The organism is Streptomyces sp. NPDC001108, from assembly GCF_053598535.1.
In genome coordinates, this window is the sequence record NZ_JBSFKL010000003.1 from 1 (window position 1) to 114542 (window position 114542).

93 protein-coding genes (1 of these 93 running past the window's edge) are annotated in these 114542 nt (G+C 73.0%); 35 read left to right on the forward strand and 58 right to left on the reverse strand.

What is annotated here, in order from left to right:
- Positions 1-320 precede the first annotated feature (320 nt).
- Positions 321-1307 (forward strand): sporulation protein, encoded by a 987-nt coding sequence (locus tag ACWC97_RS08555; protein WP_450648223.1) that lies wholly within the window; start codon positions 321-323, stop codon positions 1305-1307.
- Positions 1307-1552: a twin-arginine translocase TatA/TatE family subunit gene (gene tatA, locus ACWC97_RS08560; protein WP_352280504.1), complete on the forward strand. Its 246-nt coding sequence runs from the start codon at positions 1307-1309 to the stop codon at positions 1550-1552. Before ACWC97_RS08555 ends, tatA begins: the two co-directional genes overlap by 1 nt.
- 66 nt (positions 1553-1618) lie before the next feature.
- Here tatA and ACWC97_RS08565 read toward each other — a convergent pair whose 3' ends face one another.
- Entirely contained in the window at positions 1619-3850 is a 2232-nt protein-coding gene (locus tag ACWC97_RS08565; protein ID WP_450648225.1) for an NACHT domain-containing protein, read from the reverse strand.
- Positions 3851-3858: 8 nt separating this feature from the next.
- Positions 3859-4785 (reverse strand): DUF6801 domain-containing protein, encoded by a 927-nt coding sequence (locus ACWC97_RS08570; RefSeq protein ID WP_352280502.1) that lies wholly within the window; start codon positions 4783-4785, stop codon positions 3859-3861.
- Positions 4786-5259: 474 nt separating this feature from the next.
- On the opposite strand from ACWC97_RS08570, the gene ACWC97_RS08575 reads away from it, so the two are divergent.
- On the forward strand, positions 5260-6138 hold the full coding sequence (locus tag ACWC97_RS08575) for an AraC-like ligand-binding domain-containing protein (RefSeq protein WP_450648227.1): 879 nt from the start codon (positions 5260-5262) through the stop codon (positions 6136-6138).
- 173 nt (positions 6139-6311) lie between these two features.
- On the opposite strand, the gene ACWC97_RS08580 is transcribed toward ACWC97_RS08575, so the two are convergent.
- Positions 6312-6776: a peptidase inhibitor family I36 protein gene (locus tag ACWC97_RS08580; protein WP_450648229.1), complete on the reverse strand. Its 465-nt coding sequence runs from the start codon at positions 6774-6776 to the stop codon at positions 6312-6314.
- A 231-nt stretch (positions 6777-7007) separates the two neighbouring features.
- On the opposite strand from ACWC97_RS08580, the gene ACWC97_RS08585 reads away from it, so the two are divergent.
- The 3 genes from ACWC97_RS08585 to ACWC97_RS08595 all read left to right on the forward strand — a co-directional run bounded on the left by ACWC97_RS08585 (position 7008) and on the right by ACWC97_RS08595 (position 9451).
- Positions 7008-7217 carry a hypothetical protein gene (locus ACWC97_RS08585; RefSeq protein WP_352280499.1) on the forward strand — a complete coding sequence of 70 codons (210 nt, stop codon included), beginning with the start codon at positions 7008-7010 and terminating at the stop codon, positions 7215-7217.
- A gap of 27 nt (positions 7218-7244) precedes the next feature.
- Entirely contained in the window at positions 7245-8144 is a 900-nt protein-coding gene (locus ACWC97_RS08590; RefSeq protein WP_450648231.1) for an oxygenase MpaB family protein, read from the forward strand.
- A gap of 242 nt (positions 8145-8386) precedes the next feature.
- On the forward strand, positions 8387-9451 hold the full coding sequence (locus ACWC97_RS08595; RefSeq protein ID WP_352280497.1) for a lipoate--protein ligase family protein: 1065 nt from the start codon (positions 8387-8389) through the stop codon (positions 9449-9451).
- Between the two features lie 25 nt (positions 9452-9476).
- Here ACWC97_RS08595 and ACWC97_RS08600 read toward each other — a convergent pair whose 3' ends face one another.
- Complete coding sequence (locus tag ACWC97_RS08600) at positions 9477-11981, reverse strand: SpoIIE family protein phosphatase (protein WP_450648233.1); 2505 nt, start codon at positions 11979-11981, stop codon at positions 9477-9479.
- A gap of 92 nt (positions 11982-12073) precedes the next feature.
- A complete protein-coding gene (locus ACWC97_RS08605) occupies positions 12074-13522 on the reverse strand; it encodes an amidase (protein ID WP_450648235.1) in 1449 nt (482 codons plus the stop codon).
- 232 nt (positions 13523-13754) lie between these two features.
- Between ACWC97_RS08605 and ACWC97_RS08610 the strand changes: the two genes are divergently transcribed.
- Both ACWC97_RS08610 and ACWC97_RS08615 read left to right on the forward strand, forming a co-directional pair.
- Positions 13755-14423: a hypothetical protein gene (locus ACWC97_RS08610; RefSeq protein ID WP_450648237.1), complete on the forward strand. Its 669-nt coding sequence runs from the start codon at positions 13755-13757 to the stop codon at positions 14421-14423.
- Positions 14420-15448: a nucleotidyl transferase AbiEii/AbiGii toxin family protein gene (locus ACWC97_RS08615; protein WP_450648239.1), complete on the forward strand. Its 1029-nt coding sequence runs from the start codon at positions 14420-14422 to the stop codon at positions 15446-15448. Before ACWC97_RS08610 ends, ACWC97_RS08615 begins: the two co-directional genes overlap by 4 nt.
- Before the next feature lie 87 nt (positions 15449-15535).
- Here ACWC97_RS08615 and ACWC97_RS08620 read toward each other — a convergent pair whose 3' ends face one another.
- Positions 15536-15889 (reverse strand): hypothetical protein, encoded by a 354-nt coding sequence (locus ACWC97_RS08620; protein WP_352280492.1) that lies wholly within the window; start codon positions 15887-15889, stop codon positions 15536-15538.
- 213 nt (positions 15890-16102) lie between these two features.
- Between ACWC97_RS08620 and ACWC97_RS08625 the strand changes: the two genes are divergently transcribed.
- Complete coding sequence (locus ACWC97_RS08625; protein WP_450648240.1) at positions 16103-16894, forward strand: hypothetical protein; 792 nt, start codon at positions 16103-16105, stop codon at positions 16892-16894.
- On the opposite strand, the gene ACWC97_RS08630 is transcribed toward ACWC97_RS08625, so the two are convergent.
- From ACWC97_RS08630 to hydA, 3 genes are all read right to left on the reverse strand, one after another.
- A complete protein-coding gene (locus tag ACWC97_RS08630) occupies positions 16857-18416 on the reverse strand; it encodes an NCS1 family nucleobase:cation symporter-1 (protein WP_352280490.1) in 1560 nt (519 codons plus the stop codon). The two genes, ACWC97_RS08625 and ACWC97_RS08630, sit on opposite strands and share 38 nt — an antisense overlap.
- A gap of 91 nt (positions 18417-18507) precedes the next feature.
- A complete protein-coding gene (locus tag ACWC97_RS08635; protein WP_352280489.1) occupies positions 18508-19509 on the reverse strand; it encodes a TIGR03842 family LLM class F420-dependent oxidoreductase in 1002 nt (333 codons plus the stop codon).
- Positions 19510-19755: 246 nt separating this feature from the next.
- Positions 19756-21156, reverse strand: a complete 1401-nt coding sequence (gene hydA / locus ACWC97_RS08640; RefSeq protein ID WP_450648243.1) for a dihydropyrimidinase — start codon at positions 21154-21156, stop codon at positions 19756-19758.
- A gap of 338 nt (positions 21157-21494) precedes the next feature.
- Here hydA and ACWC97_RS08645 point away from each other — a divergent pair, with 338 nt between their 5' ends.
- Entirely contained in the window at positions 21495-23381 is a 1887-nt protein-coding gene (locus ACWC97_RS08645) for an alkaline phosphatase family protein (RefSeq protein WP_450648245.1), read from the forward strand.
- A gap of 48 nt (positions 23382-23429) precedes the next feature.
- Here ACWC97_RS08645 and ACWC97_RS08650 read toward each other — a convergent pair whose 3' ends face one another.
- Together ACWC97_RS08650 and ACWC97_RS08655 are read right to left on the reverse strand one after the other, a co-directional pair.
- The gene (locus ACWC97_RS08650) at positions 23430-24713 is read right to left on the reverse strand and encodes an aspartate aminotransferase family protein (protein ID WP_450648247.1); all 1284 of its coding nucleotides are present in this window, start codon (positions 24711-24713) and stop codon (positions 23430-23432) included.
- Complete coding sequence (locus tag ACWC97_RS08655) at positions 24710-25552, reverse strand: nitrilase-related carbon-nitrogen hydrolase (RefSeq protein ID WP_352280485.1); 843 nt, start codon at positions 25550-25552, stop codon at positions 24710-24712. The genes ACWC97_RS08650 and ACWC97_RS08655 overlap by 4 nt, the downstream gene beginning before the upstream one ends.
- A 254-nt stretch (positions 25553-25806) precedes the next feature.
- On the opposite strand from ACWC97_RS08655, the gene ACWC97_RS08660 reads away from it, so the two are divergent.
- Together ACWC97_RS08660 and ACWC97_RS08665 are read left to right on the forward strand one after the other, a co-directional pair.
- Complete coding sequence (locus ACWC97_RS08660; RefSeq protein ID WP_352280484.1) at positions 25807-27078, forward strand: aminotransferase class I/II-fold pyridoxal phosphate-dependent enzyme; 1272 nt, start codon at positions 25807-25809, stop codon at positions 27076-27078.
- 145 nt (positions 27079-27223) lie between these two features.
- The gene (locus ACWC97_RS08665) at positions 27224-28318 is read left to right on the forward strand and encodes a Rieske 2Fe-2S domain-containing protein (RefSeq protein ID WP_352280506.1); all 1095 of its coding nucleotides are present in this window, start codon (positions 27224-27226) and stop codon (positions 28316-28318) included.
- 67 nt (positions 28319-28385) lie between these two features.
- Here ACWC97_RS08665 and ACWC97_RS08670 read toward each other — a convergent pair whose 3' ends face one another.
- Positions 28386-28655 carry a helix-turn-helix domain-containing protein gene (locus tag ACWC97_RS08670; RefSeq protein WP_352280483.1) on the reverse strand — a complete coding sequence of 90 codons (270 nt, stop codon included), beginning with the start codon at positions 28653-28655 and terminating at the stop codon, positions 28386-28388.
- Between the two features lie 41 nt (positions 28656-28696).
- On the opposite strand from ACWC97_RS08670, the gene map reads away from it, so the two are divergent.
- Positions 28697-29464: a type I methionyl aminopeptidase gene (gene map, locus ACWC97_RS08675; RefSeq protein ID WP_450648249.1), complete on the forward strand. Its 768-nt coding sequence runs from the start codon at positions 28697-28699 to the stop codon at positions 29462-29464.
- 12 nt (positions 29465-29476) lie between these two features.
- On the opposite strand, the gene ACWC97_RS08680 is transcribed toward map, so the two are convergent.
- Both ACWC97_RS08680 and ggt read right to left on the reverse strand, forming a co-directional pair.
- On the reverse strand, positions 29477-30163 hold the full coding sequence (locus ACWC97_RS08680) for a glycoside hydrolase family 75 protein (protein WP_352280481.1): 687 nt from the start codon (positions 30161-30163) through the stop codon (positions 29477-29479).
- Between the two features lie 144 nt (positions 30164-30307).
- On the reverse strand, positions 30308-32116 hold the full coding sequence (gene ggt, locus ACWC97_RS08685; protein WP_450648251.1) for a gamma-glutamyltransferase: 1809 nt from the start codon (positions 32114-32116) through the stop codon (positions 30308-30310).
- A 104-nt stretch (positions 32117-32220) separates the two neighbouring features.
- On the opposite strand from ggt, the gene ACWC97_RS08690 reads away from it, so the two are divergent.
- Positions 32221-32961 carry a hypothetical protein gene (locus ACWC97_RS08690; RefSeq protein ID WP_450648253.1) on the forward strand — a complete coding sequence of 247 codons (741 nt, stop codon included), beginning with the start codon at positions 32221-32223 and terminating at the stop codon, positions 32959-32961.
- Positions 32962-33007: 46 nt separating this feature from the next.
- On the opposite strand, the gene murJ is transcribed toward ACWC97_RS08690, so the two are convergent.
- Complete coding sequence (gene murJ / locus ACWC97_RS08695; RefSeq protein ID WP_450648255.1) at positions 33008-34603, reverse strand: murein biosynthesis integral membrane protein MurJ; 1596 nt, start codon at positions 34601-34603, stop codon at positions 33008-33010.
- Between the two features lie 279 nt (positions 34604-34882).
- Here murJ and ACWC97_RS08700 point away from each other — a divergent pair, with 279 nt between their 5' ends.
- Entirely contained in the window at positions 34883-36076 is a 1194-nt protein-coding gene (locus ACWC97_RS08700; protein ID WP_450648257.1) for an Ig-like domain-containing protein, read from the forward strand.
- 239 nt (positions 36077-36315) lie between these two features.
- On the opposite strand, the gene ACWC97_RS08705 is transcribed toward ACWC97_RS08700, so the two are convergent.
- The 5 genes from ACWC97_RS08705 to ACWC97_RS08725 form a co-directional block, all read right to left on the reverse strand.
- The gene (locus ACWC97_RS08705; protein ID WP_352280476.1) at positions 36316-37188 is read right to left on the reverse strand and encodes an amino acid ABC transporter permease; all 873 of its coding nucleotides are present in this window, start codon (positions 37186-37188) and stop codon (positions 36316-36318) included.
- Positions 37185-37829, reverse strand: a complete 645-nt coding sequence (locus ACWC97_RS08710) for an amino acid ABC transporter permease (RefSeq protein WP_352280475.1) — start codon at positions 37827-37829, stop codon at positions 37185-37187. The genes ACWC97_RS08705 and ACWC97_RS08710 overlap by 4 nt, the downstream gene beginning before the upstream one ends.
- Positions 37830-37845: 16 nt before the next feature.
- Positions 37846-38757, reverse strand: a complete 912-nt coding sequence (locus ACWC97_RS08715; RefSeq protein WP_352280474.1) for a glutamate ABC transporter substrate-binding protein — start codon at positions 38755-38757, stop codon at positions 37846-37848.
- A gap of 19 nt (positions 38758-38776) precedes the next feature.
- Entirely contained in the window at positions 38777-39520 is a 744-nt protein-coding gene (locus tag ACWC97_RS08720) for an amino acid ABC transporter ATP-binding protein (protein ID WP_450648260.1), read from the reverse strand.
- Positions 39521-39667: 147 nt separating this feature from the next.
- Positions 39668-40108 carry a DUF6278 family protein gene (locus ACWC97_RS08725; RefSeq protein WP_352280472.1) on the reverse strand — a complete coding sequence of 147 codons (441 nt, stop codon included), beginning with the start codon at positions 40106-40108 and terminating at the stop codon, positions 39668-39670.
- Between the two features lie 534 nt (positions 40109-40642).
- On the opposite strand from ACWC97_RS08725, the gene ACWC97_RS08730 reads away from it, so the two are divergent.
- A complete protein-coding gene (locus ACWC97_RS08730) occupies positions 40643-41827 on the forward strand; it encodes a Cmx/CmrA family chloramphenicol efflux MFS transporter (RefSeq protein WP_352280222.1) in 1185 nt (394 codons plus the stop codon).
- A gap of 157 nt (positions 41828-41984) precedes the next feature.
- Here the strand turns inward: ACWC97_RS08730 and ACWC97_RS08735 are convergent, their stop codons facing one another.
- The 4 genes from ACWC97_RS08735 to ACWC97_RS08750 form a co-directional block, all read right to left on the reverse strand.
- Entirely contained in the window at positions 41985-42764 is a 780-nt protein-coding gene (locus ACWC97_RS08735) for an exodeoxyribonuclease III (RefSeq protein ID WP_352280221.1), read from the reverse strand.
- 48 nt (positions 42765-42812) lie between these two features.
- A complete protein-coding gene (locus tag ACWC97_RS08740) occupies positions 42813-43478 on the reverse strand; it encodes an MBL fold metallo-hydrolase (RefSeq protein WP_352280220.1) in 666 nt (221 codons plus the stop codon).
- Between the two features lie 12 nt (positions 43479-43490).
- Positions 43491-44765 (reverse strand): bifunctional 3-oxoadipate enol-lactonase/4-carboxymuconolactone decarboxylase PcaDC, encoded by a 1275-nt coding sequence (gene pcaDC / locus ACWC97_RS08745; RefSeq protein ID WP_352280219.1) that lies wholly within the window; start codon positions 44763-44765, stop codon positions 43491-43493.
- 96 nt (positions 44766-44861) lie between these two features.
- A complete protein-coding gene (locus tag ACWC97_RS08750) occupies positions 44862-46784 on the reverse strand; it encodes an FUSC family protein (protein ID WP_450648263.1) in 1923 nt (640 codons plus the stop codon).
- A 505-nt stretch (positions 46785-47289) separates the two neighbouring features.
- Here ACWC97_RS08750 and ACWC97_RS08755 point away from each other — a divergent pair.
- The gene (locus tag ACWC97_RS08755) at positions 47290-48411 is read left to right on the forward strand and encodes a hypothetical protein (RefSeq protein WP_450648265.1); all 1122 of its coding nucleotides are present in this window, start codon (positions 47290-47292) and stop codon (positions 48409-48411) included.
- 160 nt (positions 48412-48571) lie between these two features.
- A complete protein-coding gene (locus ACWC97_RS08760) occupies positions 48572-49030 on the forward strand; it encodes an SRPBCC family protein (protein WP_352280216.1) in 459 nt (152 codons plus the stop codon).
- A gap of 113 nt (positions 49031-49143) precedes the next feature.
- Here the strand turns inward: ACWC97_RS08760 and ACWC97_RS08765 are convergent, their stop codons facing one another.
- Complete coding sequence (locus ACWC97_RS08765; protein WP_352280215.1) at positions 49144-49494, reverse strand: hypothetical protein; 351 nt, start codon at positions 49492-49494, stop codon at positions 49144-49146.
- A 34-nt stretch (positions 49495-49528) separates the two neighbouring features.
- Positions 49529-51214 (reverse strand): aa3-type cytochrome oxidase subunit I, encoded by a 1686-nt coding sequence (gene ctaD / locus ACWC97_RS08770; RefSeq protein WP_392280238.1) that lies wholly within the window; start codon positions 51212-51214, stop codon positions 49529-49531.
- 518 nt (positions 51215-51732) lie between these two features.
- On the opposite strand from ctaD, the gene ACWC97_RS08775 reads away from it, so the two are divergent.
- Complete coding sequence (locus ACWC97_RS08775) at positions 51733-53403, forward strand: sensor histidine kinase (RefSeq protein WP_352280225.1); 1671 nt, start codon at positions 51733-51735, stop codon at positions 53401-53403.
- Positions 53404-53560: 157 nt separating this feature from the next.
- Here the strand turns inward: ACWC97_RS08775 and ACWC97_RS08780 are convergent, their stop codons facing one another.
- Positions 53561-54274, reverse strand: a complete 714-nt coding sequence (locus ACWC97_RS08780) for a response regulator transcription factor (RefSeq protein WP_352280213.1) — start codon at positions 54272-54274, stop codon at positions 53561-53563.
- A gap of 272 nt (positions 54275-54546) precedes the next feature.
- Between ACWC97_RS08780 and ACWC97_RS08785 the strand changes: the two genes are divergently transcribed.
- A complete protein-coding gene (locus ACWC97_RS08785) occupies positions 54547-55845 on the forward strand; it encodes a globin domain-containing protein (protein WP_450648268.1) in 1299 nt (432 codons plus the stop codon).
- On the opposite strand, the gene ACWC97_RS08790 is transcribed toward ACWC97_RS08785, so the two are convergent.
- The 3 genes from ACWC97_RS08790 to ACWC97_RS08800 all read right to left on the reverse strand — a co-directional run bounded on the left by ACWC97_RS08790 (position 55796) and on the right by ACWC97_RS08800 (position 58712).
- Positions 55796-56467 carry a vitamin K epoxide reductase family protein gene (locus ACWC97_RS08790; RefSeq protein WP_352280211.1) on the reverse strand — a complete coding sequence of 224 codons (672 nt, stop codon included), beginning with the start codon at positions 56465-56467 and terminating at the stop codon, positions 55796-55798. The genes ACWC97_RS08785 and ACWC97_RS08790 overlap by 50 nt on opposite strands.
- Positions 56464-56943, reverse strand: coding sequence for a hypothetical protein (locus ACWC97_RS08795; protein WP_352280210.1), 480 nt, complete (start codon positions 56941-56943; stop codon positions 56464-56466). Before ACWC97_RS08795 ends, ACWC97_RS08790 begins: the two co-directional genes overlap by 4 nt.
- A gap of 278 nt (positions 56944-57221) precedes the next feature.
- The gene (locus tag ACWC97_RS08800) at positions 57222-58712 is read right to left on the reverse strand and encodes a bifunctional phosphatase PAP2/diacylglycerol kinase family protein (RefSeq protein ID WP_352280209.1); all 1491 of its coding nucleotides are present in this window, start codon (positions 58710-58712) and stop codon (positions 57222-57224) included.
- Here ACWC97_RS08800 and ACWC97_RS08805 point away from each other — a divergent pair.
- Both ACWC97_RS08805 and argB read left to right on the forward strand, forming a co-directional pair.
- A complete protein-coding gene (locus ACWC97_RS08805; RefSeq protein WP_450648270.1) occupies positions 58711-59196 on the forward strand; it encodes an immunity 49 family protein in 486 nt (161 codons plus the stop codon). The genes ACWC97_RS08800 and ACWC97_RS08805 overlap by 2 nt on opposite strands.
- 76 nt (positions 59197-59272) lie before the next feature.
- On the forward strand, positions 59273-60094 hold the full coding sequence (gene argB / locus ACWC97_RS08810; protein WP_385216177.1) for an acetylglutamate kinase: 822 nt from the start codon (positions 59273-59275) through the stop codon (positions 60092-60094).
- A 40-nt stretch (positions 60095-60134) separates the two neighbouring features.
- Here argB and ACWC97_RS08815 read toward each other — a convergent pair whose 3' ends face one another.
- Both ACWC97_RS08815 and ACWC97_RS08820 read right to left on the reverse strand, forming a co-directional pair.
- The gene (locus ACWC97_RS08815; RefSeq protein WP_450648273.1) at positions 60135-60641 is read right to left on the reverse strand and encodes a GNAT family N-acetyltransferase; all 507 of its coding nucleotides are present in this window, start codon (positions 60639-60641) and stop codon (positions 60135-60137) included.
- Positions 60642-60646: 5 nt separating this feature from the next.
- Positions 60647-60856 carry an MbtH family protein gene (locus ACWC97_RS08820; RefSeq protein ID WP_352280206.1) on the reverse strand — a complete coding sequence of 70 codons (210 nt, stop codon included), beginning with the start codon at positions 60854-60856 and terminating at the stop codon, positions 60647-60649.
- A 111-nt stretch (positions 60857-60967) separates the two neighbouring features.
- Between ACWC97_RS08820 and ACWC97_RS08825 the strand changes: the two genes are divergently transcribed.
- Positions 60968-62107: an alpha/beta hydrolase-fold protein gene (locus ACWC97_RS08825; protein WP_450648275.1), complete on the forward strand. Its 1140-nt coding sequence runs from the start codon at positions 60968-60970 to the stop codon at positions 62105-62107.
- A gap of 42 nt (positions 62108-62149) precedes the next feature.
- On the opposite strand, the gene ACWC97_RS08830 is transcribed toward ACWC97_RS08825, so the two are convergent.
- The 8 genes from ACWC97_RS08830 to ACWC97_RS08865 form a co-directional block, all read right to left on the reverse strand.
- On the reverse strand, positions 62150-63865 hold the full coding sequence (locus ACWC97_RS08830; protein WP_352280204.1) for an ABC transporter ATP-binding protein: 1716 nt from the start codon (positions 63863-63865) through the stop codon (positions 62150-62152).
- Between the two features lies 1 nt (position 63866).
- On the reverse strand, positions 63867-74792 hold the full coding sequence (locus tag ACWC97_RS08835; protein WP_450648278.1) for an amino acid adenylation domain-containing protein: 10926 nt from the start codon (positions 74790-74792) through the stop codon (positions 63867-63869).
- A gap of 57 nt (positions 74793-74849) precedes the next feature.
- A complete protein-coding gene (locus ACWC97_RS08840) occupies positions 74850-76646 on the reverse strand; it encodes an ABC transporter ATP-binding protein (protein ID WP_352280202.1) in 1797 nt (598 codons plus the stop codon).
- 46 nt (positions 76647-76692) lie between these two features.
- Complete coding sequence (locus ACWC97_RS08845) at positions 76693-77742, reverse strand: iron-siderophore ABC transporter substrate-binding protein (protein ID WP_450648280.1); 1050 nt, start codon at positions 77740-77742, stop codon at positions 76693-76695.
- A 147-nt stretch (positions 77743-77889) separates the two neighbouring features.
- The gene (locus tag ACWC97_RS08850) at positions 77890-78729 is read right to left on the reverse strand and encodes an ABC transporter ATP-binding protein (RefSeq protein WP_352280200.1); all 840 of its coding nucleotides are present in this window, start codon (positions 78727-78729) and stop codon (positions 77890-77892) included.
- 26 nt (positions 78730-78755) lie between these two features.
- On the reverse strand, positions 78756-79805 hold the full coding sequence (locus ACWC97_RS08855) for a FecCD family ABC transporter permease (RefSeq protein WP_352280223.1): 1050 nt from the start codon (positions 79803-79805) through the stop codon (positions 78756-78758).
- Positions 79806-79900: 95 nt separating this feature from the next.
- Entirely contained in the window at positions 79901-80959 is a 1059-nt protein-coding gene (locus ACWC97_RS08860; RefSeq protein WP_352280199.1) for a FecCD family ABC transporter permease, read from the reverse strand.
- A gap of 11 nt (positions 80960-80970) precedes the next feature.
- On the reverse strand, positions 80971-82329 hold the full coding sequence (locus ACWC97_RS08865; RefSeq protein ID WP_450648283.1) for a lysine N(6)-hydroxylase/L-ornithine N(5)-oxygenase family protein: 1359 nt from the start codon (positions 82327-82329) through the stop codon (positions 80971-80973).
- A gap of 277 nt (positions 82330-82606) precedes the next feature.
- Between ACWC97_RS08865 and ACWC97_RS08870 the strand changes: the two genes are divergently transcribed.
- Complete coding sequence (locus tag ACWC97_RS08870; protein WP_450648285.1) at positions 82607-83554, forward strand: methionyl-tRNA formyltransferase; 948 nt, start codon at positions 82607-82609, stop codon at positions 83552-83554.
- A 39-nt stretch (positions 83555-83593) separates the two neighbouring features.
- Here the strand turns inward: ACWC97_RS08870 and ACWC97_RS08875 are convergent, their stop codons facing one another.
- From ACWC97_RS08875 to ACWC97_RS08900, 6 genes are all read right to left on the reverse strand, one after another.
- Complete coding sequence (locus ACWC97_RS08875; RefSeq protein ID WP_385216143.1) at positions 83594-84184, reverse strand: hypothetical protein; 591 nt, start codon at positions 84182-84184, stop codon at positions 83594-83596.
- Between the two features lie 14 nt (positions 84185-84198).
- Positions 84199-85362, reverse strand: coding sequence for an ROK family glucokinase (locus ACWC97_RS08880; RefSeq protein WP_352280195.1), 1164 nt, complete (start codon positions 85360-85362; stop codon positions 84199-84201).
- 133 nt (positions 85363-85495) lie between these two features.
- On the reverse strand, positions 85496-86338 hold the full coding sequence (locus ACWC97_RS08885) for an ATP-binding cassette domain-containing protein (RefSeq protein ID WP_450648287.1): 843 nt from the start codon (positions 86336-86338) through the stop codon (positions 85496-85498).
- A complete protein-coding gene (locus ACWC97_RS08890) occupies positions 86335-87387 on the reverse strand; it encodes an ABC transporter permease (RefSeq protein ID WP_352280193.1) in 1053 nt (350 codons plus the stop codon). The genes ACWC97_RS08885 and ACWC97_RS08890 overlap by 4 nt, the downstream gene beginning before the upstream one ends.
- Positions 87384-88394 carry a sugar ABC transporter substrate-binding protein gene (locus ACWC97_RS08895; protein ID WP_450648290.1) on the reverse strand — a complete coding sequence of 337 codons (1011 nt, stop codon included), beginning with the start codon at positions 88392-88394 and terminating at the stop codon, positions 87384-87386. Before ACWC97_RS08895 ends, ACWC97_RS08890 begins: the two co-directional genes overlap by 4 nt.
- A gap of 256 nt (positions 88395-88650) precedes the next feature.
- Complete coding sequence (locus ACWC97_RS08900) at positions 88651-89409, reverse strand: GntR family transcriptional regulator (protein ID WP_352280191.1); 759 nt, start codon at positions 89407-89409, stop codon at positions 88651-88653.
- 166 nt (positions 89410-89575) lie between these two features.
- On the opposite strand from ACWC97_RS08900, the gene ACWC97_RS08905 reads away from it, so the two are divergent.
- On the forward strand, positions 89576-90592 hold the full coding sequence (locus ACWC97_RS08905; RefSeq protein WP_352280190.1) for a Gfo/Idh/MocA family protein: 1017 nt from the start codon (positions 89576-89578) through the stop codon (positions 90590-90592).
- Between the two features lie 50 nt (positions 90593-90642).
- Here ACWC97_RS08905 and ACWC97_RS08910 read toward each other — a convergent pair whose 3' ends face one another.
- The 5 genes from ACWC97_RS08910 to allB form a co-directional block, all read right to left on the reverse strand.
- Complete coding sequence (locus ACWC97_RS08910; RefSeq protein WP_450648292.1) at positions 90643-91053, reverse strand: PaaI family thioesterase; 411 nt, start codon at positions 91051-91053, stop codon at positions 90643-90645.
- Positions 91054-91117: 64 nt separating this feature from the next.
- Positions 91118-92308 (reverse strand): cytochrome P450 family protein, encoded by a 1191-nt coding sequence (locus ACWC97_RS08915; protein ID WP_352280188.1) that lies wholly within the window; start codon positions 92306-92308, stop codon positions 91118-91120.
- A gap of 54 nt (positions 92309-92362) precedes the next feature.
- A complete protein-coding gene (locus tag ACWC97_RS08920; protein ID WP_352280187.1) occupies positions 92363-93085 on the reverse strand; it encodes a response regulator transcription factor in 723 nt (240 codons plus the stop codon).
- A gap of 58 nt (positions 93086-93143) precedes the next feature.
- Positions 93144-94361 carry a sensor histidine kinase gene (locus ACWC97_RS08925; RefSeq protein ID WP_450648295.1) on the reverse strand — a complete coding sequence of 406 codons (1218 nt, stop codon included), beginning with the start codon at positions 94359-94361 and terminating at the stop codon, positions 93144-93146.
- Positions 94362-94505: 144 nt separating this feature from the next.
- Entirely contained in the window at positions 94506-95849 is a 1344-nt protein-coding gene (allB, locus tag ACWC97_RS08930) for an allantoinase AllB (RefSeq protein WP_450648296.1), read from the reverse strand.
- A gap of 412 nt (positions 95850-96261) precedes the next feature.
- On the opposite strand from allB, the gene ACWC97_RS08935 reads away from it, so the two are divergent.
- Positions 96262-97062 carry an IclR family transcriptional regulator gene (locus tag ACWC97_RS08935; RefSeq protein WP_352280184.1) on the forward strand — a complete coding sequence of 267 codons (801 nt, stop codon included), beginning with the start codon at positions 96262-96264 and terminating at the stop codon, positions 97060-97062.
- A gap of 59 nt (positions 97063-97121) precedes the next feature.
- On the opposite strand, the gene ACWC97_RS08940 is transcribed toward ACWC97_RS08935, so the two are convergent.
- Entirely contained in the window at positions 97122-97802 is a 681-nt protein-coding gene (locus ACWC97_RS08940; RefSeq protein WP_450648299.1) for an ABC transporter ATP-binding protein, read from the reverse strand.
- Positions 97799-98881, reverse strand: coding sequence for an ABC transporter permease (locus ACWC97_RS08945; protein ID WP_450648301.1), 1083 nt, complete (start codon positions 98879-98881; stop codon positions 97799-97801). The genes ACWC97_RS08940 and ACWC97_RS08945 overlap by 4 nt, the downstream gene beginning before the upstream one ends.
- Positions 98882-98991: 110 nt before the next feature.
- Between ACWC97_RS08945 and ACWC97_RS08950 the strand changes: the two genes are divergently transcribed.
- The gene (locus tag ACWC97_RS08950) at positions 98992-100203 is read left to right on the forward strand and encodes a sensor histidine kinase (RefSeq protein WP_450648303.1); all 1212 of its coding nucleotides are present in this window, start codon (positions 98992-98994) and stop codon (positions 100201-100203) included.
- Positions 100200-100847, forward strand: a complete 648-nt coding sequence (locus ACWC97_RS08955) for a response regulator transcription factor (protein WP_352280180.1) — start codon at positions 100200-100202, stop codon at positions 100845-100847. Before ACWC97_RS08950 ends, ACWC97_RS08955 begins: the two co-directional genes overlap by 4 nt.
- 19 nt (positions 100848-100866) lie before the next feature.
- Here the strand turns inward: ACWC97_RS08955 and ACWC97_RS08960 are convergent, their stop codons facing one another.
- On the reverse strand, positions 100867-101181 hold the full coding sequence (locus tag ACWC97_RS08960; RefSeq protein ID WP_352280179.1) for a DUF5955 family protein: 315 nt from the start codon (positions 101179-101181) through the stop codon (positions 100867-100869).
- 278 nt (positions 101182-101459) lie between these two features.
- Between ACWC97_RS08960 and ACWC97_RS08965 the strand changes: the two genes are divergently transcribed.
- Together ACWC97_RS08965 and aceB are read left to right on the forward strand one after the other, a co-directional pair.
- Entirely contained in the window at positions 101460-102065 is a 606-nt protein-coding gene (locus ACWC97_RS08965) for a nucleotidyltransferase family protein (RefSeq protein ID WP_352280178.1), read from the forward strand.
- 251 nt (positions 102066-102316) lie between these two features.
- Positions 102317-103936 carry a malate synthase A gene (aceB, locus tag ACWC97_RS08970; protein ID WP_385216097.1) on the forward strand — a complete coding sequence of 540 codons (1620 nt, stop codon included), beginning with the start codon at positions 102317-102319 and terminating at the stop codon, positions 103934-103936.
- A 73-nt stretch (positions 103937-104009) separates the two neighbouring features.
- Here aceB and ACWC97_RS08975 read toward each other — a convergent pair whose 3' ends face one another.
- Positions 104010-105287: an ABC transporter substrate-binding protein gene (locus ACWC97_RS08975; RefSeq protein WP_352280176.1), complete on the reverse strand. Its 1278-nt coding sequence runs from the start codon at positions 105285-105287 to the stop codon at positions 104010-104012.
- 111 nt (positions 105288-105398) lie between these two features.
- On the opposite strand from ACWC97_RS08975, the gene ACWC97_RS08980 reads away from it, so the two are divergent.
- Positions 105399-106019: a TetR/AcrR family transcriptional regulator gene (locus tag ACWC97_RS08980; RefSeq protein WP_450648306.1), complete on the forward strand. Its 621-nt coding sequence runs from the start codon at positions 105399-105401 to the stop codon at positions 106017-106019.
- A gap of 274 nt (positions 106020-106293) precedes the next feature.
- On the opposite strand, the gene ACWC97_RS08985 is transcribed toward ACWC97_RS08980, so the two are convergent.
- Complete coding sequence (locus ACWC97_RS08985) at positions 106294-108582, reverse strand: glycosyl hydrolase family 18 protein (protein ID WP_450648308.1); 2289 nt, start codon at positions 108580-108582, stop codon at positions 106294-106296.
- A 140-nt stretch (positions 108583-108722) separates the two neighbouring features.
- Positions 108723-109703: a fibronectin type III domain-containing protein gene (locus ACWC97_RS08990; RefSeq protein ID WP_392280158.1), complete on the reverse strand. Its 981-nt coding sequence runs from the start codon at positions 109701-109703 to the stop codon at positions 108723-108725.
- 150 nt (positions 109704-109853) lie between these two features.
- On the opposite strand from ACWC97_RS08990, the gene ACWC97_RS08995 reads away from it, so the two are divergent.
- The 4 genes from ACWC97_RS08995 to ACWC97_RS09010 all read left to right on the forward strand — a co-directional run bounded on the left by ACWC97_RS08995 (position 109854) and on the right by ACWC97_RS09010 (position 113116).
- On the forward strand, positions 109854-110915 hold the full coding sequence (locus ACWC97_RS08995) for an amidohydrolase family protein (RefSeq protein WP_352272865.1): 1062 nt from the start codon (positions 109854-109856) through the stop codon (positions 110913-110915).
- Between the two features lie 64 nt (positions 110916-110979).
- On the forward strand, positions 110980-111585 hold the full coding sequence (locus ACWC97_RS09000; protein ID WP_352272866.1) for a TIGR03086 family metal-binding protein: 606 nt from the start codon (positions 110980-110982) through the stop codon (positions 111583-111585).
- 135 nt (positions 111586-111720) lie between these two features.
- Complete coding sequence (locus ACWC97_RS09005) at positions 111721-112029, forward strand: SH3 domain-containing protein (RefSeq protein ID WP_352272867.1); 309 nt, start codon at positions 111721-111723, stop codon at positions 112027-112029.
- Between the two features lie 208 nt (positions 112030-112237).
- Positions 112238-113116 carry a chitosanase gene (locus ACWC97_RS09010; protein ID WP_450648311.1) on the forward strand — a complete coding sequence of 293 codons (879 nt, stop codon included), beginning with the start codon at positions 112238-112240 and terminating at the stop codon, positions 113114-113116.
- Between the two features lie 117 nt (positions 113117-113233).
- Here ACWC97_RS09010 and ACWC97_RS09015 read toward each other — a convergent pair whose 3' ends face one another.
- Positions 113234-114542, reverse strand: partial view of a nucleobase:cation symporter-2 family protein gene (locus ACWC97_RS09015; protein WP_450648313.1) — the 3' portion only. The gene runs 188 nt beyond the window's last position; 1309 of the gene's 1497 nt are visible here — the last part of the coding sequence; its start codon lies off the right edge, out of view; it ends in the stop codon at positions 113234-113236.

Sequence of the window (114542 nt, forward strand, 5' to 3'; positions counted from 1 at the left end):
GAGATCAACGCCCGCAAGGGCTGACATCCCCCGGGACGGCGAACGGGTGCGGGGCCGCGCGGTACACACCGCACGGCCCCGCACCCGTTTCCCGTACCACTCCGTACAGCAAAAGCGCAGTAAAAGCACGGCAAAACGCGCACGTCAAGCGGTCCTTCGGACCACCTGAGCGATCCTTTTCGGACTTTCCCGCTCCCCGGGTACCCATGGACCGGAGAAGCCCCTTCGGCGGCCCTATGCTCTACACGTTTGTAGAGAACGGGAGCCGTCGTCGGCGTTCCCGGGCTCCCCCGTACGCACATAAGGGAGTGGACGCCTCCATGGTGTTCAAACGACTGCTCGGCTCGCTCGGCGTGGGCGGCCCCACCGTCGACACCGTCCTCGCCCCCGGGGCGACCGTCCCCGGCGGCCCGCTGTCCGGTGAGGTCCGCCTCGAGGGCGGCAACGCCGACTTCGACATCACGCACATCACGCTGGAACTCGTCGCCCGGGTGGAGGCCGAGCACGCGGAGGGCGAGGCCGAGCACGTCGTGGCCTTCGAGCGGTTCACCGTCGGCGGCGGCTTCCGGCTGGCCGGGGGCGAGCAGCGCACCGTGCCGTTCACGGTGACACTGCCGTGGGAGACACCCGTCACCGAGCTGTACGGGCAGGGTCTCGGCATCGTGCTCGGCGTACGCACGGAACTCTCGGTCGCCGGGGCCAGGGACAAGGGCGATCTCGATCAGCTCGTAGTGGGGCCGCTGCCGGTGCAGGAGGCAATCCTCGAAGCGTTCGGACAGCTCGGCTTCGGCTTCAAGTCCGCGGACCTGGAGGCCGGCCGGATCGGCGGCACGGGTCAGCAGCTCCCCTTCTACCAGGAGATCGAGCTGTCCCCGTCGCCGCAGTACGCGTACGCGTTCAAGGAGATCGAGGTGACCTTCCTGGCCACCGCGGGCGGCATGGAGGTCGTCCTGGAGGCCGACCGGCGCGGCGGGCACGACGCGCTCACCCGGTTCACCGTCGCGCACGACGGCATCCACCACCAGGACTGGACCGCCCTGGTCGACGGGTGGCTCCAGCAACTGGCCGCGCACCACTCGGTGTACGCGGAGGGCTCCGCGTACGGGCACGGCGACCCGTACGCCGGTCACCACGGCCACCACGGCCACCACGACGAGGAGCGCCGCTCCGGTCCGGGCCTGGGCACGGCCGTCGCGGTGGGCGCGGCCGGGCTCGCGGTCGGAGTCGTCGGCGGTCTGGTCGCCGCCGAAGTCGTCGACGAGGTGGGGGACTTCTTCGAGGGCGACGACGAGGACGGTGACGACTGATGTTCGGCATCAGTGAGCTCGCGGTCGTCCTGATCGTGGTCATCCTTCTTTTCGGCGCCAAGAAGCTCCCCGAACTGGCCCGTTCCGCGGGCAAGTCGGCCCGCATCCTGAAGGCCGAGGCCAAGGCCATGAAGGAGCCGCAGGACCCCGGGGCGGCGCAGGGCCCGCCCCGGGTCATCCAGGGCGAGACCGTCGCCCGGAACGAACCCACCACCCCCGCGACCGACCGGGGACCGCACATCTGACACGGCGCGGCCGGTCACCGGGCCGATCGGGCCCGGCGACCGGCCGCGTCGTCCGGGCGTCGCCGTTCACCCGGAAGCGGAATCACCTGACGGGCCGGGACCGCCCGACGGGCCGGAGCCACCCGCCGGCCCTGGTCCGTCGGAGCGGCGCGCGAGGAATTCCTGGAGCTCGCGGTGGCGGAACTGGTAGGCGGTCCCGGCGGTACGCATCAGCCCCGCACCGCAGCACCAGTCGAGGAAGCGCCCCAGACGCCAGGGCAGCACCCGGTCGGACCACCAGCCGCGCGTGCAGAGCAGCAGGACCACGTAGCGGGTGCCCGCGGCTCCCAGGGCGGGACCGGCGCCGGTCCTGAGCAGCGGGCCGAACACCCGCCAGGGCCGGAACAGCAGATCGAGCGTCCCCCGGAACCCGCAGCGGAACAGCCGGTTGTAGAGGAGCGCGAGCGCACGCCCGCCGCCGAGCCCGAAGAGCACCAGGTAGATGAGCACCGCTCCGAGCGCGAGGACCGGGCTCAGCGCGTACCAGTAGAACGGGATGAACCCGATCCCGACCACGAGGCCGGTCACGATCCCGGTCACGAGGTCGTCCTTCACCATGGCCCGGGGCGATGTGTTCCCCCGTTCCGTACGGATCTCGGGCAGGTCGGAGAGCACGCCCGCCAGCCCCGAGCCGACCAACGCCCCGCCGAGGAGCCCCAGCACCGCCCCGTACACGAGCCCGATCGTCAGTCCGACGACATCACCGATGTCGAACACGACGACGAGCCCTCCCCAGAAGAGGCCGCCCGCGATCCCGTTCAGGAGCTGGCGCCTTCCCGTACCGGTTGCGACGGTCACCCGTTCCAGCCGGGACGGGACGGGCCAGGGAGGAGCCGCCACGAGGAGGCCGCCCAGCACCATGAGAGCCACGTTCATCACGTACACGCGCCAGTCGTCGAGCAGGGCGGCGGACACGTCGGCGACGGCCCACACCGCGACGGTCAGCAGGACATGGACGGTACGGGTACGGCGGGGCCCGGCGAGCGGCCACAGTTCATGGAGGACGAGATCGGTGCCGGACAGGCGCCGGCCGGCCACCTCGCCGGTACCGGCGTTGTTCGCCTGCAGGTAGCGGGCGAGAGTCGTCAGCCAGGTGTCCACCTGCCGTGGGGTGTAGGGCGTCTTCCGGCCGCCCGTGGCGGGGGCGTCGCGGATGAACAGGTGCAGCAGCCGGTCCCGGACCTGCTCCGGGGTCTCCGGGGCGGGGTCGCACAGCTCCCGGGGGTCGTGGGCCCAGTTGCCGTCGGGGCCGGACTCGTCGTGGACCGCGAGGGCGATGGTCAGCCGCCAGGGGGTGGACAGTCCCTGGGCCAGCGGGCCCGCCGGTTCGGCGCGGAGGGCTTCGAGGACCGGTGTCCAGCGGCGCGGGTCCTCGGCGCGGGCGGCGATGAACGCCTCGGTCGCGGCCAGGCCGACGGGGGCGATGTCGATCCGGGAGGCGTCCCGCGCCCAGAGGCCCGCGGCCTCCAGGGTGTTGTAGGCGCTGTGGCGGCAGGTGAGGATGAGCTGTCCCTTGACGACGCCGTGGACGTAGGCGTTCATGGCCTTCAGGGCGGCGGCCGCGCGGGAGCCGCGCCCGGGTGTCCCGCTGGCGTCCATCTCGTCGAGCCCGTCGAGCACGGGAAGGACCAGCCGGGCATCGACGAGGGCGGCCGCCGAGGCGGGGCGCAGCCGGTGGGCGCGGGCGAGTTCGTCGACGAGCCAGGTGGTGAGGCTGTCGCGGTGCGGGTCGAAGGTGGACAGCGACAGCCGTACGGGGACGGGGTCGCCCGGCCTCCGGTCGGTGAGGAGGCGCAGCATGAGGTGGAGGGCGAGGACGGTCTTGCCGGCTCCGGGAGCCCCGGTGACGACGAGACGGCCGGGCCGGAGCGCGCTGTAGTAGGCGGCGACGTCCTTCAGTGTGCCGTGGGGCGCCGCCCCCGCCCCGTGGTGGGCCGGGGAGGGCAGGAAGCCGAACTCCAGGTCGATGGTGTCGGTGCTGCTGCCGAGGAGCCCTGCGTGGACTTCCTCCTCGTGTTTCCTGATGACGACGGCGAGACGCTCGGCGAGCGCGGCGGCGTCGGTGTCCGTGCCCGCCTGGGCCACCCCCGCCTGATAGAGGCTCACGGCCGTCAGTACCAGGCCGGCCGCCCCGAGCACCAGCCCGCCCGGGTCCACGTCCCCGGTCCCCGCCCGTACGGCCACGGCGACCGCCGCCCCCACGGTCACCACCGTCAGCACCAGCCAGCCCCGGCGCGGCTGCCGCATCGCGACGGACATCGCTTCCGTCACCTGGAGCGCGAGCGGACGCGGAAGAGGGCCGCGGCCGCGCAGGCGACGGCTCCCAGGGCGGCGGCCCCCACCGCCAGCGGGATCAGGGTCCCGGTACCCCGGCTACCGGTCTCGGCCATGGCGCCGGAGGGGCCGGACGGCTTCTCCCCGGCCGTGTCCGGCTTCGTCCCGTCGTTCTCCCGGCCCTGGGACGCGCCGGTGGTACCGGAGGTGCTCGCGCCGGCCGTACCGGACGGGGCCGGTCCGGTCGTCGCCCCTCCCTTCCCGACGATGTCGAACGACGCCACGACGTCGTTCTGGCCGGGGTCCAGGCTGCACGGCAGACCGACCTCGAGGGTCAAAGGACCCACGCGGGCGCTGACATGGGCCTTGAGGTCGCCGACGGCGATCGTCGCCCGGCCCGGCTTGTCGAAGGTGCGGGTCGGTGCGGCACCGGTCGCCTTGATCACGAACGCTCCGGACGCCGGAACGCTGGTCCTGGCCACCCGGAACCGTACGCTCACGGGGGTGCCGCCGGTGCCCGGTGCCGTGACCCGGGCCCGTACGTCGACGGTGCCCGAGAGCTCCTCGACATGGGCCTTGCGCAGCTCGCTCGCGTCGGCGGCGCTCACCGGCACCGTCGCGTGGATGACGAACTTCGGGGTGGCCTCACCGACCACGGCCGACGCCGGGACGTCCGCGTCGATCCTCACCTCGCCCCGCCGCTGTTCCTCCTTCGAGAGGGAGCAGGTGTACCGGAGTGCGGGCGCCGCCGGGTCCGCGACGGCGGACCCGGCCCCGAACACTCCCACTCCCGCGAACGCGACCACCGCGGCCGCCGTCAGCCCCCGGGCTCCGCGGCCCGCCGGGCCCGGACGAGCGGCGCGGGACGTGGCGCGCCGCTCGCGCGCGTGCGGATTCCGGATCAGTTCGTCATGTGCCATCTCGGTCCTCAGTCAGTGCTCGTACCTCGGGTGTTCGGGGGTCCGGCGCGGAGTGCGGGGCCGATGGGCTCCTCGGTCGTCCGGGACCCGGCGCGCCCTCGCGCGTGCAGCGGACCCCGCGGCCACCGTAGGACGCGGCCGCGCGTCCGGAATTGCGCGTGCGCGTAGAAAAGTTGTCACGGCGCGCAGCGGAGCGAATTCGGCGCACACCCGTGCGGAACGCGCCGCCCTTTGCACACTGCCCGGCCCCACTGTCGTCCACTACGCTATTGCGGCGCCTTTGGACGGACTCTTGCCATGAGCGCGAGAACCGGATGCGGGTACGCGCACGGTGAGACGGTGAGAAGACCTGGGTGAAAGGTGTCTTCGATGGCCTTGGGAACCTACACGGTGAGTTCATGCACTACCCAGGACGTGACATCACGTGACCGCGCCGAATTCTGGGGTGCCCATGTGACGTCGTATCAGAGCCGGATGAGCTATCGGTATGCGCGCACCGACGATTTCCACGCGGGAACGGTCCGCCAGCACACCGACACCTACCAGCTCGTCCAGTGGTGGTCGGAGACGATCGAGTACGCCCGGACCGCGCGTCAGACGCGGCACGACCCGGACGAGGACTACCGCCTGGTGCTGCCGGTCTCCGGGGAGATGGTGCTGCGCCAGGACGAGCGGGAGCTGCGGCTGGCACCGGGGACCGGGAGCCTTCTCACGTTCAGCACACCGTTCGAGCTGTCGCAGGACGCCTCCGCGCGGGCGTTCATCCTGTCGATCCCCGCCCAGGAGGTGAACGGGCGCCTGAACCGGTCGTCGCCGCTCGCCGTGCGCCTCGGTCTCGGCTCGGGGCTCGGCCGGGTGGTGGGCGACATGCTGGTCGTCCTGCACGAGGAACGCGCCACCCTGACCAGCAGCGAGTTCGACGCGGTGGCCGAGCGGCTGGTCGAGCTGGTGTGCCTGCTCGTCGTGGGCGACGACCGGCCCACCCCGTCGGGCCGCCTGCCGGAGGTGGAGACGGTGGTCCGCCGGTACGTCCGCGAGCACGTGGCCGACCCGCGCCTGAACGGTGCCACCGTGGCGCGTTCCCTGGGCTGGTCGCTCCGCCAGGTCCAGCTGGCCCTCCAGCACGCCGGGACGACCCCGAGCGAGCTGATCCGGGAGGAGCGGCTGCGGCTGGTGAAGAACCGGCTGCGGACACCCGCGTACCGGCACATGACCATCACCGACCTGGCCCACGCCTCTGGATTCTCCTCATCCAGCGCTCTCAGCACGGCATTCCGGCGGCGTTTCGGAGTATGCCCCCGCGATATGCGGCGGGCGGGATTTCCGTCCGACGGCGATACGTGCGGGAGCTGACCGACAACATTCGGATCTCCGGCCTTTTCCATGCGCGACCGTCGGAATAGAGCCGAATCCGTTCTCCGGGAATCGGGCGGGGGAAGAATCACATGCCGGCAGGCCGGACGAAGGACGTACGACGTGCGCCCCGGACCGCGAGCGGCCGGGGCGCACGTCCTTCCGTCATGGTGTCAGCAGGGGCGGACGTACCAGACGGGGGAGAAGTCGTACGAGGTGTACCCGTAGATGGTGCCGTTGGAGTCCCGGCCCCGGACGGAACCGATGACGGTGAACTGCCGGTTCATGAAGACGGCGGTCGTGCCGGTGGTCTGGTTGTTCCACACCGAGCCGGCCCCGTTCCACTGGACGAGCCGGTAGTCGCCGCACTGGTACAGGTCGAACCGGGTGCCCGTCATGTTCGGGCCGGTGTACAGACACACACGCAGGTACGCGCAGTCCTTCCCGTCACCGGTGGCGCGCACGCCGTCGACACCGTCGACGGACGCCTGGCTGTTGTCGCCCTGGATGGTCACCCCCTGCACGGACGGGGCCGTGTTCGCCTGCGCGGACGCGGCTCCGGTGACCAGCGCGAGCGGGACGAGCGCCGCGACGAGCAGGGCGCGCAGAGTGGTGACGAGCATGGTGCGTAAGGCCATGATGATTCCTGACTCCTGATCGCGTAGGACGGGTCGGCCGCCCCGGACGTGCGGGCGTGACGGCGCGGACCTCCGATGTCCGCGGAAGAACACTGCGCCGGTTTCCCGAAGCGCGGATGACATGCGTCTTCCCGTACACGTACACCTCCGGGAACTGATGGTGCGCCACCGACGGATCAGGCGGCAAACCCTTGGAGGCACCGGAGTGTTGGGGCCGTGTGGTGTTTCGCGGTGGGGGTCGCCGCCCAGCCGGTGTTGGGGTTCTGGAGCGTGGGGCTCCGGCCCGGGCCGGGCGTGGTCGCGGGGCAGTCGGGGTGGCAGGCGTGGCGGGCCGGTCCCTCGGACGTCGGGAGTCGCGGACGGGCGTTCGCCACCCGTCCCCTCTGCGGACTGCTCGTCCTGGTGGCCGTGCTCGGCGGGCGGGTCGGTACCCTCGGCTGAGGTGAACGGGCCCTGGAGGTGCTGGCTGTGCTGGTGGGACTGCGGAAGCGGATCGGGGCGGAACTCACCGCGACCATGCACGGCGGGGACCTCGAGCTGGAGCGGTACGCCGGGCCGCCCGGCGATCCCGGGCTGTTCGGGATCACCCCCGGGGATCCGGTGTGGCGGGTGCACGGGCAGGCCACCGGGATGCTCACCGGTGGGTTCGCCGCGCTCATGCTCCAGTCGCTGCACCCGCTGGCCATGGCGGGGGTCGACCAGCACTCCGACTTCCGCGCCGATCCGGTGGGGCGGCTGAACGGGACCGTACGGTTCATCACCACGACCACCTTCGGGTCCTCGGCCGCCGCCCGCGAGGTGATCGGCGTCGTCCGCCGGATCCACACCCGGGTGCACGGCACCGCCCCGGACGGCCGCCCGTACCGCGCGGACGACCCCGACCTGCTGACCTGGGTGCACACCGCCGAGGTGCACAGCTTCCTCGCCGGTCACCAGACGTACGCGCCCCGGCGGCTCCGGCTGACCCCCGCCGAGCGCGACGCCTACTACCGCCGGGCCGCCCCCATGGCCGAGGCGCTGGGCGCGCGGAACGTACCGCTCACCTCCCTGGAGGCCGAGCGCCACCTGACCCGCCTCCGCCCCGAACTCCACGCCACCGAAGCCGCGTTGGACTCGGTGCGGTTCCTCCGCCGCTTCGGACGCACCCGGCGGGAGCGGCTGGTCGTGCACCTGCTGATGAACGCCTCGGTCGGCCTCCTCCCCGACTGGGCCCGCGCCGAACTCGGCATCCGCCGCCCCGCCCTCGTCCGCACCGCCTGGGACCGCCCCCTGGCGGCAGCCGTCGGCCGCGTCTTCCAATGGGCGATCGGCCCCTCCCCGATCCAGGCCGCCGCCCGGGAGCGGCTCGCGGGGCCGGCGCGGGGATGACGACGGGGTCGTCGCCCTCCGCAGGGACGTGATCGACGAGGCCGGTGGCTTCCCCGACCGGACGCCCCCGGCCCACTACCGCGACGTCGCCCGCGACCGGGGGTGGCCGGCCCGCCGTCCGCCGTCGCGTGACGGGCCCGGTGGTCGCCCCATTACAGTGCTGAGCGAAGCACGTGCGCGATCGTCCCGTGTCGGAGCAACAGGTTCAGGGGCCACGCCGCGCACGGGAAGGGAACGGAACCGTGCATGGCGAGTACAAGGTGCCCGGCGGCAAGCTCGTCGTCGTGGACCTGGAGGTCGAGGACGGCGTACTGCGCGAGGTGCGCGTCGCCGGGGACTTCTTCCTGGAGCCCGACGAGGCGATCCTCGCGATCGACGGCGCCCTGGAGGGGGCGCCCGCCTCGACGGACGCCACGGGGCTGGCGGCCCGGATCACGGCGGCGCTGCCCGAATCGGCCGTCATGCTCGGGCTGACCGCGGAGGGCGTCGGCATCGCGGTCCGGCGGGCGCTGGCCCACGCGACCGAGTGGAGCGACTACGACTGGCAGCTCATCCACGAGCCCCCGCAGTCGCCCGCGCTCCACATGGCGCTCGACGAGGTCATCACCACCGAGGTCGCCGCGGGGCGCCGCCCGCCGACGCTCCGGGTCTGGGAGTGGGACTCCCCCGCCGTGATCATCGGCAGCTTCCAGTCCCTGCGCAACGAGGTCGATCCCGGGGGCGTCGAGCGGCACGGGGTCACGGTGGTCCGGCGGGTCTCCGGCGGCGGCGCGATGTTCGTGGAGCCCGGCAACACGATCACGTACTCGCTCTCGGTTCCGGAGGCCCTGGTCTCCGGGCTCTCGTTCGCCGACAGTTACGCGTACCTCGACGACTGGGTGCTCGGCGCGCTCGGCGACATGGGCATCAGGGCCTGGTACCAGCCCCTGAACGACATCGCCACCGAGGCCGGGAAGATCGCCGGCGCCGCCCAGAAGCGGATGGTCGGCCCGGACGGCGGACCGGGGGCCGTGCTGCACCATGTGACGATGTCGTACGACATCGACGCCGACAAGATGCTCGACGTGCTGCGGATCGGCAAGGAGAAGCTCTCCGACAAGGGCACCAAGAGCGCCAAGAAGCGCGTCGATCCGCTCCGCCGCCAGACCGGCCTCGCCCGGGAGCAGGTGATCGAGAACATGATCGCCTCCTTCCGCAACCGCTACGGACTGACCGGCGGCGAGGTCACGGCGGAGGAGATGGCCCGCGCCGAGACGCTGGTGCGGACCAAGTTCGCCACCGACGAGTGGATCGCCCGGGTGCCGTGAGGACCGGCCCCGGAAGGGACCGGAGCTATCCGGCGGAGATCTCCTGCTCGGTCCAGATGATCTTGCCGTCGGGTGTGTAGCGGGTCCCCCAGCGGCGGGTGAGCTGGGCGACGAGGAAGAGGCCGCGGCCGCCCTCGTCCGTGGTACGGGCGTGCCTGAGCCGGGGCGAGGTGCTGCTGGTGTCGGAGACCTCGCAGGTCAGCACGGACTGGCGCAGCAGCCGGAGCCGGATCGGGCCCGTGGCGTGGCGCACCGCGTTGGTGACGAGCTCGCTGACGATCAGTTCGGTCGTCATCGCCAGCTCCTCCAGGTCCCAGTCGCTCAGCTGCCGGGCGGCCTCGGCGCGGGCCCCGGCGACGGCGGCCGGATCGGTGGGGATCTCCCACGAGGCGACGTGGTCGGGGCTCAGCTCGTGGGTACGGGCGAGGAGCAGGGCGACGTCGTCGGGCTGCGGGACCGGGACGAGCTGCTCCACGACCCGGGCGCAGAGCGCGTCCAGGGAGAGGCCACGCTGGGCGAGGGCGCCGCCGAGGCGGGCCATGCCGAGCTCCGCGTCCCGGTCCCGGCCCTCGATGAGCCCGTCCGTGTAGAGGCCGATCAGGCTGCCCTCGGGGAGGGTGGTCCGGGCCGTCTCGAACGGCATCGTGCCCAGGCCGAGCGGGGGCCCGGCGGGCAGTTCGGGGAAGCTGACGCGTCCGTCGGGGGCGACGACCACGGGTGGCGGGTGGCCGGCCCGTGCCATGGTGCAGCTCTGGGTGACCGGGTCGTACACGGCGTACAGGCAGGTGGCGCCGAGCACCGGGGGGCCGCCGTGTCCGTCGCCACCGGGTTCCTCGTCGCTCAGGCGGAGCACGAGGTCGTCGAGGTGGGCGAGGAGCTCGTCGGGCGGCAGGTCCATGTCGGCGAGGGTGTGGACCGCGGTGCGCAGCCGGCCCATGGTGGCGGCCGCGCCGATGCCGTGGCCGACGACGTCGCCGACGACCAGGGCGACCCGGGCCCCGGACAGCGGGATCACGTCGAACCAGTCGCCCCCGACGCCGTCCTTGGCGTCCGCCGGAAGGTAGGCGGAGGCCACGTCCAGGGCCGTTCCGCCGGGCAGGGTGTGCGGGAGCAGACTGCGTTGGAGGGTCAGCGCGGAGGTGTGTTCCTGGGTGTAGCGGCGGGCGTTGTCGACGCAGACGGCGGCCCGCGCCACCATCTCGCGGGCGGGCAGGACGTCGTCCGGCTCGAAGGGGGCGGGGGTGTCCGACCGGATGAAGGTGGTCAGTCCGAGCACCGTGTCCCGGGCCCGCATCGGCACGCAGATCAGGGAGTGGAGTCCGTGCGCGCGGATGCTCGCCGCGCGGGCGGGCTGGTCGGCCGCCCAGGCGTGGTCGTCGGGGTCGAGCACGGGGATCAGTACGGGTTCGCCCTCGGCGAGGAAGCGCAGGCCGTGGGGCGGGGGCAGGAAGTCCACCGGCTCGCCGATCCGGCTGACGGCCTCCGGGCAGCCCTCGCGTACGGAGCGCATCCCGGCCCGCCGCATCCTCGGGCACCCGGAGCCGGAGGCGGAGGTGGTGGCGGGGGTGGTGGCGGTGCGGGCGAGTTCCGGGCCGGACAGGCCGACGCCCGTGGGCCAGGTGCCGGGGTCGTCGGGGCTGACCACCGGTTCCAGCAGGTCGACGAGGACGAGGTCGGCGAAGCGCGGTACCGCGAAGTCGGCCAGTTCCTGGGCGGTGCGCATCACGTCGAGGGTGGAGCCGATGCTGGCGCCGGCGTCGTTGACCAGGGCCAGCCGCTGCTGGGCGTTCCATCGGTCGGTGACGTCCAGCACCATGTAGCAGAGGCCGGTGACCCGCCCGTCGCCGTCGGTCAGCGGCAGGTACGAGGTGGAGTAGGCGCGTTCGCGGCGCGGATCGGCCCAGGTCCAGCCCAGGTACTCGTAGTCGATGACGGGGATGCCGGTGTCCAGCACGCCGCGCATCAGGGTCTCGATGGAATCCGCTTCCAGCCCCGGGAGGACCTCGCCGAGCGTGCGGCCCACACGGTGCTCGCGCGGTACGCCGCTGAAACGCTCCAGGGTGTCGTTCATCCAGACGTAGCGCAGGTCCGGGCCCAGCACCGCCATGCCGATGGGCGATCCGGCCAGGAAGGCGTCCAGCACCGACTGCCCGACGATCCGCTCCGGCCGCCGCTCGCGCCCGGAGACCAGGAAGCACTCCCGGCCGTCCATGTGGAAGGAGGCCGAGACCCGGAGGTCCAGCTCGATCCGGCCGCCGTCGCGCCGCCGCACGTCGGCGATGCCCCGCCAGCCCACACCCGCACGGCAGCGTTCGGCGATCCCGGCCACCCGGACGGGGTCCTCGGCCATGGCGAGAAGGGCTCCGCCGGACCGCCCGACCACTTCGGGGGCGCGGTACCCGAGGAGGTCCTGGGCGCTCCGCGTCCAGCCGACGACCGTGCCGTTCCCGGCGACCACCGCGGTGGCGTCGCTCGCCGTGTCGTAGGCGGGCCCGGCGCCGGGCTCCGGCTGCGGACCTGGACACGCCATGCCGGCCACCATCCCTCCGTTCCCTGTCCATGGTCGCGCCTCACGCACCGGGGCGCGAACAAGACGGCGGCCGGCGGGGCCCCGGCCGGTCCCTACGCGGCCGGGGGCCGGTGCTCGTACCAGCGGCGGTCGGCCTCCAGCTGGGCCGCGAGGGAGATGAGCCGTTCCTCGCTGCGGGAGGGGCCGAGCAGCTGTGCCCCGACCGGCAGCCCGGCGGAGGTGAACCCGGCCGGCACGTTGACGCCCGGCCAGCCCAGCACGTTCCAGGGCCAGGCGTACGGGCAGGTCTCGGCCATCGCCAGGTCGGTGCGCCAGGCGCTCAGCCCGTCGAACCTGCCGATCGGGGGCGGGGGCAGGGCGGTCGTGGGGGTGAGCAGGACGTCGTAGCCGGGGCCGTCGCTTCCGGGGCGGCGGAAGAAGGCGCCGATCCTGCGGTGCTGGTGGACTTCGCGCCGCCGGGCCGCCCGGACGACCCGGCCGCCGAGCCGGGTGCCGGTGCGCAGGGCGCTGCGGGTGCGCGGGTCGAGGAGGGCGGGCGCGGGGTGGCGGGCGGCGAGTTCGGCGATCCCGGCGGTGGCGCGGGGGACGAAGCCGAGGCCGATCAGCCCGTACCGGGGCCGGGCGGCCTCGACGTCGTGGCCGAGGCGGGCGAGGGCCTGGGCCAGGTCGAGGACGGCCCGGCGCACCTCGGGGTGGGGTGCGGAGCCGGTGAGGGTGAGCGGGGGGCGCCAGGCGAGGGCGATGCGCAGCCGGCCGGGTTCACGCCGGGCGGCGGCCGAGGCGGCGACGGGCGGCGGGCGGTGCGGGTCGTCGGGGTGGGATCCCGCGACGGCGTCCAGCAGCAGGGCGGCGTCGGCGACGGTCCGGGCGAGCGGGCCGTTGACGGTCAGGCCCTGGAAGGCGTCGGAGTGCGGGTGGACGGAGATCCGGCCGCGCTGGGGCTTGATGCCGACCAGGTGGGTCCAGGCCGCGGGGATACGGACGGACCCCGCGCCGTCCGAGCCGAGCGCGGCGGGTACGAACCCGGCGGCGACGGCCGCCGCGGAGCCCCCGGAGGAGCCGCCGGGGGTGTGGCCGGTGTGCCAGGGGTTGCGGGTGGCGCCGAAGGCGTGGCCCTCGGTGAACGGCCACTGGCCGAGCTCGCAGGAGTTGGTCTTGCCGACGATGACGGCCCCGGCCGCCCGCAGTCTGCGGACCGCCTCGCTGTCGGCGGTCGCGGCGGGCAGGTCGCCGTCGCAGCCGAAGTAGGTGGGCATCCCGAGGACGTCGGTGTCGTCCTTGACCGCGACCGGGACCCCGAGCAGCGGCAGCCGTTCCCCCGCCGCGAGCCGCCGGTCGGCCTCGGCGGCCTCGGCGAGCGCGGCCTCGGCGCGGACCTGGCGGAAGGCGTTGAGGCGGTGCTCGCCGGCCCGGATGCGGTCCAGCGCGGCGGACACCTGGGCGACCGAGGTGGTGGTGCCCTCGGCCAGTTCCCGGGCGCTGTCGGCCAGGCCCGCCGGGGCGGCCGGTCCGGTCGTTTCCGCGGTGTGCGGTGAGGACATGGGCTGACCGCCTTCCTCGTATCGGCAGACACGTACGACGGTGCGCGGGGGCACGGTGGACCCGTACACCGGAACGAACTTACCGGAGGGTAACGACTGGGGTGCGCTCCGCTCAACCGTTCGGAGGAAAGTGCCCGGGGGCAGGTGCGGAGGCTCCCGGCGAGGACTGTCAGTGGGCCTTGCTACGTTCGGTGACGGAAGACGATCAGGGGACGTACGACGGGGAGGGTCCGTGGAAGCGGAGTTCGAGGGCGAGTTCGAGACGCATCTGACGGTGCGCCCCGATCCCCTCGCCGATGGCGGGGTGGGGCGGAAGCTCGACCGGCTGGAGCGCTGGGCGCGGGAGCGCGGTCTCGGGCTCACCCACATCGTGCTGGACGGCGGCGCCACCCCCGACCAGCCGATGCTGACCGAGCGTGGCCGGGGTGCGCTCTCCGGGAGACGGGCCGCCGCCGACCGGTGGGCGGCCGAGCTGGGCGCGGCGGGTTTCCCGGTCGTGCGGGTGAAGATAGAGGCCGCTCCGTGGAACGCGGACGTGCCGGGCAGCTCCGCCGAGGCCGCCGCGCTCCCGCCCGGTCTCCACTTCGAGCATCACGTCAAGCTGCGGCTCTCCGGCGAGCCGGAGGTGGCCGTCGCCCGGGAGGTGGCCGAGCGGCACGGCGCGCGTCTGTCGCGCAACGCCCGCCGTCTCACCGGCCCCCGCTGCCACGAGCGGTTCGTCACGCAGCGCTGCCACGGAGTGGGCCGCCCCCGGGCCCGGACCGAACTCGACGCCCTGCTCGGCGCGTTGCGCGGGGCCGGGCTCGATGTGCTCGAGGTCGAGGAGGAGTTCGTCGTGCACGACGACCGCCCCTCGGTGGACGCGGGCTGGCTGGACGCGCCGGCCGGGGCCGCGCGGTGAGCGGCTGGGACCGGCCGGTTCCCGGCGAGCCGGAGTTCCCGGACGCGGCGCTCGCCCCGCGCTGGCGGGCCGCCCGGCGCGCGGTCCTGGACCATCTGCTGCGGGTGGTCGCGGGTTCGCCCCTGGGCGAGGGCCTGGTCCTGCGGGGCAGTGTGCCGCTCCGGGCGTGGGTGGGCGCCGCGGCCCGGGAGCCGGGCGATCTGGACTGGATCGTGCCGCGGCCGGGGGCGGATTTCCCCGATCCGCTCGATCCGTACCCCTACGTGGTGGGCGTCGAGGAGGTGCAGCAGTGGCCGGAGGCGGCGCACGGGTCGGCCGCCCCCGAGCTGCTGACGGACGGCGAGTGCCACGAGACGGGCGGCGCCCGGCCGGTGCTCGCGCCGGAGGGCCTGCGCTGGGCGGTCTCCGACGATCTGGGCGTGTCGCCCGAGCTCGACGAGGAGGTGGCCGCCGCGCTGCGGGCCGGTCCGCCGCTGCCGGAAGGGATACGCGTCGATCCGCTGCGGGTGTCCCTGGACCAGGAGTGGATGTACCGGGAGTACGAGACGCCCGGGATACGGGTCGTGGTGCCCTGGGAGGCCGACGGGCTGCCGCCGGGCGAGCTGCGGATGGACTTCGCGCGGGACGAACGGCTGCCCGAGGCACCGGTGTGGACGGCCTGCCCCCGGGGTGACGGCGGGCCACCGACACCGGTCCGCACCGCGGGTCCGGGGCTCTCGCTCGCCTGGAAGCTGCTGTGGCTCGCCGAGGACCAGGAGGCCGAGGGCAGATCCGGCGCCAAGGACCTGTACGACGCGGTGCTGCTCGCCGAGTACGGACGGACGGTCCTGCCGCCCCGGCTGCTGCGCACGGTGCTGGGGACGCACGCGCAAGGGTTCACGCCCGCCTCGGTGCGGGACTGGCTGGTGGACTGGTCCGCCTTCCACGCCGCGCACCCGTGGGTGGCGGGCGGCCCGGACGGGCTGCGGGAGCGGCTGGCCGTCGCGCTGCCGCCGCTGCTGGAGCGGAGCGCGCGGCGGGCCTGAGGCGGCCCGTGCCGGACGGGAAGGCCCGTGCCGGGCCACAAGGTCCGGCCCGGCACGGGCCCATGGGTGGGGCGTCCGATACAGGGCCTACGGCTGGACGCTGATCTCGCCGATGCCGGTGCCGATGTCGGCGCAGTGGGCGGTGGACTGGCCGGACTGGCCGGGGGCCAGGGTCACGTGCTCCCCGTCCACGTCCGGGGCCCAGCCGCAGACCAGGTGCACCCAGAAGGTCTGCGTCGTACCGCCGTCGTTGCTGCACAGCGCGTAGCCGGTGTAGTCGTCGACCGCGTGCTTCCCGGTGTCGCAGGAAAGGCCCGGCGGTGTCGCCGCGGCCGTCGTGGCCGTGACGACGGACACCGGCAGCGCGAGCGCGGCGGCCGCTCCCGCCGTGACGGCGCCCCGGAGCACGGCCCTGGACAGACTCCCCCTCGACAGCTTCATGTGTGCGTGTCCCCCTTCGCTGGTGACGGACTCGGTGCGCCGACGACCTCCCCGGACACCAATGGCTCAAAACACGGCAAAACATCACTCTGCGTGCGCGCCGTGCCGGGGTGTCCGTCGCGCGTCCGCACCGGCCCGGACGTACGCTCGAACCGTCGGAGGGCACCGGACCGGACCCGACGATCCTCCGGCGGCGGGCTTCAGGGAGGCGACGTGACCGCTCGACACCACGCCACCTGCCGGACCGCCCGGACCGCGGCCGTCGTGCTGGGGCTCACCGGTGGTCTCCTCGGCGGCAGCGGCGTCCTCGGCAATGGTGCGGCACGGGCGGACAACGGGATCGACACGCTCTCCGCGCGCCAGATCGCTGAGCGTTCCCGCGACGCCCTGCTGAGCGTCGACTCCTTGCGCGTCACCGCCCGCGGCGACCTCGGCGACGGGCGGCCGGCGAAGTCGCTGGACGTCGTCCTGGACCGGTCGGGCGACTGCGTGGGGTCGGTACGGCTCGGCGGCGACCAGGGCTCGGCACGGATCGTGAAGCACGGCGAGGAGGTCTGGGTGAAGCTGGACGCGGACTTCTGGAAGAGCCAGGTCCCCGACGGCGGTGCGGCCTTCGCCGCGATCCTGAACGGGCGTTATCTGAGGGCCCCGGCCTCCGATCCCCGGCTGCGCCCCCTGACCGAGGGCTGCGACCCCGTCGTCTTCGAGCAGCTCGCGGGCGATGTCGGGCACCAGGACCCGGCGGGGCTGCGCAAGGCCCCGCGCACCACGCTGGACGGCGCCCCCGTGATCCCGCTGACCAGCACTCGGGAGGGCAGGACGTGGACGACGTACGTCGCGGTCACGGGGCGGCCGTTCCCGGTGCGGATCACGGTCCACGGCGGCGGGGCGGACGCGGTGGTGGGCCTCTCCGGCTTCGGGAAGCCGGTGCCCTCGGCCACGCCGCCGCCGGACCGTACGTACGACATCAACGCGCTGCTGGGCCGTTCGTCGGTTCCGACGTGACGGCGGACCGGCCGGTGAGCACCACGTACAGCACCAGCGAGGAGGCCAGGCCGACCGCCCAGCCGTAGTCGGAGAGCGGTTGGAGGGCCGGGATCAGCCCGTCGGCCGGGAAGGGCCCCTCCCCCGGTGCGGAGTGCGAGCCGCCGACCGCGAGCACACCGCCGACGGCGAAGGCGACGACGGCCCGCCAGTTCCAGCCGTTGACGTACCAGTAGCGGCCGCCGGGGCGGTAGAGGTCCGGGAGGTCGAGCACGGTGCGGCGGACGATCCAGTAGTCGGCGATCAGGATGCCCGCCACCGTCCCGAGCAGTCCGCCGACCAGCCCGAGCCAGGTGAAGATGTACAGCTCGGGGGTCTCGGTGAGCTTCCACGGCATGATGACGACCCCGACGACCCCGGTGATCAGGGCCCCGGTGCGGAAACTGATGAACCGGGGCGCGAGGTTCGCCAGGTCGTACGCCGGTGACACCACGTTCGCCGCGATGTTCACGGAGACCGTCGCGACCAGCACCGTCACCAGGCCGAAGAGCAGCCCGAAGACGTTGTCGGTGCGCGCCACCAACTGGACCGGGTCCCAGATGGCCTCGCCGTACACGGCCTGCGATCCGGAGGTGACCAGGACCGAGAGGAGGGCGAAGAACGTCATGGTGGTCGGCAGACCGAGAGCCTGGCCCCGGATCTGGGCGCGCTGACCGGACCCGAAGCGGGTGAAGTCGGGGATGTTCAGCGAGAGCGTCGCCCAGAACGCGATCATGCCCATCAGCGAGGGGAAGAAGACCGGCCAGAAGTCCCGCCCCCAGCCGAGCTTCGAGGGCTGGTCGAGCAGCGGGCCGAAGCCGCCCGCCTTGACCGCGACCCAGACCAGGAGCACCACGGCGCCGACGATCACGAACGGTGCCGCCCAGTTCTCGAACCGCCGCAGGGCGTCCATCCCCCGGTGGATGATGGCGAGTTCGAGCGCCCAGAAGAGGAGGAAGCAGAGCCAGAGCGTCCATGGCTGGCCGCCGATCACGGACGCCTCCGCCCAGCCGCCGAACATCTTCCCGAGCAGGGTGAAGATGCCGACGCCGCCGATCCAGGTCTGGATGCCGAACCAGGCGCAGGCCACCGCGGCCCTGATCAGCGCGGGCAGGTTGGCGCCGCGCAGTCCGAACGAGGCGCGGGCCAGCACGGGGAAGGGGATGCCGTACTTGGGTCCGGCGTGCCCGGTGAGCAGCATCGGCCCGAGCACGATCAGGTTGGCCAGCGCGATGGTGAACACGGCCTGTTTCCAGTCCATGCCGAGCGCCACCAGCCCGGAGGCGAGCAGCCAGGACGGGATGTTGTGGGCCATGCCGACCCAGAGCGCGGCGAAGTTGTACGTGGTCCAGCGGCGCCGTTCCAGGGGGACGGGCAACAGGTCCTCGTTGACGAACCGGTTGTCGGTGGGAACGGCGCCGGGATCGAGCCCGACGCGCCCGGTGGGGCCGGGCGCGCCGGGTATCGGGTCCTGCGGCGGGGGCGGGGGAACGGTCGAGGTCATGGCGGCTTGGACCCTTCGCTCGGGAGCGGTGCCGTGCGGGGCGGGGCGCGTACAACCGTGGGGGGTGCGGGGGGGGCCTTGGGGAGGGGGGTCAGTCGGTGAGGGCGGGGATGATCCGTTCGCCGTAGGCGTCGATGGTCGCCTCGCGCGCGTCGTGCATGTCGTACACGGCGAACTGGTCGACGCCCAGGTCGCGCAGGGCCCGCAGCTTCTCGATGTGGGCCTCGGCGGGGCCCAGCAGGCAGAACCGGTCGACGATCTCGTCCGGCACGAAGGCGGTGTCGGGGTTCCCGGCCCGGCCGTGGTGGCTGTAGTCGTAGCCCTGGCGGCCCTTGATGTACGCGGTGAGTTCGTCCGGAACCATGCCGGAGTGTTCGCCGTACCGGGCGACCAGGTCGGCCACGTGGTTGCCGACCATGCCGCCGAACCAGCGGCACTGGTCACGGGCGTGGGCCAGGTCGTCCCCGACGTACGCCGGTGCGGCCACGCAGATGGTGACCGCGTCCGGGTCGCGGCCGGCGTCGGTGGCGGCCTGGCGCACCGCCTTGACCATCCATTCGGTGAGGAAGGGGTCGGCGAGCTGGAGGATGAAGCCGTCGGCCTTCTGTCCGGCGAGGGCGAGGGCCTTCGGGCCGTACGCGCCCATCCAGACGGGCAGCCGGCCGTCCTTCACCCAGGGGATGCGGACGGGCTGCCCGTCGACGGTCGCCTCGCGGCCCTCGGCGAGGTCGCGGATGACGTCGATGGCCTCGCCGAGCCGGGCCAGGGTGTTGGGGGCGCGTCCAGCGACGCGCATCGCGGAGTCGCCGCGCCCGATGCCGCAGACGGTGCGGTTGCCGTACATGTCGTTGAGGGTGGCGAAGGTGGAGGCGGTCACCTCCCAGGTGCGGGTGCCGGGGTTGGTGACCATGGGGCCGACGACGAGCCGTTCGGTGTGTTCGAGGATGCGGCTGTAGATGACGAAGGGTTCCTGCCAGAGCACCGCCGAGTCGAAGGTCCAGCCGTAGCGGAAGCCGTTGTGCTCGGCGCGGCGCATCAGCTCGACGACGGCGGAGGCGGGCGGGTCGGTCTGGAGGACGATTCCGAAGTCCATGCGGTGCTCCTGGGGGTGTCTGATGAATGAGTGCGGGTGAAGGAGCGGGGTCCGGTGCGTGCGCAAGGCGCTGGATCGTCCGCGGATGGGGTCTCCCCTGCTCGAACGGAGTTGAGAGCTCGGGGAAGGAGCCACGTGGGCGGTTCGGCAACGCCGCGAGCAGTGGGGTGTCCCCTGCTCGAGCGAAGCCGAGAGCTTGGGGATGTGCCGGACCCCGCGACGCCGCAGGCATTTGTCAGACACCCCCTAGTCGAGGTACTGACAGGTGGCGCGCGGGGTGTAGATGCCGTGTCCGGCCCGGCCGGTGAACGTCCGTCCGGCGATGACGGGTTCGCCGCGCGACAGGACGGTCTCGACGCGGCCGGTGATCCGCTTTCCCTCGTACGCCGAGTAGTCGACGTTCATGTGGTGGGTCTTCGCGGAGATGGTCTGCTCGGCCGCCGGGTCGTAGATGACGATGTCGGCGTCGGCGCCCGGGGCGATGGTGCCCTTCTTCGGGTAGAGGCCGAACATCCGGGCCGGGGAGGCGCAGGCGATCTCGATCCAGCGGCGGCGCGAGATGTGTCCGTCCACCACCGCCTGGTGGAGGAGGTCCATCCGGTGCTCCACCCCGGGCATGCCGTTGGGGATCTTGGAGAAGTCGCCGCGGCCCATCTCCTTCTGCCCGGAGAAGCAGAAGGGGCAGTGGTCGGTGGAGACGACCTGGAGTTCGTTGTTCCTGAGCCCCCGCCAGAGCGCCTCCTGGTGCTCCCGGGGCCGCAGCGGGGTGGAGCAGACGTACTTGGCGCCCTCGAAGTCGGGCTCGGCGAGGTTGTCGGTGGACAGGAACAGGTACTGCGGGCAGGTCTCACCGAAGACCGGAAGCCCCTTGTGGCGGGCGGCGGCGACCTCGGCGACGGCCTCGTCGGCGGAGACGTGCACGACGTAGAGCGGGGAGCCGGCGACCCGGGCGAGCTGGACGGCGCGGTGGGTGGCCTCGGCCTCCAGGGCGACCTTGCGGACGTCGCCGTGGTAGCGCGGGTCGGTGCGGCCCTCGGCGAGGGCCTGTTCGACGAGTACGTCGATGGCGATGCCGTTCTCCGCGTGCATCATGATCAGGCCGCCGTTGTGGGAGGCACGTTGCATGGCGCGCAGGATCTGGCCGTCGTCGCTGTAGAAGACGCCCGGGTAGGCCATGAACAGCTTGAAGGAGGTGACGCCCTCCGCGACCAGCAGGTCCATGTCCTTGAGCGAGGACTCGTTCACGTCGGAGAGGATCATGTGGAAGGCGTAGTCGACGGCGCACTTGCCGTCGGCCTTCTCGTACCAGGCGTCGAGCCCTTCGCGGACCGGGCGGCCCACGGACTGGATGGCGAAGTCGACGATGGTGGTGGTACCGCCCCAGGCGGCGGCGCGGGTTCCGGTCTCGAAGGTGTCGGCGGCGTAGGTGCCGCCGAACGGCATCTCCATGTGGGTGTGCGCGTCGACACCGCCCGGGATCACGTATTTGCCGGTGGCGTCGATCCTCCGGTCGGCGCTCCAGCCGTCGGCCGCGTCGCTGCCGTGCTCCGCGAGCGCCGCGACGCGGCCGCCCTCGACGAGTACGTCGGCGTGGATCTCGTCGGACGCGGTGATGACGAGACCGCCGTGGATGACGGTGCGGCTCATGTACCCCTCCTCACTGTGGCGGAATGGGTCTACGCACGTAGAAGTGGTGCGTGTGAAGAACGTAGAAGTGGGTTACCCACTGTGGCAATACCGCTGCCGACAACCGCTGAAGACGTTTCTGTTTCCCTCGCCGGGCACTCCACCGGCCCACAGCGGCGCACACGGCCCGCACCATCGGCGAATAACGAAATGGTTACGGGTCTGGTCCAAATGTTGAGTACGGTTCACACGCCCGTACCTTCCCCGGGGTGGGCCGCTCACCGCCGGGGACGAACCTCGTCCCCATCGCCGGGCTCCCCCGTTGCCCGGTGCCACCGACCCGATCCCCGGAGGATCCCGTGTCACTGCCGCGCTCCGCGCGTACGCTGCTGGCCGCCGCCACCGTCGCCGCCGTCGCCCTTCCGCTCGTCGCCACCACCGCCGAGGCCCAGGACCCGAAGGCCCCGGCCGCCACCCCGTACGCCGGTCTGCCCTCCGGCACCAAGCAGGCGAAGATCCTGGTCATCGGCATCGACGGCGCCACCTTCGACGCCTTCTCGCGCGCCGACGTGCCGCGCCTCCAGCGGCTGATGACCCAGGGGCTGACCGCCCGGAGCAACCTCTACGCCGACCCGATGGCCCCGACCGTCTCCGGCGCCGGCTGGTCCTCGATCGCCACCGGCGTCTGGCCCGACAAGCACAACGTGAAGGACAACAACTTCACCAACCCGAACTACGCCCGCTACCCGGACTACGCGACCCGGCTGGAGACCGCCGACCCGGCCACGTCCACCCTGGTCGTCGGCACCTGGAACCCCATCCCCCAGATCGTCTTCGGCGCGAAGACCGATCTGCGCATCGCGGGCGGCAACGACGCGGGCACCACCGCCAAGGCCGTCGACTACCTCGCCAACGGCAACCCCGACTCCACCTTCGTCCACCTCGACGAGGTCGACGGCGCCGGCCACAGCAGCGGCTCGTCCAGCGCCGCCTACCTCAAGTCCTTGGGCGTCGCCGACACCCAGGTCGGCCGGCTGCTCGACGCCGTCGCCTCGCGGCCCACGTACGAGCAGGAGGACTGGCTGATCGTCGTCACCGCCGACCACGGCCACACCCCCACCGGTGGCCACGGCGGCAACTCCCCGCTGGAGCGCGGCACGTTCGTGATCGCCCAGGGCAGGGGCATCGCCCCCGGCTCGGTACGCCACGACGTCAGGATCACCGACATCGCGCCCACCGTGCTGCGCCACGAGGGCGTCGCCACCGACCCCGCCTGGGACCTGGACGGCACCTCGCTCGCCGAGCCGAGGACGGACGACTTCGACGCGCTGCGCCCCGCGCTGCGCGGACCCGTCGACGAGACGAGGCTCCCGGCCGACGTGAAGGGCTGGACCGGCACCGCCCCCGAGGGCTGGTCCATCGACAACGCGAAGATGCCGTCCGGCGGGGTCACCGAGTGGCGCGGCTGGGCCTTCGCCACGGACGAGTTCTGGACCAACGCCGAACGCGGCCAGGGCCGGGAGACCAACGTCCGGGCCCGCGACGTGTTCGCGGTCGCCGACTCCGACGAGTGGGACGACAAGGCGCACGGTGCCGGGCAGTTCGACTCCACCCTGATCAGCCCGGCCTACCGGCTGAACGGGGCGGCGACGGCCACGGTCTCGTACGCGACGAACTACCGGATCGACGGGCCGCAGACGGGCGACGTGTACGTCTCGTACGACGGCGGCGCCCCGCAGCTCGTGAAGTCGTACCGGACCGACGTCAACACGGTCGAGCGCCTGGAGCTGGCCGTTCCGGCGGGCGCGCGGACGGCCCGGCTGAGCTTCCGCTACACCGGGACGAACAGCGCCTTCTGGACCGTCGACCAGGTCGCCCTCGGCCAGCCCACCCCGCCCTCGCAGCTCGCCGTCGCCTCGCTGGACGCCGGGACCGTGCTCCTGGGCCGTCCCGGCTCCGACTCGCCCTGGAAGGTCACCGCGAACGGTGTGGTGCGCACGGCGCAGGGCGCACCGGTGAAGGGCGCCGCGGTGACCGCCGAACTCACGGCCGGCGGCCGGGTCGAGCGGCTGACCGGCAGCACGAAGAAGGACGGCTCGGTCCGCTTCAGGACCACGGTGCCGCGGGGCGTCGCCACGGCCTCGCTGAGGATCACCGGGGTCCGCTACCAGGACCTCGCGTACCACGGCGAGCTGGACCCGGTCCGCACCCTGGACCTCACCCGCCCCACCGGCAACCGCGGCTGACCGCCCGGCCGGGTCCCGGAGCCGTCGCCCGGGGCCCGGCCCGCCGCCTCAGTCGGCGGCCCGCAGCGCCTCTCCCAGGATCTCCGCGCCCTCCTCCGCCTCGGCGATGGTGAGCGAGAGCGGTGGCGCGATCCGCAGCACGCTGGTGTTGTGGCCGCCGCCCTTGCCGACGAGCAGGCCGCCCTCGCGGGCCGCTTCGAGCACCGCCGAGGCGGCCGCCGGGTCGGCCTCGTCGGTGCCGGGCCGCACCAGTTCGATGCCGATCATCAGCCCCCGGCCGCGCACCTCGCGCACCCGCTCGCACCCGGCGCCGACCGCCCGCAGCCGCTCGATCAGCAGACCGCCGACGCGCCGGGCGTTGCCCTGGAGGTCGTGCTCCAGGAGGTACGAGAGGTTGGCCAGCCCGGCCGCCATCGTGACCGGTGAACCGCCGAAGGTGGAGATGGAGTTGGCGTCCAGGCAGTTCATGACCTCGGCGCGGGCCACGACGCCGCCGACCGACATCCCGTTGCCGATGCCCTTGGCGAAGGTGAGGATGTCCGGCGGCCCGTTCGCGCCGTGCGCCTGCCAGCCCCAGAAGTGGTCGCCGGTGCGGCCCCAGCCGGTCTGCACCTCGTCGGAGATCCACAGCACCCCGTGCCGGTCCAGGACCCGCCGGAACGCCGCGTACAGCCCGTCCGGCGGCGACGTGAACCCGCCGACGCCCTGGACCGGTTCGGCGATCAGCGCCGCCGGGGGCCGGGTGTGCCCGAGCAGGTCCTCCAGGTCGGCGACGCACGCCTCGGTGAACTCGGCGTCGCCCAGATGCGCGTAGGGGCCCCGGGTGCGGACGCCGCCGTGCACGTAGAGCGTCTGGAGCGGCGACAGGCCGGTCGTCGACCAGGCGTTGTTGCCGGTGATGGAGACCGCGGAGAAGGACCTGCCGTGGTAGCTGTTGCGCATCGCGAGGATCTGGTTCGACCCGCGGTACGCGGTGGCGAGCAGCAGCGCCGTGTCGTTGGCCTCGGTGCCGGAGGTGGTGAAGAAGACCCGGGCGTCCGGGATGCCGGAGAGCGCGGCGACCCGTTCCGCCAGTTCGACCATCGGCCGGTTGAGGTAGAGCGTGGAGCTGTGGATGATCCGGCCGGCCTGCTCGGCGACCGCCTTGGTGACCTCGGGCAGGGCGTGGGCGGTCATGGTGGTGAGGATGCCGCCGAAGAAGTCGAGGTAGCGCCTGCCGTCGGCGTCCCAGACGTGCCGGCCCTCGCCGTGGGTGATCTCCAGGGGCCGCTTGTAGTAGAGGGCCAGCCAGTCGGGCAGGACGGCGAGGTGGCGGTGGTGGAGGCCGCTCACGGCTCCACCAGTCCGTCGTAGGCGTCGGGGCGGCGGTCCCGGTAGAAGGCCCACTGCTGCCTGACCTCGTCGATGAGCCCGAAGTCGAGGTCCCGTACGACGAGTTCGTCCTCCTTGTCACCGGCGACATCGCCGACGAACTGCCCCCGGGGGTCGACGAAGTAGCTGGTCCCGTAGAAGTCGTTGTCGCCGTACTCCTCCTGGCCGACGCGGTTGATCGCGGCGACGAAGTACTCGTTGGCGACGGCCGCGGCGGGCTGCTCCAGCTGCCAGAGGTAGGCGGAGAGGCCGCGCGAGGTGGCGGACGGGTTGTACACCAACTGGGCTCCGTTGAGGCCGAGTTGACGCCACCCCTCGGGGAAGTGCCGGTCGTAGCAGATGTAGACGCCGACCCTGCCGACGGCGGTGTCGAAGACCGGCCAGCCGACGTTTCCGGGCTTGAAGTAGTACTTCTCCCAGAAGCCCTTGACCTGCGGGATGTGGTGCTTGCGGTACTTGCCGAGGTAGGAGCCGTCGGCGTCGATCACCGCGGCGGTGTTGTAGTAGAAGCCGGACTGCTCGAGCTCGAAGACCGGGACGACGATCACCATGCCGGTCTCGCGGGCCAGGTCCCGCATCCGGCTGACGGTGGGACCGTCCGGGACGGCCTCGGCCCAGCGGTAGTGCTCGGCCTCCTGCACCTGGCAGAAGTAGGGGGCGTTGAACACCTCCTGGAAACCGATGATCTTCGCACCCTGCCGGGCGGCCTCGCGGGCATGTTCCTCATGCTTGGCGATCATGGATTCGGTGTCGCCGGTCCAGGTCGCCTGGACGAGTGCGGCGCGAACGACTGGGGACATGAGCTGCTCCTTCGACACGGCGTCAGAGAGCCTCAACGCATTTCTACGCCCGTAGACACGTGCGTAGAGGAGAACGTAAGCCCCGTCCCACAGCGGGGCAAGACCATCGCCGCGAACCGGCGGAGTCGATCATGTTTCACACCCGTGCGGTCCACACGCGCGCCCCGCACCGCTCCCGGTCCGCGACCGCCGGGCACCGATTTGTATTCTCGGCCGCAGCCCCGTTTCGAACGGGATCTGCGAGAGGATCCACCATGACCAGCGAGCCGACCCCCGACAGCCTGTCCGGGCTCCTCGAACGGGCCCGCCAGGACCACCGCGACCTGGTGGCGCTCGGGCTCTCGCTCGATCTGACCCGGGGCAAGCCCTCCCCCGCCCAGCTGGACCTCTCCGAGGAGCTGCTGGCCCTGCCCGGCGTCGGCCGGCACACCGCCCCCGACGGCACGGACGTACGCAACTACGGCGGGCTCCAGGGGCTGCCCGAGCTGCGGGAGATCTTCGCCGGGGTGCTCCAGGTCCCGGCCGGCCAGTTGCTCGCGGCCGGGAACTCCAGCCTGGAGCTGATGCACGACTGCCTGGTGCACGCGCTGCTGAGCGTGGTGCCCGGCGCGGAATCGCGGTGGGTCGACCAGGAGCGGATCGCGTTCCTGTGCCCGGTGCCCGGCTACGACCGGCACTTCGCGCTCTGCGAGCGGTTCGGGATCGACATGATCCAGGTCCCGATGACCGCCGAGGGCCCGGACATGGACGTCGTCGAACGGCTCGTCGCCGAGGACCCCGCGATCAAGGGCATCTGGTGCGTGCCGAAGTACAGCAACCCGGACGGGGTCTGCTACAGCGACGCGACCGTGGCCCGGCTCGCCGCGATGGAGACCGCCGCCCCCGACTTCCGGATCTTCTGGGACAACGCCTACGCCGCCCACCACCTCACCGACGAGCCGGTCGCGATCGCCGACCTGCTCGCCGCCTGCGCCGGGGCCGGCCACCCGGACCGGGTCTTCGTCTTCGGCTCCACCTCGAAGATCACGGCGGCCGGCGCGGGCGTCGCGTTCTTCGGCTCGTCCCCGGCGAACCTGGAGTGGCTGCTCGGCAACAACGCCAAGCGGTCGATCGGCCCCGACAAGGTGAACCAGCTGCGGCACCTGATGTTCCTGCGCGACGCCGACGGGGTGCGCTACCACATGGAGCGCCAGCGCGCCCTGCTCCAGCCCAAGTTCGAGGCGGTGGCCCGGATCCTGGAGTCGGAGCTGGGCGGCACCGGGCTGGCGTCCTGGACCTCGCCCAAGGGCGGCTACTTCGTCACCCTGGAGGTGCCGGACGGCTGCGCCCGGGAGGTCGTGCGCCGGGCCGCCGAGGCGGGCATCGTGCTGACGCCGGCCGGCGCCACCCACCCGTACGGGGACGACCCGCGCGACGCCGTCATCCGGATCGCGCCCAGCTACCCCGGGCTCACGGAGGTGGAGCGGGCGATCGAGGGGCTGACCGTCTGCGTGCGCCTGGTGGGGTACGAGCAGCGGGCCCGCTGAGGGCTCCGGGCACGGATCACCCACCCCCTTCCCGTCAACTCCCGCCACATCCCTCCTCGTTCGAGTGGTGTGCGGTGTTCCCCGGAGTTTCCGGGACGGTCTGGGCAGTTGTCCCAGGGGACCTGAACCGGAAGAAGGGGAAGTGGTGGGACTGTCACGCGATCTCGGGGGCGCCATCAGCGAGGGGCCGACACCGGCCGACGCTGCGGGCGCTCCCGCCCTGCCGTATCCGAGCGGCTGGGCGGCACTGGCGTTCTCCGACGAGCTACGGCCGGGCACCGTGCTCACCCGGCCCCTGGCCGGCGAGGACGTGGTGCTGTACCGGCTCGGCTCGGGCGCGGTGCGGGCCATCCGGCCGTACTGCCCGCATCTGGGCGCCCATCTGGGCCTCGCGAAGGTCGAGGGGGACGACCTGGTCTGCCCCTTCCACTTCTTCGCCTTCGGCCCGGACGGCGCCTGTGTGCGCACGGGGTACGACACCGCCCCGCCGAGATCGCCGCTGTCGCGGCTGCCGGTCATGGAGGTCAACGGCGCGGTGTTCGTCTGGCGGCACCACGACGGCCGGAATCCGGACTGGTCGATTCCCGAGTGGCATGTGATCGGCCACCGGCCCTCGCGCAGCGCGGCCTGGGAACTGGCCGGAAACGTCCAGGAGGTCATCGAGAACTCGGTGGACCTCGGGCACTTCGCCACCCTGCACGGCTGGAAGAGGGCCGAGATCGGCGGCCCGGTGGAGTACGAGGACGCGAAGTTCCACGTCTCGATGCGCGCCCATGAATCGGCGCCGCTGCTGGGCGACTTCGTCGTCCATGTGGAGGTGGACGGCTACGGGCTGGGCTGCCTGCACGCCGATGTGCACACGCCCCGGCTGGGGCTGCGGATGTGCACGATGGTGCTGCCGACGGCGATCGCGCCCAACCGGATGCAGTTCCGGCAGCTCAACCGGATCGCCTTCGACGAGCCGTCCCGGCTGCCCGGCCCGCTGGCGCGCACGGTGAGCCGGACCGCGGCCCGGCTGCTGGACCGTGCCGTCTTCCGGTCCAGCTGCGAGTTCACCGCCGCCGACTTCCCGATCTGGCACCACAAGCAGTACCGGCAGCCGCCCCGGCTGGCCTCCGGTGACGGCCCGATCGGCCCGTTCCGCCGCTGGGCCCGCCGGTTCTACCCGGAATCGACGGACGGCGGCCGGACGACCCTGATCGAGCTGATCGAGCAGTCGAACGGGGTCGAGGTGCCCTGAGACCGGCGCGGTGGGCCCCGGTTCCCGACGTACGGGGAGCCGGGGCCCACCGCTGTCCGGACCTCTGCTATCCGGCCAGGGGGACCGCGTCCGGTTCCGGGGCGCAGCGGGCGAGGATCTCGTCCATCGAGAGCCCCAGCGCGCCGGCCAGGGCCGCGACCGTGAAGAAGGCCGGGGTGGGGGCGCGGCCCGTCTCGATCTTGCGCAGTGTCTCGGCGGAGATTCCGGCGTCCGCCGCGATCTCGACCATGCTGCGGCCACCGCGCGCCTCGCGCAGCAGCTCGCCGAGCCGTTCGCCGCGACGGCGCTCTTCCGGGGTCAGGGGGGTGCGGACCATGCCGTCATTCTAATACCGCTTCAACCGGTATAGTAATTGGCATGGTGCAACTCAAGACGGACACATCCATCGATGCCATGCGCGAGACCGGCCGGGTCGTGGCGCGGCTCCTGACCGCCGTACGGGAGGCGGCGGTGGTCGGCGTGTCGCTGCGGGAGCTGGACGAGGTGGCGCGCGGGGTGCTGCGGGAGGCGGGCGCGGGCTCGCCGTTCCTGAACTACCGGCCGCACTTCGCCCCCACTCCCTTCCCCGCCGTGATCTGCGCGTCGGTCAACGACGCCATCGTCCACGGCATCCCGACCGACCAGCGGCTGCGCGACGGCGACCTGGTGAGCATCGACGCGGGCGCGAAGCTGGACGGCTGGGCGGGCGACTCGGCGATCAGCTTCACCGTGGGCCGGGCACGGCCCGCCGACACCCGGCTGGTCGACACGGCCTTCGAGGCTCTGGAGGCGGGCATCGCGGCGGCGGTCGTCGGCAACCGGATCGGTGACATCGCCCACGCCATCGGCACGGTCTGCCGAGGCGCCGGGTACGGCATCCCCGAGGGGTTCGGCGGTCACGGCATCGGCCGGGAGATGCACGAGGACCCGGCCGTCCCCAACGAGGGACGGCCGGGCCGGGGCATGCGGCTGCGCCACGGGATGGTGCTGGCGATCGAGCCGATGCTGATCGGCGGCGGAAAGGACGAGTACTACCCCGACCGGGACGGCTGGACACTGCGCACCACCGACGGCAGCCGCGCCGCGCACGCCGAGCACACGGTGGCGATCACCGACGACGGTCCGCGCGTCCTCACCGCCCTGTGACCGTTCCCGCCCTCAGTTGTTCTGGAGGAACTGCTTGGCGAGGGCGTCCCCGGCGGTGACGGCGGCGCTGTGGCTCTCGATCGGCGACACCTGGGAGTTCTTGAACAGGATGTACGTGACGCCGGAGTCGACCCCGCCGGTCTCCGGGTCCGGGTCGATCCCGAGGGCCTTGGCGGTGGCGTAGGACGCCTCGCCGATGATCTGGCTGGGGCCGGTGTCGCCGACGACCGCGTACTCGACCTTGTTGTTGTAGATCACGGCGACGACACCGCCGCCCTTGATCCCCGAGTCGCCGTACTTCCAGATGCTGCTGGCGCTGGGGACGACGACGTACGGCAGTTTCTCGGCGTTCAGCGGCTTTCCGGCGGAGGTCTCGAACGCCGTCCCGTTCTGGAACCACGGGTCGGTGTTCTCGTTGCAGGCGGTGGTGATCTCGCCGTCGCAGTCGATGTCCATGTCGGCCTTCCAGAACACGGCGCCGTTCTTGCCGCAGACCGGGATGGTCGCCGATGTCTCCTCGTCCGTGCGGTACTTGCCGTTGGAGATCTGCGAGCAGGAGGTCACCTTGGCCAGCAGGTCGGCCGCGCTGACGGTGCCTTCCTTGATCCCCGGACCGGCGTGGGCCGCGGGGGCCATGGCGGCGGCGCCGAGCAGGACGGCGGCGGAGGTGGCGGCGAGGGCGAGCGTTCGAGTACGCACAGTGGGGGGCCCTTTCAATAGGAAAGTTTCCTTACCGACCGGCTCAACATGGCCCCGACCGGCCGCCACCGTCAAGACCGAGGGGCCGGTTCCGCGTGTGTCAACGCCCGGAACCGGCCCCTTACCCAGGGTGATGACGAATCGTCAGGGTCGTCCGGTCGGCTTCACGACCATCGCCGATCCGCCGCCCCGGCGGACCTTCTCCGCGGCCGCCAGCCACCGCCCGTCCGGCAGCCGTTGGACGCCCGTGGCCGCCCCGATCTCCGGATTGAGCTTGAAGGCGTGGCCCAGCGACTCCAGTCGTGCCCGGAGCGGGCTGTTCCACAGGTCCGGTTCGAGCTCCGTCGTCGGCGCGTTGCGCTGGCTGGCGCGCGGCGCGGCGATGGCGTCGACCAGCGGGAGCCCCCGGTCGACGGTGCCGATCAGCGACTGGAGCACCGTCGTGATGATCGTGGCGCCGCCGGGCGAGCCCAGGGCCAGCACCGGCCTGCCGTGCTTCAGCACGATCGTCGGCGAGATGGACGAGCGCGGCCGCTTGCCCGGACCGGGCAGGTTCGGGTCGTGCACCGCGGGGTCGGCGGGCGCGAACGAGAAGTCCGTCAGCTCGTTGTTGAGCAGGAAGCCGCGCCCCGGCACGGTGATGCCGCTGCCGCCGGTCTGCTCGATCGTCAGCGTGTAGGCGACGACGTTGCCCCACTTGTCGGCCACGGTCAGATGGGTGGTGTTCTCCCCCTCGTACGTGGTCGGGGCGGCCTTGCCGCCGGTCGCGCAGTCGGCCGGGTGGCGCGGGTCGCCCGGGGCGAGCGGGCTGGTCAGCACCGCGTCGTCCTTGATCAGGCAGGCCCGCGCGTCGGCGAACCGCCGGCTCAGCAGCTCCCGGGTCGGAACGTTCTCGAAGGCCGGGTCGCCCACCCAGCGTCCCCGGTCCGCGAACGCGATCCGGCTGGCCTCGATGTAGCGGTGCAGGTACTGGGCCTCGCTCAGCTTCGAGACGTCGGTGGACTCCAGGATGTTGAGTGCCTCGCCGACGGTCGTGCCGCCGGAGGAGGAGGGGGCCATGCCGTAGACGTCGAGTCCCCGGTAGTCGACCCTGGTCGGCGTCCGGCGCAACGCCCGGTAGGAGCGCAGGTCCTTCGCGGTGAGGTCACCGGCGCGCACGACCCGGGTGGCCTTCGGGTCGACGGGCGGTCTGCGGACGGTCCGTACGATGTCGTCGGCCAGATCGCCCCGGTACAGGGCGTCGACGCCCTCGCGCCCCACCTGCTCGTAGGTGCGGGCGAGGTCGGGGTTCCTGAATCGGGAGCCGACCACCGGCAGGTCGCCGCCGGGCAGGAAGAGCTTCCGGGTCGCGGGGAAGTCGGCGAACCTGGCCCGGTTGCCCTCGGTCTGCGAGCGGAACGTTTCGTCGACGACGAAGCCGTCCCGGGCGAGCCGTTCCGCCGGCTTCAGGACCTGCCGCAGCGGCTTCCTGCCCCAGCTCCTGAGCGCGGTGTCCCAGGTGGCCGGGGTGCCGGGGGTGCCCACGGCGAGTCCGCTGGTCACGGCCTCGTCGAAGGAGAGCGGCTTGCCGTTCTCCAGGAAGAGCGAGGAGTCGGCGCCGAGCGGGGCGGTCTCCCGGCCGTCGATCGTCTCCACGGTGCGCCGGACGGCGTCGTAGTAGACGAAGTAGCCGCCTCCGCCGAGGCCGGCCGAGTAGGGCTCGGTCACACCGAGCGCGGCGGCGGTCGCCACCGCCGCGTCCACCGCGTTTCCGCCCTTGCGCAGCACCTCGATACCGGCCGCCGAGGCATCCGCGTCGACGCTGGCCACCGCGCCTCCGTACCCCACCGCGACGGGCGACTTGGGCGGTGTCTCGGGCACCCGCGCGGACGCGGCCGGGGTGGCGGCGACAACGGCGACGACAGTGGCGAGAACGGCGGTTAAGGACACATTTCGCGCGATGGAACGTCTCATGCGCACCTCCAGTGCGGGATCGTCCGCGCAGGGTATCGCCGGGCCCGCCGCCCCGTCAGGTCCGCCGTTCCCACGTTTCCCGGTGCCCGCTAACATGCCCGCCCATGAGTGACGACGTACGCAACATCGTGCTGGGCGTGATAGCCGCCGGCGTCAGTGCCGCGCTCGGCTGGATCGCCCGCACCTACCTCTGGCGCCGCAGACTCCGCCGCAAGCAGGCGTTCTTCGGGCTGCCGGGCAACTCCGAGTGCCTGCTCGTCGTCAACCGTGACGCGGGCGGCGACGGTTCCGTCCACCGCCACGACGTCTTCGCCCTGCTGGAGCTCTCCGCCCTCATCAAGGACTGCTCGGCGCACGCCCAGATCCTCTCCCACGACGTCGCCCAGCAGGGCTTCGGCGAACGCACCGAGTTCTGTGTCGGCGGGCCGGTCTCCAACCGCCGGATGGCCGCCCATCTGCATTCGCTGCTGCCCGGCGTGAAGGTGAACACCGACCCCGCGCCCGGCCCCGACCGCAACGCCTTCCAGATCGGCTCGGAGCGCTACCGGGTCGAGAAGGGGGTGGCCGAGTACGTGCTGCTCGCCCGGCTGACGGCCGGTCAGGAAGCCCGCCCGGTCTTCCTCTTCTGCGGCCAGCAGGCCATCACCAACCAGGCCGCCTCCCGCTACCTCTCCCGCAACTACGAGAAGCTGGCCCGCAAGCACGGCAACAACAGCTTCTGCCTGCTGCTGAAGGTGGTCAACTCCCAGGCGTACGGCCCCGACGTGGTCGAGCTGGTCGCCGACGTGACCCGCGCCGCCCAGTCCCCCGCCCCGGCCCCGCGCAACTCCCACCGGGCCCCCTGAGATCCGCCCGTTCCGGTCCGGCGCACCGCCGGGCCGGGGTGCGGGCTCAGGCCCGGCGCAGCCGGGTCCGACCCGCCTCGATCACGGCACCGACCTCCCGCAGCCGCAGCGGGCGGGCCAGCAGGGCGACCGTGAGCAGCAGGACGGCCGCGCCCGCGCCCAGCGCCGCGAAGTCCCCGGCCCCGGCGCAGGACCGTGCGGCCAGATGGCCGAGCAGCCCGGCGGGGACCGCCGCCGCCACGAGGCGGAGCTGCGCCCCCAGCGCGGCCGAGCGCAGCGGCGGGGCCCCGGCGCCGAGCCTGCGGTGCAGCACGTACCCGGTGACGGCGAAGCCCGCGAACAGCGCCACGGTGTAGCCCCCGGCCATGCCCGTGACGGCCCAGCGGGCCGGCAGCAGCAGATACGCGGCGGCCGCGAGCCCCGCGTTGAGCGCGGCGATCACCAGGTTGAGGAGGAAGGGCGTGCGGGTGTCGCCCATCGCGTAGAAGGCGCGGGAGAGCACGTACTGCCCCGAGTAGGCGACGAGCCCGGGGGCGAACGCCATGATCATGCCCGCCAGCACGGCGATGTCCGCGTCCCCGGTCCGCCCGTACCCGTAGACCGCGCCCATCGCCCAGGGGGCCAGCGCGAGGAGCAGGGCCGTCGCGGGTATCACCAGCGTGGCCGAGGTGCGCAGGGCGTAGGAGACGTCGCGGCGCAGCCCCGGGAGGTCCTGGTCGGCGGCGGCGCGGCTCATCCGGGGCATCAGCGCGGTCATCAGGGAGACGGTCACGATGCCGTGCGGGACGACCCACAGCTGGAAGGCGTAGCTGTACGCGGTGTACCCGGCGCCGCCCGCGAGTCCCTGCTCCTCGGCGCGCAGGCCGACGGTGGTGGAGAGCCGGGTCACCACCCAGTAGGCGATCTGGTTGGTGAGCACCAGCGCGACCAGCCACCCCGCCGCGCGCAGTGGCCGGGTGAGACCGCTGCCGCGCCAGTCGAACCGGGGCCGCCACCGGAACTTCGCGGCGCGCAGCGCGGGCAGCAGGGCGAGGGTCTGCACGGCGATCCCGGCGGTCGTGCCCCAGCCGAGCAGCCGGGCCCGTTCCGGGGTGAGCGCTCCGTCCGAGCCCGCCACGACGGCCAGGTAGAGGCCGAACACCCCGATGACGACCAGGTTGTTGAGGACGGGGGTCCACATCATCGCGCCGAACCGGTCGCGGGCGTTGAGGACCTGGCCGAGGAGGGTGAACAGCCCGTAGAAGAGGATCTGCGGCAGGCAGTACCGGGCCAGGGCGATGGTCATGCCGGCCTGCTCGCCGTCGTAGCCGGGGGCGTACACCTCGACGATCCAGGGGGCGGCGAGGACCGTGAGGCCGGTGAGGGCGAGGAGGCCGACGGTGCACAGGGTGAGGAGCCGGTCGGTGTAGGCGGCCCCGCCGTCGGCGTGCCGCTTGGCCGCGCGGACCAGCTCGGGAACGAAGACGGCGTTGAGGGCGCCGCCGATGAGCAGGGTGTAGAGGATGTTGGGGACGGTGTTGGCGACGTTGTACCCGTCGGCCCGGAGCCCGGTGCCGAGCGCGGCGACGACGACCGCGGAACGGAGGAAGCCGGTCGCCCGGGAGACGAGGGATCCGGCCGCCATGACGGCGCCGTCACGCATCGCCGATCGGGGCGCCCGGGTCGCCGCCCCCGTACCGCTCGCCGTTCCACCCACCGTGGTGTCCCCCGCCCCATGGCTGTCCGGTCAGGCGTGGAGGGTATCCGGGGGTGGGGCGTGTGTGGGCGGCGGGGTGTCCGGGACGGGCTCCGGACGGTCGGGGGTGGTGCCGGACTCCGTGATGTACGACACATTTCACATTTTTCGGCCGAATTTGCGAAACCTGGGCGCCTGACCGGGGGCTCTTCCTCTGTGAGAAACAATGCCTTGGAGGTATTTCCGTTGTTCGCTGTACGCCGTACCGCCCCGCTCGGCCGCCCGGTCCGGCTCTCCCTGGTCGCCGGTTCCGCGGTCCTCGGATCCCTGCTCACCGCCTGTTCCGGGGCGGCCGCGTCGGACTCGGCGAAGGACGGCGACCCGGCTCCCCGGAAGGCGCGGATCTCGGTGAACCTGAGCGGTGACCGGGCCGTCCCGGGCACGCCGGTGAAGGTGACGCTCGACAGCGGGAAGCTGACGGCGGTCACGGTGAGCGCGGACGGCGGCGCGGCGCTGACCGGCCGGATATCCGCCGACGGGCGGACCTGGACGTCCGAGCGCCCGGCCGCCCCCGGCACCACGTACGGGATCGAGGCGAGGACCGCGCAGGGCGGCAGCGCGAAGGCCGGGTTCACCACCACCGCCGCGCAGAAGGTCAACAAGCTGACGCTGGCCCCCGGCAAGAACACCACGGTCGGGATAGCCCAGCCGCTGTCGATCGTCTTCGACAACCCGGTCAAGGACCGGGCGGCCGTCGAGAAGGCCCTGAAGGTCTCCACCTCGAACAACACCGAGGGTTCCTGGGGCTGGCTCCAGGACTACTCCGGCAAGGACCGCGTCGACTGGCGGCCCAAGGAGTACTGGAAGTCCGGTACGAAGGTCACGCTCGACGCCGATCTCAACGGCGTCGACTCCGGACCGTCCGGCGGCTGGTTCGTCCGCGACTACCGGACCACCTTCACGATCGGCGCCGAGCAGGTCGTGAAGGTGGACCTCGACCGGCACCGGCTGGCGCTTCAGCGGGACGGCAGGACCGTGCTGGACGTGCCCATGTCGGCCGGTACCCCCGGCGGCGAGAAGGCGTCCTGGCGCGGCACGGCCGTGCTGATGTCCAAGGAGGGCACGATCAACATGCGCTCCGAGACGGTCGGCCTCGGCGACGCCTACGACAAGATGGTCGACTACTCGATGCGGCTGACCTGGTCGGGGATGTACGCCCACGCCGCGCCGTGGAACGCGGCCTACTTCGGTGTGGCCAACCGGAGTTCGGGCTGTGTCGGGATGAGCGACGCGAACGCCGGTGCGCTGTACGGGCAGGTGCGGGCCGGCGACCCGTTCGAGATCACCGGCGCGGACGCCAAGGGCACCGTGGCCGAGGGCAACGGCTACGGGGCGTGGAACGTGTCGTGGGCCGACTGGCGGGCGAAGAGCGCCCTGTAGGACGGTCGCGGGAGGCCGGTGCCCCGGGCGGCGGTGCGAGGGGAACCGCTGCCTTCCCCACCGGCGCACCGGTGCTCCGGCGGGAAGGCAGCTGGTCGAGCACCGCCCGGCCGGCGCAGCTGACCTTCTTCTCGCCCGGGAAGGCCCGGTGCACGGGCCCGTCGTCCCGTACGAGAAGTGATCACCGGCTGCTGCCGGGCGGGCACCGCTCTGCTGGGACCGCCTCGCGGCGGCCCCGGCTACTGCGCCCCCGGCAGCAGCGTTCCCGGTTCGGCCGGTGCGATCTCCACGGCCTTCATCTTCGGATTGCGCCGTTCCCGCTTGGCCACCCAGGTCGCGAACCAGGAGAGCAGCATGCACATCCCGATGTAGATCGGTGAGATCACCATCACCACCGGGATGAAGGGAAGATCGTAGTCGAGGTTGGACGCGATGAGCTTGCCCGCGTGCAGAAATTCCTCGTACGTGATCAGGAAGCCGAGCGAGGTGTCCTTCAGCGCGACGACCAACTGGCTGATGATCGTGGGCAGCATGGCGCGCACCGCCTGTGGGGCCAGCACGAACGTGGTGACCTGCGTCTTGCGCATGCCGAGGGCGTACGCGGCCTCGCCCTGGCCGCGCTCCACCGAGTTGATCCCGGCGCGGAAGACCTCGGCGAGCACCGAGCCGTTGTACAGGGTCAGCCCGGTGACCAGGGCGGGCAGCGGCTGCACCTTCAGCGCCACGAAGATGAAGAAGATCATCACCAGTACGGGCATGGCCCGGAAGAACTCGACGAGCACCGTCGCGATCCAGCGCACCACCCGGTGCACGGAGAGCCGGCCGACCGCGAGGACGGCGCCGAGCAGCAGCGAGAGCACCGCCGCGTACGCGAACGCCTTGAGGGTGTTGCCCAGCCCCCGCAGCAGCAGTTCCTGGATGCCCTTGTACTCGAAGGGGGCCCATTTGGCGGCGGTGAACTGCCCGGTGTCGACGAGCAGGTAGACCACCCAGCCGATCAGGGCGAGGATCAGGACCGTCGCGGCGATCCCGTAGACCCGGTGGCGCTTGCGGGTGGCCGGGCCCGGGATGTCGTAGAGGGCGGTGGCCGCGGGTGCGGTGCGGGTGGTCATCGGGCGACTCCCCAGCGCTTCTCCAGCACGTTGAAGAGCGCGCTGATGGACAGGGTGATGATCAGGTAGCCGACGGCGATCCAGACGAAAGACCAGATGATGCTGTAACCCAGTTCGTTGAGGGTCTTGTAGGTGCCGAGCAGTTCGGTGACGCTGAACGCTCCCGCGATCGCCGAGTTCTTGGCCAGGGCGATGAGCGTGGAGCCGACCGGGGGGATCACCGTCCGGAACGCCTGCGGCAGGACCACGGTGCTCAGCGTCTGGCCGAACGTCATGCCCAGGCTGCGGGCGGCCTCCCCCTGTCCCGTCGGCACGGTGTTGATGCCCGAGCGCAGCACCTCGCAGATGAACGCGGAGGTGTAGCAGCCGAGCGCGAGGACCGCGAAGACCTTGAAGGGCAGGACGAGGCCGAACCGGGGCAGTCCGAGCAGAACCGCGAAGAACAGCAGGGTCAGCGGGGTGTTGCGCAGCACTGTCACCCAGACCGTGCCGATCACCCGCAGCGAGCCGACCGGGGCGACCCGGAAGGAGGCCATCAGGAAGCCGAGGGCCAGGGCCAGGGCCGAGGAGTAGACGGTCAGTTCGACCGTGCCCAGGAAGCCCTTGCCGTAGAGCGAGAAGTTGTCGGTGAGTACGTTCATGTTGGTTGCCCGCCCCTCAGGCGGCCGGATAGCGGTCGATGGGCGGCGGCTTCGGCGCGGGCACCCCGGACAGGCCGAGCGTGGCCTCGAACGCCTTCTTCCAGTTGCCGTTCTTCTGGTTGGCCTCCAGCGCGTCGTCGAGCGCGAACCGCAGCGCGTTGTCGCTGCGCGGGACTCCGATGCCGTACGGCTCCTGGGAGAACGGTTTGCCCACGACCTTCATCTCGTCGGGCGCCTTGGCCGCGAAGCCCAGCAGGATGGCGTCGTCGGTGGTGACGGCGTCGACCTGGTAGGTGAGCAGGTTGTCGACGCAGATCGAGTAGGTGTCGTAGGAGACCAGGATCGCCTTCGGGAAGTCGGCGGCGATGCGCTGGTACGGGGTCGACCCGGCGGCCGAGCAGACGGTCTTCCCGTCCAGGTCCTGCGGCCCGTCGATGCCGTGCTCGTCGGTGCGGACCAGCAGGCCCTGGCCCGCCATGTAGTAGGGGCCGGCGAAGCCGACGAGCTTCTTGCGCATGGCGTTGATGGTGTAGGTGCCGACGTAGTAGTCGATCTGCCCGTTCTGCAGCGCCGTCTCGCGGTTGGCGGAGGCGATGGTACGGAAGCGGATCGACTTCGGGTCGAAGCCGAGCGAGGCCGACATCATCCGGGCGATCTCGATGTCGAAGCCGGAGTAGACGCCGGTGGCCGGGTCCTTCTCGCCCAGATAGGGCTGGTCCTCCTTGGCGCCGACCCTGAGGTAGCCGCGCTTCCTCGCATTCGTCCAGGTCGGCGAGGCGGGCAGCCGGAAGGCGGTGTCGACCCGGTACACCGGGAGCTGGTCGGGCCTGGGGCCCTTCACCGGCGGGCTGCCCTCCTTGCCGCAGGCGGCGGCGAGCGCGGCCAGCAGAAGAGCGGCGCAGACGGCCAGGACTTTTCTCGTACGCAACACAGTACGCAACCCCCCGTCAGTGCTTGAGGATCTTGGACAGGAAGTCCTTGGCGCGCTCGCTCTCCGGAGCGGTGAAGAACGCCTCGGGGGTGCGGTCCTCGACGATGCGCCCGTCGGCCATGAAGACCACGCGGTTGGCGGCGGACCGGGCGAAGCCCATCTCGTGCGTGACGACGACCATGGTCATCCCGTCCCGGGCGAGCTGCTGCATCACCTCCAGCACCTCGTTGATCATCTCCGGGTCGAGCGCCGAGGTGGGCTCGTCGAAGAGCAGCGCCTTGGGGTCCATGGCGAGGGCGCGGGCGATGGCGACGCGCTGCTGCTGGCCGCCGGAGAGCTGGGCGGGGAACTTGTCGGCGTGCGCGGCGAGTCCGACCCGTTCCAGCAGTTCACGGGAGCGCCGGTCGGCCTCGTCCTTCTTCCGCTTGCGGACCTTGAGCTGGGCGAGCGAGACATTGGCGAGCACGGTGCGGTGCGCGAACAGGTTGAACGACTGGAAGACCATGCCCACTTCGGCCCGGAGCTCGGCCAGGCCCTTGCCCTCCTCGGGAAGAGGTCTGCCGTCGATCGCGATCCGGCCGGACTCGATGGTCTCCAGCCGGTTGATGGTCCGGCAGAGCGTCGACTTGCCGGATCCCGAGGGGCCGATGACCACCACCACCTCCCCGCGGCCCACGGTGAGATTGATGTCCCGCAGTACGTGCAACTGCCCGTAGTACTTGTTGACGTCCCGCAGTTCGATCAACGGATCGACGGCCATACGCTGCCCTACCCACTTTTCTCCGTACCGAGGTCAGCGCAAACTATCCAGCCCGAAAAGGGACTTCGCCCCCGACACGCATGAACAGGCCATAAGGCGTCTTATGTGCTTGTCGTCGCATGCCTGCCGAAAATGACGGGACGGCCCTCAGCCTTCGGCGGATTCCGAGTACACCTGCGAGAGCTCCGGGCTGCCCGCCATCGCCCACTCCAGACCGGCCCCGACCACGTCGATCTCCCGCCCGGAGGCCAGCCGCACCACGGGCTGACCGCCGGGCCGGATCCCCCAGACCGCGCCGGGGACGGTCCGCACCAGGACCGTCCCGAGGTACAGCCCGGCGTCGTTGCCCAGCCAGGGCAGCTCCTCAGGGTCGTCGCGCCAGCGCGGCGGCAGCTGGTCGAGCGCCGCCAACGACGCCGGGCTGTCGTCCAGTCGGAGCCCGCGCTGCTCCGCCCGGACCCGGAGCAGCTCGCACTCGGCGAGGAGTTCCGCCACCCCGTCGGGGTCGTCCGCGAACGCGGCGGCGAGCCCCGTCTCCTCCACCTTGCCGTGCCGCTTACGCCAGTTGTCCAGGAAAGGGATGTTCATGCCACTCAGGGTCGCACTCCGGCCGCGCCGGACACCACAGGGCGCGCGGCCCGACGTCCCCGTACCGGGGTGCGGGGACGGGCGGCCCCGGAGGTGGAGGCGGAACGTTCCGGGCTGGTACCTTCGTGCGCATGTCCAGCCCCGAGTCCGACAGAGGCTAGGGCCTTTCGTTTGGGTCAGGCCGGATCAGTGAGCGGGGTCCGGTGCGTGCGATCGCAAGGCGGAGGAGGGAGTCGACGCGGAGCGTCGGCGACCGACGACAACGCGGCGAGCGTGCGTGCCGGGGCACGCGAGCCCCGGCATGATCCAAACGAAAGGCCCTCACCACCGGTCCGCCGGTGGCCGATGCGCTGTCGCCAGGCCATCGCCGCAGGACCACCTCCGTGTGGGCCCGCGTTCCTCCCGTGCGCATCCGCCGGGTCACGTCCGTGAACGTTCCGGACGTTCTTCCGCGTTGCCGTCCCGTTCCCTCGGGGCGGGTGCGGGCCCACACCCCTGTTCGGTCCCTCCGTCGGTCTTCCATGGGGTTTCTTCATGCCATTCGCCGTATACGCGCTCGGGCTCGCCGTCTTCGCCCAGGGCACGTCCGAGTTCATGCTGTCCGGTCTGCTCTCGGACATCGCCACCGACCTGCACGTGTCCATCCCCGCCGCGGGGCTGCTGACCTCGGCCTTCGCGGTCGGGATGATCGTCGGGGCGCCCTTGACGGCGCTCTTCAGCCGGAACTGGCCGCGCCGCAGCGCCCTGGTGTTCTTCCTCTGCGTCTTCTGTGCCGCCCATGTGGTCGGCGCGCTCACCCCCGGGTACGGGCTGCTGCTGGCGACCCGGGTCGTCGGAGCGCTGGCCAACGCCGGATTCTGGTCGGTGGCCCTGGTCACGGCGGTCTCCCTGGCCGGTCCCGGGGCACGCGCCCGCGCCACCTCCGTGGTGGTCGGGGGCGTGACCCTCGCCTGTGTGGCCGGGGTGCCCGCCGGTGCGCTGCTGGGCGGGCACTGGGGGTGGCGGGCGGCGTTCTGGGCCGTGGCCCTGGTCTCCGTACCGGCCGTTCTCGTGATCGCGAGGAGCGTGCCCGCGGGGCGGCCGGAGTCGGAGCCGGTGCCCGTCCGGGCCGAGCTGCGGGCCCTCGCCGCCCCGCGTCCGCTGCTGACCCTGCTGACGATGGCGCTGGTGCAGGGCGCGACGTTCTGCGCGTTCTCCTACGTCGAACCGCTGGCCACCCGGGTCACCGGGCTGGACCCGGCCTGGGTGCCCGGACTGCTGGCGCTCTTCGGGGCGGGCTCGTTCCTCGGCGTCACGGCGGCCGGCCGGTTCGCCGACGGCCGGCCGGTCGCCTTCACCTCGGGCGGGCTGGTGGCGCTGGTAGCGGGCTGGGCCGCGTTCGCCCCGGCCTCGGGCAACACGTACGCGACGGTGGCGTTCGTGCTCGTCATGGGGATGCTCGCGTTCGGCACCGGTACGGCGCTGATCTCCTGGGTGTTCCGGCTGGCTCCGGATGCGCCGACGCTCGCCGGATCGTTCGCCACGGCCGCGTTCAACGTGGGCGCCGCGCTCGGCCCCTGGCTGGGCGGGCTGGCCATCGACGCGGGGCTCGGCTTCCGGGCACCGCTGTGGGTCAGCGCCCTGCTGACGGCCCTGGCCCTCGCGCCCGCCCTGCGGGTCATGGCCGGGGCACGGGCAGGGGCGGGAGCCGGGGCGAACGCCGGGGCTCCCGCCGCCTGACCAACGGGATCGTGTGCCCCGCCCGGCGCTGAACGGGCGGGGCCGTCCTCGGTCGCAGCAAGCAGCCAGCAAGCGGGATCAGGGACGGGAACCACGCTAGCCCCGGGCACTGACAACGGCCCGGACAGCGGGCCCGGAGCGGCCCCGTGCGGTGGGCTCAGACGCCGAGGTCCACTACCACCGGGGCGTGGTCGGAGGCGCCCTTGCCCTTGCGCTCCTCGCGGTCGACGTAGCTGTCCTCGACGGCGGCGACGAACGGGGCGTTGCCGTAGACCAGGTCGATCCGCATGCCCTTGTTCTTCGGGAAGCGCAGCTCGCGGTAGTCCCAGAAGGTGTACGGGCGGTCGTACTTGAGCGGGCGCGGCATCACGTCGGACAGCCCCTCCTCGCGCAGCGCGGCGAGGGCGGCCCGCTCGGCGGGGGTGACGTGCGTGGCGCCCACGAACAGCGCCGGGTCCCAGACGTCCTCGTCGGTCGGGGCCACGTTGAAGTCGCCGAGCACGGCGAACGGCCGCGTGCCCCCGGCGTCCTCGGCGACCGCCTTGCGCAGGGCCTCGAACCACCGGAGCTTGTACGCGTAGTGCGGGTGGTCGACCTCGCGGCCGTTGGGCACGTAGACCGAGCAGACGCGGACCGGGCCGCAGGTCGCCGAGATCGCCCGGGGCTCCAGCGCCCCGTCGTACTCCGGGCCGCCCGGCAGCCCCTCGACGACGTCGGCCAGGCCGACGCGGGAGAGCAGGGCCACCCCGTTCCACCGGCCGGTGGCGTGGACCGCGGACTCGTACCCCGCCTCGCGGAGCGCCTCCGCGGGGAACTGTTCGGCGGTGCACTTGGTCTCCTGGATGCACAGCACGTCCGTGCCGGTGCGCTCCAGCCATGCCAGCAGCCTCGGGAGCCGGGCGGTGATCGAATTGACGTTCCAGGTGGCGATGCGCATGTACGTAAACCTAGCGGTTGGCACCGACAGCCGCCGGACCGGCGGCGGTCACAGGCCGGTCGACTCGCCGGGGGCCAGCCGGCCGTGGTCGGCGGGGGCCAGCGCGCCGATCTGGGTGTCGTAGATCGGCCGGGCGAGATCGGTGAGCAGGGCGTCGTGGATGTCGATGGCGCGGCGCGGGGCGACCTCGCGCACGTAGTCGATGACCTCGGAGATCTTGTTCCAGGGGGCCATCACCGGAACCATCAGCGTGTCGACCGGCCGGTCCGGGACGGTGAGCGCGTCGCCCGGGTGGAAGAGCGCGCCGTCCGGGCCGTCGACGAGGAAGCCGATGTTGGTGATCCTCGGGATGTCCGGGTGGATCACCGCGTGCAGTTCGCCGTGGACCTGTACGTCGAAGCCCGCCGCCGAGAAGGTGTCGCCGTGGCCGACGGTGTGGACGCGGCCGGGGAAGGCCGCGGCCAGCCGGTCGGCGACGCTGCGCAGGGTCCAGAGCTCGGCGGCCGGGTCGGCCTCCAGCGCCGCGCGCAGCCGGCCCTCGTCGAAGTGGTCGGGGTGCTCGTGCGTCACCAGCAGCGCGTCGGCACCGGCGGCGGCGTCCGGTTCGGAGAAGGCGCCCGGGTCGATGACGAGCGTGCGCCCGTCCTTCTCCAGCCGGATGCAGGAGTGGATCTTCTTGGTCAGCGTCGGCTGCGCGGGGTTCACGGCGTCCATGGGCCCATCCTGCTACGGCCGGGGCCGGGTTTCCTCCTGGATCACGGTCTGGGCGACGGAGAAGGCGGCACCGGCGGCGGGGACGCCGCAGTAGACGGCGGTCTGCATCAGCACCTCCTTGATCTCGGTCGGGGTGAGGCCGTTGCGCAGCGCGGCCCGGACGTGTGCGGCCAGGCTCTCCAGGTGGCCGGAGGCGACCAGGGCGGTGAGGGTGACGCAGCTGCGGGTGCGCCGGTCCAGTCCCTCCCGGCTCCACACCTCGCCCCAGGCGTAGCGGGTGACGAGCTCCTGGAAGTCCTCGGTGAAGTCGTCGGCGGCGGCCAGGGCGCCGTCCACATGGGCGTTGCCCAGCACCTCGCGGCGGAGCTTCAGCCCGGGTTCGTACGGGTCGGGCCGTCCGGCGCCGTCCGGGGGCTGCGGCGTAGCGGCGGTGATCTCCGCGACGGGCAGCACGGGGGCGGAGAGTTGCGGGATGGGTGCCGGTACGGGGATGGCGGCGAGGGTGTCCTGCCAGGCCGTGGAGAAGTGGGTGAGCAGGAGGTCCGTGACGGCGGCGGGCTGCTCGACCGGGGCGAGGTGGGAGGCGCCGGGGACCAGGGCGAGGCGGGCGTCGGGGATGCCCGCGACCAGGGTGCGGGCGTCCCCGGGTCCGGTGACCCGGTCCTCGGAGCCGACCAGGACGAGCGTGGGGGCGGTGATCCGGCCGAGCTCGCCGCGGATGTCGAAGGAGGCGAGGGCCTCGCAGGCGGCGATGTAGCAGCCGGGGTCGGTGGTGCGGACCATCTGGACGGCCCAGTCGACGATGGCCGACTGGGCGGCGGCGAAGCCGGGGGTGAACCAGCGCTCGGGCGCGGTGCGGGCCATCGGCTCCAGGCCGTTGGTGCGGACGACGACGCCGCGCTGGCGGAACTCGTCGGCGCTGCCGAACCGGGGCGAGGCGCCGATCAGGGCCAGGGAGGCGACCCGGTGCGGGTGGCGGAGCGCCAGCTCGGCGCCGATCGCGCCGCCGATGGAGCAGCCCGCGTACCCGAAGCGCTGGACGCCGAGGCCGTCGAGGGTGGCGAGGAGGCGGTCGGCGAGGTCGCCGACGGCACCGGCGGGACGGGCCGGAGCGCCGCCGTGGCCGGGCAGGTCGTAGCGGAGAACTCTCCAGTGCGGGGTGAGCTCGGGTATCTGCCGGTCCCACATGTGCCAGGACGTGCCGAGCGACGGGCCGAGGACCAGGATCGGCGCGTCCTCGGGGCCGTCGAATCGGTACTGGAGGGTTTCAGTCGTCTTCTCACTCACCCTTCCACGCTCCCATATCGCGCCCCCGGTCCTCCCTCCAGGGCCGAAAGCCCCTGCGGGAGGACCCGGCGGAAGGGGAGGAACCGGCATCGGGTCCTACGGCGACGCGGGCGGACGGGCCGGACGAGGGGGGACGGGGTCCTCCAGTGCCGAGCGCAGCGCCGCCAGCCGGGTGTGCAGTTCCGCGTGGTGGTGCGGGTGCGGGGTCTCCAGGCGGGGCGGGATCGCCGCCCGGAGTCCGGACGTACCGGGGAGGTGTGCGTGGGTGGCTCCGGCCAGGGTCCGCAGGAAGGCATCGACCCGCCCGCCGTCCTCGGGAGCCGGTGGTGCGGGCGGGGTGAGGCGGTCCCACACGAGCAGTCGGCGCACCGCCAGTACGGCGGGCCACAGCCGGTCCGCCGTACTGGTCGAACGGATCTCCTCCGCCGGGACCGCGGCGTGCATGGCCCATAGTTCGGTCATCCGCTGCCACGCGGCCGCGGCGGCTGCTTCCCCGGCCGCCCCCGTACGCAGATGTTCCCCCAGGGCGTCCCCCGTCGCGGCCACGGCGTTCGACACGGAGAGGCACACCCTCCGGCGGGGCACGCCGCGCACGAACAGGGCCGCGGCCACGCCGAGCGCGAGGCCGAGGGTCAGGTCGAGGGCCCGAAAGGCGGCCAGTCTGCCGAGCCCGGAGGTGGGAGAGGCCGCGTCGATCAGCAGCAACGCGACCGGGGTGGCCAGCATCGTACGTACGGACAGGGCTGCGGGAGGCAGCGCGCGCGTGATCGCGTGTGCGGCGGCGGCCACCGCCACGGTCGCCCAGGTCCCCGGCTGGTAGGAGTGGAAGACAAGGGCTGTGCCCCCGACCCCGGCCAGGGTCCCGGCGAAACGCGCCTCCGCCCGCTGCGCGGGCTGCTGTCCCGGACCGCCCTGCAGTACGGCGGCCGCCCCCACGGCGACCCATGCCGGATGCAGGAGCGGAAGCACGGCGCCCAGCGCGGTTCCCACCGCCACGGCCAGCCCGACCCGGAGCGCCACCGTAGGGGCGGAGGAGGAGCGGGACAGCATGTGGCGCAGGTCCGCGGCCACGCTCCGGTGCGGGGGAAGCGGCAGGGGCCCGGGCCCTTGTCCGGGCTGCGGCAGCCCCGGGGAGGATTCCCGGCCGGCCTTTCGCATGGCCGCCGGTCCCTCGGTACCGGACCGGCCGAGGTCCGGCTCCCTGCCCGCCCCGATCTCGTCCGCGGCGGTGCGGAGCCAGGAGGCCGGACCGGCCGGCATCGGGCTTCCACCCCGTTCCCCCGTGCTCTGCGCCGCGTCCAGGACAACCTCCAGCCTCTTCATGAAGGCGTAGAGCCGCATGCGGCGGGCCGGAGGCGACCCGGGCCGCCGTCCCGTGCGGGCGTCGTCCAACGCCGCCCACGCCGAGTGCACCGCCGTGCAGGCCTGTCGCTGCGCGGCGATGAACTCCCGTGACAGGCCGTTCCGTTGTGCGTCCTGCTCCGTGCCGCCGCACCTGTCCACGAATGCCGCCACGGATCGGAACGCCGCCGAGACGGCCCGTTCCTCCGGCCGGAACGGCCGTGTCAGCCACCCGGACATGCCCGACACCCAGGACACGGCTGTTCCGAGGGCGAGGCATCCGGCCTGGATCGCTGTCTCCGTGAGGCCGGTCGGTGGCAGGAAGGCCGCCATCGCGGCGACCAGGACGACGAAGTAGCTTCCCGGACCGCTCGGATGCAGCGCGTGGACGAACAGCGTCGACACGACGGCGACGACGGAGAGCACCGCCACCATCGCCCATGCGTTGCCCTGTGCCAGCCCTCCCACGGCGAAGGCCACGACGAAACCCATCGACAGCGCGGCGAGCAGCGGGCCCCGGCGGGGATAGGGATCGCGGGCTCCATAGGCGTCGACGTAGCAGCCGATCGCGGTGAAGACGCCGTAGTGGATCCCGGCGACCGCGGTGACCGTACCCACGGAAAGCCCGAAGGCGACCAGCGCCCGCACGGCACGTCGCCCGCTGAATCGGCCCGTCACGCGCCATCCCTCCGGGGCCCGTGACGGGCGACGGAACCCAGGGCGCGGGCGAGGGCGCGGCTGTCCGGGGAACCGTGGCCGGGCAGCGGACCCGGGGAACCGGCGCCACCCACGCTCAACACGGCCTCCGGTCCGCGAGGCGCTCGACCACGTACTCACGCGCCCCGTCCGTACTCCGACCGATCCGGCCCACCGGTCGGTGGAACCGTCCCGGCCCCGGATGTCCAGCCTGCTCCGCCAACGTCGATCCGCCCTTCCGCTCCAGCGACACGCGGCGCCCACGCACGGCGCCGGCACCGATCCGGGTGACCGTGGCTCCCACCCACGGCGCACGGACCGCTCGTTCCTCCGGCCGTGACCGCGCATCAGGCGGTTCCCGACCACCCGCAGGCGGCCCAACGACTGATCCGCCCAACCGTCACCCACACCGCACCGCGGACCGCGCGGCCCGGTGTCCGGGGCACGTCGTACTCTTCCCCGAGTCCATCTGCTCCGGGAGATCCGTATGTCCGCCCGTGCTCGGCTCCGTGCCGTCGTCCCCGCTCCTCTGCCTCCGTCCCAGGCCGGTCCGCCGGAGATCACGGGGCGGCCCGGGCACCGGATGCTCGTCCAGCGCTGCGACGACGAGGTCGTGGCCCGCGCCCTGGACGACACCTTCGCCGCACGTCCGGGGCCGGGCATCCGCTTCCCCGCGCCGTGGCCCCGCCGCCGCGGAACGTGGGAACTGGCCCCGGACGCGAGCCTGGCGGTCTTCGCCGGGGTTCATGCCGTGCGCGCGGTGGAGCCGTCGGGCGTCGTGCGGTGGGAGGTCCGCCACGGGTGCTGGTACGGCGCGTGCCGGGACGCGCACGAGTCGTACGCCGAGTACGCGGACCGGCGGGACCATCGGTACCCGGAGAGCGGGTCCGTCGGCTTCTCCGCGGACGGCCGACTCGTCTGGGCCCATGTACGCGGCCCGTTGCCCGGCGGAGAGCCGAGCCCCGACACGGTCGACGAGTGGCTGGTCATCGACGCGGGGAGCGGGCATGTGCTCGCCCGTGCCGACGCCGAAGCCGCAGCGGCGGGGAGCTTCCACTTCCCCCACCCGGCCGATCCCCACCAGATGGGGCTGAGCATCGGCGAGGGCCAGGACGGAGCACCGCTGCGCTGGGGCAGGTGGGACGGGAACGCGCTGGCCGTGGACTGTCTGGACGACGACCTGTGCCTGCTGCACCTCAGCCCCTCGGGCGACCGGCTCATGACCGTCTCCCACGCCCAGGGCTCCCTCGCCGTACGGGATTCCGGGGGCGCCGTCGTGGCCGGGCTGGAGTGGGACGCCGAGGCTGCGGTCCCCCCGCACCCCGGTGCTCCCACCGACGACGAGGACGGGCCGGGCGCCTGCTGGGACTGGGCCGGAGGCTTTCTCGACGAGACCACCCTGCTCGTCTCGACCACCGAGAGCGACGACGAGTGGGGGCAGGGCCGGCACTGGCTGGTCGACACCACGGAGTCGGGCGGACCCGTGCCGGTCGGCTACCCGTTGCCGGTCTCCGGCGAGCCGACCGCGTTGGGCGGCGGCGCCTGGACGACGCTGTCCCCGGGCCGCGACGTTCTCCACGTCTGGGAGCTGGACGGGCCGGAAGGCTGATCCCGGGCCGGAATCGATCGCACGGCCCGACCGGTTCGGCGAGCACTCCACGCGCGGGCCGGGAGCGCGTACGGCGACACGCGGGCGGCCACGGGTGCCGGGGCGGCGCGCTCCCGGTAGCGTCGGGCGGGGGCCGTCCCGACGGAGAGAAGGCGTCGCAGTGTCCCGGAACCGCCGCTTGATCCTCAGCCCGCCGTCCACCGTGTGGGACCTGCTGGCCGACGGCAGCCGGTACGGGGAGTGGGTCTCGGGGACCCAGCGGATCATCGCCGTCGACCCGCACTGGCCCGAGGTCGGTGCCCGGCTGCGGTTCCGGGTGGGCCTCGGCCCCGTCACCCTCGACGACACCTGCACCGTCCGCATCTGCGACCCCGGGCGCCGTCTGGAGCTGGAGGCCCGGGCGTCCCCGTTCGGCGCGGCCCGTATCGCCATGAACCTGATCCCGTGGGGCGGGAACACCCTCTTCCTCCTCGAATGGCATCCGCTGCGGGGCCCCGGTACCCGGATGCACGGACTCCCCGTCGACTACCTCGCCTCCATCCGCAACGGCATGATGCTGACGAAGCTCGCCCGGATCGCCGTCCAGGAGGGCGACGGCGCCACCGTGCCCAGGCCCTGACCGGCCGCCGGCCCCATCGGCACCCGGGCCGCCCCGAGGACGCGGGAACCCCCGCCGGGACCGTCCGGCGGGGGTTCCACGGCTGTCGCCTGCCGTGCGTGTCTCGCTTTCGTCTATGCGTCCTCCCTGCTCCCGGCGGCCCGTACCGGGAAGAGCGTGGACCAGCGGGCCTCCTCCTCGCGCTGCTCCCGGGCCCGCAGCAGCCGGGACCGGACGGCCAGGCAGATCACCGCGGTGACACCGGCCACCGCGGGCAGGACGGCCAGGCCCGGGGCCACGGACAGGAGCAGCAGGAGCGGGGTGAGGGGCACCGTGCCCCAGCCGGTCAGAACGGCCGCCGCCGCGGGCCGGCGCGAGCGCGGCCGGTCCGGACCGGCCCGGAGGTCGAGGTAGGCGGGCAGGTACCAGACGTTTCCGGCTGCGAGGAGTACGAGGACTCCTCCCGCCAGCACTCCGTGGGACATCGGTGGCACTCCTCGGGAAGCGGTGCGGGGCGGGTCAGTGCGAGGCGGATTCGAGGGCGGTGATCTCCGGGTGGTGGAGGTCGAAGGCCGGGGATTCGCTGCGGATGCGGGGCAGGGAGGTGAAGTTGTGCCGGGGCGGCGGGCAGGAGGTGGCCCATTCCAGGGAGCGGCCGTAGCCCCACGGGTCGTCGACGGTGACCTTCTCGCCGTACTGGCTGGTCTTCCAGACGTTGTAGAAGAAGGGCAGGAACGACAGTCCGAGCAGGAACGACCCGATGGTGGAGAGGGTGTTGAGCGCGGTGAATCCGTCGGCGGCGAGATAGTCGGCGTACCGGCGGGGCATTCCCTGGGCGCCGAGCCAGTGCTGGACCAGGAAGGTGAGGTGGAATCCGGCCGTCAGCGTCCAGAACGTTATTTTCCCGAGCCGTTCGTCGAGCATTTTTCCGGTGAACTTCGGCCACCAGAAATGGAATCCGGCGAACATCGCGTACACGACCGTGCCGAAGAGCGTGTAGTGGAAGTGCGCGACGACGAAGTACGAGTCGGAGACGTGGAAGTCGAGCGGCGGCGAGGCCAGGATGACGCCGGTCAGTCCGCCGAACACGAAGGTGATGAGGAATCCGGTGGTCCAGAGCATCGGGGTCTCGAAGGAGAGCGACCCCTTCCACATCGTGCCGATCCAGTTGAAGAACTTCACCCCGGTCGGTACGGCGATCAGGAAGGTCATGAACGAGAAGAAGGGGAGCAGCACACCGCCGGTCACGTACATGTGGTGGGCCCAGACGGTGACGGAGAGGCCGGCGATGGCGATCGTCGCGGCGACCAGGCCGATGTAGCCGAACATCGGCTTGCGGGAGAAGACGGGGACGATCTCGGAGACGATTCCGAAGAACGGCAGCGCCAGGACGTAGACCTCGGGATGGCCGAAGAACCAGAAGAGGTGCTGCCAGAGCAGGGCGCCGCCGTTGGCCGGGTCGAAGATGTGCGAACCGAATTTCCGGTCCATTTCCAGGGCGAAGAGCGCGGCCGCCAGGACCGGGAAGACCAGAAGGATGAGTACGGCGGTCAGCAGTACGTTCCAGGTGAAGATCGACATCCGGAACATGGTCATTCCGGGGGCGCGCATGCAGATGATGGTGGTGATGAAATTGACCGCGCCGAGAATGGATCCGAATCCGGAGAGCGCCACGCCCATGATCCACATGTCGGCGCCGATGCTCGGGGAATGCGTGGCGTCGGAGAGCGGGGCGTACGCGAACCAGCCGAAGTCGGCGGCGCCCTGCGGGGTGAGGAACCCCGCGGCGGCGATCAGCGAGCCGAAGAGGAACAGCCAGTAGGCCAGCATGTTCAGCCTCGGGAACGCCACGTCGGGCGCGCCGATCTGGAGCGGCATCAGCCAGTTGGCGAATCCGGTGAACAGCGGCATCGCGAAGAGCAGCAGCATCACCGAGCCGTGCATGGTGAACGCCTGGTTGAACTGCTCGTTGGAGATGATCTGCGTCCCGGGACGGGCGAGCTCGGCGCGCATCACGAGCGCCATCACACCGCCGACGAGGAAGAACAGGAACGCGGTGACGAGGTACAGCGTGCCGATCTGCTTGTGGTCGGTCGTGGTGAGCCACGAGACGACGATCCGGCCGCGGGAGCGGCGGCCGGGCCGGTCGGGGCCGGGGGGCAGGGGCCCTTGTGCGGGGGCTGCCGGGCTGCCCTGCTTTTCCATTGCGTCCACCGGACCGTGTCCTCCAGCTCTTGCGTTCCACGAGCGCTCCCCCGCCGTGCGGGGCGTGGGGAGCGGTCGGGAAGGTCCGGTGGATCACGGGGGACGGGCCGGACCTTCCCGGCCGCACCATGCTGGTCCCGGCGCCGGAACGCCTCCAGGGACCGACGGGTACCGTTCACCGGGACGACCGGCCCTACGCGCGGGGCCCCGGGCGGCCGACCGGCCCCACCACCCGGCCCCCGGGTTACGCGGGTGCGGCCGGGGGCCGGCCGGGCGGCTGCCGTAGGCTGACCGTCCGTGGACCGGTTCCAGCCCCGCGGTGATCCGGTGAGCGATCCCCCGGCACACGGACCCTGAGAGCGGCACCCCGAATGACAGAGACAGCACCCACGGCGCCCGGCTCCCCCGGTGAAGTCCCCTCCCCCGCGCCCCCGCACGGCTCCCGCTGCCCGGTCTCCGGGGCGTCGGCCGCGTCCGTCGCCCCGGCCGCCTGGCCGCAGCCGAGCCGGCCGGACCGGATGCGCGGACTGCTGGACGCGGTGATGAGCCTGGGGCGGGGTCTGGAGCTGCCCGAGGTGCTGCGCGGCATCGTGGAGGCCGCGGTGACGCTCACCGACGCGGAGTACGGGGCGCTCGGCATCATCGGGGACGGGCAGAAGCTGCTGGAGTTCCTGACGGTCGGCATATCGGAGCCGACGGCCGCCGAGATCGGCCAGACGCCGTGCGGGCGGGGCATCCTCGGTGAGCTGATCCACCGTCCGGAGCCGCTGCGGCTCACCGATCTCAGCAGCCATCCGCGCAGTTTCGGCTTCCCGCCGCACCATCCGCCGATGCGCACCTTCCTCGGGGTGCCGATCCGGGTCCGGGACGAGGTCTTCGGCAATCTGTACCTGACCGAGAAGCGGGGCGGGGCGGACTTCGACGCCGACGACGAGTCGCTGCTGACCACGTTGTCGATCGCGGCCGGGGTCGCCATCGACAACGCCCGGATGTACGACGAGAGCCGCCGCCGGGAACGGCGGCTGGAGGCGCTCGGCGAGATCACCCGCAGCCTGCTGTCGGGGACGGACGCCGACGAGGTGCTGCATCTGATCGCCGAGCGGGCGATGGAGGTGGCGGGGGCCGACCGGGCCGCGATCCTGCTGCCGACGCCGTCCGCCGCCGCGCCCGGGACCGGGGAGGGCGCCGACACCCGGCTGACCGTCGCGGTCGCCCACGGCCGGGACGCCGGGCGGGTCATGGGGCGGTCCGTCCCGGCCCGGGGGTCGCTGGCCGGGCTCGCGGCCCGTACGGGTACGCCGGTGCACTGCGCGGACGTGACGACCGATCCGCGGGCCCATCCGTTCGGCGACGGGGCCGAGGACGGGCTCGGGCCGGTGGTGGCGGTGCCGTTGCGGGTCGACGCGGGGGCGAGCGGGGCACTGCGGCTGGGGCGGCCGGCGAACCGGCCGCCGTTCGACGAGACGGAGATCGCGCTGGTCTCGGGCTTCGCCGACCAGGCGGCCATCGCCCTGGAGCTGGCCCGCGGACGGGCCGAGTCCGAGGAACTGGCCGTGATGCACGACCGGGACCGGATCGCCCGTGATCTGCACGACCTGGCGATCCAGCGGCTCTTCGCGACCGGGATGACCCTACAGAGCACCACCCGGGCCATCGCGGACCGGCCGGGCGCGGCGGAGCGGGTCAGCCGGGCGGTGGACGACCTGGACACAACGATCCGGATCATCCGGTCCACCATCTTCGATCTGCGGACGGCGGAACGGGCGGGGCGCGGCGGGCTGCGGCACCGGATGGCGGAGACCGCCCGCACCGCGGCGGCCGCCCTGGGGTTCCAGCCCTCGCTGCGGATCGACGGGCCGGTCGACACCACGGTCCCGGACGAGTTGGCCGAGCACCTGGTGGCGGTGGCCGCCGAGGCGGTCTCCAACGCCTCCCGGCACGCCCGCGCCACCCGCATCGGGATCGAACTCGTCGCCGACGAGGCGGTGGTGGCCCTGACCGTCACGGACAACGGCGCCGGGATCCCGGCCGGCGTACTGGCCGCCACCGGTTCGGGACCGGTGGCCGGGCGCTCCGGCGGGCTGGCCAACATGCGGACCCGGGCGGAGCTGTGCGGCGGCTCGCTCTCCGTGGAGCGGCCCGGGGACGGCGGCACCCGGATCGTCTGGCGCGCGCCCCTGCACGACTGAGGGCCGTCCCGCCGTCCCTGACGGATCGCAGGACGGAGTACGCCCGCACGCTGGAGGCGTGCGGGCGTTCCGACAGCGCGGCGAGGTGCCGGAGCGGCCGTCGCCCGCCCGTCAGGGTCACGGGACGGCCCGTGGGCCCCGCCGGGGCGCGGTCCCGTCAGCCCCGGCGTTCCTTGACCCGGCCGACGAGCATCGCGGCCTGGATGCGGCGGCCCACGCCCAGCTTGGCGAGGATCGAGGAGATGCGGTTCTTGACGGTCTTCTCGGCCAGGAAGAGCCGCTCGGCGATCTCCCGGTTGGTGAGCCCCTCGCCGATGAGGTCGAGGATCTGCCGCTCCCGGGGGGTGAGTCCGTCGAGCTGGGCCTCCTCGGACGGCTCGGCGGGCGGCTGCTGCTCGGCGCCGCGCAGCCGCTCCATGACCCGGGCGGTGGTGCGCGGGTCGAGCATCGAGCTGCCGGAGGCGACCCGGCGTACGGCGGTGATCAGGTCGGCGCCGTTGATCTGCTTGAGCACATAGCCCGCCGCCCCCGCCATGATGGCGTCGAACAGCGCCTCGTCGTCGTCGAAGGACGTCAGCATCAGGCAGGCCAGCTCGGGCATCAGGGCGCGCAGCTCCCGGCACACCTCGATCCCGGCGTGGTCGCCGCCCTGGTCGTCGCCGAGGCGTACGTCCAGCACGGCGACCTGCGGCCGGGTGGCCGGTACCCGGGCCAGTGCCTCCCGGGCGGTGGACGCCTCGCCGACCACCTCGATGTCGTCCTCGGCCTCCAGCAGATCGCGCACTCCGCGCCGTACGACCTCGTGGTCGTCGAGGATGAAGACGCGTACGGGGGCCGTGGACGGTACGGGGGCCGGGGGCCGGGTGGTCATGCTCGGTGCGGGATTCGCGAACTCACTCACATCAGGCTCGATCGGTTCGGGGAGAGGGCCGGGACCAGTATGTGCCCGGCTCCGGGGACGGTTCGAAGGGGGTGCGAAGGCACGGTGAACGGCATCTGAACAGGGCCGAAAGGCCCTGTGGCCAGGGGCCGGTCAGCGGGTGGACCCCGGTGCCATACTGACGCCGCCAAGATCGTCCGGGCGCTCGCGGACGTCTCTCTTCCGGCCACCCCCACTGCGCTGCACCAAGGAGAACCCGGCCCATGAACACCTCCGGCGAGGACTACCACGCACTGCTCGCCCGGCACGACGCGATGCGGCTGCGACGACGCATCCTGGCCCCGGCCGACAGCCGTACGGACCGCTGGACCGCCGAGGCACCCCGGGCCTACGACGGCACCGCCGACCAGCTCCTGATCAGCGACGCGCTCCCGCTGGTGGGCCCGGTGGACGAGCTGATCGCGGACCTGTACCGGATCCTGTTCGAGCGGCATCCGTATCTGCGGGCGCTGTTCCCAAAGTCGATGGCGTTCCAGCGCGACCACCTCGCGTCGATCTTCCACTACCTGATCGGCAATCTGCACCGCACCGACGAACTGATCCGCGTCTTCCGCCAGTTGGGACGCGACCACCGCAAGCTCGGGGTGCGCCCCGCGCAGTTCGCCGCGTTCGAGGAGGCGCTCGTCGAGGCGCTGCGGCTGCGGGCCGGGATCCGGTGGACCGGTGCGCTGGAGGACGCCTGGCTGCGGATGCTGAACCTGGCGGTCTCCGCGATGGTCCGGGGCGCCGACGAGGCGATCTCCGAACCGCCCAGCTGGGAGGCGACGGTGGTCGCGCACGAGCTGCGCGCCCCCGGTCTCGCCGTGCTGCGGGTCCGCCCGCACCAGCCGTACGCCTTCGAGGCCGGGCAGTACGCGTCCCTGGAGTCGCCCCTGCTGGAGCAGGCCTGGCGCCCCTATTACCTGGCCCGCGCCCCGCACCCGGACGGCGAGCTGGAGTTCCACGTACGGGCCCGGAACGCCGGCGGGGTGAGCGACGCGCTGGTGCACGGTACGCGGGTGGGCGGCACCGTCCGGATCGGGGCGCCGCGCGGTGCGCTGGTCCTGCCGGACCACCTGCTCTCGGCCGAGCTGCTGCTGCTCGCCTCCGGCACGGGCTGGGCCCCGATGAAGGCGCTGCTCCAGCGGATCGACGCGGACCGGTCGGGCGTGCACCGGGTACGACTGCTGCTGCTCCGCGGCGGTCCGGGGAGTGCGGGCGAGGAGCTGTACGACGCGGCGGCCCTGGAGGCGTTCCGGCGCGACCGGCCCTGGCTGACCGTCGTCGCGGCGGACGCCCCGGGGGCGCTCCTCGGGGAGACCGGGGCGCGGTCCCCGGCCCGGCAGCACGCCTTCGTGGCGCTCTCCCCCGAGGCCGCCCCGGCCGGTGCCGGGCGGGAGGCCGCCGCCCGGCTGGCCGCCGCCGGGATTCCGCAGGCGCACCTTCATCTCGACACCGCCGACAGGGGCGCGGTCACAGGAGGCTCCGCCAGTACGGCCAGAACCGGACTGCTATCAGCATGACCACGGCCAGGCACCAGGTCACCGGCACCACCAGCGGGAACTCCAGCACCGCCGCCACCAGGGCGCGCGGTGCCCGGAGCACCCCGTGGCGCAGGTTGTGCACCGTGGTGTGCCAGAACACGAAGATCGTGACCGCCCAGACGAGCATGCACCACAGGCACAGGGCGCCGATCTCGTACAAGGCCTGGGTCATCAGCCACATGCAGAAGCCGACCCCCAGCAGGGCACCGAGGTTCAGCCCCAGCCAGTACCAGCGCCGGTAGCGGGCCCCGGCGAGCAGCCCGGCGCCGGTGGCCAGCACCACCGCGAAGCCGATCAACCCGATGAGCGGGTTGGGGAAGCCGAAGACCGATGCCTGGTCGCTGGTCATCACGCTGGTGCAGGACACCACGGGGCTGAGCGAGCAGGCCGGTACGAAGCCGGGGTCGACGAGGAGTTCGAACTTGTCGACCGTGATGACGAACGAGGAGAGCAGCCCGAGCGCGGCGGTGACGATCAGCAGCCAGCCGAATCCGCGCCGCGCTCCGGCGCACTCCTCGTCGTGGGCCGTGTCCCCGGGCCCGTCCGGGCACGCCGTGGTGTCCGCCCGGCCCGCCGGTACGTCCTCCCGCAGCCGGTTCACCGTCGCCCCCGTGCCGAACCGGCCGGCCAGACGACCTCCACCGCGATGCCGCGCGCCCGGGCGAACGCGACCAGGTGCGCGGTGGCGTCCTCGCCGTCCGAGGGCGATCCGTCCCACACCGCGAGGACCGTCCGGCAGGCCGCCACCAGCCGCTCGTCCGCGCCGACGCAGGCGTCCCGGTCGGTCGGGTCGAAGGCCAGCAGCCGCACCTGCTCGGCCAGGACCAGGAGTTCACCCGCGGCCGAGCGGTCCGGCTCCGGCAGCGGGGCGGGCACCGCGCCCTGCGACGGCAGCAGCACCGTCAGCTTCCGTCCCGCCTCCCGGGCGGCCCGCCCGAACACCACCGGCAGTCCGGCCCCGGCCCGCACCAGGGCGGCGGCGCCCTCCGCCAACCGGTCCAGCCGCGCTCCGAGTTCGGCCTCCACCAGCTCCAGGGTCCGACTGCCGAGGTCCCTGTGCCCGACGACTGCGATCACGATGCTTCCCTCCCGCGCGCACCTGCGGCGCGCGACGCAACGCAGTGAACGCGGCGCGGGGCCGCCGCGACTAGGGCCGATCGGCCCCTGAGCAGCGATTCCTCGTCCCGCTCCGGCACCCGGGCGCCGTCCCGCCCGCCGCGGACGGGGCCGGTTGCCGCCGCGTCCCCGACTCCCGCCCGGGTAGCCGGCCCCTGCGCCGACACGCTCGGCGCCGCGAGCGGGTACGGCCGCGGCGGGGGCCGAGGAATCCCCGGTCCGCCGCCACGGCCTCTCCGTCACAGAGCCGCGGGGCAGTACACCACGAGCGCTTCGTTCAGCTTGTCGATCGTCAGCTCCGTGCCACTGTGGGCCACTTCACCGTCGTACGCGTACGGGGTCCCCGGCGTCAGGCCGGTGATCCGTACCCGGTGCCGGCGTACCGCCGCGTGGACGGGGGAACGCGTCAGCGGACCGGCCACCGCCGCTGCCAGCAGGCGCAGCCCCGGGGTGCGGCCGCCGTGGATCGCCCTGACGTCCAGCAGGCCGTCCGCCAGATTGTGCCGCCGCCCGGGAGCGGGTCCGACCCGCTGGAAGAGCCCGTTGCCCACGAACAGGAGCCACAACGGCCGCCGCTCTCCCCGCAGCTCGGCCGTGAGCGGGCTCCGGCCGCGCAGCACTTCGAAGGCCGCGAGGATCCCCGCGGGCCAGCCGCCGATTCGAGGCGACCAGCGCTCCCGGATCCGCACGAGCTCCGGATAGACCCCCAGGCTGAAGGCGTTGAGGAAGTAGCCGTCCGCTCCCTCGGGGCCGGGCCGGAACCTGCCCAGGTCCACCTTGACCGCGTCCCCCGAGGCGAGGGCGGCCGCCGTGTCGTCCACCGTCTCGATGCCCAGGTCGTACGCGAAGTGATTGAGTGTTCCGCCGGGGAAGACGGCGAGCGGAATCCCGTGCTCCGCCGCGACGGACGCCGCCAGGTTCACCGTGCCGTCGCCTCCGCAGACCCCCAGCACCCGGGCCCGGTCCGCCGCCTCGGCCATCGCCTTGGGCAGGTCGCCGGGCGCGCACTCCATGATCTCGGCCAGCGGCAGCGCCTCGCGCACCGTCGAAGCGGTCGCGGTGGCGGTGCCGGACTCCCGGTTCACCACGACGACCAGGTCCTCGCCGTCGGGCAACGACGGGACCGTCGCCGGTGGACGGCCCGGCGCGGGCAGTTGTCCCCGGGTCGGAACGACGCCGCGCAACGCGAACGCCGCCCCGACGCCGAGCACCGCACCGGCCAGCACATCACCCGGATAGTGGACGCCCGTGTAGACGCGGGAGGCGGCCACGGCCACCGCGACCGGGGCGACGACCGCTCCCCAGCCCTTCGACTCGAGGGCGACGCCCGTGGCGAAGGCGGCCGCGGACGCCGCGTGCCCGGACGGGAACGACGTGGTGAACGGCTGCCGCTTGAGCTGCCGCACCGCCGGAACCAGATCCAGTATCGGCCGCTCCCGGCGCACCGTCCGCTTACCGACGGTATTGATAGCGGCCGAGGCCACGGCCAGTGACGCGACTCCGCGCACCGCCGCCCGGCGTGCCCGGGCGCTGCCGCCCAGTGCCGCCATGCCGGCCGCGGCGCCGAACCAGAGAAGCCCGTGATCGGCGCTGCGGCTCAACCGTGGCAGCACCTGATCGGCGCCCGGCCAGTGCCGGCCGGCGACCCGTTGGAACAGGGCGAGGTCACGGCCGCGCATCAGATCACGCAGTCGTGCGGGGAAGGCGAGGGCGCTGCTCGAAGTAGACATGAACCAGCGCATACCCGACCTGGCGCCGCTGAAGCACCGGACACGCCGACGCGCGGGCGGCGGGGCACCGGTGACGACTCCGGCCCCGGACCCCGTGGACGACACCCGGCCGACCGGGGACGCACGCCGCCACCTGCTGGAGAGCTCCCTTAAGGTGGCGCGGAGACCGGACGGCCGGACAGGGGGAGCAGCGCGGTGCGGGTGGAGCGACATCAGGTGGACGGGGCCGCCGTCCGGGCGGCGCTCGGGGATTTCCCGGGCCGCATCGGGGGCCGGGTGCGGTCCCTTCGGCCTGGCGCTCGCCTACGCGCTGGAGGCCCACCGGGACCAGTACCTGATCGCCGACCGGGCCGACGACCCGGATGGGGCCCTCGACCTGGACATCCTCGCCCTGGCCTGCCTCGCGGTCCGTCGCGGCTGGTCCGTACGGGTCGAGTCCGCCTACCTTCCCCGGGACCTCCTCCGCGCCGCCGAGTCCTCCTGACGCTCTCCGGGCGCCCTCCTGACGAGGGAACAGCTGACCCCCACCCAAGAAACTTAGGTGAGGCTAAGCTAATTTCATGGATACGGTGCGGGGCGGCGCGGTCGTCGTCAAGTTCGGCGGCAACGCCATGGTGGACGCGGAGCTGAAGCGGGCCTTCGCCCGGGACGTCGTGGAGCTGTGGCGCGCCGGGCTGCGCCCGGTCGTGGTGCACGGGGGCGGCCCGCAGATCAGCGCGATGCTCGAACGGCTCGGCCTGGAGTCCCGGTTCGAGGCGGGGCTGCGGGTCACGACCCCGGAGGCCATGGACGTGGTGCGGATGGTGCTGAGCGGCCGGGTCCAACGGGAACTGGTCGGCCACATCAACGACCACGGCCCCTACGCCGTGGGCATGACCGGCGAGGACGCGCACACCCTGACGGCGGTGCGGCGACCGGCCCTGGTGGACGGCCGGCCGGTGGACATCGGCCTGGTCGGCGAGGTCGTGGACGTCAACCCCGGCATGGTGCGCACCCTGTTGGACCGGGGCCACATACCGGTGGTCTCCCCCGTGGCACGCGGTACGGACGGGGAGGTCTACAACGTCAACGCGGACCTCGCCGCCTCGGCGCTGGCCGTGGCCCTGGACGCGGAGCGGCTGGTGGTACTCACCGATGTGGCCGGGCTGTACGCCGACTGGCCGCACAGCACCGAGGTGATCGGGCGGCTGACGGCCGACGCCCTGGCCGCCCTGCTCCCGGGGCTGGCGAGCGGGATGCTGCCGAAGATGGAGGGGTGCCTGCGTGCCGTGCGCGGCGGGGTGCGTACGGCGCAGGTGCTGGACGGCCGGGTGCCGCACGCGGTGCTGCGCGGGGTCCTCGACGGGGATGGCTCCGGCACCACGGTGATCCCGGGCGGCTGACCGGCGTGCGGCGCGCAGGGGGCGCCGCACGCCGGTGCGCTCAGAGCGTCCGGGCGAGAATCCGCGCGCCGCGGCGGGGGTCGAGCGCACGCGCCCAGGAGGGCGGCGCCAGGTGCGCGGCCACGGGCGCGAAGCCGTGCCGGTGGAACAGCTCCCCGCCGCCGGTGGTCGCCGTGAACAGGGCGCCGAGCGACTGGGCACGCGCCCGGTCGAGCACGGCGCGCAGCAGTGCGGCGCCCACTCCGGCCCCCTGGCGGTGCCCGGCCACGCAGAAGTTGTAGACGACGCCCACCGGCCCCGCCTGCGCCGGGTGCACCCGCAGCGCGACGGCACCCTCGACCGGGCCGCCGGGGGGCCGCACCACCAGGAAGTCGGCGGCGCGGACGGCGTAGAGCGGTCCGGGACGCTCCCGCAGCGCCCCGGACCGGACGAACGGCCGGGAGAGCGCGGCCAGTTCGGCGGCTTCCTCCCGGCGTGCCGGGCGCACGGCGCACACCGCACCGGGCCGGGATCCGGCGGTGGCGGCATTGGTCACGGCGGTCCGCACCGCGCTCATTCTCCGGCGGTCGCGAGGGAACGGGGGCGCAGGTCCGTCCAGTTGGCTTCGACGTACTCCAGGCAGGCCGCCCGGTCGTGTTCGGCGAGTGCCACCGTCCACCCTCCGGGCACCTCGGCGAAGGACGGCCAGAGCGAGTGCTGGCCCTCGTCGTTGACGAGTACCAGGAAACGGCCTTCGGGGTCGTCGAACGGGTTGGTGCTCATGATGTCGATGCCTCCTCGGGCCCAACGGTGCGCCGACGGACGTCCGTTGGGCTTGTGCCGGACGGGATTCGGGGATGGAAGACTCACGCCTTGTTAGGTTAGGCTCACCTAATGCACGATGAGCCTAGCTCCTCCCCCGCCCCCTCACAAGCGGCCGTTCCCGCACCCGGTGGACACGGCCCCTTCGCCCCGTTCGGGCTGTCCGGCGAGGCCGGCACGGACGCGTTCTGGACGGCGGCGCGTTCCCCGGTGTCCGTCCCGGACGGCGACGGCGGCTGGCGGACCCTGTTCCTGTGGCGCGGCTCCGAGGCCGTCGTCGACTTCGAGAGCTGGTCGCCGCCGCTCCCGCTGCGCCGTCTGGCCGGTACGGACTGCTGGTACGCCGAGGTCCGCATGCCCGCGCGGCTGCGGGTCACCTACCGCGTCCTGGCCGACGGGGCCGCCCACGCGGACCCGCTCAACCCGGCCGGTGCCGGGGCGGACCGGTCCCTCGCCGCGACCCCGGACGCCCCGGCCCAGCCGCACTGGCCCGTGGTCGGCGCCGACGACGTGCCGCCACTGCCCCGCACCCGGCTCCGCTGGACCGGCGGCCGGCCGGGCGGGCGGCGCACCGCGCGGGTGCACCCGGTGGGCGGCGGCGGGCCGGTGGTGCTGCTGCTCGACGGGGACGACTGGCTGTATCTGCACCCCGCGACGGCCGCGTTCGAATCGGCCGTCGCGGCGGGCGACATGGAACCCGTCACCCTGGTCTTCCTGCCCGCCAAGGACCGCGCGACCGAGTACGCCTGCCGTCCCGGGCTCTGGGAGGCGGTCGGCGGTGAACTGCTGCCGCTGCTCGCAAAGTCCGGTGTGCCGGCCGATCCGGACCGGCTCGTCGTGGCCGGGCAGAGCCTGGGCGGGCTGAGCGCGCTCTACGCGGCGCTGGAGTTCCCCGGTCTGGTCCGGCGGATCGCCGTCCAGTCGGCCTCCGTGTGGTGGGCCCCCGGGGCTGCGGAGTCGGCGGACCCGCTGGGCGGGCCGCTCGGCGGGGCCCTCGCCGAGCGGCTGCGCGGGGGGCCGGACCTGTCCGGGCTGCGGTGCGCCTTCGACGTCGGGGAGCACGAGCCCCGGATGCTCCCGCACTGCGAGGTGGTGGAGGAGCTGACGGCGCGGGCCGGGGCGGCGGTCCGGGTCTCCCGGTCCGCCGCCGGCCACGACCGGGCGGGCTGGCGCCACGCCCTGCTCAGGGACGTGGCCTGGGCCCTCGGCTGACACCGCCGGGGCCGGTCGCGTCCGGTGACCGGCCCGGTCCGGTCATCGCGCCACGGCCAGGCAGTACCCCTCGTCCCCGGCCAGCAGGTTGCGGTGGGTGTCCTCGGCGGTGATCACCCCGTCGTCCAGGACGAGCACCCGGTCGGCGGCGTCCAGCAGGGCCGGGCTGCTGGTGATCACCACCGTGGTGCGGCCCCGGCGCAGCTCGGCGACCCGGCGCGCGACGAGCTGTTCGGTGACCGCGTCGACGGCCGTCGTCGGGTTGTGCAGCACCAGCACCTCGCTGTCGGCGGCCAGCGCCCGGGCCAGCGAGAGCCGCTGGCGCTGCCCGCCGGAGAGGTTCGCCCCCCGGTCCCGGACCGGGTGGTCGAGCCCCTCGCGGTGCAGGGCGACGACATCGGTCAGCAGCGACGCCTCGACCGCCTCGGCGACCGACCGGCTGGTGCCCGACGGGTCGATGTTGGACCGGAGGGTCCCCGCGAAGATCTCCCCGTCGTACGGGTTGACCAGCATGTAGGCGCGCACCGCCTCGACCGACAGCTCCGCCAGCCCCCGGCCGCCCACCACGACCCGTCCCGGGTACGTGCCCGGCGGGGCCTTCAGCGCGAGGACCTCCGCCAGGTCGGCCGCCTGGCGCGGCCGGTACGCGGCGATCGCCACGAACTCCCCGGCGGCCACCTCGAATCCGATGCCGCGCAACGACCCGTGGTGGACGGAGTCGAGGACGAGGGCCCGCTCCGCGTCCCCGGCAGGGCTCCCCTCCCCCGGGGCCGTGACCGGCGGCGCGGCCAGCACCAGTGCCATCCGCTCGGCCGAGGCGCGCGCCGTCATCACGTACTTGGGCATCTCGGAGAACATCTTGAGCGGCTCGATGATGAACTGGGCCAGGCCGACCGCCATGACCAGCTCCCCGATGGTGATCCGGCCGTCGAACGCCAGCCAGCCGGCCGTCAGCGAGACGGCGGCGGCCAGCACCGCGTTCAGGGCCAGTGCGGCGCCCGCGTAGGCGCCGTTGGCCCGGGCGACGGCGACCGCCTGGTGCCGGGCGTCCGCACTGACCCGCCGGTAGGAGCCGAACGCGGCGTGGTTGCCGCCGAATCCGTGCAGCGGGCGCAGGCCGATGATGAGGTCGGCGACCTTGGCGCCGGCCCGCGCCACCCGGGCCTGCTGCTCCCGGGTCCGGGCCCCGATCCGCTTCGACAGCACCGCCAGGACCGAGAGGATCGCGACGGTCCCCACGATCACCAGCAGCCCCAGCCGCAGATCGGCGAGGCCCAGCGCCACCGCCGCGACCACCACCGCGACCAGCGAACTGACCAGCAGCGGCACCACCTCGACGATGTCGGCGGTCTGGTCGGCGTCCTCGGTCGCGATGGTCAGCACCTCGCCTGACTTCAGGTCGACGTCCCGGGCGACCGGCTGGAGCCCGCAGGCCGCGACCCGGACCCGCCAGCGGTGCGCCTCGGTGGTGTTGGCCTTCTGCAGGACGCGCATCCCGAACCGCCACGACAGCGAGACCGTCGTGATGATCACGGCCAGTGCCCCGATCGACAGCGCGAGCGCGGCCGGGCTCCGGTCCTGGAGGGTGTGCTCGACGATCAGGCCGAGCGCGATCGGGAAGGCGGTCTCCCCCGCCTGGTAGAGGCCCATGAGGAGGGTGCCCCGGGCCATGGCGCCGGTGTTGCGGCGCAGCGCGGTGCGCAGGATGTCCGCGCCGGTACGGGGTGGCGCCTCGGGGGTGGGGGTGCGGGGCGGCATGTCAGGAGCTCTCGTCGAGGTGGCGGGCGATGGCTTCCGGGGTTCGCAGGGTCAGCAGGTCGCGGATGGTGACGACGGGGCCGTACTCCCGGCGGAGCATCCCGGTCAGCCGTACCGCCAGCATGGAGTGGCCGCCCAGGGCCACGAAGTCGCTCACCGCGCTCACCTCGTCGTCGTCCAGGTCCAGTGCCTCGGCGAAGAGTTCGCAGACCGTGGTCTCCGTCTCCGTCTCCGGGCCGCGTTCGGCCGCGGTGGTCAGGGCGCCGAGCGGCCTGGCCTCCGGCAGGGCCCTGGTGTCGGCCTTCCCGTTGACGGTCAGCGGGATGGCGTCGACCCGGGCGTAGTGGGTCGGGCGCAGGAAGTCCGGCAGCCGGGCGCCCACGTCGGCGGCGACCCGGGCCAGATCGGCGCCGTCGAGCACCAGGTGGGCGGCGAGCCGGTACCCGCCGTCGACGCCCGGGGCGGGCTCGGCGACGACGGCGGCGAACCGCACCGCCGGATGCGCGGCGAACGCGGCCTCCACCTCGGCCGGTTCGACCCGGTGGCCGCGGATCTTGACCTGCTGGTCGGTCCGGCCGAGATAGGCGAGGTTGCCGTCGGGGCGGCGGACCACCAGGTCGCCGGTGCGGTACATCCGCTCACCGGGCCGGCCGAACGGGCAGGCCACGAAGTGGCCGGCGGTCAGGGCGCTCTGCCCGAGGTAGCCCCGGGCGATCCCGGTGCCGGAGACGTACAGCTCGCCGGGGACCCCGTCCGGCAGCGGGCGCAGCCACGGGTCGAGCACGTACACCTCGGTGTTGTCGATGGCCACGCCGACCACCGGGTCCTCGCAGTCGAAGGTGCCGACGCCGAGGGTGTTGATGGTGTACTCGGTGGGTCCGTACAGGTTGTAGCCGACGGTCTCCTCGGTGTCGATGAGCCGTTGCCACAGCTTGGGGGTGACGGCCTCGCCGCCGAGCAGCACCAGGGCCGGCCGCCGCCCGGGGTCGTCGAGCAGCCCCTCGGCCACCAGTTGCTGCGCGTACGTCGGGGTCACGTTGACGACGTCGATGCCGTGGTCGCGGCAGTACTCGACGAGCCGGGGGGCGTCGCGGCGCAGCTCCTCGTCGCAGATGTGCACCTCGTGGCCGTCGGCGAGCCAGAGCAGCTCCTCCCACGACATGTCGAACGCGAACGACACGGTGTGCGCGACCTTGAAGACCCGGTGGCCGTGGTCGGCAAGGACGGGTTCGAAGATCCGCCGCTGATGGTTGATCAGCATGTTGGTGAGTCCGGCGTACTCGGTCACCACGCCCTTGGGCTTCCCGGTCGAGCCGGAGGTGTAGATGGTGTACGCGGGGTGGCGCAGCCGGTCCGGGTCCTCGGGGGCGAAGGTGGTGTACGGCTCGGCGGCGGGCAACGGGCGGTCCAGGACGATGCGGTCGCCGCCGATCCGGTGGGCCACCGCCTCGACGGTGAGGACGGTGTCGGGGCGGGCGTCCGCGACGATGGCGGCGATCCGCTCGTCCGGGTGGTCCAGCTCCAGCGGTACGTAGGCGGCGCCGACGCGCAGTACGGCGAAGAGCGCCACGAGGAGGTCGAGCGAGCGCGGTACGGCCAGGCCCACGGTCCGCTCCGGCCCGATGCCGCGTGCGGCGAGTACGCCCGCCAGTCGACGGCTGCGGTCGCGGAGTTCGGCGAAGGTGAGGCCGGCGCCGTCGGCGACGAGCGCGGTCCGGGACGGGGTGCGGCCGGCCGCGCGGTCGAAGCGGTCGACGACGGTGTCCGTGCCGATGCCGGTGCGCGGGGCGGGTCCGGGGGCCGGGGCGGCCCCGGGGAGCGCACCGACGGGTCCGGTGGAGCGGGCGAGGTCCGCGAGGACGCGCAGGTAGTCGTCGAGGAGGCGGCGGGCACCGGCCGGGTCGTCGTCGCGGTGCTCCAGCTTGACGGTGAGCCGTTCGCCCGGGGTGACGACCCAGGTGAACGGGTAGTGGGTGGAGTCGTCGGCGCGTACCGCGGTGATGCCGTGGCGGGCGTTCATCGCGGCGAACGCCTCCTGGTCCAGGAAGTTCTGGAGCACGAAGAGGTTGTCGAACAGGGTGTCGTGCCCGGCGGCGCGCTGGATCTCGCCGAGCCCCAGGTGCTCGTGGTCCATCGCCTCGACCCGGGCCGTCTGCACGGACGTCAGGTAGGCGCCGACCGTGTCGCGGGGCCGGGCCCGGGTCCACATCGGCACGGTGTTGAGGAGGACGCCGACGATGTCGGAGTGGCCCTCGCCCTCACGGCCGGAGACGGTCACCCCGAAGACCGCGTCCTCCCGGCCGGTGCGGGCGCCCAGGAGCAGTCCGAGGCCGCCGGTCAGCACCGTGTTCAGGGTGACGCCGTGGGCGGCGGCCGCGTCCCGCAGCGATTGGGAGAGCTCGGCGGACATGGTGTGCGTCAGGGCGTGCGGCAGGGTCTCGGGGAGATCCGGGGCGGCCGGGGCGAGCAGGGTCGGTCCGGACAGTTCCGCCAGGTGGCCGGCCCAGAACCGGTGCGCCGCGGCCGGGTCCCTGGCGGCCAGGGTACGGGCGTACTCCTCGAAGCCGGGCACGGCGGGGGTGGCGGCGAGCGGCTCGCCCGCCAGGACGGCCTCGTACGCGGCGAACAGGTCGCGCAGCACGATCTCGCGGGACCAGCCGTCCCAGAGCAGCAGGTGGTAGCTGAGCAGCAGCCGGTCCCCGCCGTCGGGCGGCCGGACCACGGTCAGCCGGATCAGCGGCGGCTCGCCCGGGTCGAAGCCGGTCTCCCGGTCGCGGGCGCGCAGTTCCTCGGCCGCGGCCGCGTCCGCCACCTCGACCGTGCGGACGGCGACCGTGCGTCCGGCGCCGAGGAGCTGGACGGGGTCGCCGTCGTCGTCGGTGGTGAATCCGGCGCCGACGACGGGGTGCCGGGCGATCACGTACGCCATCGCCCCGGCGAGCGCGTCGGGGTCCAGGCGCCGGTCGAAGGTGAACCAGCTCTGGGCGACGTAGTGCCCGGCCGTCCCCGCCAGTTGGGCCTGGAAGTACAGGCCGCGCTGGAGGGGCGTGACGGGGGCGGTGCGCTCGGCGGTGGCGGCCGCGTCGGCGATCCGCTCCAGGGCCCCGAGCCAGTGCCCGGTGAGGGTGTCGGGGACGCCCTCGGCGAGGGTGAACTCGGCGTGCAGACCGCCGGTGGCCGCGTCGGTCCAGGCGTTGACCTCGACGGCGTACGGGGTGGGCCGCTCGCCGCCGGTGATCCGGGGGACGTCCGATTCGCCGCCCCGGCCCAGGTAGTTGAGGAGCACCTGGGGGTGGGCGGTCAGCAGCGGGGCGGTCTGCGGGTCGAGGTGGCGCAGCCGCCCGTAGGCGAGGTGTCCGCGCTCGTCCGGGCGGCGTTCGGCGACCTCGCGGGCGGCGGCGACCGGGTCGGTGTGCGGGGTGAGCCGGACGGGGGCGATGGAGGTGAACCAGCCGACGGTGCGGCTGTAGTCGTGGTGCTCCAGGACCGGGGTGCGGCCGTGCAGCTCCAGCTCGACGGCGAGGTCGGTGGGGGTGGCCTGGACGGCGGTGAGCGCGGTGCGCAGGGCGCCGCAGAGCAGCTCGGTGAGGCCCGTGCCGAGGGTGGTGGGGGCGGTGCGGGTCAGCCGGTCCGCCGTCTCCGGCGGGAGGACGGCGGTGCGGGTGCGCGGGCGGCGGACCTCGGGCAGCAGGGGTGGTGCGGCCAGGGTCTCGATCCAGTGGCCGAGGCTGCCGGTCTCCCGGGCGGTGTGGGCCGTCAGGGCCTCGGCGTACTCGGCGTAGGAGGTGGTGGGCGGGGCCGGGGTGGTGCCTTCGAGGTGGGCGGCCAGGTCGTCGAGGACGATCAGCCAGGAGACCGCGTCGACGGCGAGGTGGTGCGCGGTGACCACCAGGGTGCGGGTCGGGGCCAGCCAGGAGAACGCGACGAGGCGCCCGGTGGCGGGGTCGAGCCGGTCGGCGGCCTCGTTCGCCGCCGCCGTCGCGTCGGGGGCGGCGCTGGTCACCACGTCGGCCTCGGGGGCGGGTCCGGTGCGCAGGGTCCACACCCCGTGCTCGGTGGTGAGCCGCAGCCGCAGCGTCGGATGGGCGGCGAGGAGGGCGGTCGCGGCCCGCCGCAGGTCGGCCGGACCGATGCCCTCGGCCACCTCCAGGGTCCGGGCCTGGGCGAACCGGTCGAGCGGGCCGCCGAGTTCGCGCTGGCGCAGGATGATCGGGGTGGCGGGCAGCGGGCCGTCCTCCCGGCGGGCCGGCGCGGGGGCGGCGGGCCGGGTACGGGCGGCCAGGTCGGCGGCGAGGGCGCGCGGGGTCTTCAGCAGGAAGACGTCGCGCGGGGCGATGGGCAGGCCGAGCGCCCGGGCCCGGTTGATGACGGTGATGGCGACGATGCTGTCGCCCCCGGCGGCGAAGAAGTCGGTGTCGGCGTCCACGGATCCGCCGGTCAGCACCTGGGCGAAGATCCCGACCAGCGCGGCGAGCGCGTCCTCGGCCACGGCGGGCCCGGCATCCACGACGCACGGGGCCGCCGGGGCGTCGTCGTGCGCGGCACGGGCGGCCAGGGCCGCGCGGTCCAGCTTGCCGTTGACGGTCAGCGGCAGGGCGTCCACGGTCAGCACCCGGCCGGGCACCATGTGCGCGGGCAGCGTGGCGGAGAGCCGGGCGGTGAGGTCGGCGGGGGCCCGGCCCACCACATGGGCGACGAGATGGTCCCCGCTCCCCGCCACCGTGACGGCGGCATCCACCACCCCGTCGAGCGCCCGGAGCGCCGCCTCCACCTCGCCTGGCTCGATCCGGAACCCCTTGAGCTGCACCTGGTCGTCGGCCCGGCCGACGAACTCCAGCTCGCCGTCGAGGGTACGGCGGGCCAGGTCGCCCGTGTGGTACATGCGGGAGCCGTCGGCGGCGAACGGGTCCGCCACGAACCGGCCCGCGGTGAGTCCCGGCCGCCCGAGGTAGCCGAGCGAGAGCTGGTCGCCGGAGACGTAGACGGCGCCCGTCCGGCCCGGCGGGACCGGGCGGAGCCGGTCGTCGAGCAGGTGGACGGTGAGGCCGGGGACCGGGCCGCCGATCGGGCTGACCTCGGTGCCGGGCTCGAAGTCCGTCCCGGTCAGCACCCGGTGGGTGACATGGACGGTGGTCTCGGTGATCCCGTACATGTTGACCAGTTCGGGGGTGCCGGTGCCGTACCGGCCGACCCAGCCCCGCAGCCGTGCCGGGTCCAGCGCCTCGCCGCCGAAGACGATCCGGCGCAGTGCGGTGAGCGGTGCGGCGGCGAGCCGGTCGGCCTCGATGAACCGGTGGAACGCGGACGGGGTCTGGTTGAGGACGGTCACCGCGCGGTCCCGGACCAGCCGGTGGAAGTCGGCCGGGGAGCGGGTCAGCGCGTAGTCGGGGACGAGCAGTTCGCCGCCGTGGACCAGCGCCCCCCACAGCTCCCAGACCGCGAAGTCGAAGGAGAAGGAGTGGAACTGCACCCAGACGTCGTCGGGGCCGAAGCCCATGGCGGGCCGGGTGTGGGCGAGGAGGGCGACCACGCTCGCGTGCGGCACGGCGACGCCCTTGGGGCGGCCCGTGGAACCGGAGGTGTAGATGATGTACGCGGGGTCCCCCGGGCGCGGGCGGGTGACGGGTACGGGGGCGGCGGGGGCGGGTTCCCCGCCCTGGACGAGGATCCGGGCCGGTACGCCGGTCCGTTCCAGGAGGCGGGCGAAGCGGCTCCGGTGCTCCCGGTCGACGAGCACGGCCTGCGGGACGCAGTCGGTGAGGACGTACCCCAGCCGCTCGTCCGGATAGGCCAGGTCCAGCGGTACGTAGGCGCCGCCCGCGGCGACGACGGCGGTCAGGGCGACGACCTGCTCCAGGGAGCGGGGCACGGCGACGGCGACCAGACTCCCGGGGCCGACCCCGGCCGCCCGCAGGACGTCCGCCAACTCGTCCTTGGCTTGCATGAGTTGGCCGTAGGTGAGGGATCGGGTGGCGCCGTCGAGGGCGCACTGGGTGACGGCGGTGGCCTCGGGGTCGCGGCGCGCCGCGGCGTCGAGGAGGACGTCGAGCGTTCCCGTGGCCCGCTCCGGGAGCGCGGCGGGGGCGGCGGTCACCGCGCGGACCGGGACGTCCGGGCGGGTGAGCAGGCTGGTGAGGGTGCGGGTGAAGGTGTGCAGGATGCCTTCGGCGCTCGCGGGGCGCAGCAGGGCGCCGTCGTGGATGAGCCGGAAGAGGGGACGGCCGTCGGGGGTGCGTTCCACCACCAGGGTCAGGGGGTAGTGCGGGGCGCCCTCGTTGGTGATGCGGGTGATGGCGAGGTGGTGGCCGGGGGCGCGCAGGGTGTCCGGGTCGGTGGCCACGTCGAAGACGACGAGGGTGTCGAAGAGCGGTCCGGTGCCGGCCCGGCGGGCGATCCGGGCCAGGGAGACGTACTGGTGGTCGCGGACCGCCTCCTGGTGGGCCCGTACGGTGGCGAGGAGTTCGGCCGCCGTGGTGGTGGCGGTCCAGCGGGCGCGGACCGGGACGGTGTTGATGAACAGGCCCACCATGTCGGCGATGCCGGGGAGTTCGGCGTCGCGTCCGGAGACGGTGGAGCCGAACACGACGTCCGTGGTGTGCAGGAGGCCGCCCAGGGTGAGGGCCCAGGCGCTGTGCACGGCGGCGCTCAGGGGGACACCGGCCGCGCGGGCGGCGGTGTCGAGGTCGCTCCCGGCCTCGGCGGTGGTGTCGGCGAAGTGCTCGGAGGGGGTGTGCCCCTCGGCGACGAGGGAGGGCCCGGGCAGTCCGGCGAGTTCGCCGTGCCAGATCCGTTCGCTCTCCTCGTGGTCGCGGGCGGCGAGCCAGCGGGCGTGGGCGCGGTGGTCGCCGAGCGGGTGGGTGGTCCCGGGGGCGTGGTACTCGGCGAGCAGGGCGCGGAGCATCGGGGGGACGGACCAGCCGTCGGCGACGATGTGGTGCACGGTCTGCACCAGGACATCGCGCCCGGCGCCCGCGCGGATCAGCGTGTAGCGCATGAGCGGCCCGGTGGCCAGGTCGAAGCCGGAGCGGCGGTCCTGTTCGGCGTAAGCGCGGATCTCCTCGTCGGTGATGCCGGGGCGGTCCAGGACGGTGAACGGTGCCTCGGTGCCGCTTTCCAGTACGGCGACGACGCGGCCGTCGGCGAGGGCGGTGAACCGGGCGGCCAGGTTGGGGTGGAGGTCGAGCAGCCGGGTGGCGGCCGCCGCGAGCCGGTCCGGGTCGGCCTCGCCCTCCAGGGTGAGGAGCTGCTGTTCGACGTAGCTGCCGGTCGTCTCGTCGTCGAAGACGGAGTGGAAGTAGAGGCCCTCCTGGAGCGGGGTCAGCGGGAGGATGTCGAGCAGGGCCGGTCCGTCGAGTTCGTCGACGTCGGCCTGGGTGAGGGGGACGAGGGGGAAGTCACCGGGCGAGTGGCCGCCCTCCTCCAGGGCGGCGAGCCCGGTGAGCGCGGCGTGGAAGTGGGTGCCGAGGGCGGTGATGTCGTCTTCGGTGAACCTGCCCTCGGCCCAGGAGACGGTGGTGACGAGCCGGTAGGCGCCGTCCTCGCCGGGTTCGGCGATCGCGTTGAACTCCAGGGCGCGCGGCAGCTGCATACCGGGGTCCCGCTTCTCCCCCAACTGACCTGTACTGCCGGTCAGTTGCCAGTCACCCGGGGTTCCCGCGTCGAAGCGGCCCAGGTAGTTGAAAAGGACCTGCGGGGCGGGGGTGGCGGGCAGGGCTCCGGTCAGATGGCGCAGGACGCCGTAGGAGAGGCCGTTGCGGGGCACCGCGGCGAGCTGGTCCTTGACCGCCTTGAGGGCGGCGGCCAGCTGTCCGGGGTCGGTGGGGTCGGTGGCGGCACCGGGGTCCACGGTGACCGGGAACAGGGTGGTGAACCAGCCGACCGTGCGGGAGAGTTCGGGCTCGAACCCGGCGGTGTCGGCCACGTGTCGGGCCTCGCGGCCGTGCCCCTCCAGCTCGATGCGGGCGAAGCTCTGGTCCTGGCCCAGGTCGCGGCGGAAGCGGGCGAGGGCGACGGCGAGGGCGGTGAGCAGGACGTCGTTGACGCCCGCGTGGAACGCCGCGGGAACGGGGCCGAGCAGGGCGGCGGTCGCGTCGGGGTCCAGGGTGAGGGTGCGGACGCGTTCCCGGGCCACGGTGTCGGCGTCCTGTGGCGCGCGGCGGGCGAGGGGGGCGTCGGGGCCGGGCAGTGGCGTGTCGTAGTGGGCGCGGTCGGCCTCGAATCCGGCCCGTTCCAGCAGCTGGGTCCAGCGGCGGAACGACGTTCCCGTGGGCGGGAGTTCGACGGGGGCGCCCTCGGCGTACCGCCGCCACGCGGTGGCCAGGTCGTCCATCAGGATGCGCCAGGAGACCCCGTCGATCACCACATGGTGGGCGACCAGGACGAGTTGGCGGTCGGCGCGGCGCCACACGGCGCGCAGCATGACCCCGGCGTCCGGGTCGAGTGCCCTGGTGGCGAGTGCGACGCAGTCGGCGGCCGGGAGGTCGCTCTCCTGCCAGACGGGGCCGGCGCCCCGGGCGGGTCCGGGGATGTCGAAGCCCCAGTGCTCCCCACGGACCAGCCGGGCGCGCAGCATGGGGTGCCGGTCCAGTACGGCGGCGAGGATCGTGTCCAGCGCCTGTCCGGTCAGCTCCGCCGGAGTGTTGAGGACGACCGACTGGACGAATCCGTCGATCGCGTCGGTGGTTTCGCCGAGCCACCGCACGACCGGCAGTCCGGTGACGGGCCCGGTGGCGAGGTCGCCGTGGTCGACGGCGGCGGCCTCCTCCCGGCTCGCCACCGAGGCGAGCGCCCCGAGGCGGCTGTGGGCGAAGATCTGCCGTGCGGTGACGTGGAGGCCCCGCTCGCGCAGGGCGCCCAGCAGCGAGATGGCCAGGATGCTGTCGCCGCCGAGCTGGAAGAAGTCCTGGTCGGTGCCGGTCCGTTCGAGTCGGAGCACCTTCGCGGCGGCGGCGCACACCAGCCGCTCCTCCTCGGTGACGGGCTCGGTCGCGCCGTCCGTGGCGATCACGGGTTCGGGCAGGGCGCCCCGGTCGAGCTTGCCGTTCGCGGTGAGCGGGAACTCGGTGAGGACCACGAGGTGGGCGGGGACCATGTACTCGACCAGGTGCTCGGTGGCCCACTCCTTGACGGCCTCGGCCCGCAGCCCCTCGTGGCCGGCGGCCGGGATCACGTAGCCGGTCAGGTAGGTACCGCCCGCCGTGTTCTTCCTGGCGACGACGCAGCTGTGCCGTACGCCGGGGTGTTCGGCGAGGGACGCCTCGACGTCCTCGGTCTCCAGCCGCATGCCGCGGATCTTGATCTGGTTGTCGGCGCGGCCGAGGAAGTCCAGGGTGCCGTCCGGGGCGAAGCGGGCCAGGTCGCCGGTGCGGTAGAGCCGGGAGCCGTCGTCGGCGAAGGGGTTGGCGACGAACCGGGAGGCGGTCAGGGCGGGGGCGTTGACGTAGCCGCGGCCCAGCAGGAGGCCGCCCGCGTACAGTTCGCCGCCGACGCCGACCGGGACCGGGCGCAGTTCGTCGTCGAGGACGTACAGCTGGGTGTTGGGGTTGGCCCGGCCGATCGAGGTGGAGAGGCGTTCGGCCTCGCCCCGGTAGATGACGTGGGAGACGCCGATGGTCGTCTCGGCCGGTCCGTAGCCGTGGTAGAGCGGGATGTCGAGCCGGGCGCGGAACCGCTCGTACAGCTCGGGAGTGAGCACCTCGCCGCCGCACCACACGTGCCGCAGGCTGTCCAGGCGGCCGGAGTCGCCGGCGATCTCCAGCAGGACGTCCAGCATGGAGGAGACCAGATAGGCGAAGGTGACGCGGTGTTCGGCGATCACGCCGAGGAGGTGGTGCGGGTCGCGTTCGCCGCCGGGGCGCAGGATCACCAGCCGGCCGCCGGAGACCAGCGGCAGGAAGATCTCGTTGATGGAGATGTCGAAGGAGAGCGGTGCCTTGAAGAGCGAGGCGTCGTCGTGGCCGAAGTGCAGGATCTCCTCGACCTGCCACAGGAGGCGTTCGCTGATCGCCTCGTGGCGGATCATGGCGCCCTTGGGGCGGCCGGTCGAGCCGGAGGTGAAGATCACGTAGGCCAGGGCGGTGCCGGGGACGGTGATGTCCGGCGCCTGGTCCGGGTGGTCCGCGAAGGCCCAGTCGTCGAGGTCGACGGCGACCGCCTCCGGCTCCCCGTCCGGGTGCTCACCGGTCGTGCCGAGCTGGAGCGCGACCCCGGCGTCCTCGACGACGACGGCGCGCCGGGCGGCGGGCCACTGCGGGTCGAGCGGGACGAAGGCGCATTCCGCCTGGAGCACGGCGAGGAGCCCGATCACCATCTCGGCGGACCGGCCGAGCGAGATGCCGACGACCTGTTCGGCGATGAGGCCGCGCCCGATCAGGTGATGGGCCAACTGAGCCGAGAGGGCAGCGACCTGTCGGTACGTCAGGACGCGGTGCTCGTCGATCACCGCGACGGCGTCCGGCCGGGAGCGGGCCTGCTCGCGGAACATCTCCATGAGGGTCGGGCGGGGCCGGTCGGCCCGGTTGTCGTTCCACCGGGCCAGGGCTTCGAGCCGGGCCGCCGCGTCGGACGGGGCGATGGTGCCGAGGGGGCGGTCGGGGAAGTCGGCCAGGTCGTCCAGGGCGAGCTGCGCATCGGCGGACGGAACGCCTTCGGGGGCGGCGACGGGGAGGCCGTCCGCCCCGGCCGCCCAGTCGTCCCCGTCGAACGCCCCGTCGGCCGCGCCGTTCTTGTCGACCTGTCGGAGGAGGTCGGGGAAGAGGGTGCCCGGGGTGAGGTCCATCCCGTCGGGGCCGAGGCCGGTCGCCCAGTACGACAGCCCGATGGCACAGGCGGTGGCGACGGTCCGGTCGCCGTAGTCGCCGGTGCGGCGGCGCAGGCCGGCCAGGCGGGCGGGGGAGAGCAGTACGCGCGGGGCGGTCGGTTCCGTCATCGAAGACTCAGCATCCTTCCGAGGTATGCAAGTTAGCCTAACCTAACTAAGGCTTACCTAACTACCCTCTCGCCAGGCCCGCCACAGGCGCGCGTACCGGCCGTCGAGAGCCACCAACTCCGTGTGCGTGCCCTCCTCCACGACCCGCCCCGCGTCGAGCACCGCGATCCGGTCCGCCGCCATGGCCTGGGTCAGCCGGTGCGCCACGAAGAGCGTCGTCCGGCCCTCGCAGGCGGCCAGCACCGCCCGTTCCAGCTCGGCCGCGCCCTCGCTGCCCGCCTCGGCGGTCGACTCGTCGAGCACCACCACGGGCGAACGGCCCAGCACCAGCCGGGCCAGCGCGATCTGGGCGACCTTGGTGACGTCGAGGCGCTCACCGCCCTCGCCGACGGCGGTGCGCACCCCGTCCGGCAGCGACTCCACCCAGCCCTCGGCACCCACCGTGCGCAGCGCGGCCAGCAGTTCGGCGTCGTCAGCGCCGGGGGCGGCCAGCCGCAGGTCCTCGGCGAGCGGTCCGGAGAACACATGCGTCTCCTGCGTCAGGATGGTCACCAGGGAGCGCGCGGCGGCCTCGTCCAGATCCGCGAGATCGTGCGGCCCGATCCGGACCGAGCCGGACCCCGGCCTGCCGATCCCGGCGATCAGCGCGGCCAGCGTCGACTTCCCGGCCCCGGTCGCCCCGACCAGGGCGAGCGAGCCGCCGGCCGGGATGGACAGACCGACGTCCCGCAGCACGGGCTCCTCGGTACCGGGGTAGCGGAACGTCAGCCCGCGCACCTCCACCGGGAGCGGGCCGCCGTCGCCCCGCGCGGCGGAGGCGTCGCCCACCAGCCGCTCCTCGGCGGGCTCCCCCACCACCCCGACCAGCCGGGTCAGGCTCGCACCGGACTTCTGCGCCTCGTCGAAGGTGAACATGATGGCGCCCAGCGGGGTGAACAGCCGGTGGAACATCAGCGGGGCCGCCGACACCTCGCCCAGACTGGCGGCCCCGGCCTCCAGCAGGACGTACCCGACGACGACGATCAGGGTCAGACCGATGAACTCGGCGCGGTTCTCCCGGCCCACGAACCGGCCGAAGAACCGGAACACCTCGACGCCCAGCTCGCGCACCCGCCACGACTCCCGGTCGACCTTCCCCCGGAAATCCTCCTCCAGCCGGTAGGCCCGGACGGTGTCGATCCCGTTCAATCCGCTGATCAGGGCCTGCGCCCGGTCGGCCTGGGCGATCCGCTGGCGGCGGTAGAGCGGCGCGGAGCGGGGCAGGTACCAGCGCAGCGCCAGCGCGTACGCGGGCAGCGCCCCGGCGCCGGCGAGCCCCAGGCGCCAGTCCAGGCCGAACATGCCGGCCGTGGCGATGACCACCAGCACCCCCGCCGAGAACACCGTGGGGATGGCGGCCCGGATGCCTTTGGAGATGACCGCCACGTCGTCGCCGACCCGGGAGAGCACATCGCCCCGGCCGACCTCCTCGACGCGGGCGCTCGGCATGCCCAGCACCGCGCGGACCGCGCCCTCCCGCAGCCGGGCGAGCAGATCGGCACCCAGCCGCCCGATCAGGTACGTGGACGCGGCGGTGACCACCGCGCCGAGCAGCGCGGCGGCCACCATCAGCCCGCCGATCCCGACCAGCACCGAGGACGGCTCGCCGCCGGTCACCCCGTCCACCACCCGGCTGAGCAGCAGCACCGGGAGGATCTGGAGCGCGGCACCGACGACCGTGGTGAGGACGGTGGCGGCCGTGAGCCAGGGGGCGCGGCGGCAGTGCGCCGCGACCCAGCCGACGGCCTCGCGCCCCGTCGCCGTACGCAGGGTCGCCGGGGCGGGGGCGGAACCGGGGGCTGGGACGGTACTCACGCGCGAACCGAATCTCTGCGGGGACGGGAGGGTCCGGACGGCACGGCTACGAGGCCGACTTGACGAGTTCGTCGATCGCGTACGGCAGGGACAGCAGGGTGCCCTGGGACATCGCCGCGCCGACCGCCGGGCCCTCGCTGTCCAGCAGGTAGGACACCTTGCCCTTCTTGACCGCGGACAGGTTGGCGAACAGCTCGAACTTCTTCAGCGCCTCGGTGTCGGCCTTGTCGTTGACGACGAAGATCCGGTCGACGTCGACCAGGTCGACCCGCTCCGGGGAGAGCGTGGTGTAGAACTTGCCGCCGGCGACCTCGTCGATCCTGGTCTGGTAGGCGAAGCCGGTGCCCGTCACCAGCCGTCCCCGTACGTCGGTGGAGGAGAACGGCGCGACGGAGTCCTTGTACCAGGACAGGACGACGGCGGTCTGCTTCGCGAACTCCGGATGGGCCTTCTTCGCCGCGTCGAGCTTGCCCTGGATGCCCTGGACCAGCTTCCTGCCCTCGGCCTCCTTGCCGAGCGCCTTGGCGATGTGCACCGCGTTGTCCTGCCACGGGGCGCTGAAGGGCTCCTTCTCCCCCTTGGTGCGGCCGACGGTCGGGGCGATCTTCGAGAGCTTGTCGTAGGCCGCCCGGTCGATCTCGGAGTAGACCGCGATGATCAGGTCCGGCCGGAGGGAGGCGATCTTCTCGTAGTTGGGGCCCGCGTCGCCGTTGCTCATGACGACCTCGGGGCGGGTGTCGCCCCACTTGTCCTTCACCCAGGGCCACTGGGTGTTGATGTCGGGGGACTTGCCCGCCGGGTTCGGGTACTGGTCGACCATGCCGACCGGCTTGACACCGAGCGCCAGGACGGCCTGGTCGTCCGTGTAGCCGACCGAGACGACGCGCTCGGGCGCCTTGGTGATCTCCGTGGACCCGAACGCGTGCTCCACGGTGACCGGGAAGGCGCCGGTGGAGGCGGCCGGGGCGTCCTCGCCCTTCGACTCCGCCGTGTCGGAGCCGCAGCCCGTCAGGAGGCCGACGCCGAGCGCCGCGGCGGACAGTACCGCCGCCGTCCGCCGCCAGGACCGCACCCGCGTCGTTCGATGGAGAAGCATCCGGAATCCCTTGCTTTCATTCGGCCCGCCGCGTCTCGCACCGAGGGCGGCCGGACCCTGTCCCACTTCAGTAAGGCTAGCCTAGCCTAAGTTTCTAACTCTCTTCCATGGGAACCCCGTTGGGGCGTCCGGTTGATTGACGGCCGGTCAGGTTCCGGCGTGCGTGCGGCCGATCGGAACGACGAGCGGTCGGCCGCCCACCGGGTCGTCGATCACCGCGGCGTTGAGCCCGAAGGCCTCCCGCAGCAGCTCGACGGTGATCACCTCGCGCGGGTGCCCCTGCGCGAGCACGGAGCCCGCGCGCATCACGACGAGGTGGTCGCTGTAGCGGGCGGCCAGATTGAGGTCGTGCAGCACCATGACCACGGTGCGACCCGACTCGTGCAGGTCGTCCACCAGATCGAGCACGTCGACGGCGTGGGCGAGGTCCAGATAGGTGGTCGGCTCGTCCAGCAGCAGCAGATCGGTGCCCTGCGCCAGGGTCATGGAGATCCAGACGCGTTGGCGCTGCCCGCCGGAGAGCGAGTCGACCGGGCGGTCGGCGAGGTCCGCGACCCCGGTCATGGCCAGCGCGCGCGCCACCACTCCGGCGTCGTCGGACGACCACTGCCGCAGCCAGCTCTGGTGCGGATGACGCCCCCGGGCGACCAGGTCGGCCACGGTCAGCCCCTCCGGCGCGAGCGGCGACTGCGGGAGCAGCCCGAGCTTCCGGGCCACGTCCCTGGTCCGGAGGCCGGCGATGTCCTCGCCGTCCAGCACGACCGTCCCGCCGTCCGGCCGGAGCAGCCGGCTCAGGGTGCGCAACAGGGTCGACTTCCCGCAGCCGTTGGGGCCGATGATCGTGGTGATCACCCCGGTGGGGACCTCCACGTCCAGCCCCTCGATGACGGTGCGCCCGCCGTACCCGACGGTGACGCCCCGGGCCGCCAGTCGCGGGGCGGCGCTCCGGTCCGCCTCTTCGGCCGGGGTGATGAACCGCGTGGCCACAGGGCCTCCTTGTCCGAGTCTCGTCCTCATGTCCGTGCGGCCTGCCTCAGGTTGGCCCGTACCAGCAGCCACACCAGGAACGGTCCGCCGATCGCCGCGGTCACCACACCGACCGGAAGGGAGACCGGTAGCGCGGTACGGGCGATCAGGTCCGAACCGGTCAGCAGCACCGCCCCCACCAGCCCGGAGGCCACCAACGGCGGGGTGGGGAACCGGGCCAGACGCATCGCCACCTGCGGCGCCACCAGCGCGACGAACGGCACCGGCCCCGCCGCGCTCACCGCCACCGCGGCCAGCAGCACCGCGCACAGCAGCAGGAGTGCCCGCACCCTGCCGTACCGGACGCCCAGCCCGGCTGCGATGTCGTCGCCCAGGTGCATCGGCTTGAACGGGAACGCGGCCAGCGCCACCACCACGATCAGCCCGAGCACGCACCAGGCCGCCACCCGCACGGACTCCCACGACCGGTCGTCCAGCGAACCGACCAGCCACGCCTGGGCCCTGGCCACGTCCCGGATGTCGGCCGAGACCAGCAGCCAGGTCGTGAGCGCCTCCATCACCGCGCTCACCGAGATGCCGATGAGGACGAGCCGGAAGCCGTCGATCCCGCGCCGCCAGGCCAGGAAGTACACCAGCAGTCCGGTGGCGAGGCCGCCCGCCAGCGCGGCCAGCGGCAGCCCCACCGAACCGAGCACCGCCGCCGCGGCCCCGCCCGACACCGTCACCAGGAACACCGCGACCGTGCCCGCTCCCCCGGTGATGCCGAGGACGTCCGGGCTGGCCAGCGGGTTGCGCGCGACGGACTGGGTGATCGCCCCGGAGACCCCGAGCGCGACCCCCACCACCAGTCCGGCCAGCGCCCGCGGCATCCGCAGGTCCATGACCACGAACGCGTCGACCGGCTCACCCCGGCCGAGCACCGTGGCGATCACCCGGGACAGCCCGATCGGGAAGTCCCCGACACCGATGGAGAGGCAGAAGAGCAGAAAGGCCGCCGCCGCCAGCACCAGGGTGACCAGGACGAGCCACGGCCGCCACACGAACGACACCCGGCCGAGCCGCACGCCCGCCGCCATCGGCGGGTTCGCCCCCGCTGCGTCCGTACACCCCGCCCCGTTGACGGGTTCCGGCCCGTTCGCGGGTTCCGCAGCGTTCATGCGTTCCGTCGCGTTCATGCGTTCCTGAACTTTCCGCGCCACACCAGGACCGCGAAGAACGGGGCTCCGAGCAGGGCGACCACGATGCCCGCGTCCAGCTCGCCGGGGCGGACCACGATCCGGCCCACGATGTCGCAGACCAGCAGGACGACCGCGCCGAGCAGACCGGCGTACGGGACCAGCCAGCGGTGGTCCGGGCCGGTCAGGTACCGGGCCACATGGGCCACCATCAGCCCGAGGAAGGCGATCGGGCCGCAGGCGGCGGTGGCCGCCCCCGCGAGCAGGGTGACGGCGGCGATGCCGAGGGTCCGGCTCCGCGCGATGTTCACGCCCAGCCCCCGGGCCACGTCGTCGCCCAGGCTGAGCAGGTTGAGGGAGGGCAGGACGGACAGCGCGAGCACCAGCCCCACCGCGACGAAGAGCCCCACCGGCCCGATGACGTCGAAGCCGACCCCGGCGACGGAGCCCGCGTTCCAGAACCGCAGCGCGTTCATCGACTTCTGGCTGGAGAGCGCCACGGCCGTGGTCATCGCCGCGAGGAAGACCGTGACCCCCTGCCCGGCCAGGGCCAGGGTCAGCGGATTGCCCGCTCCCCGGCCGATGCTGGCGAGGCCGAAGACGACGACCCCGCAGAGCGCCGCCCCGGCGAAGGCGAACCAGACGTACTGGAACGGGTCGGCGAAGCCGAACACGGCGATCACCGACACCACCGCGAACGACGCCCCCGCGTTCACCCCCACCAGCCCGGTGTCGGCGATCGGATTGCGGGTGAAGCCCTGGATCAGCGCGCCGCCGACCCCCAGCGCCACTCCGGCCACGATCGCGAGCACCGTCCGGGGCACCCGTACGGTCTCCACGATGAGCCGGATCTCGGTGAGCCGGTGGTCGGACCCGGGGGCGGCGGACAGCCCGTGCCAGACCTCGGCGGGGGTCAGCGCCCGGGCACCGACGGCCAGGGACACGGCCGCCGCGACGGCCAGGACCGCCAGCAGCGCGGCGAGCCCGGCCCCCCGCCGGTGACGGGGGGACGCGGCGGGCCCGTTCGTCGGGCGCTCGACTGCGAGGGTGCGCATCTCGGCGGTCGTTATCCCTTGGTTCCGGTGCCCTCGGCGACCGGACGGGCCGCTCCGGCGGTGGAGGTGACGCCCCGTTCGAGCAGCGAGTCCAGGATCTCGCCGACCCGGACCGCGGTGTTGGAGAGCAGGGAGGTGGTGATGCCGTGGGTGTGCTCCGTACCGCCCTGGAGGTAGATCCCGCAGCGCAGCGCCGGGTCGGTGGAGACCCGGTAGTCGCGCTCGACGCGGACCCGGCCCTCGTCGTCGCGCAGGCACAGGTCGGCGACCTCGCCGAGCAGGCCGAGCGGGTCGGCGGGGCGGTAGCCGGTGGCGAACACCACGACGTCGGCGTCCAGTCGGGTCTCCTCGCCGGTGACGAGCGAGACCACGTCGGCCCGGACACCGTCGGGCGTCTCCTCGACGCCGCCGACCCGGGACACGTTGAGGAAGCGCAGCCGCTCGGTGCCGAGGACCTTCTCCTGGTACATCTGCCGGTACAGGTCGTCGATCAGGTCGATGTCCACCACGGAGTAGTTGGTGTTGCCGTGGTAGGCCATCAGCCGGCTCTTCACGCTGTCGGGCGCGGCGAAGTAGTCGTCGACCGCGCCCGGGTCGAAGATCCGGTTGGCGAAGGCGCTGTCGTCGGCGGGGCTGTAGCCGTAGCGGGAGAAGACCGCGCAGACCTCGGCGCGGGGGAAGCGCCGGTGCAGATACGCGACGTTCTCGGCGGCGCTCTGTCCGGCGCCCACGACGACGAAGCGGGTGGGCGAGGGCGAGGCGGACTCCAGGGCGTCGACCTTGCGGAGCAGGTCGGAGTTGTGCCAGACCCGCTCGCCGCGTTCGACGCCGGGCGGCATGACGGGGCGCAGCCCGGTGCCGACGACGAGGTTGCGGGCCCGGTGGACCGACAGCCCTTCGGCCGAACGGACCGTCACATCCAGGTACTCCACGGCGTCTTCGCGGACGACGGGGGTGACGGCGACGACCTCGTGGCCGTAGGAGACCATGCCGTCGACCTTGGCCGCGGCCCACTCGAAGTAGTCGTGGAACTCCACGCGCAGCGGGAAGAGGTTCTTGTGGTTGATGAAGTCGATCAGCCGGCCCCTGCTCTGGAGGTAGCAGAGGAAGCTGAACTCGCTGGCCGGGTTCCGGAGCGTCACCAGGTCCTTGAGGAAGGAGACTTGCATGGTGGCGTCGTCGATGAGCATGCCGCGGTGCCAGCCGAAGCTCGGCTGTTGCTCGAAGAAGTGGGCGGTGACCGGCCCCTGGCCGCCGGCGCGTGCGTTGTGCTCGCTCAGCGCGATCGCCATGGCCACGTTGGACGGGCCGAAACCGATGCCCATCAGATCGTGGACCACTGGTGTGTCGCCAGGAAGAACCGGTGACATGTCACTCCCATTCGTGCGGGGAAGCCGCCTGTCGGGCGTCGGGGGAACGTGCGGAGGGTGGGCACGGCGACAACGCCGCCCACCAGGAACTTAGGTGAGCCTAAGCTAATCCTGTCCACCTGTCGATAGGGAACCCCACCCCCGGGTATCGACTTCGCGTCAACTGGAGCCCGAATTACCCCTGTTGCAAACTAAGGTAAGCCTTGCTTTACTTACGGCGCTTTGGTTACGGCACCGCGCTCGCGGCCGAACCGTCCCTGCCCTGAGGAGGAACCCCATGCGGGTCGTCATGTTCGGTTACCAGACCTGGGGGCACCGCACCCTGCAAGCCCTTCTGGACTCCGAACACCAGGTGGTCCTGGTGGTGACGCACCCCAAGAGCGAGCACGCGTACGAGAAGATCTGGAGCGACTCGGTCGCCGACCTCGCCGAGGCCCACGGCGTCCCGGTGCTGATCCGCAACCGGCCGGACGACGAGGAGCTGTTCGAGCGGCTCAAGGAGGCCGATCCGGACATCATCGTGGCCAACAACTGGCGGACCTGGATCCCGCCGCGGATCTACGGCCTGCCGCGCCACGGCACGCTCAACGTCCACGACTCGCTGCTGCCGAAGTACGCCGGGTTCTCGCCGCTGATCTGGGCCCTGATCAACGGCGAGACCGAAGTGGGCGTGACCGCGCACCTGATGGACGAGGAGCTGGACGCCGGTGACATCGTCCGGCAGGAGTCCGTCCCGGTCGGCCCGGCGGACACCGCCACCGACCTCTTCCACAGGACCGTCGACCTGATCGCGCCCGTCACCATCGGCGCGCTCGGCCTCATCGCCTCCGGGCGGACGGAGTTCACCAAGCAGGACCGCTCGCAGGCCAGTTTCTTCCACAAGCGGTCCACCGAGGACATCCGCATCGACTGGAACTGGCCCGCCGAGGACCTCGAACGGCTCGTCCGCGCCCAGTCCGAGCCGTACCCCAGCGCCTTCACCCACCACCGGGGCAAGCGGCTGGAGATCCTCGCCGCGGTGGTCTCGCAGAACCGGTACGGCGGCACCCCCGGCCGGATCTTCTACCGCGAGGGCGAGGGCGTGGTGATCGTCGCCGGGGCGGACGCCCGTACCGGACGCAACCACGGACTGGCCGTCACCCGGGTGCGCACCGAGGACGGCCGCGAGCTGCCGGCCGCCGAGTACTTCACCACCATGGGCGGCTATCTGACCGCCCGGCCCTGAGCCGCGCCCGCCCGGCGCCCGCCCGGCCGGGGCACCCGGTCAGGGCGTGGCCGCGGACACCACGTAGACGACCGGGTTCATCGGGTCGGACATGTTGACCATGATGTCCTGGGTGGGCCGCGGCTTCCCGTTCACATGCCGGGTGCCCGCCCACTCGGTCCCGGCGGGGAACGACCAGTCCGCGATCTTCAGATCGCGGGGACCGATGGTCTCCTTGCCGGGCTCCAGGTTCGAGCGCCCGCTGCCCAGCCGGCCCAGGAAGCGGTCCAGCCCGGCGGAGGTGGTGCGGAACTCCACGTACAGCCGGCTGGTCTTCCAGTTGTTGGTCTCGTAGTACCGCACGTCCAGCGAGTTGCCGGGCATCGGCAGCTCGTAGATCCGGCGCTGCAACCGCGAGGGCCAGCCCTCCCGGAGCCCCTGCGCGGAGGCCTCGGCCTCCTTGTTCGCTCCGGAGCGGCGGCTCTGCCCGGCGGAGATCAGCAGATACCCGGCCGGGACGCCGATGAGCAGCACGATGATCGTCGCCGTGATCAGCCGGCGACGGATCGTCCGGCGCCGGTCCTGCGGCGGCCGGCCGTCGTCGGGCGGCGTCGACTGGCGCGGCAGGACGGGGTGCTCGGCAGCGGTCATGTCTCTCGAGGTCCCTAGGAGGTGCGGGTGGAGCGGGTGGAACGGATGGTGTTCGCGGCCTGGTCGTAGATCTGGGCGTAGCGCTCATAGCGCTCCACCCGGCGCCGGTTGGCCCGGCGGAATCTGCGGGCCACCAGCCGGGCCAGGTCCGCGGCGCCGACCATACCTGCCTCGGGGCCGAGCTGGGCGCGGGCGATCCGGGCCTCCGGCCGGTAGCCGCGGCCGGTGAGGTGGCGCTTGAAGGCGTCCCGGGCCGGGCCGATGAGCAGGTCGTCGGCGGCGCTGACCCCGCCCCCGATGACGAAGCAGGACGGGTCGAGCGCGGCGGCCAGGTTGGCGATGCCGACGCCGAGCCACTGCCCGATGTCCTGGAGCAGCTCGACGCACATCGCGTCGCCCTCACGGGCCAGTTCGGTGATCAGCGGGCCGGTGATGTCCGGGATGTTGCCCTTGACCCGTTCGATGATGCCGTGCGCCACCGGGGAGTCCGCCGCGGCCAGCTCCCTGGCCTCCCGGACCAGTGCGTTGCCCGAGCTGTACTGCTCCCAGCAGCCCCGGTTGCCGCAGGGGCAGCGGTGCCCGCCGGGCACCACCTGCATGTGGCCGAACTCACCGGCCACCCCGTACTTGCCGCGCTTGACCTGGCCGTCCTCCAGGATCGCGCCGCCGATGCCGGTGCCGAGCGTGATCATGACGAGATGGTCCTCGCCGCGGCCCGCCCCGAACCGCCACTCCGCCCAGGCGGCGGTGTTGGCGTCGTTGTCGACCATGACGGGGACGGCGAGCCGGGAGGCGAGGGCGTCGCGCAGGGGCTCGTCGCGCCAGGCGAGGTGCGGGGCGAAGAGCACCTTGGAGCGGTCGGCGTCGACCCAGCCGGCCGCGCCGATCCCCACCGCGTGCACGTCGTGCCGGTCGGACAGGTCGAGCACCAGCTCGACGATGGTGTCCTCGACGACCTTGGGGCTCTTGGACTTGTCCGGCGTCTCGGTGCGCAGCTGCTCCAGGATGGTGCCGTCGGCGTCGACGACGCCCGCCATCACCTTCGTACCGCCGATGTCGATGCCGACGGTGGGGACCCGCGGTGCCGTGAGGTGCGAGCGCCGCTCCCGGGTGCCCACGGTCCGCAGGACGGTGGCGCGGGCGGAGCCGCGGTGGGTGAAGTCGCGGTACGTGCTCATCGTCCCTGCGGGGTGTTGGGGAGCCGGGGGCGGTGCTCCCGGCGGCGGACTGCGCCCGTCGGGCTCGATTCTGCCACTGCCGGGGGACCGGGGCGGGCGGACCCGTGCGTACGGGACCGCCCGCGGCTCGCCGCTACGCCACGTCGTCCGGGCCGGGGCCGGTGGCCCGTTCCAGCTCGTGGCTGAGCTCCTCCAGCTCGCTGCCGCCCGCCATCTGGCGGGTCAGCTCGTCCAGCGTGATGGAGTCCTTGGTGTGGCTGCCGGACATCGCGCCCCGCTTCAGCAGCACGAACCGGTCACCGACGAGATACGCGTGGTGCGGGTTGTGCGTGATGAGGACCACTCCGAGACCGGCGTCCCGGGCGGCCGCGACGTACTTCAGCACCACCCCGGACTGCTTGACGCCGAGCGCGGCGGTCGGCTCGTCCAGGACGAGGACCTTGGCGCCGAAGTGGACGGCCCGGGCGATGGCGACGCACTGGCGCTCGCCGCCGGACAGGGTGCCGATCGGCTGGTCGACGTCGCGCAGGTCGATGCCCATGCGCAGCAGCGCGGACCGGGTCGTCTCCCGCATCCGGCGGACGTCGAGGCGCTTGAAGGGGCCGGCGCCCAGCGTGGGCTCGGAGCCCAGGAAGAAGTTCCGCCAGACCGGCATCAGCGGGACCACGGCCAGGTCCTGGTAGACCGTGGCGATGCCGCGGTCCAGGGCGTCGCGCGGGTTGACCAGGGTGGTCTCCTCGCCGTCGATCAGGAAGCTTCCGGCATCGTGCCGGTGCAGCCCCGCGATGATCTTGATGAGGGTGGACTTGCCCGCGCCGTTGTCGCCGAGGACGCAGGAGATCTCGCCCGCGTGGACCTCCAGCGAGACGTCGGTCAGCGCCTTGATGGAGCCGTAGAACTTGGACACGTGGTCGAGTTCGACCAGCGCCCGGCGGGGCTCCGGCGCCGCCCCGGCCGGTTCCGTGGGGGCCGTCATGTCGTCGCCTCCGCGCGCTTGCGTACCCATGCGTTGAGCAGGGTGGCCAGGAGCAGCATGGCTCCGAGGAAGAACTTGAACCAGTCCGGGTTCCACTCCGCGTACACGATGCCCTTGCTGGTCATGCCGAAGATGACGGCACCGACCGCGGAGCCGATCGCGGAGCCGTAGCCGCCGGTGATCAGGCAGCCGCCGATGACGGCCGCGATGATGTAGATCAGCTCGTTGCCGACGCCCTCGCCGGACTGCACCACGTCGTAGGAGAAGAGCAGGTGCTGCCCGGAGACCCAGGCGGCGAAGGCGACCCCCAGATAGAGCCCGATCTTGGTACGGATCACCGGGACGCCGACCGCGCGGGCCGCGTCGGCCTCGCCGCCGACCGCGAAGATCCAGTTGCCGAAGCGGGTGCGGAGCAGGATCCAGGTGGCGATCGCGACCAGCACCGCCCACCACAGGATGGTGACCTTGAACTCGACGCCGCCGATCGTCCACTGCGAGGCGAAGACCTTGCGGGCCGATTCGAAGCCCTCCATGTCGCCGATGCCCTTGGTGGACACGGTCCCGCTGATCAGTTTGGTGAAGCCCAGATTGAGTCCGGTCAGCATCAGGAAGGTGCCGAGCGTGATGATGAAGCTGGGCAGTTTCGTACGGGTCAGCATGAAGCCGTTGAAGGCCCCGACGGCCAGGGTGACCAGCAGCGACACGAAGACGCCGACCCAGACGTTGGCGGTCATCTGGTAGCTGAACATCGACGAGACCAGCGCGGAGCTGGTGACCAGCACACCGGCGGAGAGGTCGAACTCGCCGCCGATCATCAGCAGCGCCACCGGCGCGGCCATGATCCCGATCGTCGAGGCCGCGTAGAGCACCGTGCCCATGCTGGAGGCGCGCAGGAAGCTGTCGGCGACGACCGAGAAGAAGAGGAAGACGGCGGCGGCGCCGACCACCGAGCCGAGCTCGGGGCGGCCGAGGAGTCTGCGCAGCGCCGAGGTGCGCAGCAGCCGCTCGTCGGCCCCGGCCGGGGCGGACGGTCCGGCGGCCGCGCTCATCGGGTACCCCGCTTCGTGTACGGGGCCAGCGCGGCGGCGTCCTTCTCGGTGATGATCTGCGGTCCGGTGAGGACCGGGCGGCCGCCGCCGAGCACGTTGCCGTTGTAGCGGTAGAGCCAGAGCAGGTCGACGGCCTCGTAGCCCTGGAGGTAGGGCTGCTGGTCGACGGCGAAGCCCAGGGTCTTGTCCTGGAGGGCCGAGGCGACCTTGGCGTTCAGGTCGAAGGTGTCGATCTCGGCGGAGCTGCCCGCGGTCCGCTTCGCCTTGACGGCGGCGTCCGCGAAGGGGGCGCCGAGGGTGACGACCGCGTCGATGCTCTTGTCGGCCTGGAGCTTGGCCTCGATGGACGCCTGGACGTCGGGCATGTTGGTGCCCTCGACGTACAGGTTCTGCAGCTGGCCGTCGAAGGTCTTCTTCGCCCCGGCACAGCGCTGCTCGTGGCCGACGTTGCCCTGCTCGTGCAGGATGCAGAGCGCCTTCTTGCGGCCGCGGGCGTTCAGCTCCTCGCCGACCGCCTCGCCCGCGATGGACTCGTCCTGGCCGATGTGGGTGAGCGCGCCGAACCGCTTGGACTCCTCGGAGCCCGAGTTCACCGTGATCACCGGGATTCCGGCCCGCACGGCCTTGGCCACGACGTCCTTCATGGCGTCGGGCTTGGCGAGGCTGACGACCAGCCCGTCGACCTTCTGGTCGATGGCGGCCTGCACCAGCTGGGCCTGCTGCTGCGCCTCGTCGTTGTGCGAGTACAGGAACTTGATGTTGTCCTTGTCGGCCGCCTGCTGGGCACCGCGCTGGACGATGTCCCAGAAGGTGTCGCCGTCGCCCGAGTGGGTGACCATGGCGACGGTCCAGCGGGGTGTGTCCACCGCGGGCCGGCCCTTGGCGGCCGCGGCCGCGCGTTCTTCCGCCCGCTTGCCGCCGGTGCTGCTGCATCCCATGAGGGAAACCCCGAGCACCGCCGCGAGCACGGCGCCCATCGCACGTACCCCTGTCCGAACCCTTGCCACGACGCCGTGCCCTTCTAGTGCTGCTCATTGTGCTGCTTCACGGGCCGGGAGTGATGTGCGCACACCCGGCCCGGCTGGCCAAGTATCCCCGAGCGGTCGGCGCCGCCGCCCGGCAGGGGCGGGGCGCGTGTGTCGCCGCCGTGGTACGGGGAGGGTCGCCGCCTTTCTCTCCCGGCCGCCGGAGTGCGACCGGTGGAGTCTTAACGGTGCGCGGACCGGACGTCAACGGGGCGGGACGGTGCGGTGCCGGACCGGGTCAGCGGACGAGGAGCTGGAAGTCGAAGGTGTGGCGCGAGGCCCGGTAGAGGTGGGAGCCGTGCTCGACCACCCGTCCGGTGTCGTCGAAGGTGGTGCGCTCCATGGTCAGCACGGCCGCCCCCGCCGGTTCGGCGAGCCCGGCCGCCTCCGCGTCGGTGGCGAGCCGGGCGCCGACGGTCTGGCGGGCGCTGTGCAGGGTGATGCCCGCGCCGCGCAGGATCCGGTAGAGGCCGGTGGCCTCCAGACGGGCGGTGTCCAGGTCGGCGATCCCGGCCGGCAGGTGGTTGCGGAGCAGGGCGAGCGGCTCGCCGTGGGCGTACCGCAGCCGCTCGACGCGGTGGACGTCGGTGCCCTCGGCGATGCCGAGCGCGGCGGCCGTGGCGGGGTCGGCGGGCTCGACGGTGTTGCGCAGGACCCGGGTGGCGGGGTGCGCGCCCGCCGCCTCCAGGTCGTCGTAGAGGCTGCTCAGTTCGAGCGGGCGGCGGACCGTGCTGTGCACGACCTGGGTGCCCACGCCCCGGCGGCGGACCATCAGCCCCTTGTCGACCAGGGACTGGATGGCCTGGCGGACCGTGGGCCGGGACAGCCCCAGCCGGGACGCGAGCTCGATCTCGTTGCCGAGCAGGCTGCCGGGGGCGAGCCTGCCCTGCTCGACGGCGGCCTCCAGTTGCTGGGCGAGCTGGAAGTAGAGGGGGATCGGGCTGGTGCGGTCCACGCCGAGTTCGAGTGCTGCGGGGTCGGTGGTGGGTTTGGGCACGCGTGGAGGGTATCCCCCGGGCCGGGGCCCCGGTAGTCCGGTCGTCCGGTTGCCCTGTCGTCGTGTTGCCCGGTTGTCCGGTTGTCCGGACAGCAGGCCGCCGACGAACCCATGTTTGTCCTGACATTTGATTGACAGGGCAGAGGGCGGACGGCACGTTGGGTCCATGCGCATCGGACTCATCGGCACCGGCCGGATCGGCTCCTTCCACGCGGGCGTGCTGGCCCGCCACCCCGAGGTGGACGCCCTGGTGGTGGCCGACACCGACCGGGACCGCGCCGCTCTCCTGGCGCGGCGCACCGGCGCGCGGGCCGTCCCGGACGCGGCCGGGGTGTTCGGCGCGGGGGTGGACGCCGTGGTGATCGCCTCGGCCACCGCGGCGCACGCGGAGCTGATCGGCCGGGCCGCGCGGGCCGGGCTCCCGGCGTTCTGCGAGAAGCCGATCGCCCTGGACCTGCCGGGGACGCTGGACGCGCTGCGCGCGGTGGACCGGGCCGGGACCGTGCTCCAGCTGGGCTTCATGCGCCGGTTCGACGCCGGGTACGGGGCCGCCCGCGCGGCCGTGCGCTCCGGTGCGCTGGGGCGGCTGCACACGGTGCGGACGGTGACGATGGACCCGGCCCCGCCGCCCGCCGCCTACCTGCCGCTCTCCGGCGGGTTGTACCGGGACTGCCTGGTCCACGACTTCGACGTGGTGCGATGGGTCACCGGCCGCGAGGTGACCGAGGTGTACGCCGTCGGCTCGGACGCCGGGCCCGCGATGTTCCGGACGGCCGGAGACGTGGACACGGCGGCGGCAGTGCTGACCCTCGACGACGGCACCCTCGCCACGGCGTCGGCCACCCGCTGCAACGGAGCCGGGTACGACGTCCGCATGGAGCTGGCGGGCGAGCGGGACCAGATCACCGTCGGCCTGGACGCCCGCACCCCGCTCACCTCCGCCGAACCGCACGGCCCGTCGGCACCGGCCGATCCCTGGCCCGGGTTTCTGGAGCGGTTCGCCCCGGCGTACGAGGCCGAGCTGGACGCGTTCGTCCGGGTGGCGCGGGGCGAACTGCCCAATCCGTGCGACGGCCGGGAGGCGTGGCGGGCGCTGCTGGTCGCGGAGGCCTGCGAGCTGTCGCGCCGGGAGCGGCGCCCGGTGACCGTCGAGGAGGTCGCCAAGGAGGCCGGGGGCGGCTGAGAGCGGGCTCGCCCCCGATCCGCCGGACGCCCCGGGGTGCGCCGCCCCGGTCAGGCCGGCAGGACGGTGCCCTGCGCGACGGCGCAGAGCCGTTCCTCCCCGTCCTCGGCGACGGCGAACAACTCGCAGCGGACCACCGCCTGACGGCGTCCGGTGTGCGCGACCTCGGCGCGGGCGACCAGGGTGGCGCCGGTGCCGGGCCGGACGTACTGGATGGAGAATCCGCCGGTCAGCACCTGCGGGCCCAGGGTCGTGCCGGCGGCGAAGGTGATCGCGTTGTCGGCCGCGTAGGCGAGGACCCCGCCGTGCAGGAAACCGTTCTGCTGCTGGAGCTCGGGGCGGACGTCCACCTCGAGGGTGGCCGCGCCGTTCCCGAAGGCGGTGAGCCGGGCGCCCAGGAGGCCGCTGAACGGCTGGCTGTCGAGGACCTTCTGGGCCGCTGTCAGGTCGAGTCCGGTCATCCGTCGCTGCTCCTCTTTCCGTTGTCCCGTCGTATGCCGGCCGCCACCGGCCGCACTTCCCCGCTCACCAGCGGACGGGCAGTCCGCGCGCGCCGCGGATCAGCATGCCCGGGATCCAGTCCGGCTCCCGGTCCGCCTCCGTGTCCAGGACCAGTCCGGGGCACCGCTCCAGCAGGCTGCCGATCGCGATCCGGCCCTCCATCCGGGCCAGCGGCGCGCCCACGCAGAAGTGGAGGCCGTGTCCGAAGGCCAGATGGCCCTGGGGCTCGCGGCGGATGTCGAAGGTGTCGGGCTCCGGATAGCGGGCACCGTCCCGGTCGGCGCCCGCCAGCGAGACCAGCACCGGGGCGCCCGCCGGGATGGTCCGCCGCCCCATCGGGATGTTCTCGCGGGCGAAGCGGAACGTGGCGTTCTCCACCGGGCCGTCGTAGCGGAGCATCTCCTCGACGGCGCCGCCGAGCAGTTCCGGGTCGTCCCGGAGGGCGGCGAGCTGGTCGGGGTGGCCGAGCAGGGCCCGTACCCCGTTGGCGATCAGGTTGACCGTGGTCTCGTGGCCGGCCACCAGCAACAGGAAGGCCATGCCCATGAGTTCGTCGAAGGAGAGCCGGTCGCCGTCCTCGTCGCGCGTTCTGACCAGGGCGCTCATCAGGTCGTCGCCGGGTGCGGCGCGCTTCTCCTCGATCAGCTCGCGCAGGTACGCGCCCATGACGCGCACCGACTCGGTCTCCTGCTCCGGGGAGGTGGGGGTGACGACCCCGTTCGACAACCGGCGGAACCGGTCGCGGTCCAGGTCCGGGACGCCGATCAGTTCGCAGATGACGGTCATCGGCAGCGGGAAGGCGAGGGCGTCGACGAGATCGGCGCGCCCGGCGGGCACCATCGCGTCGAGCAGCCCGTCGGTGATCTCCTGGACGCGCGGGCGCAGCGACTCGACCCGCCGGGCGGTGAACTCCCGGGCGACGAGCTTGCGCAGCCGGGTGTGGTGCGGCGGGTCCAGCTCCAGCATGTTCAGGAAGATCGAATCGCCCTCGGGCGCGCCGGGCAGCGCGCGCCAGTCCTTGGTGAGCCTCGGGTCGGTGAGGGCGGCGCGGGCCTCGTCGTACCCCACCACCAGCCAGACCAGGTCGAATTCGTCGGTGCGGACGGTGTGCACCGGTCCGGCGGCGCGCAGCTTCTCGTAGTACGGGTACGGGTCCGCGGTGAATTCCGCCACCCCGCGCAGATCGATGTCGGCCCGGCCACTGACTCCGAACATGGGATCGCCCCTCCCGGTCGTGCGGCCCGTTTCCCGCGGGCCGGCCTCCTCACCCTATGCCGGTGGCGGTGCGCCGTCCTCGTCGAGGAGCCCCGCGTCGTGCACCAACAGGGCGATCTGCACACGGTTGTTGAATCCGAACCGGGCGAGGATCCGGGAGACCTGGGTCTTCACGGTCGCCACGCTGAGGTAGAGGGCGGCGGCGATCTCGGCGTTGGAGCGGCCGCGCGCGACGGAGAGGGCGACCTCGCGTTCCCGCCCGGCCAGTTGGGCGAGGCGCAGCCGGGCCGCGCCGGCGCGCTCGTCGCGGCCGCGGGGGCCGGTCCCGGCGGCGCGGTCCATCAGCTGCCGGGTCACCGCGGGCGAGAGCACCGGGTCCCCGGCGGCGACCCGTCGTACCGCGTCGACGATCCGTTCCGCCGGGGTGTCCTTGAGGACGAATCCGGCCGCCCCGGCGCGGATCGCCCGCAGCACCTGTTCGTCGGCGTGGAAGGTGGTGAGGACGATGACCTCGGGGGCGTCGGGGCGGGCGCGCAGCCGTTCGGTCGCGGTGAGCCCGTCCATGGCGGGCATCCGGAGGTCCATCAGGACCACGTCGGGGCGGAGCCGGTCGACCAGCGGGGCGACCTCCGTGCCGTCCGCCCCCTCCCCGACGATCTCGATGTCGTCGGCGCCGCCGAGCATGAGGCCGAGACCGGCCCGGACGAGCGGGTCGTCGTCGACGACGAGCAGCCGAATCCGCTGCGGGCCGGGCCCGTTCGGGGTGGGGGTGGTCATGTCCGCAACCGTATCGGGGGCCCGGACGCGATGGGCACCGGGAGGCGGGGTCCGGGGCTCAGGCCGGCCACGGCAGTACGGCGCGGACGTGGAAGCCGCCGTCCGGCAGCGGCCCGTGCTCCAGCTTGCCGCCGGCCAGCGTGGCGCGTTCGGTGAGGCCGATGAGGCCCTGGCCGGAGCCGGGGACCGGCCTGAACGGTTCGGTGGGCGCCGGGTTGCGCACCTCGATGGTCAGGTCCTCGCCCGGGGCGCCGGTGACGCTGACGGTGACCTCGGTGCCGGGGGCGTGCTTGCGGGCGTTGGTGAGGGCCTCCTGGGCGATGCGGTAGACGGTGCGGCCGGTGGCGGCGGGGGCCGAGGCGGGGTCGTCGACCCGGTTTTCGAGCACGACCGCCATGCCGGCCAGCCGGGACTCGGCGATCAGCTCGTCCAGGGTGGCGAGGGTGGGCTGCGGCCGGTCGCCGTCGCTCTCGCCGGGGCTGCGCAGCACGCCGATGATCTCGCGCAGGTCCTGGAGCGCCTCATGCGCGCTGTCCCGGATGACCCCGGCGGCGCGGGCGATCTCGGCCCTGGGCGCGTCGGGGCGGAATTCGAGGGCGCCCGCGTGGACGCTGAGCAGGGTCAGCCGGTGGGCGAGGACGTCGTGCATCTCCCGGGCGATGGCCTCGCGGGCCAGCCGCTGGGCCTGTTCGGCGCGGAGTTCCGCCTCGGTCTCGGCCCGGCGGGCCCGCTCGCGCAGGGAGACGACGAGCTGGCGCCGGGACCGTACGGCCATCCCCCAACTGATCACCAGCAGCGTCAGCAGCACCCCGATGATCGTGTCCACGAGGGAGGAGCTTTCCGGGTCGGGGCGCAGATACGGCTGTACGGGGGTGAGGACCAGGGCCAGCGCCCCGATGACCGCGACCGGCCGGAAGGGCCGGTGCACCGCCAGCCCGAAGAGCGCGACGAGCATCGCCCCCGCCGCGGTGGGCTCGACCGTGGCGAGCAGGACCAGCCCCAGGGCCACGCCCACCGGCCACCGGCGCCGCACCCAGAGCACGGCGCAGGCCAGCACCCCGAGCACGACGTCGACGAGGAGGACGAGGTCGGAGGTGCTCCGGTCGGCTTCGATGGCCGCCGCGGCGATCAGGCCGATCCCGGCGGCGCAGAGGAAGGCGGTCGTGTCGACGATCCAGTCCCGCACCGTGCGGCGGGAACGGCCGCGCCGGTCGCCGGACAGCTCGGGGTCGGCCATCGCCGACGGCAGCAGCCAGCGGTATTCCGTACGCGTCATGCCACAAAAACTACCCAGGCCGGGCGGTGGGCCGGGCCGTACGGGCGCACCGGGAGACCAAAGTCGCGCGGGTGGAGACCTTCGGCCCTTCTTCGCGCCCGCCGTGGGGTTGGGCGGCGGGCGCGAAGGAGGTCCGGTGCGCGGTCAGTGGCCGCGTACGAGGAGCCGGCCGGTGGGGGCGCCGACGGTGCCGTCGGCCGCGATCCGCTCGCCGCGCAGCCAGGTCGAGCGGACGACGCCGTACAGGGTCTTCCCGGCGTAGGCGGTGACCTGGTTGCGGTGGAAGAGTTCGGCCGGGTCTACGGTGAAGGTCGCGTCGGGGGCCAGCACCGCGAAGTCGGCGTCGCGGCCGGCCTCGATGGCGCCCTTCCGGTCGAGTCCGGCCAGTGCGGCGGGGGCGGCCGACATCCAGCGGGCGACGTCGTCGAGCGAGTGGCCGCGCCTGCGGGCCTCGGTCCAGATGGCGGGCAGCCCGAGCTGGAGGGAGGAGATCCCGCCCCAGGCGGAGGCGAAGTCGGGGGTCTTGAGGTCGGTGGTGCAGGGCGAGTGGTCGGAGACGACGCAGTCGATCGTGCCGTCCGCCAGCCCCTGCCACAGCGCGTCCTGGTTGGCGGCCTCCCGGATCGGCGGGCAGCACTTGAACTCGGTGGCGCCGTCCGGGACCTCCTCGGCGGTGAGGGTGAGGAAGTGCGGGCAGGACTCGACCGTGATCCGTACGCCCTCGCGCCGGGCCGCGGCGATCATCGGCAGGGCGTCGCCGGAGGACAGGTGCAGCACATGGACCCGGGCGTTCAGCCGCCTGGCGTGCGCGATCAGCCCCTCGATCGCGGTGTTCTCGGCGTCGCGCGGCCGGGAGGCGAGGAAGTCGGCGTACGCGGGGCCGCCGCGCTGCGGGGCGGCGGCCAGGTGGTGCGGGTCCTCGGCGTGCACGATCAGCAGGCCGCCGAATCCGGTGATCTCCGCCATGGACCGGGCCAGTTGCTCCTGGTCCAGCTCGGGGAACTCGTCGACGCCGGAGGGCGACAGGAAGCACTTGAAGCCGAACACCCCGGCCTCGTACAGCGGCCGCAGGTCCTTGACGTTGGTGGGGATCGCACCGCCCCAGAAGCCGGTGTCGATGTGCGCCTTCGGTGCGGCGACCCGCTGCTTGGTGCGCAGGTGGTCGACGGTGGTGGTCGGCGGCAGCGAGTTGAGCGGCATGTCGAGCAGGGTGGTGATGCCGCCCGCCGCCGCCGCGCGGGTGGCGGTGTGGAAGCCCTCCCACTCGGTGCGGCCCGGGTCGTTCACATGGACGTGGGTGTCGACGAGCCCGGGCAGCAGCACGTCGTCGCCGAAGTCCTCCAGCCGGGCACCGGCCGGCACCCCGGCGTCGTACGGCAGGACCGCGTCGATCCTCCCGCCGGCGACGGCCACCGCGGCGGCGCGCGTCCCGTCCGGGGTGACGACACGCGTCGAGCGCAGTACCAGGTTCACGTCCGCACCGGACATCCGTGCTCCTCACTTCGGGCTTCGAACGCTGAAGAATTCAACGAACTGTTGAAGGAGTTTTCACTCGGGGTGCGGCCTCGTCAAGACCTTGCCGCGCCCGACCGGGGGCCGGACGGCCGCCTTTCGCCTGCGGCTGTATATTTCCACAAAGTAGAAGTCAACTTTCGCACCATGGAACGTAGCATGGGACCAGCAGGGCTCCGCGCCCTGGCCCCGCCGTCGGCCGACACCGGGACAAACGGTCTCTGACCGGCCAGGACGCCGGGCCCGGAGCAGTGCGTCGACCGGGAACAGCCCGGTAGGCTGCTGCGGGTGTCCGATCCTTGAGCGCGACGCCGTGGGAGGTGTCGGACACTCCTGAGTGCCCCGCCCGGCGGGGCACCCGCTCATCCGCCTCGAAAGGACCGTTGACGTGCCGCCGTCCCACGCCAGCACAGCCGACTCCAAGCCCGCCGCGTCGAGCGGTGGTGTGCAGTCCCTTGAGCGCGCCTTCGATCTGCTGGAGCGGATGGCGGACGCGGGGGGCGAGGTCGGGCTGAGCGAGCTCTCCGCGAGCAGCGGGCTCCCGCTGCCGACCATCCACCGCCTGATGCGCACGCTGGTGCTCTGCGGATACGTGCGCCAGCAGCCCAACCGGCGCTACGCGCTGGGCCCCCGGCTGATCCGGCTCGGCGAGTCCGCCTCCCGGCTGCTGGGCACCTGGGCCCGGCCGTATCTGGCGCGGCTGGTCGAGGAGACCGGCGAGACCGCGAACATGGCGCTGCTCGACGGCGACGAGATCGTGTACGTGGCCCAGGTCCCGTCCAAGCACTCGATGCGGATGTTCACCGAGGTGGGCCGCCGGGTGCTGCCGCACTCCACCGGGGTCGGCAAGGCGCTGCTGGCGCACACGCCCCCGGAGGAGGTGCGCGCCCTGCTGGCCCGTACCGGCATGCCCGCCGCCACCGAGAAGACGATCACCACGCCCGAGGGCTTCCTCGACGCGCTGGAGCACGTCCGCCGGGTCGGTTACGCCGTCGACGACAACGAGCAGGAGATCGGGGTCCGCTGCCTGGCGGTCCCCGTGCCGGACTCCCCCACCTCGGCGGCGATCTCGATCTCCGGTCCGGCGGGCCGGGTGACGGAGGCGGCCACCGAGCGGATCGTGCCGATCCTCCAGCAGGCGGCGCGGGACCTCTCCGAGGCGCTGGCGAGCAGCGGCACCACCGGCTGAGTACGCGAAGGGGCGGCCCGTCCGGGCCGCCCCTTCCTCGTTCCCCGTACCCCGCCGGGTCAGACCGGCTCGGCCACGGTCAGCCGGCCGTCGTCCATCCGGACCGTGCGGTCCACCCGGTCCAGATGGGTCCGGTCGTGGGTGACCAGCACCGTCGCCGTGGACCGCTCCCGCACCAGCCGGACCAGCAGGTCCAGCACGGCGGCGCCCCGCTCGTGGTCGAGCGCGCTGGTCGGCTCGTCCACCAGCAGCACCTCGGGTTCGTTCATCAGGGCCCGCGCGATGTTGATCCGCTGCCGCTGCCCGCCCGAGAGCTGGTGCGGCCTGCGCCCGGCCTGGTCCGCGAGGCCGACCGCGTCCAGCAGTTCCAGCGCCCGCTCGCGGGTGCGGCGTACCGCACCGCCCGAGAGGTGGGTCATCACCTGGAGCTGTTCGGCGGCCGTGAGCGAGGGCAGCAGATTGGGCTGCTGGAAGACGATCCCGATGTGCGCGCGGCGCAGCTCCGCCTGTCCCGCCCGGTCCAGGCCGGAGGTCTCCCGGCCCGCGACCACCACCCGCCCGGAGTCCGGGGTGACCAGGGTCGCCGCCACCGCGAGCAGGCTGGACTTGCCGGAGCCGGACGGTCCGACCACCGCGGTGAGCGTGCCCGCGGGCACCTCCAGGGAGACCCGGTCGAGGGCGGTGAGCCGGCCGTCGCCGTCGGGGTAGGTGAGGGTGACGTCGGAGAGGGTGAGGGTCATCGGGCACTCCCGAGTGCGGTGAGCGGGTCGACGGCGGTGATCCGCCGGATGGACAGGGCCGCCCCGAGCGCGCCGAGGACGATCATCACGGCGGCCGGGACCAGCACGGTCGCCGCGTCGAGGACGAACGGCACCGCGCCGCCGCTGATCAGGGCGCCGATCCCGGCGGCGAGCGCGGTGCCCGCGCCGGTGCCCAGCGCGAGCATCACGACCGCCTGCCCGAGCGCGTCGCGCAGCAGGTAGCGGGTGGAGGCGCCGAGCGCCTTCAGTACGGCGACGTCGCCGCCGCGCTGGATCGTCCAGACGGTGAAGAAGGCGCCGATGACCAGGGCGGAGATGGCGAAGAGGAAGCCGCGCATCAGCTGGAGCGAGCCGTTCTCGGCCTGGTAGGAGCCGATGGCGGTGAGGGAGTCGTCCCGCGAGAGGGTGCTGGTGCCGGCCGCCTTGTCGCCCGCGGCGAGATCGGCGCCGTCGGTGGTCAGGGCGATCACCGTGGCGTGCCGGCCCCGGCCGTCGTCGCCCGCGAGGTGCTGCCAGTCGTCGAGCGAGGTCCACAGGACCGAGGTGTGGCTGTAGGAGGCGTCGCCCGCTACGGCGGCGACGGTGACGGTGGTGGAGCCGAGCCGCACCCGGTCGCCGGGGGCGGCCGCCAGGTCCTCGGCGGCCTGCTCGGAGAGGACCACCCGCCCGGTGGCGACCCGGGTACCGGGCGGGGTGAGGCCCCCGTCCGGTTCGACCCCGAACGCGGAGACCGCCGAGGTGTGCCCGCCCCGGCCCTCGGCGTTGAGCGTACGGATGCCGAGCGGCTCGGCGGCCGCCACCCCGGGACGCTCCGCCCAGCTCCGCCAGGCCCGCTCCTCGACGGCCGAGTCGGTGAAGGACACCGAGCGGCCGTCCGGCGGGGCGGCGAAGGCGAGGTGGTCGGCGGACAGCCCGGTGACGGCCGAGGTGTTCTCCCGGGCCAGCCCCGCGGTGAGACCAGACAACAGGCCCACGAGCAGCGTGATCAGCACCACGACCGTGCCCATGAGGGCGAACCGGCCCTTGGCGAAACGGAGATCTCTCCATGCGACGAACATGGCTCCAGCCTCGCCGTCCGGGCCTCCGGGGACATCGCACCCGGGTGGGGCCCGACATCAACCTTTCGATTGACCGGCCCCCGCCGCCCCGCGTCTACGCTGGAAACACCATGGATCCACGCCCCCACCCCCCGGTCGCCACCGCGCTGCGGCTCTGCCTGCACGCGCTGCTGGTCGGGCTGCTGGCACTCGTGGTCGTCCGGGCGGTCGGCGACGGGGCACCCCGGGCCGGTGCCGTCGTCGCGGTCGCCGGTCTGATGGCCGCCGTGTACGCGGCGGGCGCGCTGCTGCCCGCCGTGCAGCCGCACACCAGGACGGCGGCGGTGTGGCTGGCGGCGCTGGGCGCGGTGTGGCTGGCGCTGCTCGTGCTGTCTCCGGACGCGCTGTGGGTGGCCTTCCCCCTCTACTTCCTGCAGCTGCATCTGCTGCCGAACCGCTGGGGGCTGCCCGCCGTCGTGGTCACCGCGGCCGCCGCCATCGTCTGCTTCCTCTGGCACGGCCAGGCCGTCAACCCGGGCACCTTCATCGGACCGCTGCTCGGCGCGGCGGTCGCGGTGGCGACGGTCCTCGGCTACGAGGCGCTGTTCCGGGAGAGCGAACGGCGGCGGCGGCTGATCGAGGAGCTGATGTCGACCCGGGCGGAGCTGGCCGAGGCGGAGCGCACCGCGGGCACCCTCGCCGAGCGCGAGCGGCTGGCCCGCGAGATCCACGACACCCTCGCCCAGGGCCTGTCCAGCATCCAGCTGCTGCTGCGGGCCGCCGAGCGCACCCTGCCCGACGACGCCCCCGCCACCGCGCACGTGCGCCGGGCCCGCGAGGCCGCCCAGGAGAACCTCGCCGAGGCCCGCCGCTTCGTACGCGCCCTGTCCCCGCCGGACCTGGCGAACGGTTCGCTGGCCGCCGCGCTGGAGCGCCTGACCGCCCGGACGACGGGCCCCGATCTCACCGTGCAGTTCGCGGTGAGCGGCACACCGGTGGAGCTGCCGACCCCGTACGAGGTGGCGCTGCTGCGCACCGCGCAGTCGGCGCTGGCCAACACGGTGCGGCACGCCGGGGCCCGGCGCGCGGAGATCACCCTGAGCTTCATGGACACCTCGGTCTCGCTGGACGTGGTGGACGACGGCCGGGGGTTCACCCCGGGGCTCGTCCCCGCCCCGGCGGACCGGGACACCGGGGGCTTCGGACTGCCCGCGATGCGGGCCAGGGCCCGTTCGCTCGGCGGCACGCTCAGCGTCGAGTCGGCCCCCGGGCAGGGCACCGCCCTCGCCCTCACCCTTCCGCTCCCCCTCACCGACGGCCGGCCAGGACAGGACGCTGCATGAACACCTCCGACGACACCGCCCCGGTCCGGCTGCTGCTCGCCGACGACCATCCGGTGGTCCGGGCCGGGCTGCGCGCCGTGCTCGACGCCGAGCCCGGATTCCTCGTGGCCGGTGAGGCGGCCACCGCCGAGCGGGCCGTCGAGATGGCGGCGGGCGGCGGCTACGACGTGGTCCTGATGGACCTCCAGTTCGGCACGGGCATGCACGGCTCGCAGGCCACCGCGGAGATCACGGCCCGCCCGGACGCGCCCCGGGTGCTGATCCTCACTACGTACGACTCGGACGCCGACATCCTCGCGGCGGTCGAGGCCGGTGCCGCCGGTTATCTGCTGAAGGACGCCCCGCCGGAGGAGCTGGCGGCGGCGGTCCGTACCGCCGCGGCGGGCCGCTCGGCGCTCGCCCCGGCCGTCGCGCACCGGCTGATGGACCGGATGCGCACCCCCGCGGAGGCGCTGACCCGGCGTGAGCTGGAGGTGCTGCAACTCGTCGGCGAGGGGCTGTCGAACCTGCAGATCAGCAAGCGGCTCTTCCTCAGCCAGGCGACGGTGAAGTCCCATCTGGTGCACATCTACGCCAAGCTGGGCGTCGACTCCCGCACTTCGGCGGTGGCGGCGGCGACGGCCCGTCGGCTCATCCGCCGCTGACCCCGCCGCACCCGGCCGGTCAGCGGCGCGGCGGCTCGCCGAAGAGGTCGACCGCGACCCGCACGTCCCGGAGCGCGGCGGCCAGCGCGCTCACCGACCCGATCGAGCCCGCGATGAGCAGCAGGGAGCAGCGCATCCGCGCGATCTCGGGGACGCCCTGCGCCGTCATCGCGTCCAGGGCCGCCAGCTCCTCCTCGGCGATGCTCCGGTCCGGGAACTCGGCGGGGTGGCCGGCCAGGGCGCGGCGGAGCCGGGAGACGGCCGTACGCAGCTCGCTCACCCTCGGATCGTCGACGCTGCCGGTGACCCGCTTCTGTCCCACGCTTCGCAACAAAGCACTCCCCCTTGCACGTCTTTGTGCCGGTGATCCGACCGGCCCACGCAGCATGGTCAAGTATCCGGGTGTGCGCGCAAGTTAACGCCATGACAGGTACGGTGCGCCACCGCACGGACGGAATTCGGGGTCTCCCGTAAGGGTGATCTCCGTGTCGTCCGGTGGACACCGCCCCGGTCCGGCGGGTTTCCCGCTTGCTCGCGCGAAGGGTGTGCGAGGGGTGCGCGAAGCCGGCGCGAGGGGTGCGCGGCCGGGTGCGGGTGGGGTATCCAGACCGCATGACTGCGACAACGACACCGCCGCGCGTGGCCGGGCTGCTGCTCGCCGCGGGCGGCGGGCGGCGCCTCGGCGGGCGCCCCAAGGCCCTGCTGGAACACCGCGGCCGCCCCCTGGTGGAGCACGCGGTGCGGGCGCTCCGGGACGGTGGCTGCGACCCGGTGCGGGTGGTCCTGGGCGCCGCGGCGGACACGGTGCGGGAACGGGCGGAGCTCGGCGGCTGCGCGGTGACGGTGAATCCCGGATGGGCGGAGGGGATGGGCTCCTCGCTGCGCGCCGGACTGGCCGCACTGGCCGGCTCGGGGGCGGACGCGGCGCTCGTCCTCCTGGTCGACCAGCCGGGTATCGGGGCCGGGGCGGTGGCCCGGGTGCGGGCGGCGTACCGCTCCCGGAGCGGGATCGCGGCGGCGGCGTACGGGGGCGAGCGCGGCCATCCGGTGCTGTTCGGGGCGGCGCTGTGGCCGGACGTCGCGGCGGGGGCGGTGGGCGACCAGGGCGCCCGGAGGTTCCTTCGGGCGCACCACGATGCGATCACGCTCGTCGAGTGTTCCGATGTGGCCGAGGCGTACGACATCGACACGGTGGCGGATCTGGACCGCCTCCGGTGAGGGAACACCTCCCGTGACGGCCCCGGCACTCCGGGCCGTCGCGGGGCCACTTCTGTCGACCCGGAGAATCTCGACATCAACAAACCATTGAACTTCCACCATGAGGAAACTAATATCCACTGATCAGAAGCCCTCTGGACCCCAGACGGCCTTCGCATCCGTGTTCCGGAGCCCTGGCACGCCGTGCCGTTCCCGGGCGTCCCGGCGGCCCGGGGCTCCGCCCGCACCGCCCGCTGAAGGAGTGACCGCTCATGTCCGCACCAGCGCCGTCCCCGCTGGCCATCGTCGATGCCGAGCCCCTGCCCCGGCAGGACGAGGTCCTGACCGACGCGGCCCTCGCGTTCGTGGCCGAGCTGCACCGGCGGTTCACACCCCGCCGTGACGAGCTCCTCGCCCGCCGCGCCGAGCGCCGCGCCGAGATCGCCCGCACCTCCACGCTGGACTTCCTGCCCGAGACGGCGGCGGTCCGCGCGGACGACTCCTGGAAGGTCGCCCCGGCCCCGGCCGCGCTGAACGACCGCCGGGTGGAGATCACCGGTCCGACCGACCGCAAGATGACCATCAACGCGCTGAACTCCGGCGCGCGGGTCTGGCTCGCCGACTTCGAGGACGCCTCCGCCCCCACGTGGGAGAACGTCGTCCTCGGCCAGCTCAACCTGATGGACGCGTACCGCCGCGAGATCGACTTCACCGACTCCAGGACCGGCAAGTCGTACGCCCTGAAGCCCGCCGAGGAGCTCGCCACGGTCGTGGCCCGCCCCCGCGGCTGGCACCTGAACGAGCGTCACCTCCAGCTGGACGGCGCCCCGGTGCCCGGTGCGCTGGTCGACTTCGGGCTCTACTTCTTCCACAACGCCCAGCGCCTGATCGACCTCGGCAAGGGCCCGTACTTCTACCTCCCGAAGACGGAGTCGCACCTGGAGGCCCGCCTCTGGAACGAGATCTTCGTCTTCGCCCAGGACTACGTCGGCATCCCGCAGGGCACGGTCCGCGCCACCGTCCTGATCGAGACGATCACCGCCGCGTACGAGATGGAGGAGATCCTCTACGAGCTCCGCGACCACGCCTCCGGACTGAACGCGGGACGCTGGGACTACCTCTTCTCCATCGTCAAGAACTTCCGCGACGGCGGCTCCAAGTTCGTCCTGCCGGACCGCAACGCGGTGACGATGACCGCCCCGTTCATGCGGGCGTACACCGAACTGCTGGTGCGCACCTGCCACAAGCGCGGCGCGCACGCGATCGGCGGCATGGCCGCGTTCATCCCGTCCCGCCGTGACGCCGAGGTGAACAAGGTCGCGTTCGAGAAGGTCAAGGCCGACAAGGACCGCGAGGCGAACGACGGCTTCGACGGCTCCTGGGTCGCCCACCCGGACCTGGTCCCGATCGCCATGGCCTCCTTCGACGCGGTCCTCGGCGAGAAGCCGAACCAGAAGGACCGGCTGCGCGAGGACGTCTCGGTGGCCGCGGGCGACCTGATCGCCATCGACACCCTGGACGCCCGGCCCACCTCCGAGGGCCTGCGCAACGCCGTCGCGGTCGGCATCCGCTACATCGAGGCGTGGCTGCGCGGCCTGGGCGCGGTGGCCATCTTCAACCTGATGGAGGACGCCGCCACCGCGGAGATCTCCCGCTCGCAGATCTGGCAGTGGATCAACGCGGACGTGGTCTTCGAGAACGGCGAGCACGCCACGGCGGAGCTGGCCCGCACGGTCGCGGCCGAGGAACTCGCCGCGATCCGCGCCGAGGTCGGCGAGGACGCCTTCGCGGCGGGCAAGTGGCAGCAGGCCCACGACCTCCTGCTCCAGGTGGCGCTGGACCAGGACTACGCGGACTTCCTGACCCTCCCGGCGTACGAGCAGCTCGGCTGACCGGCCCGTACACCGGCACGCCTCCGCCCCGGCACGCACAGCGCCGGGGCGGAGGTGTGTCCGGGGACCGGGGTCAGGAGGCGGATGCCGCCATGTCCGCCTTGACGGCCGAGGCGTCGAGCGAGGCGAGCACGGTCGCGGGGTCGCCGCCGGACATCACCGCCCGCGCGGCCTCGGTACGGATGGCGCCCCGGACGGTCGGCCAGGAGCGCAGGTTGACCGGGGAGAACTCCGCCTCCGTGAGCTGCTGGATGAACGGGGTGAGCGGCTGGTCCTCCGCCTGGCCGGTCGCCGCGTCGGAGGCGGAGTACGTCACCGGCAGCGCGGACGCGCCGCCGCCGTACGCCTCGGCGGACTTGCCGCCGTAGAGGTAGGAGAGGAAGGTGCCGCACTCCTTGCGGTGGCCGCCCCGCTTGAACGCCATCAGCCAGTCGCTGATCCCCACCGGCGGGGCCTCGCCGCCGTCCTTCTTGGGGAACGCGACGTGGGCGTAGGGGAGTTTCGCCTGGTCGGCGGCGCCCATCAGCATCGGGTGGCCGACCAGCATGCCCATCTGCCCCCGCATGAACTGCGCGTACGCGTCGGTCCGGTTGAGCTTCGACGGGTCGGCGCCGGCCAGCCCCGGCGCGACCAGCTCGTCCCGCAGCCAGGTCAGCGCCTCGGCGTTCTCCGGCTTCTCGAAGTCGTACTCCCCCGACTCCCCGGTGAACCCGCCGCCGTTCCCGAGCACCCAGGTCAGCATCTCGTCCTCGGCCGCCTCGGGGCCGAGCTGGAGCCCGTACGGCGTCCGCACCCCGATCGCCTTCAGCCCCTCGGCGGCCTTCCGCAGCTCGGCCCAGGAGGTGGGGGCGGTGACGCGGGCCCGCCGGAAGAGCTCCTTGTTGTAGAAGAGCCGGGGCGTGCTGGCGAGGAAGGGGATGCCGTACGTGGCGTTGTCGACCGTGCCGGCCTCGGTGAAGGAGCGGATGAAGTCGGCCTGGGTGGAGATGTTGAACAGCTCGGCCATGCTGTAGAGGCGGCCGTCCTCGGCGTACGGCGCGAAGATGTTGGACTGCGCGATGTCGGGCGCCCGGCCCTCCTCGACCCGCTGGGCGAGCACCTTGTCGATCTTGGTGTACGAGACCCGCTCCAGCTCGATCCGGATCCCGGGGTTCTCCTTCTCGAAGGCGGCGACGACGTCGTCCCACTGGTCCCCGAGCGAGGCTCCGATGCTCTTGTCGTAACTGGCCACGAGGAGGCGGAGCTTCACGTCGCCGCTCGACGAACAGCCGGTGAGCCCGAGCGCCGCCGTGGTACCGGCCAGGCCGGCCGTCTTCAGAAGGAACTGCCGCCGACGCACCGCTCTTGCCACCTCTTGATCGTTCTGCCAGGTACTGCTGGCAGATTCTGCCACATGGGCAATATCTGCCTATCGGCTGCGGGGGCGTCAGGGCATAACCTGAGCGCCATGCACGGTGGCTCGTTGACTGAGCGGCGCAAGGCCGCGACCCGGCTGGACATCGCCCGTACGGCGGCGGCGCTCTTCGTGGAGCGGGGGCTGCGCGACACGCGCGCGGAGGACATCGCGCGCGCCGCGGGCGTCGCCCCGCGCACCTTCTACCGCTACTTCGCGACCAAGGAGGAGGCCATCAGCCCGCTCCTCTCGGTCGGGGCCCGGAGCTGGGTGGAGGCGGTGCGGGACGCGCCCGCGGAGCTGTCGGTGGCCGACGCGCTGCGGCACGCGGCGGCCCGCGCGCTGACCCCCACCCCCGGCGACGCGGCGGCCGCGGAGTCCCTGGAGTGGGTGCGGTCGCTGCTGCGGATGGGCGCCCGGAGCCCGGCGCTCCAGTCGGTGTGGAACGACGCCTGTCATGACGCGGACACCACCCTGGCCACGGTCCTTGCGGCGCGGGCCGGACTGCCGGACGGGCCGGATTCGCTCTCGCTGGAGCTGCGGCTGGTCGCCGGGGTGGCCGGGGCGGCGGTGCGCGCGGCGGTGGAGACCTGGGCCGCCGACGACGCGCCGGCCACCGGCCCCCGGGGCCCCGCCGCGCTGGCCGAACGCTGCCTGGTGGCCGCGGCGGACGTGCTGGGAAGCGCCTGACCGGGCGGGGTGCGCCGGTACGCGGACCCCGGGCGGGCTAGGGTCTTTCGTTTGGATCATGCCGGGTTCGCGTGCCCCGGCACGCACGCTCGCCGCGTTGTCGTCGGTCGCCGACGCTCCTTCCCCGAGCTCTCGGCTTCGCTCGAGCAGGGGAGACCCCATCCGACTCCCTCCTCCGCCTTGCGATCGCACGCACCGGACCCCGCTCACTGATCCGGCCTGATCCAAACGAAAGGCGCTCCGCGTACCGGCGCGTACCGGCGGGCGGGTACGGCTACTTGAGGTTGCTGTCGATCGCGTTCATCAGGGTGCCCTGCGGGGTGTCCCCGGACATCTCCCAGATCATCGCCCCCAGCAGCCCCTTGGACTTCACATAGTTCATCTTCTTGCCGATGGACCAGGTGTCGTCGAAGGACCACCACTGGTTGCCGGTGTAGCCGTACGTCGACACCGACTGCTCGTCGTGGCGGACCGCCATCGTCGGGAACGCCCCGATGAGGTTGTTGTAGCCGCGGGTGCCGGCCTCCTCCGCGAACTGGCCGGGTGCGGCGCCGCCCGCCGGCTGCCACTCACCGGCGGCCCCGCCGTCGGTGACGTTCTGCCAGCCGCGCCCGTAGAACGGGATGCCGAGGGTCAGCTTGCGGGGCTCGACGCCCGCGTCGGTGTACGCCTTGACGGCGGTGTCGGCGCTGAAGTGGAAGCCGTAGGGGTCCTGTTCGTCGGTGTAGAGGTTGGCCTGGTGGCCGGTGCGGTCCGGCTCCCAGGAGTTGTCGCTGCCGGAGCCGTGGAAGTCGTAGCCCTGGACGTTGGCCACGTCGAGGGAGTCGAAGACCTTGCCCAGGTCCCAGCCCTCGTCGATCTTCTGCGGGTCGGCGGGGGTGAAGGCGGTGAGCAGCCGGTGGCCGCCGCCGAGGGCGTCGAGCTGCTTGCGGAACTCGGCGAGCAGCAGGGTCAGGTTGTCCTTGTCGTCGGGCGAGTAGTGGTTGCCGGGGTGCCCGGTGCCGGTGCCCGGCCACTCCCAGTCGACGTCGAAGCCGTCGAAGATCCCGGCGGCGGTGCCGGGGCCGCCCGCGCCGTTGTACGCGGGCAGGTTGCCCTTGATGTACATGTCGATGCAGGAGGAGACGAACTTCTTGCGGGCGGCGTCGGTGGCCGCCACGTCGGAGAAGTACTTGGAGTACGTCCAGCCGCCGAGCGAGACCACGATCTTCAGCTTCGGGTGCAGCTTCTTGAGCTTCTTCAGCTGGTTGAAGTTGCCGCGCAGGGTGGCCCAGCCGTCGTCCGCGACACCGTCGACGGACTGGGCGGCGCTGAACGGGCGCGCGTAGTCGGCGTCGGCGTCACCGGCGCCGGTGCCCTGCTCGGGGTCCTGCGGGTCGGCGGTGGTGCCCTTGGTGACGCCGTTCAGGCAGGTGAGGTTGGTGGGGTCGATGTTGGCGAAGGCGTAGTTGATGATGTCGAGCTTGTCGGCGGCGCCCGAGTCGTGCAGGTTCTTCACGAAGTACTGGCGGCCGTAGATGCCCCACTGGACGAAGTAGCCGACCTTGGCGTACTTGCCCGCGCCGACGATGTCGTCGGTCTTCACCGTGAGCGTGTTGCTCGCCGGGGACTCGTTGTCGGCGGCGTCCCGGGCCCTGACCGTGAAGGTGTACGAGGTCGAGGGCGACAGCCCGCCGATGGTGGCGGTGGTCGTGGTGCCGGAGACGGTGGTGGCCTTCGTCCCTCCCCGGTAGACGTCGTAGGCGGCGACCCGTTGGTTGTCGGTGGCGGCGGTCCAGGCCAGGGTGACGGACGAGGAGTCGGCCGCCGTGGAGCGCAGCGAGCCCGGCGCGGTGGGCGGGGAGGTGTCGGTGGCCGGGTCGACGGTGGTGACGGTCAGCGGCGCGCTCTGGGCGCCGGTGTTGCCACGGGTGTCCTTGGCCCGGACGGTGAAGGCGTAGGCGGTGGCCGGGGTCAGCCCGGTGACGGTGGCGGAGGTCGTCGCGGTGGCCGAGCCGACCTCCTTGCCGTCGGCCAGGATGTCGTACGACGCCACGGGGAAGTCGCCCGGCAGGGCCGCCGTCCAGGAGAGCGAGGCGGTGCGGGCGGTGACGTCGGTCTGTTTCAGTCCGCCGGGTGCGCCGGGCGGCACGTCGGCGGCGCCGTCGCACTTGTCGCCGTTGATCCGGCAGCCGGTCGGTTGGGTGATCGGTCCCTTGGCCACGAACCAGAAGCTGTACGGCTCGGTGGTGCCGTGCGCGCCCACGGTGCCGTTGTAGTGAGCGTTGACGGCCGTGACATGGCTGCCCTGGGTGGTCACGGTGGCGTTGTACGAGGTGTCGATGGTGACCCCGGCCGGCAGGTCGAACTCCAGGCTCCAGCCCGTCACGGCCGTGTCGGTGTCGTTGTGCAGGATGTAGGTGCCCTTCCACCACGAGCCGTTGTCGGCCGAGCTGAAGGTGGCCGTCAGCTTGCCCGCGGCGTGGGCGGGGACGGCCTGGAGCGAGAGCAGGGCGAGGAGGAGACCGAGAACGGCGACCAGGGCGGTCGCCGTTCTCCGTCCGAGAGTCAGGTGCTCGAACATGGTGTTCTCCCTTGGGGAGGGACCGGTGAGGCGGTCCTGAGGGGGAGCCGGATGCTTCCTTGGTGCCATGGAGCACAGGGGAACCTAAAAGGTCTGGACCAACTCGTCAATAGGTACAGACCAATCCCGGGTAAAGTCCGCTACTCCCCGAGGACGACCGTGCGCTGGGCGGAGAAGTCCCCCCACTTCCCGTCGGGCAGCTTGGCGCGGATCTTCACCGAGTAGCGGGTGCCGCGGGGGTCGGGGACGGTGAGCCGGTAGCTCGCCCGCCCCTTGGGCGGGGCGCCGCCCCAGACGATCGTCGTGGTCAGCTTCCCGTCCATGAAGAGCTGGTACGCGGGGATCTCGCCGCCGGTCTCCGGCTGCTTCCAGTCCAGTTCGACCGCGTACTCCTTGCCCTCGGCCCGGTTGGTGATCCGCAGGTCGGTGGGGGCGGTGCTCGCGGGGGCGCCGGGGGCGGAACGGGTGGTCAGGTCGACGGCCGCGCTGTCCGGCGAGGAGGTGTCGGCGGCGTCGCGGGCCCGGACGGTGAAGGTGTAGACGGTGCCGGGACGCAGACCGGTGAGGCGGGCCCGGGTCTCGGTGCCGGGGACGCTGTGGATGCGGGAGTCCTCCTGGTAGACGTCGTAGGCGGTGACGCCGACGTCGTCGGTCGAGGCGCCCCAGGTCAGGGTCACCGACCGGCTGCCGTCCACGGTGCCGCGCAGCCGGGTCGGCCGGGTGGGCGGCCGGTGGTCGGCCGGGGTCGGGGCGGGGGTGGTGACGCGTACGGCGGCGCTCGGCGCGGAGCGGTTCCCGGCGGCGTCCCGGGCGCGCACGGTGAAGGCGTAGGCGGTCGAGGCCGTCAGCCCGCCGACATCGGTCATCACCTTGGCCGCCGGGACCGAGGCGGCCAGCCGCCCCTCGCGGTAGACCTCGTACCCGGTGACCTTCCGGTCGTCGGTGGACCGCTCCCACATGACGTGCACGGAGGTGGCGCTGCTCGCCTGCGCCGTCACCCCGTGCGGCACCGAGGGCTTGGCGGTGTCGGCCTCGGGGGTCGAGCCGCAGGCGGTGAGCGAGGCGAGGAGCAGCGCGGCGGCGGCGCAGGCCGACGCGGCGGTTGCGTGGGGGCGTTGCACGGTCGTGCCTTCCGTCCGGCAGCAATGGTCCAGACCTGTATCGCACGGTACGGGGGCCGTCGACAAGAGGGTGGAGCCGAACCTTCCGCAATGTGCCGATGTGCGGGGGCCGTTCACCACGGGTCGCCGGATCCGGCGTACGGTCGGCCGATGCTGTGCGTACGAGGTGTGGTGCTGCCGGAGCGCGAGGAGCGCACGTTCTGGATCGACGGGGAGGTGCTGCGGGCGGGACGGCCGCCCGGCGGCCGCGCCGGGCGGGACGCGCGATGGCTCGTCGACGGCGGCTGGCTGCTGCCCGGACTGGTGGACGTGCACACCCACCCGGGCGCGCTGGAGCCGGGGTCGCCGTTCGACGAGGAGCTGCTGCGCAGGCAGTTGACGGAGCACCGGGACGCGGGGGTGCTCGCGGTGCGCACCCCGGGCACGGCGCGGCGGATGCCCGCCTGGGTCGCCGACGACCCGGAGCTGCCCCGGGTGACCTCGGCGGGGCGGTGGCTGGCCACCCCCGGCCGGTTCTTCCCCGGCTTCGGCCGCGACGTGAGCGAGGCGGAGCTGGTGCGGGCGGCCGTGGAGGAGGCGACGGCCTCCTCCGGCTGGTGCAAGGTCGTCGGCGACTGGGCGGCGGACGAACCCGCCGTGCCGCTGCCGCTGCTGACGCGGGTGGTGGAGGCGGTGCACGCGGCGGGCGGCAAGGTGGCGGTGCACTGCCAGACCGCCGAGGGCACCCGCAACGCCGTCCTGGCGGGCGCCGACAGCCTGGAGCACGGCATGCACCTGGACCCGGCGCTGCTGGACCGGATGGCGGCGCAGGGCACGGCGTTCGTGCCGACCCTGGCCGCCTTCGGCGCGAGCTCGGTCGCGATGCGGGCCCGGGAGCCGGGGGTCCGCCGCGATCTGTGGCTGGCCGGCTGGGAGCACATGCTCGACCATGTGCGCGCGGCCCACGAGGCGGGGGTGACGGTGCTGGCGGGAACGGACTCCTTCCCCTGCGGGACGGTCGCGGGCGAGCTGGACTGGCTGGTACGGGCCGGGCTCCCGGCCCACGCCGCGCTCGGCGCCGCGTCCTGGACGGCACGGGCCTGGCTCGGGCTGCCCGGACTCACCGACGGCGCGCCCGCCGATCTCGTCGCGTACGCCACCGACCCGACGGTGGACCCGGGTGCGCTGAACCATCCGCGCCGGATCGTGCTCCGCGGGCGGGTGGTGCGGTGAGCGCGGCGCGGGACCGGTCCGCGGCGCGGCGATGAGTTCCGGGGCCGGGCGGAGTCACCAGGACATGGACATCGACACGACGACCGTTTCCCCCGTCGACCTGGAACCCGCGGCCCGGCTCCTGGCCGGCCTGCTCGACGGCATCGGCGAGCAGCAGCTGGACGGCCCCACCCCCTGCCCCGACTACGCGGTGCGCGAGCTGCTGGCCCATGTGCTCGGGCTGTGCACCGCCTTCCGCGACGCCGCCCGCAAGGACCTCGGGCCGACCACCGACACCCCGCCGGACGCGGGGCTCCCGGTCCTCCCCGACGACTGGCGCACCGTCCTGCCGCCCCTGCTGGACGAGCTGGTGGCGGCCTGGCGCGATCCGGCCGCCCGGCAGGGCATGACCAGGGCGGGCGGGGTGGACCTGCCCGGCGAAGTGGCGCTGCTGGTCGTCCTGGACGAGCTGGTGATCCACGGCTGGGACCTGGCCCGGGCGACCGGTCAGGAGTACACCGGGGACGAGGCGAGCCTCCGGGCCGCCCTGGAGCTGCTGACCCCCGAGGAGGGCGGGACGAGGCCGGAGACGATCTTCGGCCCGCCGGTCCCCGTACCGGCCGGCGCCCCGCTGCTCGACCGGACCGTGGCGATGAGCGGCCGCCGCCCGGACTGGCGGCCGGGCGACTGAGCCCCGGACCACGACACCCCGCCTCCGCTTCTCCCCCGGATGACCCGTACGGACGCGTGACCAGTCGGCGGCCGGTCGCGTTGGGCCTGCGGACGGCCCGCACCGACGCGGGCCGCGTCAACGGAGGAGATTCGGATGAAGAGGACGACGACGCTGGCAGCCGCGGTACTGACCGCCGCGCTCGGGCTGGCGATGAGCCCCGCCGCCCAGGCCGTGCAGCCGCCCGTGGCCGCGCGGTCCGCCCAGGCTCCGGCGGGGGTCTGCACCGTCAACGACAACGGGGTCAACTTCCGGGGCGGTCCGGGCGAGAACTTCCCGGTGCTCGGCAAGGTCAACCGCGGCCAGAACATCAACGCCCGGGGCCAGCAGGGGAACTGGATCATGGGTGACCTGTGGGGCGGTCCCACCGGTGTCTGGATCCACGTGGCCTACCTGAACTGCTGACGGCCCCGGCAGCCGTCCCGGCCCCGCATCGCGCACTCCGCGCGGTGCGGGGCCTCACTCGTTCCGGTTGAACTCCACTCCCGGTGTTCCGGAGGGGTTGTACGTACGCCTACCATCCCGACAGGAAAGCTTCCTAACAGTCCGGGACTCCGCACGGACCGGGGCTTTCCACGGACCGTCGGAACGACGAACTCCCCCTGGAGGACTGGTGCACGCTCCCCATCAGCGCGCCGCACGACGGGGCGGCCGCCCCGTGCGTATCACGGTCATCGCCGTCGGGCTGGCCCTCACGGTCATCCCCGTCACCGCCTACGCCGGTGGGTTCACCCACCGGTCCACCCCCCACACGTCGGCCACGGCCCTCCGGGCCGCCGCCGCACCCGGACTGGACGACCCGGCGAAGAAGGAGATCGCCATGCAGTTGGTCTCCAGCGCCGAGAACTCCTCCCTGGACTGGAAGTCCCAGTACAAGTACATCGAAGACATCGACGACGGCCGCGGCTACACCGGGGGCATCATCGGCTTCTGCTCCGGCACGGGCGACATGCTCGATCTCGTCGAGCTGTACACCGCGCGCAAGCCCGACAACGTCCTCGCCCAGTACCTCCCCGCGCTGCGGAAGGTCGACGGAACCCCCTCGCACGACGGGCTGGACCCGAACTTCACCAAGGACTGGGCGAAGGCGGCGTCCGACCCCGCCTTCCGCAAGGCCCAGGACGACGAGCGCGACCGGGTGTACTTCGACCCGGCCGTCGAGCGGGGCAAGGCCGACGGCGTCGGCGCGCTGGGCCAGTTCGCGTACTACGACGCCTTCGTCGTGCACGGCGACGGCGACGACAGCACCGGCTTCGGCGCCATCCGCGAGCGGGCCCTGTCGAAGGCGAAACCCCCGTCCCGGGGCGGCGACGAGACGGCGTACCTCAACGCCTTCCTCGACGCCCGGGTCTGGGCGATGAAGCAGGAGGCGGCCCACGACGACACCAGCCGGGTGGACACCGCCCAGCGGGTCTTCCTGAAGAAGGGCAACCTCGCCCTGGATCCGCCGCTCGACTGGAAGGTCTACGGCGACAGTTACCACATCGGCTGACGGCCGGGCCGCCGACGAAGACGTGGCGCGTACGACGGACCTCGCGCGGTCCGTCGTACGCGCCGCCCCTCCGTCCCGCACCACCCTGAGCGGGACGGTACGGGCCCGGTCCGCGGGTCAGTGCGCGGCCGCCGGGTCCGGGGCCGCCGCGCTCCGCCCGGGCTCCGGGTCCGGGGTGTCCGGCTTCCCGCGGCCCAGGTGGTTGAAGGCCAGGTTGAGCACGATGGCCACCACGCAGCCGGTGGAGATCCCGGAGTCGAGGACCACCAGGAGGTCCTTCGGGAAGGAGTGGTAGAACTCCGGCGCGGCGATCGGGATCAGGCCGACGCCCACGGCCGCGGCCACGATCAGCGCGTTCTCGCCCTTCTCCAGCGCGGCGGTCGCCAGGGTCTGGATGCCGCTGGCGGCGACCGTGCCGAAGAGCACGATGCCGGCGCCGCCGAGGACGGGCAGCGGGACGATGGCGATGACGGACGCGGCGACGGGGACCAGCCCGAGCACGATCAGGATGCCGCCGCTGACGGCGACGACGAAGCGGCTGCGGACCTTGGTCATCGCCACCAGGCCGATGTTCTGGGCGAAGGCGCTGCACATGAAGCCGTTGAAGAGCGGGCTGAGGGCGCTGCCCAGGGTGTCGGCGCGCAGGCCGCCCTCGATGGTCCGCTCGTCCGCCGGCCGGTCGACGATCTTGCCGAGCGCGAGCATGTCCGCGGTGGACTCGGTCATGCAGACCAGCATCACGATGCTCATGGAGACGATCGCGGCGACCTCGAACTGCGGTGCCCCGAAGTGGAACGGGGACGGGAAGCCGAAGAGGCCGGCGTCCTTGATCGCGCCGAAGTCCGCGATGCCGACCGGGATCGCGATCAACGTACCGGCGACGAGGCCGAGCAGGATGGAGATCTGCTGGAGGAAGCCGCGCAGCAGCTTCCGCAGGGCCAGGACGATCACCAGGGTGACGGCGGCCATGGTGATGTTGGTGGTGGAGCCGTAGTCGGGGGCCCCGGCGTTGCCGCCCTGCGCCCAGTTGAAGGAGACCGGCAGCAGCGAGACGCCGATCAGGGTGATCACGGTGCCGGTGACCACGGGCGGGAAGAAGCGGACCAGTTTGCAGAAGTAGGGCGCCAGCAGGAAGCCGAGCAGGCTGGCGACGATGATCGCGCCGAAGATGACGGCGATGCCGTCGTGCCCCCGGTCCTTGCCGATCGCGACCATGGGGGTGACCCCGGCGAACGAGACCCCGTTGACGAACGGCAGCCGGGCGCCGATCCGCCAGAAGCCGAGGGTCTGGAGGAGGGTGGCGATGCCCGCGGTGAACAGGCTCGCCCCCATGAGGAACGCGGTCTCCTTGGCGGTGAGGCCCACGGCGGGCCCCACGATCATCGGCGGGGCCACCACGCCCGCGTACATCGCGGCCACGTGCTGG

Bases quoted from the DNA above. Each gene is read 5' to 3' on its own strand.
- ACWC97_RS08555 (WP_450648223.1), top strand. From the start codon at position 321: ATGGTGTTCAAACGACTGCTCGGCTCGCTCGGCGTGGGCGGCCCCACC.
- tatA (WP_352280504.1), top strand. From the start codon at position 1,307: ATGTTCGGCATCAGTGAGCTCGCGGTCGTCCTGATCGTGGTCATCCTT.
- ACWC97_RS08565 (WP_450648225.1), bottom strand. From the start codon at position 3,850: ATGTCCGTCGCGATGCGGCAGCCGCGCCGGGGCTGGCTGGTGCTGACG.
- ACWC97_RS08570 (WP_352280502.1), bottom strand. From the start codon at position 4,785: ATGGCACATGACGAACTGATCCGGAATCCGCACGCGCGCGAGCGGCGC.
- ACWC97_RS08575 (WP_450648227.1), top strand. From the start codon at position 5,260: ATGAGCTATCGGTATGCGCGCACCGACGATTTCCACGCGGGAACGGTC.
- ACWC97_RS08580 (WP_450648229.1), bottom strand. From the start codon at position 6,776: ATGGCCTTACGCACCATGCTCGTCACCACTCTGCGCGCCCTGCTCGTC.
- ACWC97_RS08600 (WP_450648233.1), bottom strand. From the start codon at position 11,981: ATGGCGTGTCCAGGTCCGCAGCCGGAGCCCGGCGCCGGGCCCGCCTAC.
- ACWC97_RS08605 (WP_450648235.1), bottom strand. From the start codon at position 13,522: ATGTCCTCACCGCACACCGCGGAAACGACCGGACCGGCCGCCCCGGCG.
- ACWC97_RS08620 (WP_352280492.1), bottom strand. From the start codon at position 15,889: ATGAAGCTGTCGAGGGGGAGTCTGTCCAGGGCCGTGCTCCGGGGCGCC.
- ACWC97_RS08630 (WP_352280490.1), bottom strand. From the start codon at position 18,416: ATGACCTCGACCGTTCCCCCGCCCCCGCCGCAGGACCCGATACCCGGC.
- ACWC97_RS08635 (WP_352280489.1), bottom strand. From the start codon at position 19,509: ATGGACTTCGGAATCGTCCTCCAGACCGACCCGCCCGCCTCCGCCGTC.
- hydA (WP_450648243.1), bottom strand. From the start codon at position 21,156: ATGAGCCGCACCGTCATCCACGGCGGTCTCGTCATCACCGCGTCCGAC.
- ACWC97_RS08655 (WP_352280485.1), bottom strand. From the start codon at position 25,552: ATGTCCCCAGTCGTTCGCGCCGCACTCGTCCAGGCGACCTGGACCGGC.
- ACWC97_RS08660 (WP_352280484.1), top strand. From the start codon at position 25,807: ATGACCAGCGAGCCGACCCCCGACAGCCTGTCCGGGCTCCTCGAACGG.
- ACWC97_RS08670 (WP_352280483.1), bottom strand. From the start codon at position 28,655: ATGGTCCGCACCCCCCTGACCCCGGAAGAGCGCCGTCGCGGCGAACGG.
- map (WP_450648249.1), top strand. From the start codon at position 28,697: ATGGTGCAACTCAAGACGGACACATCCATCGATGCCATGCGCGAGACC.
- ggt (WP_450648251.1), bottom strand. From the start codon at position 32,116: ATGAGACGTTCCATCGCGCGAAATGTGTCCTTAACCGCCGTTCTCGCC.
- ACWC97_RS08690 (WP_450648253.1), top strand. From the start codon at position 32,221: ATGAGTGACGACGTACGCAACATCGTGCTGGGCGTGATAGCCGCCGGC.
- murJ (WP_450648255.1), bottom strand. From the start codon at position 34,603: ATGCGTGACGGCGCCGTCATGGCGGCCGGATCCCTCGTCTCCCGGGCG.
- ACWC97_RS08705 (WP_352280476.1), bottom strand. From the start codon at position 37,188: ATGACCACCCGCACCGCACCCGCGGCCACCGCCCTCTACGACATCCCG.
- ACWC97_RS08710 (WP_352280475.1), bottom strand. From the start codon at position 37,829: ATGAACGTACTCACCGACAACTTCTCGCTCTACGGCAAGGGCTTCCTG.
- ACWC97_RS08720 (WP_450648260.1), bottom strand. From the start codon at position 39,520: ATGGCCGTCGATCCGTTGATCGAACTGCGGGACGTCAACAAGTACTAC.
- ACWC97_RS08725 (WP_352280472.1), bottom strand. From the start codon at position 40,108: ATGAACATCCCTTTCCTGGACAACTGGCGTAAGCGGCACGGCAAGGTG.
- ACWC97_RS08730 (WP_352280222.1), top strand. From the start codon at position 40,643: ATGCCATTCGCCGTATACGCGCTCGGGCTCGCCGTCTTCGCCCAGGGC.
- ACWC97_RS08735 (WP_352280221.1), bottom strand. From the start codon at position 42,764: ATGCGCATCGCCACCTGGAACGTCAATTCGATCACCGCCCGGCTCCCG.
- ACWC97_RS08740 (WP_352280220.1), bottom strand. From the start codon at position 43,478: ATGGACGCCGTGAACCCCGCGCAGCCGACGCTGACCAAGAAGATCCAC.
- ACWC97_RS08755 (WP_450648265.1), top strand. From the start codon at position 47,290: ATGTCCGCCCGTGCTCGGCTCCGTGCCGTCGTCCCCGCTCCTCTGCCT.
- ACWC97_RS08765 (WP_352280215.1), bottom strand. From the start codon at position 49,494: ATGTCCCACGGAGTGCTGGCGGGAGGAGTCCTCGTACTCCTCGCAGCC.
- ctaD (WP_392280238.1), bottom strand. From the start codon at position 51,214: ATGGAAAAGCAGGGCAGCCCGGCAGCCCCCGCACAAGGGCCCCTGCCC.
- ACWC97_RS08775 (WP_352280225.1), top strand. From the start codon at position 51,733: ATGCGCGGACTGCTGGACGCGGTGATGAGCCTGGGGCGGGGTCTGGAG.
- ACWC97_RS08780 (WP_352280213.1), bottom strand. From the start codon at position 54,274: ATGACCACCCGGCCCCCGGCCCCCGTACCGTCCACGGCCCCCGTACGC.
- ACWC97_RS08785 (WP_450648268.1), top strand. From the start codon at position 54,547: ATGAACACCTCCGGCGAGGACTACCACGCACTGCTCGCCCGGCACGAC.
- ACWC97_RS08805 (WP_450648270.1), top strand. From the start codon at position 58,711: ATGAACCAGCGCATACCCGACCTGGCGCCGCTGAAGCACCGGACACGC.
- ACWC97_RS08800 (WP_352280209.1), bottom strand. From the start codon at position 58,712: ATGTCTACTTCGAGCAGCGCCCTCGCCTTCCCCGCACGACTGCGTGAT.
- argB (WP_385216177.1), top strand. From the start codon at position 59,273: ATGGATACGGTGCGGGGCGGCGCGGTCGTCGTCAAGTTCGGCGGCAAC.
- ACWC97_RS08820 (WP_352280206.1), bottom strand. From the start codon at position 60,856: ATGAGCACCAACCCGTTCGACGACCCCGAAGGCCGTTTCCTGGTACTC.
- ACWC97_RS08825 (WP_450648275.1), top strand. From the start codon at position 60,968: ATGCACGATGAGCCTAGCTCCTCCCCCGCCCCCTCACAAGCGGCCGTT.
- ACWC97_RS08830 (WP_352280204.1), bottom strand. From the start codon at position 63,865: ATGCCGCCCCGCACCCCCACCCCCGAGGCGCCACCCCGTACCGGCGCG.
- ACWC97_RS08835 (WP_450648278.1), bottom strand. From the start codon at position 74,792: ATGACGGAACCGACCGCCCCGCGCGTACTGCTCTCCCCCGCCCGCCTG.
- ACWC97_RS08845 (WP_450648280.1), bottom strand. From the start codon at position 77,742: ATGCTTCTCCATCGAACGACGCGGGTGCGGTCCTGGCGGCGGACGGCG.
- ACWC97_RS08855 (WP_352280223.1), bottom strand. From the start codon at position 79,805: ATGGCGGCGGGCGTGCGGCTCGGCCGGGTGTCGTTCGTGTGGCGGCCG.
- ACWC97_RS08860 (WP_352280199.1), bottom strand. From the start codon at position 80,959: ATGCGCACCCTCGCAGTCGAGCGCCCGACGAACGGGCCCGCCGCGTCC.
- ACWC97_RS08865 (WP_450648283.1), bottom strand. From the start codon at position 82,329: ATGTCACCGGTTCTTCCTGGCGACACACCAGTGGTCCACGATCTGATG.
- ACWC97_RS08870 (WP_450648285.1), top strand. From the start codon at position 82,607: ATGCGGGTCGTCATGTTCGGTTACCAGACCTGGGGGCACCGCACCCTG.
- ACWC97_RS08875 (WP_385216143.1), bottom strand. From the start codon at position 84,184: ATGACCGCTGCCGAGCACCCCGTCCTGCCGCGCCAGTCGACGCCGCCC.
- ACWC97_RS08880 (WP_352280195.1), bottom strand. From the start codon at position 85,362: ATGAGCACGTACCGCGACTTCACCCACCGCGGCTCCGCCCGCGCCACC.
- ACWC97_RS08885 (WP_450648287.1), bottom strand. From the start codon at position 86,338: ATGACGGCCCCCACGGAACCGGCCGGGGCGGCGCCGGAGCCCCGCCGG.
- ACWC97_RS08890 (WP_352280193.1), bottom strand. From the start codon at position 87,387: ATGAGCGCGGCCGCCGGACCGTCCGCCCCGGCCGGGGCCGACGAGCGG.
- ACWC97_RS08905 (WP_352280190.1), top strand. From the start codon at position 89,576: ATGCGCATCGGACTCATCGGCACCGGCCGGATCGGCTCCTTCCACGCG.
- ACWC97_RS08910 (WP_450648292.1), bottom strand. From the start codon at position 91,053: ATGACCGGACTCGACCTGACAGCGGCCCAGAAGGTCCTCGACAGCCAG.
- ACWC97_RS08915 (WP_352280188.1), bottom strand. From the start codon at position 92,308: ATGTTCGGAGTCAGTGGCCGGGCCGACATCGATCTGCGCGGGGTGGCG.
- ACWC97_RS08920 (WP_352280187.1), bottom strand. From the start codon at position 93,085: ATGACCACCCCCACCCCGAACGGGCCCGGCCCGCAGCGGATTCGGCTG.
- ACWC97_RS08925 (WP_450648295.1), bottom strand. From the start codon at position 94,361: ATGACGCGTACGGAATACCGCTGGCTGCTGCCGTCGGCGATGGCCGAC.
- allB (WP_450648296.1), bottom strand. From the start codon at position 95,849: ATGTCCGGTGCGGACGTGAACCTGGTACTGCGCTCGACGCGTGTCGTC.
- ACWC97_RS08940 (WP_450648299.1), bottom strand. From the start codon at position 97,802: ATGACCCTCACCCTCTCCGACGTCACCCTCACCTACCCCGACGGCGAC.
- ACWC97_RS08945 (WP_450648301.1), bottom strand. From the start codon at position 98,881: ATGTTCGTCGCATGGAGAGATCTCCGTTTCGCCAAGGGCCGGTTCGCC.
- ACWC97_RS08950 (WP_450648303.1), top strand. From the start codon at position 98,992: ATGGATCCACGCCCCCACCCCCCGGTCGCCACCGCGCTGCGGCTCTGC.
- ACWC97_RS08955 (WP_352280180.1), top strand. From the start codon at position 100,200: ATGAACACCTCCGACGACACCGCCCCGGTCCGGCTGCTGCTCGCCGAC.
- ACWC97_RS08965 (WP_352280178.1), top strand. From the start codon at position 101,460: ATGACTGCGACAACGACACCGCCGCGCGTGGCCGGGCTGCTGCTCGCC.
- aceB (WP_385216097.1), top strand. From the start codon at position 102,317: ATGTCCGCACCAGCGCCGTCCCCGCTGGCCATCGTCGATGCCGAGCCC.
- ACWC97_RS08985 (WP_450648308.1), bottom strand. From the start codon at position 108,582: ATGTTCGAGCACCTGACTCTCGGACGGAGAACGGCGACCGCCCTGGTC.
- ACWC97_RS08995 (WP_352272865.1), top strand. From the start codon at position 109,854: ATGCTGTGCGTACGAGGTGTGGTGCTGCCGGAGCGCGAGGAGCGCACG.
- ACWC97_RS09000 (WP_352272866.1), top strand. From the start codon at position 110,980: ATGGACATCGACACGACGACCGTTTCCCCCGTCGACCTGGAACCCGCG.
- ACWC97_RS09005 (WP_352272867.1), top strand. From the start codon at position 111,721: ATGAAGAGGACGACGACGCTGGCAGCCGCGGTACTGACCGCCGCGCTC.